We start from the raw sequence: 115343 nt of genomic DNA on the forward strand, positions 1-115343 counted from the left end.
CCCCTGCCCCGCCGCATCCAGCAACTTCGCCAGGTTCGCCACGATCCGCCCGCCCGTCGCAGCAAACGGATGCCCCGCCGCCAGCGAGCTGCCCTTGACGTTCAAACGGCTGCGATCAATCGAGCCCAGCGGCGCATCCAACCCCAACCGGGTCTTGCAGTATTCCGGATCTTCCCAGGCCTTCAACGTGCACAACACTTGCGCGGCAAAGGCTTCGTGGATTTCGTAGTAGTCGAAGTCCTGCAAGGTCAAACCATTGCGCGCCAGCAACCGTGGTACCGCATATACCGGAGCCATCAGCAGCCCTTCGGCGCCGTTGACGAAATCCACCGCCGCCGCTTCGCCGTCGCGCAGATACGCGAGGATTGGCAGACCACGCTCCTTCGCCCACTCCTCGCTACCCAGCAGCACCACCGAGGCGCCATCAGTCAGCGGCGTGGAGTTGCCGGCGGTCAGCGTGCCCTTGGCGCTTTTTTCGAAGGCCGGTTTCAGGGTCGCGAGTTTCTCCAGGGTCAGGTCCGGGCGCAGGTTGTTGTCGCGGGTGAGGCCGAGGAACGGGGTCATCAGGTCGTTGTGCCAGCCTTCGCTGTAGGACGCCGCCAGTTTGTGATGGCTTTCGAAGGCCAATTGATCCTGTTCCTCGCGGGGGATGTTCCAGGTCTGCGCCATCAACTCGCAGTGCTCGCCCATCGACAGGCCGGTGCGCGGTTCGCCGTTGCGCGGAAACTCGGGGATCAGGTGTCTCGGGCGCAATTGCAGGAAGGTCTTGAGCTTGTCGCCGGTGGTCTTGGCGCGGTTGGCTTGCAGAAGGATCTTGCGCAGGCCTTCGCTGACGCTGATCGGCGCGTCGGACGTGGTGTCGACGCCGCCGGCAATGCCGCAATCGATCTGGCCGAGGGCGATCTTGTTCGCCACCAGCAAAGCGGCTTCCAGGCCGGTGCCGCAAGCCTGCTGAATGTCATAGGCCGGGGTGGCTGGCGACAGACGCGAGCCGAGCACGCATTCGCGGGTCAGGTTCATATCCCGTGACAATTTCAGCACCGCCCCCGCGACCACTTCGCCGATGCGCTGGCCGTGCAGGTTGTAGCGTTCGATCAGGCCTTCGAGGGCGGCGGTGAGCATCACCTGATTGCTCGCGGTGGCATACGGCCCGTTGGAACGGGCGAACGGAATGCGGTTGCCACCAATGATCGCGACGCGGCGCAGCTGACTCATGAAATGCTCCTTGTGAAATATCCGGTCTGAAAATCGAGCGCTGAAAACCCGGTCGGGCCACAAAAGCGCCGAGGGCAAACTACTCTGCTGTTCTAGCGTAGGCCTTATTGCGTGGATCGAACGATTGATTGCCCTTCGCAGTCCACACTTTGAACCCCATCTTCTGGAGAGCGTTCCATGTCTGACCGCTATATCGACTTCGCCAACTCGTCCATCGGCCACCGTCTGGTCGGGGCCCTGGGCCTGCCGTCGCCGGTGCGGCTGGAACGCTGGCAGGCCGGGCGCCTGCGGCCGGTGGACGGTGCGCTGCTGATCGGCGGCGGGCCGCTGGCCGAACGGGTCAGTGCATTCGCCAATCGCCTGACCGACGCGATCTACCGCTACGGCGACCAGCCGGCAACTGCCACCCAATGGATTCCCGGCCATGGCCCGAAACTCAAGGCCGTGGTGTTCGACGCCAGCGATTTGCAGCACACCGACCAGCTCAAGCAGCTGCGCGAATTCTTCCAGCCGCTGATGAAGAACCTCGACAGCAGCGCGCACCTGGTGATTCTCGGCCGCGCCCCGGAAACCCTGCGCGAACCGTTTGCCGCCAGCGCGCAACGAGCGCTTGAAGGTTTCTCCCGCTCACTGGCCAAGGAGCTGCGCAGCGGCGGCACGCTGCAACTGATCTACGTGGGCGAAGGCGCCGAGGATCAGCTCGAAGGGCCGCTGCGGTTTTTCCTCTCGCCGAAAAGCGCTTTCGTGTCCGGGCAAGTGATTCGTCTGACGGCCTGCGCCACTCAGGTCACCGACTGGACCCGCCCGCTGGCCGGGCGCAAGGCGCTGGTCACCGGCGCGGCGCGCGGCATCGGCGCCTCCATCGCCGAAACTTTGGCCCGTGACGGCGCCGAGGTGGTCCTGCTCGACGTGCCGCCCGCGAAAACCGATCTCGAAGCCCTGGCCGCTCGCCTCGGCGGGCGCGCCATCACCCTCGACATCTGCGCCGAAGACGCCGCTACGCAACTGATCGAACAGTTGCCGGACGGCCTCGACATTCTGGTGCACAACGCCGGCATCACCCGCGACAAGACCCTGGCCAACATGACGCCCGAGTTCTGGGACGCGGTGCTGGCGGTCAACCTCAACGCCCCGCAAGTGCTGACCAAGGCCCTGCTCGACAGCGGCACCCTGCGCGATAACGCGCGGGTGATCCTGCTGGCGTCGATCAGCGGCATCGCCGGCAATCGCGGGCAGACCAATTACGCGGCGAGCAAGGCCGGGCTGATCGGGCTGGCCCAGGCCTGGGCGCCGACATTGCTCGAACGCGGCATCAGCATCAACGCCGTGGCGCCAGGGTTCATTGAGACCCAGATGACCGCGCACATCCCGTTCGGCCTGCGTGAAGCCGGACGGCGCATGAGTTCGCTGGGCCAGGGTGGCTTGCCGCAAGACGTCGCCGAAGCCGTGGCCTGGCTGGCCCAACCGGGCACCGGCGCGTTCACCGGGCAAGCGCTGCGGGTGTGCGGCCAAAGTGTGCTGGGGGCCTGAACATGACCATCGAATGGCAAACGCTGCACCACGAGCCGAGCCTGCCGGGGCTGTATGCCCGGGCGGCGACCCGACGCAAGATCACCGGCACCACCCTGCTCGACAGCGGTTTGCGTTGCGCCGTCGAGGTGGATGGCAAACGGCTGGCGGCCTATCGCAAGGTCTGCGGTTTCGCCGATGACGGCCTGCTGCCGCCGACCTATCCGCATATCCTGGCGTTCGCCCTGCAGATGCAATTGCTGACGGCCAAGGAGTTTCCGTTTCCGCTGCTGGGGCTGATTCATCTGAGCAACCGCATCCGCGTATTGCGGCCGATGGGCGGGATCAGTCGCGCACAAGTCAGCGTCCGGGTGCATAACCTGCAACCGCATCCGAAGGGCGCGACCTTCGATCTGCTGACCACCCTCGACGATCAACTCGGCCCGTTGTGGGAAGCCGAAAGCCGGATGCTCTGTCGTGGCGTGAAGCTCGAAGGCGACCCGGTCGAACAGACCTGGGAGCCGACGCTGCCCCTCGCGCAAGTGGCGCAATGGAAGGCGCCGACAGACATCGGCCGGCAGTACGCCAAAGTCTCCGGCGACTACAACCCGATTCACTTGAGTGCGGCCAGCGCCAAACTGTTCGGTTTCCCAACCGCCATCGCTCATGGTTTGTGGAACAAGGCCCGGACGCTGGCGGCACTGGCGGATCATCTGCCCAAGGCCAAGCTTGAGGTCACCGTGCATTTTCGCAAACCGGTGCGCCTGCCGAGCGAGGTGAGCCTGTTCGCCAGCGCGGCCGGTTCCAGCGGTGAGTTACGCCTGATCGGCGCCGGGGATCTGGAGCACATGGTGGGCAACTGGCAGCCGGTAGCCTGACATCGAGGCCGGGAAAACCTGCTCAATTGTGTATATATCACTTAAGTTTTCCCGCGCCGCACAAACGTCCCTCGCCGAAACCCAGCCTTGATTTTCAAGGCTTTTTTTTGCGCGCCTATATCCTCGGTATTAGTCGTTAGGCGGCACTCGCCGCCCCCTGCATAAAGGCGTTAATACCAACTTGAGAATGGCGTGGATCCAGCCTTGCGACTGATATGAGCACAACGGACGAAGGCATTGCCGGCAACAGAACCGGCGAGCCGTCGAAGTCAACGAACGTTGTCACAGGTGCAAGGAATAACCCTCATGAAAACCCACATGAAAGCTCAGGCGTGGTGCAAGTCGGCAACAGCACTGGCCCTTATTCTCTCTCTCGGTCTGGCCGGTTGCAGCAGTGGCGGCGGCGGTCATCACAGCAGCTCCGACAGTTCTTCCCCCGACAGTTCGACTGCGGGTACTGGCGGCACCGGTGGCACCGGTGGTACCGGAGATACCGCAGGCACTGGCGGTACTGGTGGCACTGGAGGGACGACAGATCCGACCAATCCAACTAATCCGACCAACCCGACGGATCCGACCAACCCAACCAATCCGAGCACTCCGACCCCTCTGGTTACCACCACACTGGTGCAGGAAGTCGGGAATACCGTCAGCGGCGTCGGCGATGGTGTCGGCCAGGTCGGCGACTCCCTGAGCGGCGTGCCGATTGTCGGTGGCGTGGTGCAAAGTGCCGCCAAAACCGCCGGCAACGTGGTGACCACGCTGGGCGACGGCGTAGCCAACGGCATCGGCAAACTGGCGACCACCGACAACGGTCTGGGCGTCACCGCTTCGGCTGTCGGCGGCGTGGTGCAGGATGTGGGCAACGGCGTGTCCGACCTCAGCGGCAAACTGGCGACTGCCACCGGCAGCGTTCCAGTGGTCGGCGGTGTGGTGACCAAAGTCGCTCCACTGCTCAACGGAGTCGGTGAAAAAGTCACCATGCTCGGTGACACGCTCAGCACCGCTACCACCACCGGCCCGCTCGGCTCGGTTACCAAAGAAGTGGGCAGCAAACTGGTGCCGGTGATTGCCATGGTCGAAAGCACCACGGACAAACTCGGCAGCGCTACGGGGCTGGGTGCTCCCGTCAACGGCCTGCTGCAGAAAGTCGGCAGCACCGTCGATGGAGTAGGCGACAAAGTCACCGACGCCGGCAACGGCAACGCCCTGACCAACACTGTCGGCGGTGCCTTGAGCAATGTCGGCACCGCTGTCGGCAAGGCCGGTGGACTGGTCGCCAACGGCACCGGTTCGGGAACGGGCGTCGGTGGTGGTCTGGGCAACAATGGCTTGCTGCAAACCGTCGGCGGCGCAGTCGTGAACGTCGGCGCCGGCTTGAGCAACGGCAATGGCACTCTCGCCGCACCCGGTGGCGTGCTGGCAGCGGCCGGCAACACCGTGGCCTCGCTCAACACCGTGCTCGGCGGCTCGGGCTCGCCGATCACCAGCCCGACCACTCCACTGGCCACCCTGGGCAACAACTTGGGTGCCGGACTTGCACCGGTTACCACTGCGGTCACCAGCCTGACCCAGAATGTCGGTGCCGCCACCGGGCTCGGCTCTCCAGTCGCCGGCCTCACCGGCCAGGTTGGCGGCGCCGTCGGCAATCTCGGCAACACGATTGCCAGCACCAATGCCAATCCTGTCGTCACCGCGGTCGGCAATACCGTCACTACGGTGGGCAACACGGTCACAGCAGTCGGCGGACTGGTCAACGGTGGCACTGCCACCGGGACTGGCGGCGGACTGGGCGGCGTTCTCGGCGGCCTGACCGGCGCCCTGGGAGGGAACAATCGCTGATTTGCACCTGGCCGATTCGACGGCCTTACCTACAGCGCCTACGCTTGGTTGAGGGCGGAAGATTCCCACGAGTCTTCCGCTTTTTTCTTAGGAGAAACCCTGCCCCGTGCTGCGGGTTTGAACATGGAGTGTCCTATGCGCGTCATGGCATCCCTGATGTTGCTCAGTCTCAGTTCCACCGCCCTCGCCGACACCCTGCCCAGCTTTCTCAACAGCAACGAAACCATTCGCAACCTGCCGGTGCCGAACCTGCCCGCCGACGCCTACCGGCCGAACGCCGCGCCGCTGCAAGTGCCGGATCCCGGCGCCACGGCCGCCCAGCCGTTGCTGATGGGCACGAAGATCAACCTCAGGACCGTGCAGATCGAAGGCGGCACGCTCTATCCACTGAACGAACTGGCCGAAATCTACAAACCCCTGATCGGCCGCGAGAGCAGCCTCGCCGACCTGATCGAAGCCACCCGCACGATCACCCGTCGCTACCAGCAGGACGGTTATCTGCTGTCCTACGCCTTCCTGCCACAACAAACCTTCGATGACGGCGTGGCGCGCGTGGTGCTGGTGGAAGGTTACGTGCGCGACGTGCAGATCGCCGGCGACGTCGGACGGGTCAAAGCCCTGCTCGACCGACTGGCCGCCAAGCTCCAGGCCGAACGCCCGCTGACGCGCAAGACGTTCGAGCGCTACACCACGCTGATGACCCGCATTCCCGGCGTGACGATCCAGGCCCAGGTGCCGCCGCCCGGCACCACCGACGGTGCAACGACACTGGTTGCCCAGGCCAGCCGCAAACCGTTCACCAGCACCCTGAGCACCACCGAAGACAACCGCAACGGCACCCAGGCCCTGCTCGGCGTCAGCAGCAATTCACAAACGTCGATGGGCGAACAGTTGAGCCTCAGCGGCCTGTTTCCACCGGGAGATGATCACGAGCATTACTACCGGCTGGACTACAACCAGTTCATCAACGATGAAGGCGCACAACTGAGCCTGTCGGCCTCACGCTATCGCGCCGACCCCGGCACCAACGTGCTGTTGAACAACGGACTGGAACTCAAGCCGCACCGTGAAAACGATCGTTATTCGCTCGGTTTCACCCTCCCGCTGATTGCCGCCTCGGATGAATTGCTGACCGCCGGATCGCGCCTGTACGCCGTCAACGACAAGACCCGCTACAAGGTGATCGGCTACCCGCTGAGCGTCGAAGAACGCACCGACATCCGCGCCCTCGCCTTCGAAAGCGACTGGCGCAAGGCCGATGCCCGACAGCTGCGCATCCTCAGTGGCGGCGTCTATCAGGGCTTCGACAGCCTGGGTGCACACACCAACAACAGCGCCATCGACCTCGACTTCTTCCGAGTGCGCCTGTCGGGGGTACAGAGCGACAAGTTCCTCGACAACTGGCAAGGGGTGCTGTCGGCTGCGTTGTACTGGAGCCGCGACACCCTGCCCGATAGCGAGCGCGCGGTGTTCGGCGGGCAGAATTTCGGCCGCGGATATCCCGACGATCAGGCATCCGGCGACAAGGGCTGGGGCGTGGCTTACGAGATCAACTACAGCTTCAACCGCGACGGCAACTGGGTGCGCATCCTGCAACCGTACTTCGTGCTCGACCGCTCGCGCAGCTGGTTCAATGAATTGCCGGTGCAGGCCAACAACCTGTCATCGGCGGCGTTCGGCCTGAGATTTGGCGATGCGAAGTACTACAACATCGCCCTGGAAGCCGCCAAGGCGATGTCCGATGAAGCGTTCGATACGTTCAACCGTCGGCCGCGCTACAGCATCAGTTTCAGCTATCAGTTATAGGCCGCTGCCGCAGGCAACGGCGGTGGCCTGCGAAGCGCGACTACTGCTTCTCGATCTTGCCACCCGCATCCGGGTCGTAGAAATCGGGAATCTCATATTTGTACTTCTTCAGCCAGCGCTGCATCGCCAGCTCACGCTCGGTGGCCGTGGCCGCCTGCGGATCGGGGGACGCAGCCTTGTTGCGGCTTTGCAGCAACAGCCAGCCTTCGGTTTCCTGCTGCTGGGCCGAGGCCGGGCCGGCATCGATGGCCAGTGCGCCGAGCGGCAGACTCAGCAGGCTCAGGCAGCACAGAGTCTTGAACGTGTTCATGGCAGCTCCTTGAGGCTCACTTGATCGTCGCCGGTTGCGCATCCACCGCCACCGCGACCTGATTGCCAGCGACAGGTCTGGCCTTGACCGGTGACTTGAGTTTCTCCGCGCGTTCCTGGGCATCGGTGAACTGTTCCGGGGTCAGGTGCGCGCGGCTGACCACTTCCGCAGCTTGCTGCCAGTTGTTCTGGTAGAGCAGCAGGGTCACCAGATTCAGCGTCGCCAATTGATTGTTCTGCTTCAACTCGATGGCCGTCAGAAACTCGAAGCGAGCGTCTTCGAGCCGCAGCTGATTGAGGTACACCACGCCCAGATCGTTGCGGATGTCTTCATTGGTCGGCGCCAGCCGCGCCGCCCGTTGCAGGTGGGCCTGCGCCTGACCGTTGTCGCCACGGGCGGCATACAACTGGCCCAGGCCATGTTCGGCGTCGGCATTCAGGCACGTGCCGAGCAGGCTGCGATACAACGGCTCGGCTTCGCTGCGTCCCAGCAGGCGATAGACCTTGGCCTTGCGCAGGCGTACCTCGACGAGGTTGTCGGGCAGCCCCTGCAGGTTGGCCAGGCTGGCGTGCAGCTTGCCGTCGTTGACCAGATCATCGGCCAGGTTCAGCGACAGCTCCTGTTCGGAACTCAGCTTGCTGCAACTGGCCGGCGCCAGCATCGTCGTCCACGGCGCCTGACCGTCCGTTGCGCAACCGCCGAGCAGCAACAGACTTGCCACAACCATCAGTGCTTTCATCCATCGCTCTCCATCGCCATAGTCATTTTCATTGTCAGGACGCAAACGCCCGGGTGATTGCGGTGAAACCCGGGCCCGCCAGAACGATCAGCAAGGCCGGGAACAGCAACAGCATCATGACCACCGACATCTTCGCCGACATCTTCGAGATGTATTCCTGCAAGCGTGTCAGGCGTCGGTCATCCAGCAGTTGCTTGAGCGTCAGCAGCGATTTCATCGCCCCGCCGCCCTGTTGAATCAGTTGTTGCAGGATCACGCAGGTGTCAGTGAACTCATCCACCGCCAGCATCGCGGCCGCCTTGTTCAGCTCCTGTCCGAGCTCCAGGCCCGAGTCGACGCGGGCCAGAATCAGGCGCAGTTCGCTGGTCAGCTCCGGCAGCAGTTTCTGCCCCTCGATGCTGAGCACACGCAGGGCCTGTTCGACAGCCATGCCGGATTCGAACAGGATCCGCAGCAGCGGGATGAACGTCGACACTTCCACCGCGATGATTTTCTGCCGCCGGCCAGCGGCGTACGCCAGCAGGCGTTTGGGCACAAGATAACCAACGCCGGTGGCGATCATCGGCACCAGCCAGCCGTTGGGGGCGAGGGGGAAAAACACTTCCTTCAGAAACAGGCCAAGCCCCAGCGTCAGCAGCGGCGTGCCGATCTGGCAGGCGGCAAACAGCGAGCGCTCGCTGGCCCGGCGCCAGCCAAGACGGCTGAGCAGGGTCTGGGTTTCACTGTCGATGCTCACCGAGCGCTGGCCGAACCGACTGCTGCCCAATGCCCGCAGCCAGTTGCCGAAACGGTTCTCGCGCACCAGGTGCCCCTGCAGACGCTGGTTGACCTGACGCACTCGACGCCGCTCGGTCAGCAGGTGATTGCCGACCAGCAACAGCGCCCCGAGCAACAGCATGAGACTGGCGAGCATCAGCATGTCAGACACTCCTCAACATGCGCCACAGCGCCAGGCAACCGGAGACCTGCAACACCACCGCGATAATCAGCATGGTCCGACCGCCCGAGTCGTTCCACATACCGAGCATGTAGCCGGGATTGGTCAGCATGAAGTAACTGACCAGGATCACCGGCAGCGATCCGAGCACCCACGCGGTCATCCGGGTTTCGCCGGTCAGCGCGCGCAGTTGCCGGGCACCCTGGTCGCGTTCGCGAATCAGCTTGATCAGGTTCTCCAGCAACTCGCTGGCGTTGCCGCCGTAGCGGTGGTTGACCTTCAGGCCCAAGGCGAACATGCGCAGTTCGTCCTGCTCGTAGAGCTCGGCGAAATCGCTGACCGCGTCCGGCAGGTTCACCCCCAGCTGCACGTTGCGCTGCACCCGGCCCATCGCGGCTTTCAACGGGTCCTCACTGGTTTCGATGCCGCCCATCACTGCATCGCTCAGGGTCCGGCCGGACTTGAGGCTGCGCACGGTGTGGTCGAGCAACTGCGGCAACTGTTCGATCATCCGATTGAGCCGACGCCGATATCGCCACGCGATGTACAGCCGCAGAATCAGCGGCGGCGCGAGTATCAGCACCAGCAGACCGATCCAGTCGGCCAGCAGGTAACCCAGCATCATGGCCACAACCCACAACGACAGCCAAAGCCCGAAGTGCTCGTTCGGCCGGCCGAGGCCGGCCCGCAAAAACATCCGCTCCAGCCCGGTCCACGAGGTTTTTTCGGCAACGCCCTGGGGCTGCCCGGCGGCGAGGCGCGAGAGCACCCGTTCGTTGGCGGTCTTGCGCACACCCTGCAGGAACAGGCGAATCGACAGCCCCAGCAACAGCAGGCAGAGGACGATCAGGATCACCGGTCCGATCATGACGAAGGCTCCATGCGCTCAGCCCAGACTCGACTCGTGCCGCAACTTGTCACCGGCCGGATTGACCGCCTCGCGCAGGAAGCCGAAACCGGTGCGCCGATCCAGACGGAACAGGGTGTTGGTGACGTACACGTCTTCGCGCACGCCGACCACTTCCACCACTTCACTGACACAGCGGCGGCCGTCGGGCATCCGGGTCAATTGAATGATCACGTCGAGCGCCGCGCAGATCATCTGCCGCAGGGTGCGTTCGGCCACCGTGCGCCCGGTCAGGCCGACCAGCGTTTCCAGACGCAGCAATGCATCCTGGGCGTTGTTGGCGTGAACCGTGCTCATCGAGCCGTCGTGACCGGTGTTCATCGCCGTCAACACGTCGAGCACTTCGACGCCGCGGATCTCGCCGAGAATGATCCGGTCCGGACGCATCCGCAGGGCGTTACGGATCAGGTCGCTGGCCTTGACCTCGCCATGGCCCTCGGCATTCGGCGGCCGGGTTTCCAGGCGCACCACGTGAGGATGGCCGAGTTGCAGTTCGGCGACGTCTTCGATGGTCACCAACCGTTCGTGGGGGTTGATGAGTTGGCTGAGAATGTTCAGCAGCGTGGTCTTGCCGGTGCCCGTGCCGCCGCTGATCAGGATGTTGCAGCGTTTGCCCACGGCCTCCTGGAAGCACTCGAAAATCGGCAGGTCGATGGTCTGCATCGCAATCAGGTCGCTGCTCTTGAGCATGTCCTTGCGGAATTTTCGAATCGACAGGCACGGACCGTCGAGGGCAATCGGCGGGATGATCGCGTTGACCCGGCTGCCGTCCGGCAGGCGTGCATCGACCATCGGCGAAGACTCGTCCAGCCGGCGCCCGAGCGGCGCCAGAATGCGCTGCATGACCCGTTCGACGTGATGGGCATCGATGAAACGCAGGTCACTCTGATGCAGTACGCCGTCGCGCTCGACGAACACCCGGTGCGGGCCGTTGACCAGAATCTCGGTCACGGCGCTGTCACGCAGCAACACTTCCAGAGGGCCGAATCCGGTCAGCTCATCGACGATTTCTTCCGCCAGCCGCTCCATCTCGTAACGTGAAATCGCCAGATGCAAACGGGCGATGTATTCGGCGACCTTGTCGGTGACAAATTGCGCCAGCAACTGCCGCGAGCCTTCCAGCAGGTTTTTCCCGGACTCCTCGATGGCATCGATGATGTACCGATGCAGGACCAGTTTCAGGCCTTCGTGGTCGGTGTTGCCCGACTGGCCACGCGCCGGCGCACCGAAGAGTTTTTCCGGGCTCATGAGGTGCCTCGCAACCGGTCGAACCAGGTGACCTTGGGTTTGGCCAGGCCTTCGGAGCGTTTGGCCAGCCGTTCGCCGAGCACCCGCAGGCTCTGGGTGAGTTTTTCCCGGGGGGCCAGTTCAAACAGGCTGACGCCCTGGTTCTTGGCGTTCATGCGCAGCTCCGGACTCAAGGCCAGCACGGCGATCACTTCCAGGTTGAAGGTCTTGCCGAGGGTGTCCGCATCCGGCGCGACGTTGCTCAGATAGCGGTCGACCAGCAGCCGTCCGTGATCGAGTTTCATGCCTTTTTCCCGCCACAGATTGAACACCGCCAGATTGCGCCGGCAATCGAGAACGCTCTGGTCGGTGTACCACAGCAGCTTGTCGCAATGACTGACGAAGGTGCGCAGGGCTTCGCTGTCGGGCTGGCCGGTGAGGTTCACGACGATGTGCTGGAAGTGCTGGCGCAAGGCGCTGAGCAACATGTACAGCTCGGCGGCGCTGGTGCTTTCCAGCGGCTCGTCGTTGTCGGCGTACGCCAGAATCCGCAGCCCCGCTTCGGCGCTGGTGAACGCACTGTCGATCAACGTGGCGTCGAGCCTGCGCAGGTGACGCAAGGCATCGCCGAAGTGAAACGAACTCTCCAGCCCCAGCAACGCCAGGCTGTCGCCACGGGGCAGACCTAGATCCAGCAGCAGCGTCTGCTGTCCGCTCTTTTGCACCACCAGTGCCATATGGTTGGCCAGTAGCGCGCCGTCGGAACTGCTCTGTACACCGTACAACACCGTCAGACCGCCCAGTTGTGCGTTATGAGTCACCGGCGGCAGGCGCTTGCTCAAGCGCCGCACCAGCCCGGCCACTTCGCTGGAGCGCGAACCATAGGCGACGAAATCCCGTGCCCCGGCGCGCATCGCATTTAGTACAAGCTGATTGTCCATGCCATCGCCGAGGGCAACGATCGCCAGCATCGGCTTGGCCTCCAGCGCGCCTTCAATCAGCGCGCTCTGGGCCACCACGTGTTCACGGTCGAGACCGACGAACACCAGGCTGGCGAAGGTGACGTCCACCAGCGCGAGCAATTCGTCGAGGCTGCCGCCACCGGCACTGACCACCTGACCCAACGGCGCAAGCGCGCTTTGCAGCCACTCCAGATCAGTGTTGTTGCGGGTGATGGCGAGGAAGGTCTGACTCAGGCTCTGGCTCATTGGGACAACCCGCTGCGCTTGTCGAAGTTACCGTTTTCCAGGAAGAACATGCGGTAGAAATTCGGATCGTAGTTGCGCAGTTTTTCACCCGGCAACGACGGCAGTTGTGCCTCCGCCGAGAGCGGGCGCACCAGATGCGGGGTGACGATCATCAGCAGCTCACGCTCTTCGCGTTTGATCTGCGAGCTTTTGAAAAACGCCCCGAGCACCGGGATATCGCCCAACCCCGGAAACTTGTCGACCTGGGATGAGTTGGTGGTGCTGATCAGACCGCTGATGACAAAACTCTCGCCATCGGCCAGGGAAATGCTGGTGTCCGTGCGACGGATGGCCAGGGCCGGCACCGTGGTGCCGGCGATGTTCACCGCTTTGCTGAAATCCAGTTCGCTGACTTCCGGTGCCACTTTCAGGGCGATGCGATCGTGGCTGATGATGGTGGGCGTCAGGGTCAGGCGGATGCCGAATTCCTTGTATTCGATCGACACGTTGTCGCTACCGGAGCTGGGCACCGGAATCGGAATCTGCCCGCCCGCGAGGAAACTTGCGCTTTGCCCATTGAGAGCCACCAGGCTTGGCCGCGCCAGGGTGTAGGCGAAGCCGCTGCCCTCGAGGGCATTGATGATCGCCATGGTCTTGCCGCCGATCCACGAGAAGTTGAACAGCGCGTTGTCCACCGGCAATCGCGGTTGCGGGACGCCGTCGATGGGCGGCAGGGTTCCGGGTGAGCCGAACAGGAAGTTGCCGCGGGTGCCGATCAGCGAAGCCGACGCCTGCTTGAGCTTGGTGCGGCTGACTTCGACGAAGCGAATGTCGGTCTGCACCTGCGAGGGCAACAGCGCATCATCCGACGGCAGCGCACTGGTGTTGGTGAGGGCCGAAGTGGCGGCGCCCTTGACGAAGACCATGCTCTGACGCGGCTCGCTGGAGCAGCCGGTCCAGACCATGAGACTGGTAGCGCCCGGCGCCACGGCAGTGAGCAGGAACGAGGAATTGCCATTGGCATGCACGTCGGCGATTTTCGGATCACCGATGGCCAGGCGTGTGATCGCCACCGGTGATTGCATGTCCTGCTGCCAGCCTTCGTTGATTTCGATCACCGGCGGCAAGCGCCCGAGGGCCGCGCAGTTGCCGGTAGCCGCGTGCGCGGCATTGATTGACAGTCCCATCAGCAGCAAGGCCCGGAGCACGGGATTGAAGGTCGGCCAGGAACGACTCTGCATGCACTTGGATCCTTGCTCAGTCATGGGTTTTGTTGGTTGGTCTGATTGCCGCGAATCACTTCCACTGCGGGCCGTGCCGCCACAGCTTGGTCGCCGCTCGACAACGCTTTCGGCGCTGTCCCCAGCGCCAGCTGCGTGAACTGGAAGAGTTGACTGTTGGCGGCAACCAGTTTGTCCGGTGCCTGACTTTCGCCGGCCCAGTACTTGGCCAGGCGCTGTTCTTCACTGCTGCGCACGGCCAGGCGCAACGTCCCGACCTGGGTGGCGAGCATCAGTCGACTCAACAATTGTTCAGGCACCGCCAGCACCACGGTGCGCGCGGTGAGCCGGCGCTGGTCCTGTTTGATCTTGTCGTCGGCACTCATTGCGGGAGCGGACGGCTGACCGTCGTTGGTCAGGCCGTACTGTTCGCCGACTCCCAGCACGCGCATGGCCGGTACCACAATCTGTGCCGACTGCTGCGGATTGCTGGCGTCCTGGCGCAGGTACAACAGCACGTCGACGTAATCCCCGGGGATCAACTGCCCGGCCGCACCGATCACTTCATCGACCGACACGGCCAGTGCGCGCTCGTCACTGTGGATCATGCGCGCCAGTGTGCCGCCAGCCTCGAAGCTTTCTTCGTTGAGCCAGGTGCCGGCGCTCAGGTGGCGCCACGGCGTGCGGCCCACGGCCTGCTCGATGGTGCCGAGGCTGCCGGCGGGGGCGCTGAGCAGTTTTTCAACGGCCAGATCGGCGGCAGTAAGGGGGGTGAATGGCGGGACGTCACGCACCAGCACCACGACAGGTTGACGGGTCTGGTCTTCGGCGGCAGCGACGGTTTTTTCGACGGTGACCACCGTCGGCGCGGGAGCCTCGGCCACCGGAGCGGGTTGGCGGCTGAGCACCAGGCCCCAATATCCGACAACGATGGCGCCCAGTAAAAGCACCGCTGCAAGGCCCATGGTCACACGACTGTTCATGACGGCTCTCCCTTTCCTGCTGCACTACCAGCCCGCACTTCCTACCAAGGGAACATCGCAATCAGGCAGCTATGAACATCCAACTATTTCGCTATTTCCACGCTAGCTGAAACAAGCCAAAACGCCATTACTGACAGGCAAATAACCCACGAAAGTATGGGTGTTGGCCAATTAGCAGTCGAAATACCGGGAGAGACGAAGCGACTAATCCTTTATGACTAATCCGTTCTTACAGTTGTTGGGAGGGGGTTTGTTGACAATGCTCAAATGGCACGGCGAACGCTTTGCCGCTGCCGTTTCATCGGCGCCAGGAGCGCAAAGGAGTGGGCACATGTTTCGAATGATCGTTGATTATTTAATGGCCAAAGCCCTGCTGTTGTACAAACATGAAGAGGGCGCTTCGGCAATCGAATACGCCATCGTCGTGGCCATGGTCGCCGTGGTGGTTGTCGTTTTTGTCACCCCGCTGGGTGATCGTATGCTGGCGATCTTCAACAACGTCCTGGTGTCGCTGGGCGGCACTGCGCAAACCCGGCCAACTCCGTAATCGAAGTTGCGCCAGCACCTTGCTGATGTCGGGCTACACTCGATCTTCCATTCAGCTTTCAGGTACTGCCCATGAACGTGTCTTCTTCCCCACGCCAACAGTTGCTTCTGGTTGACGACGAAGAGGACGCGTTGCTGGAGCTGGCGGAGTTGCTGGAAGGCGAAGGCTTCGTCTGTCATACCGCCACATCGGTCAAACTCGCCCTGCATCACCTGACCCGCCATCCCGATATCGCCCTGGTGATCACCGATCTGCGCATGCCGGAAGAGAGCGGCATGTCGCTGATCAAGCGTTTGCGCGAGCACACCTCGCGCCAGCATCTGCCGGTGATCGTGACGTCGGGACATGCGGACATGGAGGACGTGAGCGACATGCTGCGGTTGCAGGTGCTGGACCTGTTTCGCAAACCGATCTATCACGTGCGGCTGCTGGAAACCCTCGACAACCTGTTTCCCAAGCCAAAGGTTAATGCCGGGTAAAGAGAATGCCCGGCAGTGTGGTTCAGTGGGCGGTTACCCGCTGACGCAAACCGGAATTGCCCGGCGATAACGCCAGCGCCAACTGCGTGCGGTTATGCATGTGGGTCAGGCGCAACACCTGCGAAACGTAAAGCTTCACGGTGTTTTCGGTGATGCCCAGCTCACAGGCAATCTGATAATTGGTCTGCCCCTTGCCCACCAGGCGCGCCACGTCCAGTTGCCGCGGCGACAGCTGATTGAAGATCGCCGGGATCTCCAGTTCACCGGTCTCGCGGGCGGTTTCGTCGCTGACCGGCGCCGGCCCTCGACGCACCTTGTCCAGATCCTGATAAAGATCGTCGATGGACGACGACAGGTCCTGAAGCTTCTGGTTCAGATGGCCCAGTTGCAGGGTTTTCTGCCGCTCCTGCAGCACCGTTTCCTGGCGTTGCAGGCCTTCGAGCAATTCATCGAGATTGACCGGTTTCTGGTAGTAGTCGGCAATCCCGGCGCGCAAGGCCTTGATCACGTCCTGCTTGTCGGCGCGGCCGGTGAGCATGATCGCTTCGAACGCCCGGTGTTTGCCGGCCAGCCGTTGCAGTTCCTGCACCAGTTGAATGCCGTCCATGTCCGGCATGTGCAGATCGCACAGCACCAGTCCGATCGCGAGGTCGTCCGAAAAACGCTCGATCGCCTCTTTACTGGACTCGCACGGCACACAGCGGTAGCCGCTGCTCTCGAGAAATTCGCAGAGTTCTTCGACGATCAGAGGCTGATCGTCGACAACGAGGACTTTTACCGCAGATGTAAGCTTGTTCACGTGCCACTCCATGCCCAGGCCAAAGCTGACCATTCCTGTACCGTCAGCCGTCGGCTGTATAACCAGTACCTTTGAAAGTAGACCCACTTTCCGACTATGTACATAAGACTAGTGGCGTTCGGCGACTAATGGATCCAAGGTAGCGCAAGCACAAAACCGATCAGCACGAACGGCGCAAATGGCAGCTTTTTTGACATGGATGGCGCCATATATCGAAGACGATGCCTAAGCCCTTGACTCATATGCAGCCAGAGTCTTGGCGCCAGAAGAATCCAGAGCAGGCTCGCCGCACCGGCGCCGATGAATATCCCGAGCAGCGACAGGCCGTCCGTCGAAAGACCGAGAGCTGTCATTAATTTCACATCGCCGGCGCCCATTCGCCCCATGAAATACCCCGGCAGCGTGAACGCCAGCGCCACGACACAGGCCCAGCCGCCCTGCCCGGCTTCGGCGCCCATCCAGGTGGTGCCGAAAGACAGCAGATAGACCAGCGCGAGAGCGGCGGCACCCAGCGTCAGAACGTTGGCAATCCTTCGTTGCCGGGCATCCTGAGCCGCGCACGCCGTCAACCAGATCAGAAGGACAAGGCTTTGCATGCGGTAAAAACCGTCCGTTTTTGCTGAATGATTCTATGCTGATACTACGCATTGACTGTCAGGGTAGACGCACGGATGAAAACCGGCTCTCGGAAGGCGCAAAAAGGTGCGGTGGCGATCGAGTTCGCCCTGGTGTTCGTGATCTTTTTCGCGGTGTTTTATGGCCTGGTCAGCTACAGCCTGCCGTTCGTGCTGATGCAGACGTTCAACCAGGTCACCGCCGAAGCCATCCGCCGCGCCGTGGCGGTCGATCCCGCGATTCCCAACTATTCCAGCGTGCTGGTCAGCACCGCGAATACCGCGTTGACCCAGCAATTGTCGGTGCTGCCGTCGTCGCTGAACGTGGTGGTCGGCACGGATACGACAACGGTCTACGACCCGACTCAGGGCACGCTCACCGTCAGCGTCAATTACCCGGTGAGCAAACTCAATCGGGTCATCCCGTTTCTGGTGTTGCCGGGCATCGGCGCTGTCCCCAGCCTGCCCACCAACCTGACCGCCATTTCGAGCCTTAAATTTTGACTCCGGGTGACAACCTGCTCGGCCGCCTGCTCAAGCGAAGCATGGTCGCCAGCGATTTGCCGGACGTGCTCGGCACCCCGCTGACGGGCCTGCACATCCACCTCGACAACGACGGCGGCGTGTTGCAAATGGCCGGCCCGCTGCGCTTGCTGCTGGCGCAACAGACGCCCCGTGACAAACCGTTGCCGTTGCACGACTACCTGCTGGCACACAGCACGCTGGCCATCGAGGGCCGGCCGCAGGACTGGCAAGGCCAACTGCTGGATCTGGACTTTCCCGGCCTCGGCGACCAGACCTTGCACCTGCGCGGCTGGGTCCAGCCGCTGGGCAACGGCTGGCTGCTGCAACTGATCGACATCGCCGACCTGCTTTCCGAACGCCAGCAAGCGCATCAGCGCGAGGCGTGCCACATGATCGCCGAGCAGATCAGCAAGCAGTTGCGCAGCTGCAGCCTGGGCCGGTTACCGATGCTTGTCAGCGAACAATTGCAGGTGATCGCCCAGCGCTGGCAGATCCCGTGCCTGGCGCTCGCCCTGCTCGATGAACAGGAACAAGGCTGGCAGATCCATCAACAATTCCACGCTCATGACGCCCCGGCGCTGTGGCACGACGGCCAGCGTCTGGGCACGCCGCTCGACAGTCTCAACGGCACCGGCCCGCAACGTTTGGGTGAGCATTACGGCCAGTATGAACACTCGCGGGTTCAGGGCCTGTTCGGCAATGCCGAAGGCTTCGCCGTGCCTTATAGCGATGATCGAGGCGTGATGGCGTGGCTGCTCTGCGGTTTTTACGCGGTGGACAAGACCGCGCCGTATCTGACCGACCGCGACTGGCTGATGCTGGCGGGCGCACTGGCCGGCCCACTGCTCGGGCGCTTGCGCGAACAACAGCATCAACTGCAACTGGAACGGCTGGAGTCGTTGCAGTCGCTGCTCGGCACAGGCTGGTGGGAAATCAGCACCAGCGAGCAGATTCAACTGGCCCCGACGCTGGCCGCCACTCTGCAACAGGACGGCTCGACGCTGATGCTCGACACCTGGCTGACGCTGATCCATCCCGCCGATCGCGAAGAAGTCCGCAGTCGCCTGCAAGCCTTGCAAATGCACGGGGAAATTCTCGACCTGTGCGTGCGCCTGCATGCTCGCGACGCCAGCCAGACGCCGGTGTGGTATCGCCTTCAGGGGCAGGTCACCGGCACCGGCGAGCATCGGCGGCTGGTGGGTTTCATGCTCGACATCAGCGACATCAAGAACCAGCAGCAACTGGCCGCCGCCGCCCATGCGCGGCTGGACAACCTGATCGCCAGTTCGCCGGCGGTGATTTACGTCCAGCACTACGTCGAAGGCGCCTTGCTGCCGGCGTTTTTCAGCGCCAGTCTGCAACCGCTGCTGGGCTGGAGCCTGGAGGACTGTGACGCCAGTGCGCTGGCAGAGCGGATTCACCCGGATGATCGCGCCCTGTATTTCGAGCGCACCCGGCAACTGCTGCGCGAAGGGTCGGTGCGCGCCCGCTATCGCCTGCGCGACAGTCACGGCGATTACCACTGGCTGCTCGACGAAGCCCGGCTGTTGCGCAATGACCTCGGCCTGCCGGTGGAGGCCGTCGGTCTGTGGCTGGACGTCACCGAAGCGACGCTGGCCGCCGAGCAGGTCAGACAGAGCGAGGAACGCTACCGGATTCTGGTGGAGGACTCGCCGGCGATGATCTGCCGCTATCGCCCGGACCTGATCCTGACGTTCGGCAACCGGCCGCTGGCGACCTATCTGGAATGCGCTCCCGAAGACCTGGCCGGGGTCGATCTGGGCAGCTGGATGTCCGACGTTCAGCGCGCGGCCTTCGTTGAGCGCCTGGCGCAGTTGACCCCGCAATCTCCTGTCAGCACCGCCGAAATCAACCTGCAATTGCCGGGGCGCGAACATGCGTGGTGGGTGTGGTCGGATCGCGGCGTGTTCGATGAGCACGGCAAACTGATCGAAGTCCAAGCCGTTGGCCGCGACAACACGGAAGTCCGCCGCTCCCAGCAGCAACTCACGCAAAGCGCCAAAATGGCCACCCTTGGCGAAATGGCCACCGGTCTGGCCCACGAAATCAATCAGCCGCTGAACGTCATGCGCATGGCCATCGTCAACGTGCAGAAGCGTCTGAGCAACGGCGATGTGCAGATCGATTACCTGACCGACAAACTCAATCGCATCGACGCCCAGGTGCAGCGCGCCGCCAAAGTGGTGGACCACATGCGGGTGTTCGGTCGTCGTTCCGAGATCGAGCAGCAGCTGTTCAACCCGGCCAGCGCCATCGAAGGCACGCTGTCGCTGCTGGCCGAAGGCATGCGCGGCAAAGGCGTGGATTTGCGCATCAGTGAAACCGCGTTCGAGGTTCAGGTGCGCGGGTACGTCGATCAGCTTGAACAGGTGCTGATCAACCTGATGGTCAACGCCCGGGATGCGCTGCTGGGCAAACGCGAGTGCGACCCAACGTTCAAGCCGTGGATTTCGATCTACGCCGAGCGCGACGAGCAGAGGGTGCGGCTGTGGGTCGAGGACAACGGCGGCGGTATTGACCCGCGGCTGCTGGAGCGGATTTTCGAACCGTTCTTCACCACCAAACCGATAGGCGTCGGCACCGGTCTGGGGTTGTCGGTGAGTTACGGGATCATCGAGAACATGGGCGGTCACTTGAGCGTGCGCAACTCGGCGGACGGTGCACGGTTCTGCATCGAACTGCCGATCGCCCCCGACGACTAGATCACCAGATACGCCTTGCCGGTCTGGCCACAGGTCATGTTGGCGCCAACGTCGACATCCATCAGATTGATCCCCAGCCCCTTGAGCAAATTGTTCAGCAGCGGATCCAGCAGCGGGCTCACCAGGTTGGTGATCAGCGGTTGCAGGATCGTCGTGACATCGCTGATCAGGCTGGCGACGCCGGTGACAATCGCCCCCAGCGGGTTGCTGCCCTGGGGTTTGTAGACGATCAGATTGATCCCGGCGAGGGTGCTTGCCAGGCTGCTGACGATATTGGTTGAGGGCGCGGCGGCAATCACGCTTGGCGGCAGTTTCAGGTTGGGCGGTGTGGCGAACGGTGTGCCACTGGAAAACACCAGGTTCTGGGTGTTCTGGGCCACGCTGGTGTTGACCATGATCGCGATGCCGCCGGCGCCGTATGGCACGTGAGTGCTCGGGTCACAGCTGCCGATCCCCAGAATCTTGTGGCAGGTCACCGTGCCCAGGTCCACCAGCGGCAAGGGTGTGACGGTGGGTTCTGCGGCAGATGAAAAAGCGTTGGTCGGGTCGATCTTGCCCAGCTTGAGATCGGCAATCGAGGTGATGGTGCGGGCCGTCAGGCTTTTGGTACCGGTGTTGCCGGTCGGGCAACTGTAGTCGGTGACGTAACTGATGGCGCCGCCGGCATCCAGACTGATGTCGATTTGCGGCGAGGGCAACAGCTTCGGGTCCAGTTGTTCACAACCGGCACCGAGCAGGCAACCGACCGAGTTCAATGTGGCGACCAGATTGAGGCTCAACAGCGCATTGAGCGTCGGCGTCAGCGTGCCAACCAACCCTAGTACCGCATTGGCCAGCCCGGTCACCCCGGACAACACCGGCAGATTTACCGAAAGCAGCGTGCGAATCTGCGCGGTGCGCACATAGATCCGGTTTGGCCCGGTGGGGTTGGCCCTGGCCAGCGCCGGATCACCGATGGCGGAAAACTGTGGCGGCTCGATGACTTTGACCCGCACCGTGACATTCGCCAGCCCCAGCACGCTGATCGGCAGGGTCGCGGCCACCGCGCTCTTGCTGTTGGCCAGCTGAATCACGCCCTGGACCAGTTGCAACAACTGCAGATTGGCATCCAGCCCCGCGGCCGTGGTGCCGGTCTGCAATTGCAGGATGTCGCCGAGTTTTACCGGTGCGGCATTGATCGCCGCCACTTGCAGCTGGCCCAGCGCGGTAATCACTTCAGCGGTGGCGCCATTGAGCTGCACCGCCGTAATCGCGGCCTGGATCAATTGGGTCACCGTGGCCTGGGTATTGAGCAGCTGGGTGTAATTGCCAACGGCGACGTTGAGGTTGATCGCCAGTTGATTCAGGTAGCTGAGCAGATTGATGTCGGTGTTAAGCAGACCGTTCCAGCCCAGGGCCGTCAGGTTGACGTTGCCCCCGAGCAGCCCCGAGAACAGCGGATTGAGGATGTTCGATTGGGCGGTGTTGATGCTGGCCAGGTTACTGCGGATGTTCAATTGGGCGACGGTCGGCTTGGGTTTGGCCGCCACCGCCGAAGCATAAAGTACCGTGTTGAGATTGACCGGTGTGCCACTGAACAACGCCTGCACGCCACCGGCAAAACTGGTGGTGACGGTACGATTGGCCGCGACCTTGACCGCCTCTGATTGCGTTGCGTCCACCGTAAACGTGCGCAGGCCGGTGGCGGCTGTCGCCAACTTTCCGCAATCGATCACAAGAACGTTGGTGGCGTTGGCAACAAAGCCGTTGCGCGTCGCACTTTGCCCCGCGTAACTGGCGGCGGTGAGGCCCGGCAGGCAATTGCCGCCACGGCTGACGGCTTCGAGGGCGGCGGTGTCCACCAGGCGCTGCAGTTTGCGTTGTTCCATGTACAGGCGGCCGCTGTCCACGACCAGCAGCATCAACACCAGCGCCAGGCTGAGGGTGGCGGCCGCCATCAGGCCGATGGCCCCGCGCTGCCGGGCTGGCCCGCCGCACTGCGGATGACGCGACATGGCGCACTCCTTTGCCGGCGCACTGCCGGGCGCAACCTCCATTGATGGATTTGAGTGTAGACGCGCTGCACCGACACTGCTGGCAACGCGCCAGTTTCACCCGCCCATAAAAAAAGGGAGCCATAGGCTCCCGTTTTTTTGTACAGGCTCAGCGCGGAGGGTAATTCGACAGGATCCGCGCCACCGTCTCACGGATGGCATTGCTGCGATCCGCCGGGTTCGGCGTGCGGCTGAGCATTTGCTCGTCGCTGCCGCGCCACACCAGTTTGCCGTCCTTGCCGTCGAGCAGATCGACCTGGATGGTCGCCACCTTGTAGGTGATATTGCGGGTCTCGTTGTACATGGGCGCGCCCCAGTAACCGTTCCACGGGCCACCCCAACCGCCGCCGTAGTTGGTGGTCACCTGTTGCTGCCGGTCCTCGACGATCAGGTAGGTCTGCACAAACAGATCGCCTCGGGCACCCGAAGCGGCCGGGCGCAGACCACGCTGATCCAGTTGGTCGGCAACAGCCTGGCGGATGCGTTGTTCGGTCAGATCACTCTTGATCCGTGGATCATCGGGGCGGTATTGCAGGGCGGGGTCTTTCCAGCTCCAGCTGCGATACGCGGCGAAGTCGCGGCTGGCGTCGAAATCATGATTGACCTGGTTGGAGGCGCAGGCACTGAGCAGTGCGGCCACGGCCAGTAAAGCGAGACGGCGGAACATGGTTTTTCTCCGGTGGAAGACATGAACCTGAGGGCGCTTTCCTTTGCAGGAAGCTAACCGGGAGGATACGCCGACATGGCCTTTTCGACAGCCTCCCGAATCGCATCGGTGCGATCACTTTGTTTGCCCTGGGTGCCGGTTTCGGCGCTGGCGCTCCAGACCGGTTGACCACTGCCGGCGTCGAACAGATCGACCCGCACCACTACGACCTGTTCCTGATAGGTACGAACGATCGGCACCGTGTTGTACATCCCGTAACCGCGGCCGTAACGGTCATAACCACCGTATCCGCCGCCGTAATAACCGTAATCGTCTTGCACCTGACGCAGGCGGGTTTCCAGACTCAGGTTGGCACTGACCAGCAGATCGGCTGGACGATTGTCATGCAGCGGGCGCAGACCGCGCTGGTCCAGCGCACTGCTGACGGCTTCGGCCACTTGCGCCGAATCGGCCCAGGCCGTGCCCGGCGGCAGCTGACCGTTGAGCCACGCCCAACTGCGATAGCGCCCGTAATCACGAGGGGGCGCGGGATAAGCGCTGCGGTCGAAGGTGGTCGCCGCTTGCGGGGGCGCCGGCGGCAATGGTCGCGACTGCGCCACGTAAGGGTTGCTGCCCTGGCAGGCGGCCAACCCCAGACAGATCAGCAGTAACCCTGAATGACCTTTCATTTCTCGCTCCGATCAGATCGGCCGGCAGATCCAGTGCAAGTAGCGCCCAAGCCCGGCGAAGCTTGGGTGACGACGGTGGGCGAGTTCCATCTCGAGCAAATCAATCAACTCGGCGCGGGCCTGGAATTCCACCGGCATGTAATCGTGGAAAACCCGCACCCCGCTCTGGGTTTCGACCTGCCACAACCCGGCGAGTTGCGTTGCCAGTTCCCGTGGATCGAGTGGCTGCTGCGGGGTCAGGCTCTGCTTCTCGCCGGCCATGTCGTTTTTGCGCATTTTCTTGAAATGGCCTTTGAGCAGGTTCCGGTAAATCAGCGCATCGCGGTTGTAGAACGCCAGCGACAACCAACCGCCGGGCTTGGTCAACTGATGCAGCACCGGCAGGATCGCGTGGGGCTCGGCCAGCCATTCCAGCACCGCATGGCACAGCACCAGATCGTAGGGCTCGGTGAGCTGGCCAAGCAGTTCCTGCCAGGGCGCCTGAATGAACGTCGCGGTTTGCCCGGCTTCGGCAAATCGCTGGCGTGCGCCTTCGAGCATCGGCTCGGCCGGCTCGGTGAAGGTCACTTCATGCCCGCGCTCGGCCAGCCACAGCGACATGTGGCCCAGGCCGCCACCGATGTCCAGCACCCGCAACGGACGATCCGGCAGGGCTTCGGCGAGGTCGGCCTGCAACACCGCGAGGCGGATCGCGCCTTTGGCACCGCCGTAGATTTTTTCGGCGAAACGGGTCGCCAACTGATCGAAATGACGGTCGCTCATCAGCTGAACCGCCGTTCGCTGTCGGCGAGCTTGCTGCGCACCACTTCATTCATGTCCAGCCCCAGTTCGCTGCACAGCAGCAACAGATAGAGAACGATGTCGCCGACTTCCTGCCCCGCGTGGGCGAGTTTGTCCGCCGGCAATTGGCGGGACTGGTCTTCGGTCAGCCACTGGAAGATTTCCACCAGTTCGGACATTTCCACGCTGGCGGCCATGGCCAGGTTTTTCGGGCTGTGAAATTGCCGCCAGTCATTGCGGTCGCGAATGGCGTGCAGGCGTTCGGTCAGTTCAACAAGGTTCATCGGGCTCTCCTGAAGACGTATAGCTTCGGGGGGATGCCGAGCGAAGGCAAGCGCCAGTCGCCCGTTAAAACCCTCTATGCTTGCAGGGAACTCGACCGCCCCCGCTGCGGCCCAAGGCTCAGCTCTTTCATCAGGAAACAGACATGCAGGTAGAAAGCTTTTTCGAATGGCTGGGCCAGGCGCTCGGCTCGATCATCCGCTTCATCGTCGATGGCCTCAGCGGCCTGTTCAATTTGCTCGGCAACGCCGGCGGCAACTTTGTCGACGGGCTGTCGAAGGCGCTGGGCATGGACACGTCGATCATCAGCATCATCGCGCTGATCGTCGGCCTGATGCTGCTGTGGTCGGCAATCCGCGCGTTCATGAATGCCTCGATCATTACCGGGATCATCTGGTTGCTGCTGGGATTGTGGCTGCTGAGCTGGATCATTCACTGACACCTCCCGCTACAATGCCGCTCCCCAAGGAGCCCGCATGTCCAACCTGATCGCCGACTGGCGCGACCGCCCGACCCATCGCCGGGTCTGGGCCCTCGCCGCCCCCATGATCCTCTCCAACATTTCCGTGCCGCTGGTGGCGCTGGTCGACAGCACCGTCATCGGTCACCTGCCCCACGCCCATCAACTGGGCGCAGTGGCGGTAGGCGCCAGCCTGTACACCTTTCTGGCCTGGGCCATGGGTTTTCTGCGCATGGGCACCACCGGTTTCGCCGCGCAGGCTGCCGGTCGCAGCGACGGTGCAGCCTTGCGGCAGATTCTGCTTCAAGGCCTGTTGCTGGCGATGGGGCTGGCGCTGCTGCTCGGCACCCTGGGCGTACCGCTGAGCGGTGTCGCGCTGCACTTCATGCAACCGTCGGCGGAGCTGGATCAACTGACCCGCGACTTCTTCCACACCCGGCTGTTCGGGCTGCCGGCGGCGCTGGCCAGTTATGCGCTGGTCGGCTGGTTCCTCGGCACCCAGAACGCCCGGGCACCGCTGGCGATTCTGCTGAGCACCAACCTGATCAACATCGTGCTCAACCTGTGGTTCGTGATCGGCCTGGACTGGGGCGTGGTCGGTTCGGCCCGCGCCTCGGTGATCGCCGAATGGAGCGGCGCCCTGCTCGGCCTGTGGATGACTCGCAAGGCATTGCGCGCCTACCCCGGTCACATCGCCTGGGCGGCCCTGAAGGTCTGGCAGAGCTGGCGCCCGCTGCTGGCCGTCAACCGTGACATTTTCATCCGTAGCCTGGCCCTGCAATCGGTGTTTTTCCTGATTACTGTGCAGGGCGCGCGACTCGGCGATGCCACGGTCGCGGCCAACGCGCTGCTGCTCAACGGCCTGCTGCTGACCGCTCACGCGCTGGACGGTCTGGCCCACGCCGTCGAAGCCCTGTGCGGCCACGCCATCGGCGCCCGCGATCGTCTGGCCCTGCGCCGCTCGCTGGTGGTTGCCGGTGGCTGGTCGTTGCTGGCCAGCCTGGGCTTTGCCGCGCTGTTTCTGTTGGCCGGCCACTTGTTCATCGAAATGCAGACCGACATCCAAAGCGTGCGCGACACCGCCTTCATCTACCTGCCCTATCTGGCCGTCCTGCCGTTGATCGCGGTCTGGAGCTACTTGCTCGACGGCCTGTTCATCGGTGCCACCCGCGCCCGGGAAATGCGCAACGGCATGCTGGCGACCGTGATCCTGCTGCTGCCGGTCGCCTGGGCGCTGCAAGGTCTGGGCAATCACGGCCTGTGGATATCTTTCCTGCTGTTCATGGTGCTGCGCAGCCTGACGCTCGGAGGGCTGGCGTGGTGGCTGCGGCGCACCGATGGCTGGTTCAACGGTGCCGCTCACTGAAGCGGCGTTTCACGACGGGTCGCTCAGCCAACGCCGACGCAACAGCTCAAGCCGCTCCCGTGGGGTCAATCCTTGCGGCAGCGGCGTCAGCTCGGCACGCGGATGCTGCAAACGCAGCCACAACCAGTCGTCCAGCAGCGTCTGCTCGCTGAACCCCAGTTCCAGGCCTTGCTCCTGAAAGGAAGACATCAGCCGATAGTCGTTCCCTGTCGCCTGACTCCAGCGCCAGACATGCTGATCCAGCAGGCAGCGGTGCAGGCGTTCGCGCTGTCGGCGGGTCAGGCTTTGCTCGATCCGCAGCGGCTCCACGGCCAGCCCCGGATTGCGCAATTGCTGCCAGCCCTGACTGCCGCCGGCCAGATCAGCCCAGGTCCCGCCGAACCAGCGCAGCCACCCGATCGGCCCGAGCCAGCAGCTCAATTGCCGGGCATCGCAGGCATCGAAAAAGTAGCTGGCGGTCTGGCGATTGTAGAAATTGAGCAGTGCCCGGTGATTCAGGCCGACAGACACGGTCAGCATCCGTTGCAAGTGTTCGCGCAATACCTGCGCCGAAGCTTCGCTGCCCAGCAGCAGCCCTTGCCAGGTCTGCGGGTCGGCGTGGCAAAGCGCCGACAGCGCCGGGCTGTCACTCAGGTCGATCAGCCACGGGCCCTGTTCACTGACCGGCTGGAACTCCGTACCGTCAAACAGCTTCAGGCTGTGCACACCGGCAAATCCCTGGCGTAACGTCTGCACGGCCTGTGGTGCCTGTGCGATATCCAGCAACAACCATTGAGCGCGCTGTCCGGGGGCCGCGACGCTCATCTTCCGTCGCTCGTTTTGAGCCCGGCGACCAATCGACAGCTGCACAGTGACGCCGCGCAATGGCGATAACTGCCGCCTCCCGGTATCAGGCACAACAACAATAACGGCTCGGCCGCTTTCAGCCATTGAGGCAGGCCCGCGCTCGCCAGACGCTCGGGCAGTGCTGACGGTGCATCATCCTCGATGGCTTCGGTGAGTGCCGGAACCTGCAAGACGCCGCTGATCACGGGCTGCTCTGGGTCACCTTCCAGAAAGCTCACCACCACCTCCACCCCGTCCTTCAATGATGCCATCGGCGTATCGGCCAACGCCGGAGCCAGCGGCAGCCAGCAGTGGCTGGGACGGGCCCCTTCCCCCTGATAGAGCCAGTCGAACTGAACGGCCACCGGCCGCACGGCATCCGGTTGCGCCTCCTCGACCGAGACCACCCACGCGCGTTGTGGGCTGCACATGCGCGCGCCCCGGTATTCAACGGATGATCGGGGCATCGGCAACTGGTCAGCGGCAAAGATCCGGTTGCTGTAGGGCGGCTCGAGGGACTGATCGGCCCGATGTTCGATTCGGCTCACCAGCCAGTGCGCATTCGCGTCTGCCAGGGGCTGGCCGGAAATCGTCAGCCAGTGACCACTGCGCAGGGTTGGCGAATCGGAGTGCCCCTGCGCCGTGCGTGTCCGCCGCGAACCTGCTGCATGCAGGCGCGCGTGTTCGCCCAGTTGCCAGCGGCTCACATCCTCGCCCTCGCATCGCAGGTTCCCGGCGCGTGGCAGTCGAGCCGGGTCATCCCCGAACACCAGGCAATGCCCCCTGCCCCCATGTTCGAAGTGATAGTGAATGCGTGCCTGGCCGCACAACCGCTGCATCAATTCCAGATCCGACTCGCCGTACTGGGTGCAGAACGTGCGGGGCGGATAGGCGTTCTGCAAATCAAACCGGCGCCCGTTGCCACTGATGCCGTGCTCCCTGAGCACCTGATCAAGAATCTGTGGTATCGAAAGATCACTGAAGATGCGCTGGCTGTAACGCAGGCCCAGGCAGCTCAACCGAGGCCCGAGTCGCGCCCGAAACAACCGGGCACCGCGCCCCTGTTCATGCTGGACAAGACTGTGCAACTGCCCGTGAACACCATTGCCACAAGGCCCGAAACACAGGCGCGCCGAACGGTACATCAGGCCGGCAAGGTCCAGGTGCGGATCATCGACCAGCACGTCGATTTCGAATGAAAAAGGCTCGCTGATGGCTTCGCAACCCGTGAATGCCAGGACTTCAAGCGAGTCGGACAGGCCCGCTACATCGAGACGAAACGACGGCTCGTCGGCTGGATCGAACATGGGGGAATTCTCTACAGGGGGGCGGGCGGGGATTCTCGCCGAGACCCATGGCCGAGTAGAGGGCCGAACTACAAATTCGGAAATGACCTACGCGAAAAGCAGACGACGTCACTTTGCTCGCCTGGAAGCAAGCCGTTTCGCGAAGAGAAAAAGAAGCGTCTCACCTGGTTGTCTGAAACGTCCGCGGTGAGCGGAACAATTTCAGACAACCCGATGAAAGCGGAACCTGGCCTCAGGAAGACAGGTAGGAGGAACGGGTCAGACCCAGGCGCAATGCATCGAGGAACTGGGTGCGCTCGCTGGCGCTGATGCGGGCACTGGCGCATTTGTCGCGGTAGTGGGTCATCAGCTCTTCCGGCGACAGGTGCACGTAGCGCAGCATGTCTTCGATGGTGTCGTGGGTTTCAATGCCGGCGTGGTACACGCTGCCGTCGGCGTTCTGGTAGATGTTCACCGAGTCGGTGTCACCGAACAGGTTGTGCATGTCGCCGAGGATTTCCTGATAGGCGCCGACCAGGAACACGCCCAGCAAGTAATCTTCACCTTCGTTCAGCGCATGCACCGGCAGGCTGGTTTCGATGCTCTGCTCGTCGACGTACTGGTTGATCTTGCCGTCGGAGTCGCAGGTCAGGTCTTGCAGAACGGCACGACGCAGCGGCTCTTCGTCGAGACGGTGCAGCGGGATGATCGGCAGGACCTGATCGATCGCCCAGGTGTCCGGCAGGCTCTGGAATACCGAGAAGTTGCAGATGTACTTGTCGGCCAGCTTGTCGTTGAGTTCGTCCAGCACCTGACGGTGCGAACGCTGACGCGCCTTCAGCGAGTTGTGCAGGCGACGGCACACCGCGAAGTAACATTGTTCGGCCAGGGCTTTCTCGGCCAGGGTCAGTTTGCCGTCGGCGTACTGGGCGGCCACGTCGCTCATGTAGTGGGTGGCGCGCCAGTAGGTTTCGGTGACCATTTCGATGTCGGTCGGACCGAGCAGGTCAACCAGCCACTGCACGGTTTCCGGCAGTGCTTCCTTGTTCTCGATCTGCGGCACGTCGTCGTTGTGCTTCTCGACGTCGGTCACCTGCACCACCAGCATGGCGTGGTGCGCGGTCAGCGAGCGGCCGCTTTCGGAGAAGATGTGCGGATGCGGCAAGGCCTGCGCGTCGCAGAACTCTTTGAGCATGCCGACCACGACACCGGCGTAGTCATCCATGTCGTAGTTGATCGAACTGGCGTTGCGCGAGTGGGTACCGTCGTAGTCGACGCCCAGGCCGCCACCGACGTCGATGTGATCGACCGGCAGACCGAGGTTGCGCAGCTCGCCGTAGTAACGGATCGCTTCCTTGAAGCCGTGCTGGTAGTCAGCGAGGTTGGCGATCTGCGAACCCATATGGAAGTGCAGCAGGCGGATGCCCTGATCCAGGCCCGCCGCGCGGAAGCGCTCGACCACGGACAGCAGTTGCGCCGCCGACAGGCCGAACTTGGATTTCTCACCACCGGTGTCCGCCCACTTCGACGATGCCAGCGACGACAGACGCACGCGCAGGCCGACCTGCGGCTTGACCTTCAGCGAGGCGGCTTCTTCGATCACCAGACCGACTTCGGATTCTTTCTCGATCACGATGAACACGTTGTGACCGAGCTTCTGGCCCATGAGCGCCAGACGGATGAACTCGCGGTCCTTGTAACCGTTGCAGACGATGGTGCCGCCCTTCGGCGCCAGCGCCAGCACCGCCAGCAGCTCAGGCTTGGAGCCGGCTTCCAGACCGATGGAAACGTTCTGGGTGGCGATGATGTTCTCGATCACCGCTTCCTGCTGGTTGACCTTGATCGGGTACAGCGCGGTGTATTTGCTCTGGTATTCCAGACGCTCGATGTTCGCATCGAAAGCGCCGGTCAGCTGACGGACGCGGTCTTGCAGAATGTCGGGGAAACGCACCAGCAGCGGCAGGGACAAGCCACTTTTGCGCAACTGGTCGACTTGTTCGAACAGATCGATGGGCGAGCTGCTCGGGCCGTTCGGACGAACTTCGACGCGACCGGCGTCATTGATCGCGAAATACCCGGCCCCCCAATGGCGAATCCCGTAAACACTGCGGCTGTCCGCAACTGTCCATTGGCTGCCATCGTCTTTGCGTGTGCGTCGTACGGACATCGAAGTCCCCTATAAAGAAGTCATAGTGCGTCGCCTGATCTCAGGCCGGCGCAGTCTAAAGAATGAAAATGACGGTTCGTCAGCGGGGCGGTAGACCGCGCTGACAGCGTTGAGTTTAGAAACCGGTCATGAACAGGCTCTGTGAAAACCATGGAAACGACGTCAGGCCCAGGAACTCTGGAGCTGAATCAAGCCGCCGGTGGGTTTCACAGAGGCTGCTAGCCGCCGGACTTCTTCGCCTTGAAACCGTGCTTGACCAACTCGGCCAGGAGCAGCTCGACATGGTCGCCCTGAATCTCGATGATCCCGTCTTTCAACGCACCGCCGGTACCGCAACGTTTCTTCAACGTTGTCGCCAGCTCCTTGAGCGCGTCTTCGGCCAGAGGCACGCCGGTGATGGTGGTCACCGTCTTGCCGCCACGGCCCTTGCTCTCGCGGCGCACGCGGGCAATGCCGTCGCCGGCCGGGATCACGGTTTGTTTGCAGATACAGGCGTCCACCGGCTTGCTGCATTCCGGGCAATGACGACCTGCGTCGGTGGAAAATACCAGGCCGCCCAGGGCGGCGAAGGATGCGGCTTTTTTGGCCACCGGCAATCCTCTCGGGAGGACAAAGACTGATCGCAGCCTTGGGCAAGGCTATCGACCGCGAAGCCCCACTCAGGCAGGGGCAGCGCTACTGTGCCATGAGCTCCTGAAAGCGGGCCGGCACAGCTTGAAAAGGTCGCGCAGTGTAACGGCAAAAACGCCGATTGCTAAGTGCCAATCGGCGCCAATTTATGTGTTCTTTGCGACGTCGCTTTGCTGAGCCTTCAGATAGCGTTTCAACGCGGCCAGAGAGTCCGGGCAATAAGGCTTTTGCTGGATTTCCAGCATGACCTGCTCGACCGGAATAAAGCGCGCTTCGAGCACTTCTTCCGGCTGCAGGATCAGCGGCCCGTCCCACACCGCCGAAAACGCCGAACACCAGAGGCGATTGCCGGTGTCTGCGAAGTAGAAATGGTCGTGGGCCGTCAGCTCGACGCCGCTCACTCCCAATTCTTCTTCCAGTTCACGGGCCGCCGACTCGGCGTAGGTCTCGTTCGCCTGCACCATACCGCCTGCCGCCACGTCCCAGTAACCGGGATAGATGGCTTTGCTCAACGTGCGCCGATGCACGCAGAGTTCACCGGCGGAGTTGAACAGCATGATGTAGGTGCCACGGCCGATCAGTCCGCGCTCGCGCAGGTCGGAGCGCACCAGGGCGCCGAGCAGGTTGTCCTGCTCGTCGACCCAGGCGATCTGTTCGGCATCCGAGGCGGCGCGGTGGGCCGCCTCTTTGGCGCTCTCGTCCATGACTCAGCCCTGATTGAGCAGTTGACGCAAATCGATCACGGCGGCGTTGGCTCGGGAAATATAGTTGGCCATGACCAGCGAGTGGTTGGCCAGCACACCGAAGCCGCTGCCGTTGAGGATCATCGGGCTCCAGATCGGCTCCTGCGACGCCTCCAGCTCACGAATGATCTGACGCACGCTGACGGTCGCGTTCTTCTTCGCCAGCACGTCGGCGAAATCGACCTCGATTGCGCGCAGCAGGTGCGACAGCGCCCAGGCCTGGCCGCGGGCTTCGTAGAACACGTTGTCGATCTGCATCCACGGAGTCTCGACGACTTCCTCGTCGACCTGCGGCACTTCACCCACCGCCGGCACTTCGGTTTTCAGCGCGGTGTTGAGCTTGACCCGGCCAACGCTGGCCGACAGGCGTTGCGACAGCGAACCGAGACGGGTGCCCACATCGCCCAGCCAGTTGTTCAGGTTGTCGGCGCGGGCGTAGAACAGCGCGTTTTTCTGGGTCGGGTCGGAGAGGCGCGCCTGATAACGGCTCAGGGAATTGATGCCTTCCTGATATTCCGACTCGCTGGACGGCAGGATCCAGCTCTTGTTGTCGAAGTTGAAGCGCGGCTCGGCCTTGGCCAGGTCGGCGTCTTCAGCCGATTGCGACTGCGAACGGGCGAAATCCTTGCGCAGGGCACGGGTCAGATCGCGGACCTGCACCAGCACGCCGTATTCCCAGCTCGGCATGTTGTCCATCCACAGGCCTGGCGGGAAACGGTCGTTGGAAATGTAACCGCCCGGCTTGTCGAGCAACGTGCCGGCCACGGTTTTCAGGGTTTCGACGGTGGTGTAGCCGACCACCATCTGCTTGCCCTCTTTCTCGGCGGCAACCTGGGCGTTCTGCGCCACGGGAAACAGCGCCGGCTCCTGGCTCCAGTACCAGCCCAGGCCGATGGTCACCAACAGGTAAATGGCGACCAGCGTGGCCAGCGCCCGGCTGAACAACAGCCCGCCGACATAGCTGCGGGCGGCCGACTTGGGCTCGGCGGCACGTTCAGGCGCGCTGCCCGCGCGGTTCTTCCAGTCCAGCATGGCGATATCCTTTCAATCTTGGGTTCAACGGTTCGACCACAACCATACAACAACGTGCCTCGACCGGGCACCCGTCAATATTGACAGGCGTTGTCTCGCCACCCGACACGAGGCCCGGACAGGCCGCCCTAAGGGATTCCCCGATATCCGATTCACCACCAATTCGATGCCGATACCCGCAACGCGACAGCACAAACACCCTGCCCCACCTTTCTCATCCTCCGAGAAATTCACCGGCGCACAGATCGGCAAATGCCCGGTAGATGGGACTTCCCCGACGATCAGGTTCAAATTGAAACCCGGCAGTCAGAAACTGAATGACGTCGTACCGCAGATTATTGACGTACGACACTCATGTAAGGGAAAAGAGGTGCTAGCATAGAGCCACCAGTCGATCTCAGCATGCACCCTAACTAGTAGTCAGGATATGACCGAGCCAGAAGACCCCAGCCGCGAGCGCCTCAAGCACCACTTTGCCCAGCGGGTAATTCATCAGGCACGTCAGATTCTTGAGATATGGCAGCGCCTGCAACGCAGTGAGTGGTCCACTGCCGATCTCGCCGAACTGAGCGAGGCCAATCTGCGCCTGCTGCGTTTTGCCGAGCGCTTCGAACAGCCCGAACACACGCAGCTGGCCCGCCACATCAGCCAGTCGCTGGAAGCGGTGGACGCCAATCGCGGGCGCCTGAGCAGCGGCCTGATCACCGATCTCAACCGTTTGATGCAGCGCTTGTCGCGCACCGGCCTGCGCCATGGCGATCAGCTTGATCAGACCTTTCTGCCGCCCCTGCGCAAACCGATCTACGTGATGCTGCAGGATCACGACCGCGCCGAGCGGCTGGCCAAGCAGCTGGAGTTTTTCGGTCTGAGCGCCCAGGCGCTGGACAGCGTGTCGGCGTTTCGCTCCTCGATGGTCGAGCGCCTGCCGGCCGCGATTGTCATGGACGTGGATTTCAGCGGCGCCGGCGTCGGCCTGAAACTGGCCGCCGAAGCTCAGCAAGGTCTGGAAGAACCGCTGCCGCTGCTGTTCTTCAGCCTGCACGAAACCGACACCCCGACCCGCCTCGCGGCGGTGCGCGCCGGTGGCCAGGAATTCCTCACCGGCACCCTCGAAGCCTCGAGCCTGCTGGAGAAGATCGAAGTCCTGACCTGCGTCGCCCAGTACGAACCCTATAAAGTGCTGATCATCGACGACTCCCGCGCCCAGGCCCTGCACACCGAACGCCTGCTCAACAGCGCCGGGATCGTCACCCGCACCTTGATCGAACCGATCCAGGCCATGGCCGAGCTGGCGGACTTCCAGCCGGATCTGATCATCCTCGACATGTACATGCCGGCTTGCACCGGCACCGAGCTGGCCAAGGTCATCCGCCACAACGACCGCTACGTCAGCGTGCCGATCATTTACCTGTCGGCCGAAGACGATCTGGACAAGCAACTCGACGCCATGAGCGAAGGTGGCGATGACTTCCTGACCAAGCCGATCAAGCCGCGCCACCTGATCACCACTGTGCGCAACCGCGCCGCCCGCGCGCGCAACTTGAAGGCACGGATGGTCCGCGACAGCCTCACCGGCCTGTACAACCACACGCACATTCTGCAATTGCTCGAAGACTGCTCGTTCCGCGCCCGCCGTGAGAACAAGCCGCTGAGCTTTGCGATGCTCGACATCGACCACTTCAAGCGGGTCAATGACAGCCACGGCCATCCCATGGGCGATCGGGTGATCAAGAGCCTGGCGCTGTTTCTCAAGCAGCGTCTGCGCAAGACCGACTTCATCGGCCGTTACGGCGGCGAGGAATTCGCCATCGTCATGCCGGACACCGATATAGAAGCGGCGCACAAAGTGCTCGACGAAATCCGCCAGCGCTTTGCCGAAATTCACTATCCGGCCCAGCCGCAGGATCTGTGGTGCACCTTCAGTGCCGGCGTGGTGGAAATGCACGACGACTCCGACAGCCTGATGATGGCCAGCCAGGCCGACGAGGCGCTGTACCGCGCCAAGGGCGAAGGACGCAACCGGGTGCAGACCGCGCGCGACTCAAAGCAAAGTGCCACTTTTTCATCGGATTCGACCCAATCGGTCATAACCCTGTAACAGAACCGCAATAAATTCAGGCGCTTACCATTCTGCCGTTGGTAGCCGTCATGCGCCTGAAGTTGCTCACCAATCTCAATACTCTGTTGCTGGTCGCCGTCTGCGTGGCCCTCGGCGCCACGCTGTGGTGGTCGCAGAAAGCCCTGGAGCGCCCGTATCTGTTGATGGAGCGTTACCTGGGACTGTCGCAGCAATTTCAGAATGACGTGGCACGCAACGTCGAGGATTACCTCGCCAGCGGCGACGCCCTGCGCCTGAGCAGCGCCAGCCAGGCCATCGATCAATTGCAGAAAGAACTCGGCGAGCTGCCGCCCGCGCTGGCCGACACACTGCGCCCGAGCCTCACCGGCCTCGACGAATTCAGCAAGACCGACCTGCTGGCCGCCGGCAAACTGGCCGGTGATCCGCAGGCCCTGCTGTTGCAGGCTGAGCGCGAATTGAGCGCCAGCCTCGACCAGCTCAGCACCTACGCCGGCGGCAACGCGACCTACCTGACGCCCCTGCTGGTCGCATCTCAGCATCTGGGCAAACTGTCGCTGGCCCGGGACAAACTGGTCAGCAGCGGACGCAGTGAACTGGCCGCCGATGTCGAGCGCGAAGTCAGCAACATCCGCACCCAGGCCCAGACGATCGACGCCCTGCCCTTGCTCGGCGTGGTCGCCAGCAGTGAGTCCGGCAGCGACGATTTCGCCGCGATGATGGGCATTGAAAGCACGGAAAAAGCCGCTGCCGAAGACGCCGGCGTCGGCCTCAAACGCGAGCTCAACAGTTTGCTCGGCCGTTACCCGGCCGAGCTGGCGCGCACCCGCGAGCAGATCCAGAAACGCACCGACCTGAGCACCGCGACCCACCAGAAAATCGCTGCCGTGCAGCAGGCCATCGCTGGTCTCGAACCCGTGGTGCGTGCCCAGCACGGGCAGATCCAGGGCGAAGTGCGGCTGATGCAAGGCGTGATGATCGGCCTGATCCTGCTGATCGCGCTGCTGATCGACACCCTGCAGCGACGCCTGGCCCGCACCCTGACCAACCTCGCCCCAGCGCTGTCGACCTGGGCCGAAGGCGATTTCAGCCGCGACATTCATCTGGGTAAGACCAACCGCGAACTGCACGACATCGAAGCCTCGCTCAATCGTCTGCGTGCCTATCTGGTGGATCTGGTCGGGACGATTCGCGGCAATGCCGAGCAAGTGGCCGGCAGCAGCCGCACCCTCGCCGAACTGAGCAATGACTTGCACAGCGGCGCCGAACATCAGGCCGGCGATACCGCGCTGATCCGTGATTCCCTCGGCGAACTGGAAGCGACCATCCAGCAAGTGGCCGGCGATGCGCGCCAGGCCGCCGACGCCAGTCGTCATGCCGGACTGGCCGTCGAACATGGGCAACAAGTGATCGGCCAGAGCCTCACTGGTCTGCACGCACTGGTCGGCGAAGTGCAAGGCAACGCGCAGATGATCGAACACCTGGCCGAAGAGTCGGCAACCATCGGCGGCGTGCTGACGGTGATCCGCTCGATTGCCGACCAGACCAACCTGCTGGCGCTCAACGCGGCGATCGAAGCCGCCCGCGCCGGGGAGATGGGCCGTGGTTTTGCCGTGGTGGCCGAAGAGGTCCGATCACTGGCGCAACGCACCGCCGGCGCCACCGCGGAAATCCAGACCCTGATTGCCGGCCTGCAAACCGCCGCCCGGCAATCGGTCGAGGGCATGCGCGCGCAGGTCGAACACGCCGAGGCCACGGCCAATCAGGCGCAATCGGCGGACGGGGCACTGGACAAGATTGTCGGCGCGATCCAGACCATCTCCGACACGGCCGTCCGCATCGCCGACATCACCGCCCAACAGAGCGGCGCGGTCAGCGAGATCCGCGATCACAGCGAGCGTATTCACCAATTGGGCGGGGACAATCTGCTGCGCATCGGTCAGGGCCGCGAGCAAGGCGAGAACCTGCTGTTACTGGGCGGTCAGCTGCACACCGCCGTGCAGGCGTTCCGCGTGTGACACACAGCGCAGGGCCAAGTCCGCTATCATTCCCGCACCTTTGATTCGCGAGATTGTCATGCGCCGTCTGCTCTGCCTGCTGTTTTTCGTCTTCGCCCTGCCGGCCGGCGCCGCCGGTCTGTTCGACAGCAAACCCAGCGCCACGCTTGGCTCGGTCAACAACAGCGCCGATTTCCTGCCGGTGCGCGAAGCCTTTCAACTGAGCCTGGTCGAGAGCACGCCGCAATCGGTCAAACTGCGCTTCGTCGCCACCGAAGGCTATTACCTCTACCGCCATCGCTTCCAGTTTCGTGCCGAGCCTGCCGAGGTAAAACTTGGCGCCGCACAACTGCCCCAAGGCGAACAGAAACACGACGAGTATTTCGGCGACGTCGAGGTCTACCACGGCATTCTCGATGTGGAGCTGCCGCGCAATGATTCCCGGGCGTTTACGTTGGCCGTCACCTATCAGGGCTGTGCCGACAAGGGTTTGTGCTACCCACCGGAAACCGAACGCCTGAGCATCGAGGGCAACGCAGCGGCAAGTGACGCGTCCGCTCCGGTGACGGATTGGGACTGGCGTGATCTGGCGCTGTTCTTCCTGGCGGGCCTGGGCCTGACCTTCACGCCTTGTGTGTTGCCGATGCTGCCGATCCTGTCCGGCGTGGTGTTGCGCGGGCAGGTCGGCGGTTGGCGCGGCTTCAATCTGTCGCTGGCTTATGTGCTGCCGATGGCGGCGTGCTTCGCGCTGCTTGGCGCGCTGATGGGGCTGTTCGGCGCGCAACTGAATTTGCAGGCGCGGCTGCAATCGGCGTGGGTGCTGGTGCCGTTTGCGATGTTCTTTGCGGTGTTCGCGCTGGCGATGTTCGGCGTGTTCGAGCTGAAACTGCCGCACTTCATCAGCAGCCGCCTCGACCGGATCGCCGGGCGTACTGAAGGCGGCTCGCTGTGGGGCGCGGCGGTGTTGGGCGTGGTGTCGAGTCTGCTGGTATCCCCGTGTGTTTCCGCCCCGCTGGCCGGCGCGCTGCTTTATATAAGCGCCAGCGGCGATGCGCTGGGCGGCGGCCTGAAGCTGTTCATGCTCGGGCTGGGCATGGGCGCGCCGCTGTTGCTGGTGGCCACCGGCGGCGCAGCGTGGCTGCCGAAAAGCGGGCCGTGGATGATGTACGTGAAGAACGGCATCGGCGTGTTGCTGCTCGGGTTGGCCATCGGGTTGCTCAGCCGGGTGTTGCCGGGGCAGATCACCTTGCTGCTGATCGGCCTGCTGGCCGGCGGTGTCGGCCTGTTCCTCGGCGCTCTGGAATTCGTCTACAAACCGCCGCGCAAACGCCTCGGCCAGTTGCTCGGCATGTTCCTGCTGTTTTATGCGCTGGCCTGCTGGTACGGCGCGTTCAGCGGGCAGACCGACCCGCTGAATCCGATAGCCCCGGCACGCCTTGCCGACAGTGGCTCGACCGCGCAAAACAGCGGTTCGTGGCAGACCGTCAGCACCCCGGCGGAACTGGATCGAGTGCTGCTCGAAGCGAAAACCGCCGGCACCCCGCTGCTGCTCGACTGGTACGCCGACTGGTGCATCAGCTGCAAAGTCATCGAACACGAAGTGCTCAATGACGCGACAGTCGTCGATCGGCTCAAGGGCTATCGGCTGATCCGCTTCGATATCACCGCGAGCAACGCCGAACAGCGCACCCTGCTCGACCGCTACAGCCTGTTTGGCCCACCGGCGCTGATGTTCTTCGGCAAGGACGGGGTGGAACGTCGCGATGTGCGGGTGATCGGCGAGATCAACGCCAGCGACTTCGCCGAACGTGTCGCCAAAGCGAATGACCGGATTTAATCAGTCAGTCACATATTTTGCGCAAACATCGGTCATCGTGCTGGCTATTGCAGAGAACTGGACAGTCACAAAGTCTTTGCGGCATAGTCGCCGGGTTCTGACGAAGGCTCACCCATAACAAGGAACACGCAGATGGCAACGCTACTGGTGCTGCACGGCCCCAACCTGAACCTGCTCGGCACCCGGGAACCCGGGACCTACGGGTCGACCACCCTGGCGCAGATCAATCAGGATCTGGAACGCCGCGCCCGTGAAGCCAGCCATCATCTGCTGTATCTGCAAAGCAACGCCGAGTACGAATTGATCGACCGCATCCACGCCGCACGCGGCGAGGGCGTGGACTTCATTCTGATCAACCCGGCAGCATTTACACACACAAGTGTCGCATTACGTGACGCGCTGCTGGGAGTGAGCATCCCATTCATCGAAGTGCATTTGTCCAACGTGCACAAACGCGAACCTTTCCGCCATCACTCTTACTTCTCCGACGTAGCGGTAGGAGTGATCTGCGGCCTTGGCGCCAGCGGTTATCGACTGGCCCTGGAGGCTGCACTAGAGCAGCTTGAACAACAAGCTATACGCCCCTGACCGACCCTTGGGAGTTGATGATTCATGGATATCCGTAAAGTTAAGAAACTGATCGAATTGCTGGAAGAGTCCGGCATCGACGAGCTCGAGATCAAGGAAGGCGAAGAGTCCGTACGCATCAGCCGTCACAGCAAGACCCCGGCGCAGCAGTATTACGCACCGGCTCCGATGCAGGCTCCGGCCGCTGCACCTGCCGCCGCTGCCGCTCCGGTTGCTGCTGCAGCAGCTCCGGCTGCCGCTGCTGCTCCAGCGCTGAACGGCACCGTTGCCCGTTCGCCGATGGTCGGCACCTTCTATCGCAAATCTTCACCAACCTCGCCGTCCTTCGTTGAAGTCGGCCAGACCGTGAAGAAAGGCGACACCCTGTGCATCGTCGAAGCCATGAAGATGATGAACCACATCGAAGCTGAAACCAGCGGTGTGATCGAGTCCATCCTCGTCGAAGACGGCCAGCCGGTTGAGTACGACCAACCGCTGTTCACCATCGTTTGAACTGCGGAGAGCCTTTGATGACTGCGAAGTTGGAAAAAGTTCTGATCGCTAACCGCGGTGAGATCGCCCTGCGGATTCTGCGTGCCTGCAAAGAGATGGGCATCAAGACCGTCGCCGTTTACTCCAAGGCCGACAAAGAGCTGATGCACCTGGGTCTGGCAGACGAATCCGTCTGCATCGGCCCGGCTTCTGCCGCTCAGTCCTACCTGCACATCCCGGCCATTATCGCGGCCGCCGAAGTGACTGGCGCTACCGCCATTCACCCAGGCTACGGTTTCCTCGCGGAAAACGCTGATTTCGCCGAGCAGGTCGAGAACTCCGGCTTCGCCTTCATCGGCCCGAAAGCCGAAACCATTCGCCTGATGGGCGACAAGGTATCGGCCAAGCACGCGATGATCGAAGCGGGCGTGCCAACCGTTCCAGGTTCCGACGGCCCGCTGCCGGAAGACGAGGAAACGGCACTGCGCATCGGTCGTGAAGTCGGCTACCCGGTGATCATCAAGGCCGCCGGCGGCGGTGGTGGTCGCGGCATGCGCGTGGTGCACAAGGAAGAAGACCTGATCGCCTCGGCGAAACTGACCCGCTCCGAAGCAGGCGCGGCGTTCGGCAACCCGATGGTCTATCTGGAAAAATTCCTGACCAACCCGCGTCACGTCGAAGTGCAGGTTCTGTCCGACGGCCAGGGCAACGCCATCCATCTGGGTGACCGCGATTGCTCGCTGCAACGCCGTCACCAGAAGGTTCTCGAAGAAGCGCCGGCACCGGGCATCGACGAGAACGCGCGCAAGGAAGTCCTGGCCCGCTGCGTCAAGGCGTGCATCGACATCGGCTACCGTGGCGCCGGCACCTTCGAGTTCCTGTACGAGAACGGTCGTTTCTACTTCATCGAAATGAACACCCGTGTTCAGGTGGAGCACCCGGTTTCGGAAATGGTCACCGGTATCGACATCGTCAAGGAGATGCTCAGCATCGCCGCTGGCAACAAGCTGTCGTATACCCAGGATGATGTGGTCATCCGCGGTCACTCGCTGGAATGCCGGATCAACGCTGAAGATCCAAAGACCTTCATGCCGAGCCCGGGTACGGTCAAGCATTTCCACGCTCCAGGCGGCAACGGCGTTCGCGTCGATTCGCACCTGTACAGCGGTTATGCCGTTCCGCCGAACTACGACTCGCTGATCGGCAAGCTGATCACTTACGGCGCGACCCGCGACGAAGCCATGGCCCGCATGCGCAATGCCCTGGACGAAATCGTGGTCGACGGGATCAAGACCAACATCCCGCTGCACCGTGATCTGACCCGTGACGAAGGCTTCTGCAAAGGGGGCGTGAACATTCACTACCTCGAGCACAAGCTGGCTGGCGAGAAGCACTAAGCTTCAGCCCGCACCAGACAAGGCCGCCTTCGGGCGGCTTTGTTGTTTCCGAAGGTTTCATCTGCTCACACATTCCCCGCTCCCACAAAACCGTCGCGCTCGCGTAAACTTGCGCGCTTCTCGCAGGCCGCTAGGCTGCAATCAATCTTTTTCACAGGTGCCCGCCATGCCTTGGCTGCAAGTCCGTCTCGCCATCAGCCCAGAACAAGCCGAAACCTACGAAGACGCTTTCCTTGAAGTGGGCGCCGTTTCGGTGACCTTCATGGACGCCGAAGATCAGCCGATCTTCGAACCGGAACTCAATACCACCCCGCTGTGGGCGCACACCCACCTGCTGGCCCTGTTCGAGGGCGGCACCGAAGCCGCTCCGGTACTGGCCCATCTGGAACTGCTGACTGGCAGCCCGCTGCCCGAGCACCACAGCGAAGTGATCGAAGACCAGGACTGGGAACGCAGCTGGATGGACGGTTTCCAGCCAATGCGTTTCGGTCAGCGCCTGTGGATCGTGCCGAGCTGGCACGCCGCACCGGAGCCGGACGCGGTCAACCTGCTGCTGGACCCGGGCCTGGCATTCGGCACCGGCACCCACCCGACCACCGCCCTGTGCCTGGAATGGCTGGACGGCCAGGACCTGAAAGACTGCAACGTGCTGGACTTCGGCTGCGGCTCGGGGATTCTGGCGATTGCCGCCCTGCTGCTCGGCGCGAAAGAAGCCGTCGGCACCGACATCGACGTGCAGGCACTCGAAGCCTCCCGCGACAACGCCGGGCGCAACAACATCGCTGACGAACTGTTCCCGCTGTACCTGCCGGAAGACCTGCCGCAGGTCAAAGCCGACGTACTGGTCGCCAACATTCTGGCCGGTCCGCTGGTTTCCCTGGCGCCGCAACTGTCCGGCCTGGTCAAGTCCGGCGGGCGCCTGGCGCTGTCCGGGATCCTCGCCGAACAAGGTGACGAAGTCGCTGCCGCCTACGCGCAGGACTTCGATCTCGACCCGATCGCCAATCGTGATGGCTGGGTGCGCATCACCGGCCGTCGGCGCTAGAATGACCGCCTGCTCAATCCGGATCGCCGCATGACCGACAGCTTCGTCACCCAGTGCCCGCATTGCCAAACCAGTTTCCGTGTCAGCCACGCTCAGTTGAGCGTGGCCCGCGGGGTGGTTCGTTGCGGCTCCTGCCTGCAAGTGTTCAATGCCGCCAAGCAATTGCTGGAGCAACACGCAGGCAAGGAAGCGGTCACGCCAGTGGCGCCGTTGATCAGCGAACCACCGCCGATCAGCGAGCCTGCGCCTGTCGAGCCGCCGGCCATCGTCGAAGCGCCCGAGCCGCGCGCCACCAGCCAGAAGCAATGGAGCGCCGCCGAGCTGGATCTGGACAGCCTGGATCTGGACGAAGAACTGGCCCGCCTCGAACAACGGGAAATCCAGCCGACCACCGAGTTCGGTCGCCCGCGCGAAGACGCCCTGAGCGCTCGCCGCGATAGCCACGAACCGGAAGACACGACGTGGCCGGACAGCCTGTTCAGCGAACCGGCAGATGAGCGCGCACCCGAAGTCGAAGATGAACCCGACGTCGTCGAGCCCGAGCCGATCAAACCGGAGCGCACTGAACCTTCGCTGTCGCTGGAGCCGGTGGATCTCGATGACGAACCGCCGATCCCGCAACTGCGTCTGCACGATCCGATCGACCCGAATGCCCGCCGCGAACGCCTGTCGGCCAGCGACGACGTCGACGACGAACTGCCACTGATCGAACCTGCGCGCAAAAAACGCGAACGTGTCGAATCCAGTGTTCGCGCCGAAGCCTTGCAGGATCTGACCGATGATCCGCTGCAACTGGACTGGCAGAAACGCCGCTCGCCCTGGGGCCGCCGCCTGCTCTGGCTGTTGCTGATCGTACTCGCCGCTGCCGGCCTGGGCGGACAGTACATCGCCTATCACTTCGATGAACTGGCGCGTCAGGATCAATACCGGCCGTGGTTCCAGCAACTGTGCCCGCAAATCGGCTGCACGGTGCCGTCCAAGGTCGATATCGCCAAGATCAAGAGCAGCAATCTGGTGGTGCGCAGCCACCCGGAATTCAGCGGTGCGCTGGTGGTGGACGCGATCATTTATAACCGCGCGCCGTTCTCGCAGCCGTTTCCGCTGCTGGAGCTGCGCTTCGCCGACCTCAACGGTCACCTGATCGCCAGTCGTCGCTTCAAACCCGGCGAATACCTCAACGGCGACCTCGAAGGCATGGCGGAAATGCCGCCGCAGACGCCGATCCACATCGCCCTGGACATCCTCGATCCAGGCCCGAAAGCCGTGAACTACAGCCTGAGTTTCCACTCGCCCGAGTGAAACGCTTCACCGCTCCCGGATTGACGACAGTTTTCTGACTGCGCAGCGCACGACCAAACCGGCGGTAATAACAGAATAACTGTTCAGATTTTGTTCAATTCAGCCTTTATCCAGTCATCGAGAGCGGGTATCATGCCAACCCTTTTTCGAACTCTCATGATCCGGCCCCACTTCAGGGAAGTCCTATGTCGGCGGTACGCATCGGCCCATATACATTGCAGAACGGCTTGATCCTCGCCCCGATGGCGGGTGTCACCGACCAGCCCTTTCGTCAGCTGTGCAAGCGTCTGGGCGCAGGGCTTGTAGTCTCGGAAATGGTCACCAGTGACATGAGCCTGTGGAACACCCGCAAGTCGCGCATGCGCATGATCCACGAAGGCGATCCCGAGCCACGCTCGGTGCAGATCGCCGGTGGCGATGCGCAGATGCTGGCGGATGCTGCCCGGGCCAACGTCGAACTGGGCGCACAGATTATTGATATCAACATGGGTTGCCCGGCGAAGAAGGTCTGCAACAAGGCCGCCGGCTCCGCGTTGTTGAAGGATGAGGCACTGGTTACCGAGATCCTGAACGCCGTCGTGGCGGCAGTTGATGTGCCGGTGACCCTGAAGATCCGCACCGGATGGGATCGCGACAACAAGAACGGCCTGACCGTGGCGAAGATCGCCGAGCAGGCCGGGATCACGGCGCTGGCGGTGCATGGCCGCACCCGCGCCGACCTGTACACCGGCGAAGCCGAGTACGACACCATTGCCGCGATCAAGCAGGCGGTGTCGATTCCGGTCTTTGCCAACGGCGACATCGTATCGCCGGAAAAGGCCCGCTACGTGCTCGACGCGACCGGTGCCGATGGCCTGTTGATCGGCCGAGCTGCCCAGGGGCGGCCATGGATTTTTCGCGAGATCGAACACTTCCTGCGTACCGGCGAAAAACTGCCGGCGCCGGAGCTGATCGAGGTGGAACGCATTCTGCTTGAGCATCTGGCCGCCCTTCACACCTTCTATGGGGACGTGATGGGCGTGCGAATTGCCCGCAAGCATGTGGGCTGGTATCTCGCAACCTTGCCGGGCGCCAGGGAGTTTCGCGCCCACTTCAATCGTTTGGATGGTACGGAAACACAATGCGCCAACGTTCGGGAGTTCTTCGCCGAACGTTACAAGAGCCTGACAGGGGACGGAGAAGGGGTGGCCGCATGACGATGATGACCGAGACTTTAGTGAGTGGAACAACACCCGTGAGCGACAACGTGAATTTGAAACAGCACCTCAATACCCCGAGCGAAGAAGGCCAGACCCTTCGCGGGAGTGTCGAGAAGGCGCTGCACAATTATTTCGCCCACCTTGAGGGCGCGTCCGTCACGGACGTGTACAACCTGGTGCTCTCCGAAGTCGAGGCTCCCCTGCTCGAAAGCGTGATGAACTACGTCAAGGGCAACCAGACCAAGGCCAGCGAGCTGCTCGGACTGAACCGCGGCACGCTGCGCAAGAAACTCAAGCAGTACGATCTGCTGTAAGCATTCAATCAAACCAGAAAGGCGCCCGCGTAAAACCGGTCGCCTTTTTTGCTGACTTCCCTTGCTTTTGATGGAAATTGAGATGACCGACCAGACTACCCGCCTGCCGATCCGCCGCGCCTTGATCAGTGTTTCCGACAAGACCGGGATCCTCGAATTCGCCAGGGAGCTGGAAGCCCTGGGCGTGGAAATCCTTTCCACCGGCGGGACCTTCAAGCTGCTGCAGGACAACGGCGTGGCCGCAGTGGAAGTCGCGGATTACACCGGTTTCGCAGAGATGATGGACGGTCGGGTGAAAACCCTGCACCCGAAAATCCACGGCGGGATCCTCGGTCGTCGCGGTATCGACGACGCCATCATGAACGAGCACGGCATCAAGCCGATCGATCTGGTAGCCGTCAACCTGTACCCGTTCGAAGCCACCATCAGCAAGCCAGGCTGCGACCTGCCGACCGCCATCGAGAACATCGACATCGGCGGCCCGACCATGGTCCGTTCGGCGGCGAAAAACCACAAAGACGTGGCCATCGTGGTGAATGCCAGCGATTACGCCAACGTCCTGGAAAACCTCAAGGCCGGCGGCCTGACCTACGCTCAGCGTTTCGACCTGATGCTCAAGGCGTTCGAACACACCGCCGCCTACGACGGCATGATCGCCAACTACATGGGCACCGTGAACCAGGCCGCTGACACCCTCAGCACCGAAGGCCGCAGCGAATTCCCGCGCACCTTCAACAGCCAGTTCATCAAGGCCCAGGAAATGCGCTACGGCGAGAACCCGCACCAGAGCGCGGCGTTCTACGTTGAAGCCAAGCCTGCCGAAGTCGGCATCGCCACCGCGACCCAACTGCAAGGCAAGGAACTGTCGTACAACAACGTGGCCGACACCGACGCCGCGCTGGAATGCGTGAAGAGCTTCGTCAAACCGGCCTGCGTGATCGTCAAGCACGCCAACCCGTGCGGCGTGGCCGTGAGCCCGGACGCCGAAGGCGGCATCCGTCAGGCCTACGAACTGGCCTACGCCACTGACACCGAATCGGCGTTCGGCGGCATCATCGCCTTCAACCGTGAACTGGATGCCGAGACCGCCAAGGCGATCGTCGAGCGTCAGTTCGTTGAAGTGATCATCGCCCCAAGCGTAAGCGAAGAAGCCCGCGCCATCGTTGCAGCCAAGGCCAACGTGCGCCTGCTGGCCTGCGGCGAGTGGTCGGCCGATCGCGTTCCGGCCTGGGACTACAAGCGCGTCAACGGCGGTCTGCTGGTACAGAGCCGCGACATCGGCATGATCGGCGCCGACGACCTGAAAGTGGTGACCAAGCGCGCCCCGACCGAACAGGAAGTCCACGACCTGATCTTCGCCTGGAAAGTGGCCAAGTTCGTCAAATCCAACGCCATCGTCTACGCCAAGAACCGTCAGACCATCGGTGTCGGCGCCGGCCAGATGAGCCGCGTGAACTCGGCGCGTATCGCGGCGATCAAGGCTGAGCACGCCGGCCTGCAAGTGGCGGGTTCGGTAATGGCGTCGGACGCGTTCTTCCCGTTCCGCGACGGTCTGGACAATGCGGCCAAGGTCGGTATCACGGCGGTGATCCAGCCGGGTGGTTCGATGCGTGATGCTGAAGTGATTGCTGCTGCCGATGAAGCAGGCATTGCCATGGTATTCACCGGCATGCGCCATTTCCGTCACTGATACACAGATTCAAATGTGGGAGCGAGCCTGCTCGCGAATGCAATCTGCCAGCGACGTTGACGTTGACTGACACACCGCTTTCGCGAGCAGGCTCGCTCCCACATAAAGCGCTCCAGCAGCGCCTGACAGAATTTTGAGGTTTTTGAAATGAATGTTTTGATCATTGGCAGCGGTGGCCGCGAACACGCACTGGCCTGGAAAGTGGCTCAGGATCCGCGTGTGCAGAAAGTTTTCGTGGCACCGGGCAACGCCGGCACTGCGATTGAAGCCAAGTGCGAAAACGTCGCCATCGACGTGCTGGCCCTCGAGCAGCTCGCTGACTTCGCCGAGAAAAACGTTTCCCTGACCATCGTCGGTCCGGAAGTGCCATTGGTGGCCGGCGTCGTCGACCTGTTCCGCTCCCGTGGCCTGGACTGCTTCGGTCCGACCGCCGGCGCCGCGCAGCTGGAAGGCTCGAAAGCCTTCACCAAGGATTTCCTGGCGCGCCACAAGATCCCGACGGCCGACTACCAGAACTTCACCGAAATCGAGCCGGCCCTGGCTTACCTGCGTGAAAAAGGCGCACCGATCGTGATCAAGGCCGACGGCCTGGCCGCCGGTAAAGGCGTGATCGTTGCCATGACCCTGGCCGAAGCCGAAGACGCCGTGCGCGACATGCTCGCCGGCAATTCCTTTGGCGACGCCGGTTCGCGCGTTGTCATCGAAGAATTCCTCGACGGCGAAGAAGCCAGCTTCATCGTCATGGTCGACGGCAAGAACGTTCTGCCGATGGCCACCAGCCAGGACCACAAACGCGTCGGCGACGGCGACAGCGGCCCGAACACCGGCGGCATGGGTGCTTACTCCCCTGCACCAGTGGTCACCGCCGACGTGCACCAGCGCGTGATGGACCAGGTGATCTGGCCGACCGTGCGCGGCATGGCCGACGAAGGCAACGTCTACACCGGTTTCCTGTACGCCGGTCTGATGATCGACAAGGCCGGCAATCCGAAGGTCATCGAGTTCAACTGCCGTTTCGGCGATCCGGAAACCCAACCGGTGATGCTGCGTCTGCAATCGAGCCTGGTGCTGCTGGTCGAAGCCGCACTGGCCCAGGCGCTGGACAAGGTTGAAGCACAGTGGGATCCACGTCCGAGCGTCGGCATCGTGCTGGCCGCCGGCGGTTACCCGGGCGACTACGCCAAGGGCGCGCCGATCAACGGTCTGGACGCAGCCGCCGCACTGGAAGGCAAGGTCTTCCACGCCGGTACTGCGCTCAAGGACGGCAAGGTCGTGACGGCCGGTGGTCGGGTGCTGTGCGCCACTGCCATGGGCGCCAGCGTTGGCGCTGCGCAGGAGCAGGCCTACAAACTGGCCAAGGCCATCGACTGGGAAGACTGCTTCTACCGCACCGACATTGGCTACCGCGCCATTGCCCGTGAACGCGGTGAGTCTCAGTAATAAGCTACGCTGTGTTTCCGGCAGGGGCTCATCGCCCTTGCCGGACTGTTCCGACGCTGCGCATCGTTATATTCTGGCATCAACCTACGAAGGGATTTCGCCGTGCGCTGGCTCAGGATTGCCATAGGCTTCACCGTCACGCTGTTGACCTTGCTCTGCATGCTCCCGGCCCAGGCCGCGCAAGGCAGTGGCTGGTCGGTATTGCTTGACGATCAGGGCAACCTCCAGCTGAGCGACATCCGCTCCGCTCGCTACACCAATCAATTCAGCCCTATCGAGCTTGACCGCCTCACCGCGGCCGAACCCGATGGCGCCTTGTGGCTGCGCTTCAGGCTGGCGCCCGGCAAGCACGAACAAGTGCTGCGGATCTTCGCCCCCGACCTGTCGCACCTCAATCTGTATGTCCTCGACGGCGATCGCCTGATCGAACAACGCGACACCGGCACTACCCAGCCCCAGGTGGAACGACCGCTGCCCAGCAGCGACTTCATGCTGCCGCTACCGCAAAGCGACAAACCCCTCGACGTTTACCTGCGACTGGTCTCCGATCACCAGTTGCGCCCGTACATCACTCTGCAATCGGCAGTGATGGCCGCGGCCAATCACAACCAGACGCTGATCTACGGCCTGCTGTTCGGCTGTCTGGCGATGCTGATCCTGCATAACCTGATCCGCTACGCCTACACCCGCTCGCGCAGCAGCCTGTGGCTCGCGGTGTGTGAAGGCCTGTTGAGCCTGAGCCTGTTGCTGCTGCTCAATCTCGCCGGGCCGTGGCTGCCGAACTGGCACGCGATCCAGACTCCCGGCGCCTATCTGGCCCTGCTGCTGACCGCTCCGGCCGGCCTGATGTTCGCCTACCGCTTCTTCGCCCCGCTCGGCCCGCATCCGCTGAACAAGCTGTTGATCGGCGACATCCTGTTCATCGTGATCTGCAGTCTGTTGCTGTTGTTCGTCAACACCCTGCCGCTGAACATCATCACCTACGCGCTGGTGGCCCTGGCCGGGCTGAGCATGTTGCTGGTGGCGTTCTATCACTGGCAGAAAGGCTACCGCCCTGCCCGCTTGTTCGTCGCCGCGATGGTGGTGTTCAACATCGGCACGCTGATCATCCTCCCGGCCCTGCTGGGGCTGACCCTGGTCGCGCCGCAAGGCCTGATCATGACCCTGATGGGTTTCATCTGTATCAGTGGCCTGCTGATGAGCATCGCCCTCGGCGAGCGTCAGCGCAGCATCACCGAAAGCCGTTTCAGCATCAGCCGCGACCTCGCGGCGAGCAACGCCGAGATCAATGCCAAGGCCGAGTTCCTGGCCAAGATCAGCCACGAAATCCGCACGCCGATGAACGGCGTACTGGGCATGACCGAACTGCTGCTCGGCACGCCGCTGTCGGTGAAACAGCGCGATTACGTGCAAACCATCCACAGCGCCGGTAACGAACTGCTGACCCTGATCAACGAGATCCTCGACATCTCGCGACTCGAGTCCGGGCAGATCGAACTCGACGACGTGCAGTTCGACCTCAACGCGCTGATCGACGATTGTCTGAGTATCTACCGCGCCAAGGCCGAACAGCAGAACGTCGAGCTGATCAGTTTTATCCAGCCGCAAGTGCCACGGGTCATCAGTGGCGACCCGACGCGCCTGCGCCAGACGTTGCTGAGCCTGCTGGAAAACGCCCTGAAGAAAACCGAAGAAGGCGAAGTGCTGGTAGTCGTCGCCCTCGACGAACGCAGCGCCGGGCCACGCCTGCGCATTGCCGTGCAGGACAGCGGCCAGCCGATGGATCAGGAAGAACGCGACGCGCTGATGCACGCCGAGTTGCACAGCAAGCACTTCCTGTCGGCCAACCGTCTGGGCGGCAACCTCGGCTTGGTGATCGCCCGCCAATTGATCCGTTTGATGCAGGGCGAGTTCGGCATCAAGAGCGGCGCCAGCCAAGGCAGTACGCTGTGGCTGACCCTGCCGCTGGACCCTGATCGTCTGGAGCACCCGACCTCGGACCTCGACAGCCCGCTGCAAGGCGCACGCGTGCTGGTGGTCGACGACAACGACACCTGCCGCAAGGTGCTGGTGCAGCAATGCAGCGCCTGGGGCCTGAACGTCAGCGCCGTGCCGTCGGGTAAGGAAGCGCTGGCCCTGCTGCGCACCAAGGCGCATTTGCGTGATTACTTCGACGTGGTCCTGCTCGACCAGAACATGCCCGGCATGACCGGCATGCAACTGGCCGCCAAGATCAAGGAAGACCCGAGCCTGAACCACGACATCCTGCTGATCATGCTCACCGGCATCAGCAATGCGCCGAGCAAGATCATCGCGCGCAACTCGGGGATCAAACGCATCCTGGCCAAACCGGTGGCCGGCTACACCCTCAAGACCACGCTCGCCGACGAACTCAACCAGCGCAACCGTGGTCAGGTGGTGTTCCAGCCACAGGTCGCGAGCCCCGCTGCGCCGGTCAAGGTGCCGAGCGATTTCCGCATTCTGGTGGCCGAAGACAACACCATTTCGACCAAGGTGATCCGGGGCATGCTCGGCAAACTCAACCTGCAGCCAGACACCGCCAGCAATGGCGAAGAAGCCTTGCAGGCGATGAAAGCCCAGCGTTACGACCTGGTGCTGATGGACTGCGAAATGCCGATCCTCGACGGCTTCTCCGCCACCCAGCAACTGCGGGCGTGGGAAGTCGGCAATCAGCGCATCCGCACGCCGATCGTGGCGCTGACCGCGCACATCCTCGCCGAGCACAAGGAACGCGCGCGCCAGGCCGGAATGGACGGGCACATGGCCAAACCGGTGGAGCTGTCGCAACTGCGTGAGCTGATCGAGCACTGGGTGGCCCAGCGTGATCAACAGAACCGCGCGACGACGCAACCGTCGTGAGCCGACAGACACGATAGCGCCTGTTAGACTCCCCCGACTTTCCCCGCCAGCGAGCCCGCGCCATGCTCCACGTGTTATTCAGTGTTTACCTGAAGATGCTGGTGCTCTACAGCCCGTTCTTCGTGTTGTCCTGCTTCATCAGCCTGACCCGCGGTTACTCGCGCAAGGAACAACGCCGCCTGGCCTGGAAAGTGGCAGTCGCCACCCTGGTCTCGAGCGTGTTGCTGTATCTGTTCGGGCGGGTGATTTTCGATGTGTTCGGCATCACGGTGGATGCATTCCGCATCGGTGCCGGCAGCGTGCTGTTCATCTCGGCGCTGGGCATGGCGCAGGGCAAGTCGGCCGTGCAGACCGACAACGTGCAGCAGGATGTGACGATCGTTCCGCTGACCATTCCGCTGACTGTCGGCCCCGGCACCATCGGGGCACTGCTGGTGATGGGCGTCAGCCAGCCGCACTGGGATGACAAACTGTTTGCGATCATGAGTATCGCCCTCGCCAGCTTCACGGTGGGTGTGGTGCTTTACTTGTCGAACCGCATCGAACGCATTCTCGGCGATCAGGGTTTGCAGATCGTCAGCCGCCTGATGGGGTTGTTCGTGTGTGCACTGGCGGCGCAGATCATCTTTACCGGGGTCAAAGGCTATCTGGTGCCTTGAACCCTGAAACGAAAAGACCGCCGACGGTAACGTCGGCGGTCTTTTTTCGTCAGTAACCGCGGACCGTCAACCCGCCGACTCGACGGCTTTCTTCGCATCCGCCTGATCGATCAACGCTTTCAGCGTCACGCCCTCGGCGCCTTCCTTGCGCGCCTTCAACCAGCGCACCAGCGTCGACACCTGGCACGGACGCAGGCCATTGATCTCAAGCATCGCATCACCCCGCTGCGAGGGATCTGACGCATCCGCATTGCGCACCAGAACGCAGTGCTCACTGTCGGGGTCGATCAGTACCAGATGATCCTCGACCATCGCCACCTCCAGCTTCTGAGGGACAGTCAGCGTCAGGATCAAACGGCTCATGACCAGCGGGCGGGCCCCCAGCGGATAACGACAGTCCACCACCAGCGAGTCGAGCTTGCGCATGAGCGCCTCCGACAGGTGCCATTTCATCGCACCGCGCCCTACCCGCAAAACGAGCGTGCGCACATCGTCCGGGATCACCGGCAGAAGATCGTAGGCATCCACCCGTCCTTCGAGCACCAGCACGTCACCCGTGCGTTGGACGTAATCCAGCGGCTTGATCTGGCGCAGGCTCGGATAACCCTGCACAACTCGATCCTGCGGATCATGCAGCAAGACATCGGCATGCCGCCGGGTTCCGAGCAGCTGGTAATCCTCAGGCAGGTCGGCAGCGGGGATCTGAACCAGCCGCGCGCTGTCAGCGATGTACCACTGCACACTGGCGTCCTGTGCGGCGATCGAAATGAACGGACGATGCGCTTCGTTCGCCAGCAAGGCCTGCAAGTCGCTGATCAGATGTTCGCCATGGGCCGCCAGCCAATTCTGTTGCACACCGATGATCTGCGGTGGCTCCTGATGCTCCAGTTGCAGCACCACACCTTCGCGCGTCGTGCCCACGAGACCCGCACCGTGGACCCGCACATCGGCAAAGCGCCACGCCGTCCAGAGTCGTTCTGGCCTGGTCAGCATCCGGGTCTGCAACAACTGCGTGCCCTCTCCGAACGCCGACTGCAGATGTTGCGGATCGATAAACGTCTGGCGCCAGACCTCACCACTCTCGGGCTCGAACAGCCATGCCGACAGATTGTCCGGTGTCATGCCCAGCAACCGGAGCTGCGTTTGCTGCGCTTCACACAACAACAAGCGGTTGTCCACGTACCAGGCGTGCAAGCGCGCATCCCCGGCAGCATTGGCAATGCCGACAATAGGGAATTGCTCGACGGCGTATTGCCGGGCGATCGCTTCGAGCGCCAGCCACCATTGCTTGCGTCCCTTGAGCCAGGGTTCTGCCAGGCCGGCAAAATGCAGCTCACCATCAGCGCCGATCCCGAATGACAACCCGTCCTCGGTGCGGGCCTGATAGCCATTGTGCTCAGCCGTCACCTGCTTCAGGCGCTCGGGTTGCACCCAGCGGTGCGACCATTGATTCTGCTCCTGCGCCACAGTGCGCTGCACCCGGCACAGGCTCTGGAACGGTCGGTCGTAAATGACAAACACGTCGCCGTCATCGGCCGGCGTCAGCAGCATCAGCTCGTTCAGGTTCTGGATCGAATCGGGCCAGGCGCGCGCATGGTGACGTCGCGGTACCGGGCGCACGATCAGGTTGTCACGGGTACGGACCCAGGCCATGTCCCGCTCGTTCTCTTCGATCATCCAGCAGACCGAAACATAAGGCGCGAACTGCCAGTCGACCGTGGCAAAGTCTTTGTCCGCATGAACCGGCATGCGCTTCGCCCGATCACCCAGCACCGGAGCCCAATCTGCCAGGCTTTTGCTGTCATCGAACAGCGCTGCGTAAGTCGGTTCAAGCCCGCGAGTGACGGAGCTCAACCACAGCTCACCTTGGTGTATCAGGTAGTTGAGGCGCTCAAACGTGCCGTCTTCATACGTATATTCCTGCACCACATGGATGACACCCTGGCCATCGGCTTCAACACTGCGAATCGAGCTCGCGCCCTCGTGTCGGAAGATCAATCGATAACGATGGCTCAGCAGCCCGGTGTCGGCATCGACCTGGCAGATATCGTAGCCACTCTGATCATGGAAAAACGCCGAGCCGCCGGTGACCACCGAGAACAATCCCTCATCGTCGAACACTTCATCATTGCGGATATAGAGGACCCGATCCTCCATGGCGTCGTACCAGCCGTTGGTGTAACGCGGCGCCTTGGGGTTTTCAAAAGGAACCCGGTAGTTGTGGATCGGCGTATAGCGCAGCGCCAGTCGATGCGCCCGTGCCAGCGCTTGCAGATGATCCTGCAGGGTCTGGTCATCCAGCCCTTTGGGCGCCTGTTCCTGCAGCAGCTCCAGCTCGTGCCGTTTGCCGTCGGCGATCCTGAAGAGCCGGCCATTTTCGATCAGCAGGGAGATCTCCGGCGCACTGTTCGCCGTCACCTTGAACTGGCAGCCTTTGACACTGAACTGCCCGTCCTGGCTGAACACGATCTCCGACTCTCGGGCCCAGGGTGCGACGATGGTCCAGCGGTTCTTTTGCGCCCCCACGGACACCAGTTCGACGTTGACACCTGGATTGAGCACCAGCGTGCAAGCGCCTCCCCCACCCTGAATCCGATAACTGATCTGCTCGTGCCAGGGCTTGGGAATCACCGGCACAACCAGTTTGCGCGCCTGTGCATCGAGCGTGATGCTGATCTCGGTCAGGCGATAATCGGGGTACATCCGATGAACAATGTAATGGCTGGGGAACGAGTAGAACGAAAAAAGAAACAGCCATTGGCCGTCCGTTTTTTTCTTCTCCAGACGCCGCGCGATGTCGAAACCCTTGTCGTGGCGTTGCGATGAAAACGGCAGGATCTGGTACTCGTAGCCGTAGCAAGTGAGCGGCGTGCACGGCAGGACAATGGCCTGCTCGGCCGATGGTGCGAACGTCATTTCGGCGGGGTAGCCAAGCTCTTTACTGAGGTGGATGGCTCGCGGGTAGTCGACGTCGAAGTCCGGCACACCGAAATGATCACGCAGCGGATACAGCCGGGAACTGTCGAGCAGCAGTTTGCCGGCGCTCAGATCCAGTCCGTTGATGATCAGCGACGGTCGCGGCAACCAGGCACCTTGCTCGTCGCTGTAGTGAAATCCGGCGCCGTGATGTGCCTGCTCCAGCTCCGCGAAAAACAGTCCGACCGCCTTCGCTTCTTCAGCGATGGTCGCGAAGTTCTGCGCCAGCGCAGTCACGCCGACGGCAAGGCCACCCAGAATCACCCCGGCGCCTCCCAGCACCGCAGCCGCCGTACCCGCGCCAGCGGCCGCTGCGCCAAGTCCCGCACCGGTCAGGGCCAGACTGCTGGCGTCGAACGTCAGCTGGGTGGCGTAGGTGGCGATCTCGACATCGTTGCGGGCATTCGCCAACTGATAGATATCGAAGCCGACATTCGCCAGCCCAAGTACGGCACCGACGCCCTCGTTGGCCACATGCCCGGCCACCGCGCCGAGGGTTCTGCCGGTCAACGGCTCAAGCGCTTCGCCGACCACTTTCGCACTGGTGCGGGCGATCAGCTTTTCATCACGCAACGCGGCTTGCACCAGACCGATCAGCCCCGCTACGTCGACCACATTGCCATGCACCAGTTGTGCGTAGTTGACGTAGGCATGCCACTGCACCGCGGTGCTCACAGTGCGATCTTCGCCCTCGCGCCCGCGCAACGCATTCATCAGCGCCTGTACCGCAAAACCGGCATTGAGCGTGTGCACGGCCGCCGCCTCTGTCGGATCCACCACCGCGCCGGTCGCAGGTTTGTGCCCCAGCGTCGAAAACAGATCCGTCAGGTAATTCCTGATCCGCACCAGGCGATCATCCCGGCTGGTGACCACGGCGACCGTCTCGCCACTTTGCGGGTCGAGCATGTGTACCCGGTAACCGCCCTCGGGGGTCACCTCCAGCGAGTCGAACAACGGCACCAGCGGAGTGACCGACTCATGGCCCTCCTGCAAGCGTGCAGTGACGTCGGCAATCTGCTCGGCCCACCAGTCATTTTCTGAAGACAGCAATGCACTGCCCAGGCGCGAATTCTCCATGAGCGATCGACCGTGAGCACTGTTCACCCTTTGGCGAACGGACCTGAACGGTTTGTCCGGCAGCGGTTCATCCCTGAGCAACTGACTTACCTTGATGCCGTTCGACAGGTTCAGGGCGGCAACCTTTTCGCCTTGCACATCGATCAGATCGAACTGGGGTCGGCCGGGTTTGCCGTACACGGCATAATGACGGGCGATATGCGTGTTCTTGAAAAATTGCTTCAGGGCCATCCGGAAGGTCGCCGGGCTGTCGAATTCGAACAGGCCGAAGTTCGGATCGTAAAAGTGGTAAACGGCCGTACTCCCGTTTACGGTCCGGGCCACCAGCATCGAGTGGTTGTCCGAGTTGAGCATCAGGGTTCGAGGCCCCGCGGACGCCTCGAGAGTCGCGACCATGTTGTCCAGATCGACCCGCCCCAGCGCCGTGCCCACCTCTGCGGCGTTCACGCCACGCATTTCCTCCAGCGCGGCCAGAAACGCCTTCGAGTCCGGATGTTCCGGCTCAAGCACCGCCAGATAGAATCGCTCGCGTAACTGTCGGGTGGCCCCCTCGCCCTCAGTGAGGGCGGCACTCATCGCCAGCGCCAGCGGAAAACAACGTCCGGCGGCGGTATCACCCAGCCCGTGCATCAACAAATCCTGAGGCACCAGTTTGACGGTGCCGGCCGCGAACTGATTGAGCACCTGCTCCGCCCGCTCCTGGATTTGATCGCGATGCTCCTGAGTGGCCAGCCGCTGGATCTGCGCTACCCGGCGCCCCCAGTCAAACAGCGTCGCAGCGTTGGCCAGCGCGTTCTTTTTCAGGCTGAGTGCGTTGACCGAATGTGCGGGCAATTCATCACCCACACTGGACATGCCTGCCATGAACGCAGGTGCCCGGTGCTGATAGAGCTGCTGTTCAATTACCGCGTAACGCCCGGACGTACCGCGCTCACTGACGCTGTTGATCAGATTGTCCAGCGCACCGTTCAATGCGGAAAATCGCTGGGCATCCAGTGAATCGGCGCCCAGCAACGCGCCGATCGTCAAACGCTGCAGCGGGTTGAGCTGCGCGAGTTGCCAGGAACGGGTACCCAGCCCGATCAGCAGTTCATCCAGCGCGATACTCTGGGCAATCGGACTTTTCGGGAATGCCGGTGGCCGCAGGCGAGTGTCCTGATGACGTATGGCCTGACGATCATCGAAGCTCAGCGGCAATCGGTCGGCGAACACGACCGGCCCATCGTGGCCGCTCATCATCGCCTTGGTAAACGGTTCGCCGAGGTGATCGGCCATACGCTGCAACAGCTCGGTATTCAGGACATGACGTCCTTCGACCAGTGGCCAGCCGAGTTCGAATTCGACGGTAGTCTGCTTGAGCAATTCGGCGACATTCCCGGCGTAGCGGGTTTTGTATCGGCCGTCGCGCCAGCTTTGCTGTTCAGTATCGAGCCACTTTCGGGTATCGGTTTCGTTTTCTTTCCAGGAGTGATCCAGCTCCTCTTCAGTGACCTGATTGACCGTCTGCAGAGGTGCGATGGCCATTTCCCGCCGTGACGCCTGCGCCCCTTCGGGCGTTAAAAATGTTTTTTCGAAATCGCTGGTGCCATCCTTGATTCCGGCGGGCCCGGTCAAATAGATCGTCCCCTCGTTTCCCGGACGGATACCTTCGTTGTGGTATCCGGCAACGGCATCCGCCAGATAAGCCGCAAAAAGGGACTCCATTCCCGGCAACTCAACCAAAGGCCCGTAAGATCGTTCCAGTACTTCGTTGGCCAGCGGACTCATCGCTTCATGCTCTTGAAGTCTGATACCTCTTTCAATCGCCAACCGGGTGGTGTCATCGAGCAGTTCGTAGTTGAACCTGAAGCGCTTGAGCACGGACTCAAGTACCGCCGAACCGGCATGAGCCATCATGTAGGCATTGCTGATCGTGTTTTCCATTGCCACTGCGCGCAGCGCATACGGTCGGACAAGCAGATCCTGCGGAGGCTGAAACACCTGAGTCAAAAGCGGCCGGCTTTTGGCAAACGCCTGCAGCACCGGGCGATGCTCTTCGGGTATTTGCAGCAGCTTGTCTCTGTACCGCCCCCGTAGCGCCTGTCGACCGGGCATCCAGTCGGGATTCTGATCCAGCATCAACTGCAAGACACCGAGGCGCGCATCAGCACCAAAGTCGCTGATATCGATACCTGCAATTTCCTTCAGCAACGGCGGCAAATTATCAACATCGCTGTAGCTGCCACCTTCGAAGTGCAAGACCTCTGCTCTTACGATATCCGACGCAGCCGCCAGGTTGCCCCGCATGCGCATTTCCCGCTGGTAAACATCCCGCAACTTCAAAGGTATTTCCGAACCCGCCAGATCGCGCACTCGAATATTACCTCCGACCAGCGCATCGATACTTTCACGGTTCTTTGCTTTCAACGCCCTTAAATCCTGAACGTTCTGCCCATAAGCACGGCTCAACAACTGCAATCTTGCTTCATCGGCGGATTCGCCCCTCGCAACCGCCGCATCAATGTGTTCGCTCATCTGTTGCTTCAAAGCGATAGCGCGGGCGACATACATCTCGCCCAAAACCTTGTCGGAGAGGCTGTCGACGCCCCCGTGCTCCATGGCGTCCGCCTTGGCCGCCTCGACCATCAAGCGATTGGCCTGCCAGGCCAGCAACGCATCACTGTCATACCAGACGTTGATCTGATAACCCTGACCGGCCAATACCTGTTTCCAGACATTGATGTAATCGCGCTGGATGTCACCGACTCCGCCACCCAGCCAGACGAAGTGCAGGATCTTCGGCACCTGCGTAGCAGGTGTCTTCATCAGTTCAACGCTGTAGTTCAGCCGCGACTCGAAGTCGCTGACCCTGGCGCTGATTTCTGAAAGATCGGGCGCTGTTTCCGTCTTCGGGCTCGGCGCAGGTGCTTTTTCAACTTCACGTCGCACCCGATGCCCGTCGAACTCTCCAAGCGCCCGCTTTAACAGCGCGAGGGGTTGCAAGAGCCGTGGCGAGTCGAGCAAACCGACACAGGCAAAGTAGTAACGGATCACCTCGTCATAACGAACGGTATTCTTGTAGGGTAACAGCGCTTGTTCAAGATCAGACAATTTGAACAGATTGACAAACTTTACATACCCGCCATGAACTTTAGCTTCCTGCATTGAAACATTTCCTCGACATAATAAATTACACGCGCGCGCCGACGCCGCGAGAGCAAACAACTTGCAACAAGCAAACACTAAAACCCGAACAAACTTCACATAACCGAAACTAGTGCAAAACAATACCCAAAGACAAACACAAAGCCATTCAAACAATGTCCAACGAAACATCCAACAACACTAGACCATTCAAACAAACGCTATTGAAACAAATACAAACTTCAGAAAGCGCACAAACCAAAAAGGCCGCGAATTGCGAATTCGCGGCCTTTTTGGGTTTTATCGAAAACTAATATAACGGTATCAGGCTACGGGCTTGTCCCCGTACCACCTCGGTGTATACACCCACTCCCCGCCTTCCGGGCGAGGGAAGGTGCACGTAGTGGACGAACCGATCAGGACCATGGTGCGCATGTCGACCTGATCCGGAGTCAATGCGCCCAACGTGGTGGTGCGTAACGCCTGTCCGGGACGGCCGATATCGCGGCCCAACACCACCGGCGTTTGCGGCGTGCGGTGTTGCGCGACGATTTCCAGCGCTCGCCCCAGTTGCCACGGACGGGCACGGGAGATCGGGTTGTAGAAGGCCAATGCCAGATCCGCCTCGGCGGCCAGATCCAGACGTTTTTCGATGATCGACCACGGCTTGAGGTTGTCCGACAGCGACATCACGCAGAAGTCGTGGCCCAGCGGCGCACCGGCCTGAGCGGCGGTGGCGAGCGACGCCGAAACACCCGGCAGGATTTCCAGATCGACGCTGTGCCACGCCGGGTCCGTCGACTCGTGCAACGCTTCGAGCACTGCCGCCGCCATGGCGAACACGCCCGGATCGCCGGACGAAACCACAATCACCGAACGACCCTGAGCGGCCAGCCTGAAGGCGTGACGGGCACGCTGCATTTCTTCGCGGTTGTCGGTGCAATGCTGCACCTGATCGTCGCGGAACGGACCGGCCATGCGCACGTAGGTTTCATAACCCAGCACGTCGGTGGCACGGGCCAGTTCGGCTTTCACCGCCGGTACCATCAACTCGGCAGCACCGGGGCCAAGGCCGATGACGGCAAGGCGTCCACGCGGACGACCGACCTGCGAAATATCCAGCGGCTGTTCGGCCACGGCGATGGCAAGGTCGCGGGATGTTGTGATGATTCGAGCGTCGGGGACTGCATCGCGAACCAGCTCACCGATGTCACTCGCCGGCGCGACAAAGCGCAACGGCACAGCCAGTTCAAGCGCGGCGTCACGCAACGCCGGACTGGCCATCTGAGTATCGGCCGCCACCAGACAGGCCAGCGATTGAATCGCCACACCGGCCTGCTGCAACGCATCGCGAATTGCATCCGGCAGACCGGCCACATCGGCACCGACCGCCACCGCCACGCTGCGCGGATAAATCAGCAACTCACTGGCGCTCGCCACGCGGGCATCGCTGCCGACATGAATCGAGCGCTGCGCCTGTGGATCTTCCGGCAGTTGCGCCTGCTCAAGCCACGGCGCAGCACCGTCGATGCGCACGCTGTGGCCGGCGAGCAAGTCGGAGACAAAGCGCTTGCCCTGCTCCAGATCGCCAAGGGCATAACCGCCGGGAGGATTGAGCAGGCAAGTGCCAAAGCGCAACTCGCCGCTGGTGGTGATCGCCGCTGCCACTTCAAGCGCAGCCGCAATCTCGCGGGCCATGACATTCACTCCGCCCAGGCCGCCGAGCAGTGGCACCACAGCGCTGCCGTCTTCAGCCACGGCGAGCACCGCTGGCTCGACGCCTTTTTCCAGCAACAGCGGCGCCAGGGTGCGGATGACAATGCCGGCCGCGCACAGGGCAATGATCGGCGTGTCCTGTTGATACAGCTCGCGCAGGGTCGCGCCGAAGTCGCTGTAAGTCAGGTCGGCGCCATCGACGCGCCCGGAGAGGCCGTGAATCTGCGCAGCCGGATAAACCTGCTGAAGGCGACGGGCCGTGCCCAGTGCGCCCTGGCCGAGGATGACGATGGCCGGTGTGGAGTGAGTCATCAGCCTTGCCACCGTTCGCCGGGAACAATGATCAGCGAGAAGTACGGCGACGACATCGGCTCGACCTCATCCAGCGGTACGATCTTCTGGTTGGCCATGGTCGCGCGCTCGACGTACAGCGCACGCTCAGCCAGGCCCAGCTCTGCCAACACGTCGCGCACTTTCGGAAAGTTGCGCCCCAGCTTCATGATCACCGCCGCGTCGGCATCGGCCAGACGGCGCTTGAGTTCATCGTGAGGCAGCACGCCGGACAGCACCGACAGGCTCTGATTGCGATACACCAGCGGTGCGCCCAGCACCGAAGCGCCGCCGAGCATCGAGCAGACGCCCGGCACCACTTCGGCTTCGTAACGGCTGGCGAGGCGATCGTGCAGGTACATGTAGGAGCCGTAGAAGAACGGATCACCTTCGCAGATCACCGCCACGTCGCGACCGGCATCCAGATGCGCGGCCACTTCCTCGGCAGCGTCATCGTAGAAATCACTGATCACCTGTTCGTAGGACAGCGGCGCCGGCAGCACTTCGGTGGTCACCGGGTACACCAGCGGCAGTAGATTCTGCGCGTCCTGCAGGTGCGCTTCGATAATGCCGAAGGCGTTGCCCTTCTTGCCCTTGGCCACGAAGTACGCCACCACCGGCGATTCGCGCAGCAGGCGCAGGGCCTTGACGGTAATCAGTTCCGGATCACCGGGGCCGACGCCCAGGCCAATCAAACGTCCTTGAGCCTGCATCATTCGATCTCCGTGGCGAGGGCATTGACTGCAGCGGCGGCCATGGCGCTGCCGCCGAGGCGGCCTTGCATGATCACGAACGGCACGCCACGGCTGTTGGCGGCCAGCTCGGCCTTGGATTCGGCGGCGCCGACGAAGCCCACCGGGAAGCCGAGGATCAGCGCAGGTTTCGGGGCGCCGGCGTCGAGCATTTCCAGCAGATAGAACAGCGCGGTCGGCGCGTTGCCGATCACCACCACGCTGCCTTCCAGATGCGGACGCCACAGTTCCAGTGCGGCAGCGGAGCGAGTGTTGCCCAGCTCGCGCGCCAACTCCGGCACGCTGTCATCGCGCAAGGTGCAAATCACCTCGTTGTTGGCCGGCAGGCGCGCACGGGTCACGCCCTCGGAAACCATCCGCGCATCGCACAGGATCGGCGCGCCGGCAGCCAGCGCATCGCGCCCGGCCTTGCCCGCGCCTTCGGAGAATTGCAGCCCGTCGATAGCCTCGACCATGCCGCAGGCGTGGATCACCCGCACCGCGAGTTTTTCCAGGTCGGCCGGGATGCGAGCCAGGTTGGCCTCGCTGCGAATGATCGCGAAGGAGTTGCGATAGATCTCCTGACCGTCGCGGATGTAATCAAGCATCAAGGGGGCTCCGTGAGCGGGCGGCGAGCAATTTCGCCGCCGCTTCGATAGTAAGGTTGTGAGCGTGCAGCGCGCCGAAACCCGGCAGGGCTGCATCGCGAAAATAGAGATCGTAGTGACCGGGGCCGACCGCCAGCAGAGTCACCGCAGCCCGGTGCGCGGCCGCGCAGGAACGCGGGCAGCCGGACAGGTGCACATCCACGGCGTGTGGCAACAGCGTAGCCAGCAGGCGGGCATCGTGTTTGGTGTCGGCCAGGCCTTTGCCGCAGCCGTTGGCGCCGGTGCAGGCGATCAGGTGCGCCAAGGGATCTTCGATGCGGGTCAGCAGGTTCAGCTTGCTCAATTCGTCGAGCATTTGAACCGCATCAGTTTCCCGCACATTGGGCAGCAACAGACTCTGCCAAGGGGTGAAACGCAGGCTGCCGTCGCCGAAGGTTCTGGCCAGTTGTGCGGCGCCACGCAGCATGTCCGGATCGAGGCGACCGAGCGCCGGTGCGGCACCGACATAGACCTGAGCGGACGATTGCTGAGGGTGGATGCCGAGGTGCAAACCTTCCGGTCCGGCTTCGCGCTGCCAATCAGCGGCTGACTTCAGGTTGATTCGCTGAGCGAGTTTTTCCAGGAACACCGGCGCCGGGCATTCATCCAGCAGATGGCGCATTCGCGCCTGCTCCGGACGGGCCAGTTCGAGGAACAGTTCCAACACCGCGACCACCAGCGCATGTCCGTGCTCAAGCGCCACAGCGGCCAGCGGTCGATCCGTCGGGCAACCCGCCAGGCCGAACGCCAGCAGCGTGTCGCCGCGATCTTCGAATGCCGACAACCACAGATCGTGGGGATGTTCGAGCATCGCCAGCGCTTCACCGCCGTCCAGTAGCACGGCGAACTTGGCGCTCAGCTCGTCGAAGCGCAGATGACTTTGCAGGGTTTCGAGGATCTGCCCGGCCAGTGGACGAGTATCGAAACGCATCTGCCGGTCGATGCCGGCGGAGGGGCTGAGCATCAGGTTGCGCACATCGTCACCCGCTGCGGTTCGCGGCCCGAGACCGGCGGCCAACAGGCTGTCGATCAGCGCGGCGGACTGCTCGCCGATCCCGCGAATCTGCAGATTGCCCCGGTTGGTCGCCTCGATCGCCCCGCCGGCAAACCGCTCGGCGGCGTTGGCGACCGCATCGGCCTGATCGGCCGTAATCGAACCGCCATCGAGCTTGATCCGGCAGATCCCGCCATCCAGTGCCTGGACGATACGCAGCAACCCCGGACAGGCCGAGGGGCGTATGGCGTTGGACATCGGACGTTCGTTCAAGGGCTGGCAGCTCTGTGGGAAAGGCGCTTCGCGGGCGAAGGCGCGGTATTATGCCTGCTTTGTCCGACGGCATGAAAAGTCTGCCCGTCGGAACGGCGCGTTTGCGGACACTTTTTTGAGGGGCTACAGATGTCACCCTGGCTGACAGTAGTAGGAATCGGTGAAGACGGCTTCAAGGGCCTGGGCAAGAATGCCCGGCGCGCCTTGCTGGGTGCTTCGCGGATCATCGGCGGTCAGCGTCAGCTGGATCTGTTGCCGGTGTGCATCCGTGGCGAGCGCCAGTTGTGGCCGAGCCCGTTTTCCCTGGCCCCGGTGCTCGAACGCCGTGGCGAAGCGGTGTGTGTGCTGGCCAGCGGTGATCCGATGTTCTACGGCGTTGGCGCGAGTCTGGCGCGGCAGGTGCCGGGGGCCGAGATGCTGGTTCTGCCGGCGCCGTCGTCCTGCTCGCTGGCGGCGGCCCGACTGGGCTGGCCGTTGCAGGATGTCAGCGTGCTGTCGCTGGTGGCTCGCCCGCTTGCGGCCCTCAACGCACAACTGTTCAGCGGCGTGCGCCTGTTGCTGCTGAGCAATGACGGACAAAGTCCGGCGGAGGTTGCGGCATTGCTGCGCGAGCGAGGATTCGGCGCCAGTCGTCTGAGTGTTCTGGAACATCTGGGCGGCGACACCGAGCGCCGGATCGACGACACAGCCAACGACTGGAACAATCCGCTCATTGCCGACCTCAACGTGATCGCCATCGAGTGCCTGGCCGATCCGCAGACACCGCGCCTGTCGCGCCTCGCCGGCCTGCCGGATTCAGCCTTCAAACATGACGGGCAACTGACCAAGCGCGACGTGCGCGCGATCACCCTCGCTCGCCTCGCCCCGACGCCGGGCGAACTGTTGTGGGACGTCGGCGCCGGCAGCGGCTCGATCGGCATCGAGTGGATGCGCGCTCACCCGAGCTGCCGCGCTCTGGCTATCGAGGCCGATGACGGCCGACAACAGTTGATCGAACACAACCGTGACGCCTTGGGCGTTCCCGGTCTGCAACTGATTCGCGGCAGTGCTCCTCAGGCCCTCGCCGGTCTTGAGCGTCCGGACGCGATTTTCATCGGCGGCGGCGTGACCCGCGAAGGCGTGCTCGACACCTGCTGGGAACAACTCAAACCCGGCGGCCGCCTGGTCGCCAACGCCGTGACCCTGCAAAGCGAAATGACCTTGATGAGCTGGCGCGAACGCCACGGCGGCGAGCTGACCCGCATCCACCTCGCCCAGGCCCAGCCGCTGGGCGAGTTCGACACCTGGCGCCAGGCCCTGCCGATCACCCTGCTCGATCTGGTCAAACCCCTCGATGCGTGACGAAACCGCCGAACAACCCGCGCCCCTGCGCAGCGGCCTGACCACCGGCAGCTGTGCCACGGCCACCAGCCTCGCCGCTGCCCGCCTGCTGCTCGGCGGCGTGGTGGCGGACGCCGTGCAGATCGTGTTGCCCAAGGGCAAGCAGGTGCAGATGCGCCTGGAGTTCTGTCGGCTGACTGATGAAGGCGCTGAAGCCGGGACGATCAAAGATGCGGGCGATGATCCGGACGTGACTCACGGCGCCCTGCTCTACTCCCGCGTGCAACTGATGGCCGAGCCGGGAATCCGCTTCATTGCCGGTAAAGGTGTCGGCACCGTCACCCGCCCGGGGCTGGTGCTGGGCGTCGGCGAGCCGGCGATCAACCCGGTGCCGCGCAAGATGATCAGCGATCACCTGACGCTGCTCGCCGAAGAAACCGGCTATCGCGGCGGCTTCGAGGTGACGGTCAATGTCGAGGGCGGCGAAGCCCTGGCGCTGAAAACCATGAACCCGCGCCTGGGGATTCTCGGCGGGTTGTCGATCCTCGGCACCAGCGGCATCGTCCGGCCGTTTTCCTGCGCGGCGTACATCGCCTCGATCCATCAAGGCATCGACGTGGCGAAAACCAACGGCTATCTGCACATCGCTGCCTGCACCGGCAACGCCAGCGAGGACACCATGCGCCGGGTCTACAACCTGCCGGAAATCGCCCTGATCGAAATGGGCGACTTCGTCGGCGCCGTGCTCAAGCACCTGCGCAAAGTGCCTGTGGATAAACTCAGCCTGTGCGGCGGCTTCGGCAAGGTCAGCAAACTGGCGGCCGGGCACATGGATCTGCACTCGCGCCATTCGAGCATCGACCTGCCGCAATTGGCCGAGTGGGCGGCGGCGATTGGTGCGGACGATGCGTTGCAGCAAGCCATTCGCGGGGCGAACACCAGTCAGCAGGCGTTGGCGATGGCCAGTGCAGCGGGCGTTGCCCTCGGTGATGAGGTCTGTCGCCATGCTCTGGAATTCGCCCGTAGCGTGGTGCCGGCGCAGGTCCAGGTCGAGGTGTTTGCGATTGATCGTCAGGGCGGCATCGTCGGCCACGCGGGGGCTTTTGTATGAAACGGATTCTGTTGCTGGGCGGCGTGACTGAAGCACTGGCCATCGCGCGCACTTTGGGGCCGGAACACATTTACAGCCTGGCCGGAGTGGGCCGGGTGCCGACCGATCTGACGTGTCAGGTGCGCGTCGGCGGCTACGGTGGCGCCGAAGGTCTGGCGCAGTTCATTCGCGACGAAGGCATCACACTTTTGCTCGACGCGACCCATCCCTACGCCGCGCAAATCAGCCAGAACGCAGCCATCGCTGCGCAACTCACCGGCATTCCCTGCTGGGCCCTGCGCCGCCCGGCGTGGCAACCGCAACCCGACGATGACTGGCGCGAAGTCGCCGACTGGGCCGAACTGATCACCGCCCTCGAACCCTTCCGCCGCCCCCTGTTCACCCTCGGCCGCGAACCGCTGCAACACCTCGACGAAATCCCTGCGCACCAGTTCTGGACCCTGCGCGCCCTCGACGTCTACCCCGGCAACGAACGCTGCGAAGTCATCGGCGCCCGTGGGCCGTTTCTGCTGGAGGATGAACGGGCGCTGTTCGAACGCCGGCAGATCGACGTGCTGATCAGCAAGAACAGCGGCAGCACCGCAACCGAGCCGAAACTGGAAGTGGCGCGGGCGCTTGGGGTGCCGGTGATGGTGTTGAGGCGACCGGAGTTGGCGGGGGTTGATCGGGAGTTTTGGACGGTTGATGAAGCCATCGCGGCCCTCGCGGCCGGAGTCCGACCGTGAAAAACAAAAAGCTCAAGTCCTACTGAGTGCTAGGACACTGCCCACAAGAACTTAAAGAATCGCTGACTATCTGCACGAGCGGCCCTGGCTTACGTTTAGCGTTTCATCGAATTTGTGAGCACGTTCCAATGACCGGAAAATTCACCCGCTTCGACATCAAGGACTTTCTCCACACGCCTGCTGAACTGGTGCACTACGTCAAGGCATGTTCGGAACTGGACTCAGGCGATGGACGATTCAACCGCGTGGCGCTCCGAGACTATAAGCAGACCATCCGATTGAGAATTCAATCTGATCCGGATTTCGCACAGGCATTGCGAATCGAAGCCGCTACACTCTTTCATAACGGCGAGACGGAACTGGCAAGCATGCTACTCGCACAATTGCATGTAGCGCTGCGACACCAAACCGCACGACGCTTTTTTACTTATCGGCCCTGATCAGGCTAAATAGCCGCGCCTGATCGCCCACCCTACGGATCTGTCCCATGAACCGACACCGGCTCGCATTTGCCTGGATCGCCTGCTTTGCAGTGCTGTTCAACATGCTCGCCATGCCGTTGACGGGAGCGATGGCGCAGGCGGCGCAGACGCCGGCCGAGCAGTTGCTGTGGAGCAGTTTCTGCACCGGCAGCGGGACGAAGATGGTGGCGATCGACATCGGCAGCCTCGATCAGAAAGCGCCGCAGAGCGGTGACAATCATTCGACCATGCAGCATTGCTGGTGCTGTTCCGGATCGGCGCCGGTGGTGGCGTTGCCGGGGCATTCGCCGCAGCTGTATTTCGCTCGATACGAAAGCAATCGCAGCGTGGCGCCCGCCTTGCTGCAAACTCCGACACCGCGCCAGCAATGGCCGAGCCTCAATCCCCGCGCCTCTCCTCTGGTCTGATTTGTTCCCGCATTTGACCTGCGTTTCAAATCGTTCTGGAGAACTGCCATGTTGAACAAATTCATCGTCATCGCTGCGCTGTTGCTGCCTGCGTGCTTCGCCCATGCCCACGAATACAAGGCCGGCGAGCTGGAAATCGCCCACCCGTGGTCGCAGGAACTGCCGCCGAACGCGCCGACCGTTGCCGCGTATTTCATCATTCACAATGCCGGCAAGACGGATGACCGCCTGCTCAGTGTCGACTCGCCGATCGCCCCGACGGCCGAACTGCACGAGCATGTGATGCAGGGTGATCTGATGAAGATGCAACAGGTGCCGAACGTGGCCATCCCGGCCGGTGGAAACGTGACCTTCGCGCCGATGGCCTATCACGTGATGCTGATGAATCCGACTGACCGCAGTCTGCTGACCGACGGCAAGCGCTTCCCGCTGACCCTGCACTTCGAAAAGGCCGGTGACGTGACTGTCGAAGTCGCCGTGCAGAAGAAGCCGCCGGAAGCCACACAAGCCCACGCGCACGCCCAGTAACCGTTCCGGCAGACTCCGCCCATGCGCCCCCTGAGCGCCAGGCCCTCCCTGCAACGCCGTCAGACTGAACACCTGACCCGCGGCAGCTGGATCGCCCTGTTCGCCATGTTGATGATCTTCATCGGCCCGCTGATTTCCCAGTCGATGCCGATGGATCAGCACGCCTCGACCTCCATGCCGATGAGCATGGACATGTCGATGGACATGGCGGGCATGGATCATTCCGCGCATGAAGCAAAACCCTCGGCCGAACACTGCCCGCCGCAATCCTCGCACCATGTGCTGTGGGAAAAGTGCGGTTATTGCAGCCTGCTGTTCAACTGCCCGGCGCTGACCGGTGGCGGCAGCTTCGCCACTTTCAGCATTCCACTCGTCAACACCTTCACCCCACCCTCCCCGCGTCTGGGCCATGCCCGGCAGACCTTCTTCCCCGGCGCCCGCACCCGCGCCCCGCCCGTCGCAGCGTAAACACCCACCTCTGATTGCACACGGTTGAGAAGACAGCCTCAGGCTGCCGGCCGTGTCGTTTACGACTGTTTGATGGAAATTGTCATGTCCAGGTTTTCTGCTGTCCCACGCCCGGGTTCTGCCCCGGCGTCCTTTGCCCTGAACGAATCCCGCGTTCGTTTCAGGCACGCTACCGCCGTCCTTTGCGGCGTCCTGCTGTCCCCGCTGGTTCACGCCGACGAACACGCCGGCCACACTGACGAACTGAGCCCGACGGTGATCACCGCCATCGCCCCGAGCTCCCCGCTGACCATCGTCACCAACCCGAAAGACCCGCGCCAACCGGTGCCGGCCAGCGACGGCGGCGACTACCTGAAGACCATTCCCGGCTTCGCTCTGGTGCGCAACGGCGGCACCAACGGTGACCCGGTGCTGCGCGGCATGTTCGGTTCGCGCCTGAACATCCTCACCAACGGCAGCATGATGCTCGGCGCCTGCCCCGGCCGGATGGACGCGCCGACCTCGTACATCTCGCCCGAGACCTACGACAAACTCACCGTGATCAAAGGCCCGCAAACCGTGCTCTACGGGCCGGGCGCGTCGGCCGGCACGATCCTGTTCGACCGCGAGCCGGAAAGCTTCGGCGAACTCGGCACCCGCGTGAACGCCAGCGTGCTGGCTGGCTCTCACGGGCGCTTCGACAAGGTCGTCGATGCGGCGGCCGGCGGCTCGCTGGGTTACGTGCGAGTGATCGGCAACACCGCGCATTCCGACGACTACCGCGACGGCAACAACGACATCGTTGCCTCGCGCTATGACAAGTGGAACGGCGATGTTGCGCTGGGCTGGACCCCGGATGCCGACACCCTGATCGAACTCACCGCCGGCAAGGGCGACGGCGAAGCACGCTACGCCGGACGCGGCATGGACGGTTCGCAATTCCTGCGCGAAAGCCTCGGTCTGCGCGTCGAGAAATCCAACATCACCGACGTGTTGGAGAAGCTCGAAGCGCAGGTCTACTACAACTACGCCGACCACGTGATGGACAACTACACCCTGCGCACGCCGTCCGGCACCGGGATGATGGCCGGTCCCATGGCGTCCAACGTCGACCGCCGCACCCTCGGCGCGCGGATCAAGGCCACCTGGCGCTGGGCCGATATCCAGCTGATCACCGGCCTCGACGCGCAGACCAACGAACACCGGCAGCGCAGCGGCATGGGCATCGATACCTACAAGGATCAGCCGTACACCAAGGACGCCGACTTCCATAACTACGGGGTGTTCAGCGAGATGACCTGGTACGCCGCCGACCGCGACCGGCTGATCACCGGCGCCCGGGTCGACCGTGCCTCGGCCAAGGATTTCCGGCAGACCACCGGCTCGGGAATGATGTCCCGTCCGAACCCGACCGCAGGCGATACCCGCGCCGACACCCTGCCGAGCGGCTTCGTCCGTTACGAGCATGACCTGGCCGACAGCCCGACCACGCTCTACGCCGGTCTCGGCCACGCCCAGCGGTTCCCGGATTACTGGGAGCTGTTTTCGCCCAAGTCCGGCCCGGCCGGTTCGGTCAATGCGTTCGATTCGATCAAGCCGGAAAAGACCACTCAGCTCGACTTCGGCGTGAACTACAAGAGCGCCGAGCTCGAAGCCTGGGCCTCGGGTTACATCGGTGTGGTGCGCGATTACATCCTGTTCGATTACACCCCGGGGATGATGGGCATGAGCACTTCCCGCGCCGAGAACATCGACGCGCGGATCATGGGCGGTGAACTCGGTGCCGCTTACAAACTCACCGACAACTGGAAAGCCGATGCGACCCTGGCCTACGCCTGGGGCAAGAACAGCAGCGACGGCAAGGCCCTGCCGCAGATGCCGCCGCTGGATGCGCGCTTCGGTCTGACCTATACCGAAGACAACTGGAGCGCCGGCGCACTGTGGAGGGTGGTCGCCGCGCAAAACCGTATCGACCAGAACAAGGGCAACGTGGTCGGCAAGGATTACGACAAGAGTTCGGGCTTCGGCGTGTTCTCGCTCAACGGTGCCTACCGGATCAACAAAAACTGGAAGGTCAGTACCGGCGTCGACAACCTGTTCGGCAAGGCTTACGCCGAACACCTGAACCTGGCGGGTAACGCCGGGTTCGGCTACCCGGCCAACGACCCGCAAGCGATCAATGAACCGGGGCGCACGCTCTGGACCAAGGTGGACATGAGTTTCTAACCCTCAAGGGCGCTCGCTCCCTTCAGGGAGCGGGCGGCAACAGACAACTAGAAGATCCAAGCCAAGCGGAGCACACGTGATGAAACAGCCCAAACCGAATTTCTACAACCTGGCCTGGCGTTGGCATTTTTATGCCGGATTGTTCGTCGCCCCATTCATGATGATGCTGGCCCTGACCGGCATCATTTACCTGTTCAAGCCGCAGCTCGATTCGCTGATGTACAGCAGTCTGCTGAACGTCCCCGCCGGGCATCACACCGTGCCGGCCGACGACTTGCTGCAAAAGGTCAAAAGCGCTTATCCACAGGGCCAGGTCACCCAGTACCTGCCGCCGGTGAATGCCGAGCGCAGCGCGCAGTTTGTCGTGGCCAATGCCGGCCATGAGCTGAACGTGTTCGTCGATCCCTACCACGGCGACATCCTCGGCGAGCAGGATGCCAAGCAGAACCTGCAAGCCATCGCCCGGGCGATCCATGGCGAGCTGATGATCGGCACCGTCGGTGACCGACTGATCGAAATGGCCGCCGGCTGGGGCGTGGTGCTGGTGGTGTCCGGGGTTTTCCTGTGGTGGCCACGGGGTCAGGCAGCGGGGATTCTGTGGCCACGCCTGAGCAGTCGCGGCCGCGTGCTGTGGCGTGACCTGCATGCCGTCACCGGTTTCTGGGGCGCCGCATTGCTGCTGGTGATGCTGCTCAGCGGCATGACCTGGACCGGCTTCTGGGGCAAGCAATACGCCCAGGTGTGGAACGTGTTCCCGGCGGCGATGTGGGACAACGTGCCGACCTCCGACGTAGAGGCCGGCAGCCTCAACAACGCCGCGCGCCAGACCGTACCGTGGGCGATGGAAAACACCCCGATGCCGATGTCCGGCGACCACGCCGAACACATGGCCCACGGCGGCATGCAACACGGCCCCGCCGCCCCGACCATCCGCCTGCAGGACGTGCAGGACATCGCCGTTGAGCGCAAGGTCGAGCCGGGCTACAGCATCACCCTGCCGACCACCGCCACCGGCGTGTTCACCATCGCCGTGTTCGCCGACGATCCGCGCAACGATGCGACCCTGCACGTCGATCAGTACACCGGCAAGGTGTTGGCCGACGTGCGATTCGAGCAGTACGGCGCTGTTGCCCGGGCCACCGAGATCGGCGTGATGCTCCACGAAGGCAAGATGTTCGGCACCTTCAATCAGATCGTCGTGCTGCTGATCTGCCTGATGATCCTGCTCAGCGCCGTCAGCGGCGTGGTGATCTGGTGGAAGCGCCGGCCACAGGGCAAGTTCGGCGTGCCGCCGCTGCGCCACGACCTGCCGAAGTGGAAAACCGGGGTGGCGATCATGCTGGTGCTGGCGGTGGTGTTTCCGCTGGTGGGGGCTTCGCTGGTGGTGGTGTGGTTGCTGGATCGGCTGCTGTTGTCGCGTCTGGGCCGACAAGCTGAATCTGCCTCAACTTCATCATGAAACAGGCGAGATGCGCGATTTAGACAGATCTTTAAACTGCCGGGGCTTAAACTCCGGCAATTTTTAGTGTTACTGTATAACGCAAATTTGCTGCTCTGCCCGCAGCCATGCACTGTCATGAGCCTGCGGGCTTTTCTTTTGAAGAAGTGATTCACCGCCCCGATGAACAAGTACCTCTTGTCCAGCCTCTGTCTGTTCGCCCTGAACAACAGCGCCCACGCCGACAACGCCCCGCTGACGCTGCCCACCGGCACCATCACCGCTCCGGCCAATGACGACCAGACCGTCAGCCTGACCACGCCGACCAGCGCTGGCTCGCGTCTGAACCTCAGCGCGATGGAAACCCCGGCCAGCGTCGAAAGCCTCAGCGGCGAGCAAGTCCGCGCCCGTGGCGATCGCAGCGTGCAGGACGCGGTGTCGCGCAGCACCGGCATCAGTCGCACCGGCACGCCGGGCGACGGCGGCACTTCGTTGCAGGCCCGGGGCTTTACCGGGCAGAGCTCGGTGATGCAGTTGTATGACGGCAACCGCATGTACACCGGCATGGGCACCGTGACGTTCCCGGTCGACACCTGGTCGGTAGAACGCGTCGATGTCCTGCGCGGCCCGGCCTCGGTGCTGTACGGCGAAGGCGCGACCGGCGCGGTGGTCAACGTGATCCCGAAAAAGCCGTTCGACGGCGAAATCGAAAACCATGTGCGGATCGGTTACGGCTCGTTCGACCGCCAGCAGCAGGCGTTCGACAGCGGCGGTTCGCTGACGGATACCCTGAGCTATCGCCTCAATCTCAATCGCCTGCGCAGCAACGGCTGGGTCGATCGCGGCGATTCATCCAGCGACTTCATCAGCGCCGCCCTGCGCTGGCAGGCCACGGACGATCTGACCTTCACCCTCGCTCACGATTACGGCGATCAGCGCCCGCAGAACTATTTCGGCACGCCACTGATCAACGGCCAGTTGAAAGACAGCCTGCGCAAAAAGAACTACAACGTGCGCGACGACAAGCAGCACTACAACGATCAATGGACGCGCCTGACCAGTGACTGGCAGATCAACGATGCGGTCAGCGCCAGCAACGAGCTGTACTACCTGAAAGCCCAGCGCCGTTGGCAGAACGCAGAGAACTACAACTTCGACACTGACAGTCAGCAGCTCAGCCGCAGCGGCTACTTCGGCATCGGCCACAAACAGGAACAGGTCGGCGACCGCCAGACCTTCACCTTCAAGCACTCGCTGTTCGGCCTCGACAGCCAGACCGTAACCGGCGTCGATTACAACCGCATCCGCTTCCAGCTCGACAGCAACTCGCCGTTCAACGACGTATTGCCGAACGGTCAGCCGCTGGATCGGTATCACCCGCAAACCGGTTATTTCGAGAGCGCCGATCCGTATCGCGATCAGTTCGACAGCACCACAAAACAGATGTCGGTGTTCGCCGAAAACCGCACGCAACTGAGCGAGCGCTGGTCGCTGGTGACCGGCGTGCGCCGCGACTACGTGCACGTGGATCGCAACAACCTGGTCGACGGCAGCCAGAGCGACAAGACCCTGACCGGCAACAACTGGAAGGCCGGCCTGGTGTTCGCGCTGACGCAGGACACCTCGTTCTACGGCCAGGTCGCCACCAGCACCGATGGCATCGGCGGCCTGATTTCCCTGAGCCCGAGCCAGCAGCAATATGACCTGTCGACCGCCCGGCAAACCGAGATCGGCCTGAAGCAGCTGTTCTGGGATCAGCGCGGCGAATTCACGCTGGCGGCGTATCGCATCGTGAAGAAGAAGCTGCTGACCGACGACCCGGGCAACCCGACCCTCAAGCAGCAGGTCGGGCAGCAATCGTCGAACGGCCTGGAAGCCAGCCTCGATCTGCAACTGCCGAACGCCTGGCAACTGCAAGCCAACGCGGCGATCGTCAAAGCCAAATACGACGATTTTGAAGAGGTAGTCGGCGGCGTGCCGGTGTCGCGCAATGGCAATCGTCCGGTGGACGTACCACGGCGCACCGCCAATCTGTGGCTGAGCAAGGCGCTGACCGATGATCTGAAGGCCGGTGCTGGTGTGCGTTACGTCGATGCGCGCTACGCCGACATGGCCAACCGCAACGAGCTGCCGAGCTACACCGTGGTCGATGCGACGCTGTCGTGGAAAGCCCTGCGCAACACCACGCTGGGGTTGCAGGTGAACAATCTGTTTGACCGGACGTACGCGCAAAGCCAATACAATGAGGGCCAGCAGTGGATTCTGGGTGAGCCTCGTTCGTTCTTTGTCACAGCTGACTACACCTTCTAGAACAGGAACGAAATGACCTCACTGTCCCTCACCCATCTCGCCTGGACACCTCTGGGCCACGGCCACTGCCATCACCAGTTCCAGCTGCGTGACGCCTCGTTGCAAGTGGCCTCCGGTGAGTTCGTCGGGCTGATCGGGCCCAATGGCAGCGGCAAGACCAGCCTGTTGCGCTGCGCCTATCGCTTCAGTCAGCCGGAACACGGTGAGGTCAGACTCGATCACCACAACGTGTGGAAACAATCCTCACGCTGGTGCGCGCAACGCATCGCCGTGGTGCTGCAGGAATTCCCCGACGCCTTCGGCCTGACCGTCGAAGAAGTGGTCGCCATGGGCCGCACGCCGCACAAAGGCCTGTTCGACGGCGACACGCTGGAAGACCGCAATCTCGCCACCCAGGCCCTCAAATCCGTGGGCCTCGAAGGCTTCGAAGACCACGCGTTCGCCACCCTGTCCGGTGGAGAAAAACAGCGGGTGATCCTCGCCCGAGCCCTGACCCAGCAACCGCAACTGCTGATCCTCGACGAGCCAACCAACCACCTCGACCCGCGCTATCAGCTGGAACTGCTGCAACTGGTCAAGCGCCTGCAGATTGGCACGTTGGCGAGCATCCACGACCTGAACCTGGCCGCCGCGTTCTGCGATCGTTTGTATGTGATCAATCACGGTCGCATCGTCGCCAGCGGCACCCCGCAACAAGTCCTGACCGTCGAACTGCTGCGCGACGTGTTCGGCGTCGAAGCATTGATCGACCCACACCCCCTCCACGGCTACCCGCGAATCACCTGGATAACCCGACCATGACTGTGCGCTCCCTGCTTTGCCTCGCCCTGTTGCTGGGCACCACCCACGCCTTCGCCGAGGCCACCCAGTACCCGCTGACGATCCAGAGCTGCAACCGTGAAGTCACCTTCAAGGAAGCGCCGAAACACGCGGTCAGCCACGACATCAACATGACCCAGATGATGCTCGCCCTCGGCCTCAAGTCGAAGATGGCCGGCTACAGCGGCGTCAGTGGCTGGAAGTCGGTAACGCCTGAAATGCAGAATCTTCTCGACGGTCTGCCGGAGCTGGCAGCCAAGTACCCGTCGGTGGAAACCCTGCTCAACGCCAACGTCGATTTCTTCTTCGCCGGCTGGGACTACGGCATGCGCGTCGGTGGCGATCTCACGCCGCAGACCTTGCAACCGCTGGGCATCAACGTCTATGAGCTGACCGAATCCTGCGCCTTCGTGATGAAGCGCCCCGCCGCCACGCTAGACGACACCTACAACGACCTGCGCAACCTCGGAAAGATTTTCGACGTGCAGGATCGCGCCAACGCGCTGATCGCTGACATGCAAAGTCAGGTCGCCGAAATCCGCAAAGACCTGCCCGCTGAAAAACCACGGGTGTTCCTGTACGACAGCGGCGACGACCGCGCCATGACCTCCGGCCGCCTCGGCATGCCGCAAGCGCTGATCGACGCGGCCGGTGGGCGCAACGTTCTCGATGACGTCGAAGCGAGCTGGACCCGGGTCAACTGGGAAACCGTGGTCGAGCGCAATCCGCAGGTGATCGTGATCGTCGACTACAGCGAAATCACCGCCGAGCAGAAGATTGAATTCCTGCTGAAGAACAAGGCGCTGCAATCGGTGGACGCGATCAAGAACCAGCGCTTCATCGTCATCCCTTACGTGCAGGCCACGCCGGGGATCGACAACGTGCTCGCAGTTGAAACCTTGGCCAAAGGGTTCCACGGCGAATGAACAATCGTCGCTACGGCTGGCTGCTGATCGCACTCGGCGCGGTGCTGTTGGTGTCGTGCGTGGTGTCGCTGGGCTTCGGCCCTGCGCGGGTGCCGGTGGACGTGGTGTGGCGGATTCTGCTGCACAAACTGTTCGGCCTCGGCGTGCCGGACTGGAGCGCCGGCCAGGAACACATCGTCTGGCTGATCCGCGTGCCGCGCATGTTGCTCGGTGCATTGGTCGGCGCCGGGCTGGCGTTGATCGGCGCGGTGCTGCAAGCAGTCACGCGCAATCCGCTGGCCGATCCGCACCTGCTCGGCGTCACCTCCGGTGCCACGCTTGGCGCAGTGATCGTGGTACTGCACGTCGGTGAAATCGTCGGCCTGCTGACGTTGCCGATTGCCGCGTTCATCGGCGCGTTGTTGAGCATGTTTCTGGTGCTGGGCATCGCCAACCGCCAGGGTCGGCTGGACAGTGATCGGCTGCTGCTGTGCGGCGTGGCGGTGTCGTTCGTGATGATGGCGATCGCCAATCTGCTGTTGTTCATGGGCGATCACCGTGCCAGTTCGGCGGTGATGTTCTGGATGCTCGGCGGCCTGGGTCTGGCGCGCTGGGAGTTGTTGGCGGTGCCGGCGCTGAGCGTGTTGCTCGGACTGATTCTGCTGATCGGCATGGCCCGTTCGCTCAATGCCTTGATGGCCGGCGAACAGACCGCCGTCACCCTCGGCCTGAATGCCCGGGCGGTGCGTCTGCGGGTGTTCGTGATTGCTTCACTGATGACCGGGGTGCTGGTGTCGATCAGCGGCTCCATCGGTTTTGTCGGGCTGATGGTGCCGCACATTGCCCGGCGTCTGATCGGTGCCGAGCACCGTCGCCTGCTGCCGGTGTGCGTGTTGCTCGGCAGCGTTTTCCTCGTCTGGGTCGACGTCGCCGCGCGGACGCTGATCGCCCCCGAAGACCTGCCTATCGGCGTCGCCACCGCCGCCCTCGGCGGGCTGTTCTTCATCGGCCTGATGCGCCGCCGCTGAATCCTCCGGGTGCGCCCCAATCTGGCGCACCCCGCTGCACCTTTGCATGCAACACGTCCCCTCATGGTGCGCCGACTCTGCGCGCAACCGCTCTAAACCGACATTTCCCTGCCCAAACCCGACCGGGCACAGCCCTTGCAAAACACCCTTCAGTCGTTCGCATCTGCCAACCATAAAAAACTTTAACGTTCATGGAGATCGCACAATGAAGCGTCGCAGTTTGATCAAGGCTTTCACACTCACGGCATCCATTGCCGCGATGGGCATGACCTGGACCGTACAGGCCGCCGAGACCATCAAGGTCGGGATTCTGCATTCGTTGTCCGGCACCATGGCGATCTCCGAAACGTCGCTCAAGGACATGGCGTTGATGACCATCGACGAGATCAACGCCAAGGGCGGGGTGAACGGCAAGATGCTCGAACCGGTGGTGGTCGACCCGGCGTCGAACTGGCCGCTGTTCGCGGAAAAGGGCCGGCAGTTGCTGACTCAGGACAAGGTCGCGGTGGTGTTCGGTTGCTGGACCTCGGTGTCGCGCAAATCGGTGCTGCCGGTGTTCGAAGAACTCAACGGCCTGCTGTTCTACCCGGTGCAGTACGAAGGTGAAGAGATGTCGCCGAACGTGTTCTACACCGGCGCCGCGCCAAACCAGCAAGCGATCCCGGCGGTTGAATACCTGATGAGCGAAGAAGGCGGCAGCGCCAAGCGCTACTTCCTCCTGGGCACCGACTACGTGTACCCGCGCACCACCAACAAGATCCTGCGCTCATTCCTGCACTCCAAAGGCGTCGCGGATAAGGACATCGAAGAGGTCTACACCCCGTTTGGCCACAGCGACTATCAAACCATCGTAGCCAACATCAAAAAATTCTCGGCCGGCGGCAAGACCGCTGTGATTTCGACCGTGAATGGCGACTCCAACGTGCCGTTCTACAAAGAGCTGGCCAACCAGGGCCTGAAGGCGACCGACGTACCGGTGGTGGCGTTCTCGGTGGGCGAAGAAGAACTGCGCGGCATCGATACCAAACCGCTGGTGGGCAACCTCGCGGCGTGGAACTACTTCGAGTCCGTGGATAACCCGGCGAACAAGAAATTCGTCGCCGACTGGAAAGCCTACGCGAAGAAACACAACCTGCCGGGCGCCGACAAAGCGGTGACCAACGACCCGATGGAAGCCACTTACGTCGGCATCCACATGTGGGCGCAGGCGGCGGAAAAAGCCAAATCGACCGACGTCGACAAGGTCCGCGAAGCCCTCGGCGGCCAGACTTTCGCCGCGCCATCCGGCTACACCCTGACCATGGACAAGACCAATCACCACCTGCACAAACCGGTGATGATCGGCGAGATCCAGAGCGACGGTCAGTTCAACGTGGTGTGGCAGACCGAGGGGCCGATTCGGGCGCAGCCTTGGAGCCCGTTCATTCCGGGTAACGACAAGAAGCCGGAGTATGCGGTGAAGAGCAACTGAGTTAACCCGCTCAACCTGATCGTTCCCACGCTCTGCGTGGGAATGCCTCAATGGACGCTCTGCGTCCGCTTTTGGGACGCGGAGCGTCCCGGGCTGCATTCCCACGCGGAGCGTGGGAACGATCACTACGCAAGGCCATTTCATATGCCCACTGCCCTTTACCGATTGATCCTGGCCCTCGCACTTTTGCTGCCGATAGCCGCCCACGCCAGCGACGCCGAAGACTTCGTCGCCGCCAACCCCACGCAACAAGCCAAATTGCTGGAAGCCTGGGCCGCGCAGCCCGATCCGGCCCGTGTCGAACTGATCAACGCCCTGCAACAAGGCGAACTGACCGTCGACGGCCAACCCAAAACCCTGCGCCTGAACAATCGCCTGCGGGGTCTGATCGACACCGCACTGGCCAGCCACCAATTGCTCGCCGCCGACGCCAAAACCCGTCTGACCGCCGCGCAGCAATTGCAGAAAAGCGCCAAACCGGCGCAGCTGAAATTCCTCGACCAGCAACTGGCTGGCGAACAAGACGAAAACGTCCACGCCGCCCTGAGCCTGGCGCTGGCCAATCTGCAACTGGTCGACACCGACCCGGCGGTGCGCCTCGCGGCCGTGCGCCTGCTTGGTGAAACCGGCGACCCGCTGGCCCGCACCCGCCTCGAAGGCTTGCTCGAACCCGGCGTCGAGACCGATGCCAATGTGCGCACCGCCGCCGAAACCAGCCTGGCCCAGGTCAAGCGCAAACTGCTGGTCGGCGAACTGCTCGGACAGGCCTTCAGCGGCATGTCCCTCGGTTCGATTCTGTTGCTCGCGGCGCTGGGGCTGGCGATCACCTTCGGCCTGCTCGGCGTGATCAACATGGCCCACGGCGAGATGCTGATGCTCGGTGCCTACTCGACCTACGTCGTGCAGTTGATGTTCCAGCGCTACGCGCCGAATGCCATCGAGTTCTATCCGCTGATCGCGCTGCCGGTGGCGTTCTTCGTCACCGCTGCCATCGGCATGGCCCTGGAGCGCACGGTGATCCGTCACCTCTACGGCCGCCCACTGGAGACCCTGCTCGCCACCTGGGGCATCAGCCTGATGCTGATTCAGCTGGTGCGTCTGGTGTTCGGTGCGCAGAACGTTGAAGTGGCGAACCCGGCGTGGCTGTCCGGCGGGATTCAGGTGTTGCCGAATCTGGTGCTGCCGTACAACCGCATCGTGATCATCGCCTTTGCGTTGTTCGTAGTGGTGCTGACCTGGCTGCTGCTGAACAAGACCCGCCTGGGTCTGAACGTGCGCGCCGTCACCCAGAACCGCAACATGGCCGCCTGCTGCGGCGTGCCCACCGGGCGCGTCGACATGCTCGCCTTCGGCCTCGGCTCGGGCATCGCCGGGCTCGGTGGCGTGGCCCTGAGCCAGATTGGCAACGTCGGCCCTGACCTCGGCCAGAGCTACATCATCGACTCGTTCCTGGTGGTGGTGCTCGGCGGTGTCGGCCAACTGGCCGGCAGCGTGTTCGCCGCATTTGGCCTGGGCATCGCCAACAAGATTCTCGAACCGCAGATCGGTGCGGTGCTCGGCAAGATCCTGATCCTCGCGCTGATCATTCTGTTCATCCAGAAACGTCCGCAAGGCCTCTTCGCACTGAAAGGACGGGTGATCGACTGATGAACCAGCCTCTACTAGTCACGGCCACACAAAAGGCCGGCCCGAAAGTCACCCTCGCTGTCGGCGTGGTGGTTCTCGCGTTGCTGATCGCCCTGCCGCTGCTGTCGCTGTTGCCGGCGGACAGTGCGCTGCACGTTTCGGCCTACACCCTGACGCTGGTCGGCAAGATTCTCTGCTACGCCATCGTCGCCCTGGCGCTGGATCTGGTCTGGGGTTACGCAGGTCTGCTGTCGCTGGGTCACGGCCTGTTCTTCGCCCTCGGCGGTTATGCAATGGGCATGTACCTGATGCGTCAGGCCGCCGGTGATGGCTTGCCGGCGTTCATGACCTTCCTGTCGTGGACCGAATTGCCGTGGTACTGGAGCGGCACCGGCAACTTCCTTTGGGCGATGTGCCTGGTTGTGTTGGCCCCGGGGTTGCTGGCGCTGGTGTTCGGTTTCTTCGCCTTCCGTTCGCGGATCAAGGGCGTGTATTTCTCGATCATGACCCAGGCCCTGACCTTCGCCGGGATGTTGCTGTTTTTCCGCAACGAGACCGGCTTCGGCGGCAACAACGGCTTCACCAATTTCCGCACGATCCTCGGTTTCGGCATCACCGAACCCGGCACTCGTGCGGTGCTGTTTCTGGCGACGGTGCTGTTGCTGGTGGCGAGCCTGTTCATCGGCTGGCGCCTGGCCCGCAGCAAGTTCGGCCGGGTGCTGACCGCGCTGCGTGATGCGGAAAATCGCCTGATGTTCTGCGGCTACGACCCGCGCGGTTTCAAGCTGTTCGTCTGGGTCTTGAGCGCGGTGTTGTGTGGTCTGGCCGGTGCGTTGTACGTGCCGCAAGTGGGGATCATCAACCCGAGCGAAATGTCGCCGACCAACTCGATCGAAGCCGCCGTGTGGGTGGCCCTTGGCGGGCGCGGCACCCTGATCGGCCCGCTGCTCGGGGCCGGCGTGGTCAACGGCATGAAGAGCTGGTTCACCGTGGCCTTCCCCGAATACTGGCTGTTCTTCCTCGGCGCGCTGTTCATCGTCGTGACGTTGTACCTGCCCAAAGGCGTGATCGGTCTGCTGAAGAAACGAGGTGAATCATGAGAGTCACGGCGAGCGCTGAATTCATGCTGGAACCGGCCTTTTTCCCGGTGGAGCCGAACAAGGACGAAGGCACCAGCCGCGACTCGATCGGCCTCGGGCAACGCGTCGGTCCGGGCCTCGACACCCGTCACGGCACGATCCTGACCCTGGAAGACATCAGCGTCAGCTTCGACGGCTTCCGGGCGCTGAACAACCTGAACCTGTACATCGGCGTCGGCGAACTGCGCTGCATCATCGGCCCCAACGGCGCGGGCAAGACCACGCTGATGGACGTGATCACCGGCAAGACCCGGCCGAGCCACGGCAAGGCGTGGTTCGGCGAAACCCTCGACCTGACGCAGATGAGCGAAGTGCAGATCGCCCAGGCCGGCATCGGTCGCAAGTTCCAGAAACCGACGGTGTTCGAAGCGTTGAGCGTGTTCGAGAACCTGGAGCTCGCGCAGAAAACCGACAAGTCGGTGTGGGCCAGTCTGCGGGCGAAGTTGAGCGGCGAGCAGAAAGACCGGATCAGCGAAGTGCTCGACACGATTCGCCTGACCACTTCGGTCAATCGCCCCGCCGGGCTGCTGTCTCATGGGCAGAAGCAGTTTCTGGAAATCGGCATGTTGCTGATGCAGGACCCGCAATTGCTGCTGCTCGATGAACCGGTAGCGGGCATGACCGACGCCGAAACCGAGTTCACCGCCGAGCTGTTCAAGTCCCTCGCGGGCAAGCACTCGCTGATGGTGGTGGAACACGACATGGGTTTCGTCGGCTCGATTGCCGACCACGTCACCGTGTTGCATCAGGGCAGCGTGCTGGCCGAAGGATCACTGGAACAGGTGCAGGACAACGAGCGCGTGATCGAGGTTTACCTCGGCCGCTGAAGAGGAATCCGATCGTTCCCACGCTCCGCGTGGGAACGATCACCGGGGAGAGTTTGAACATGCTGCAAGTCGACAAGCTGCACCAGTACTACGGCGGTAGCCACATCCTGCGCGGCCTGAGCTTTGACGTGAAGGTCGGCGAAGTGACCTGCCTGCTCGGCCGTAACGGCGTGGGCAAGACCACGTTGCTCAAGTGCCTGATGGGCCTGTTGCCGGCCAAGGAAGGCGCGGTGAACTGGGAAGGCAAACCGATCACCACGTTCAAGCCGCATCAGCGGGTGCACGCCGGGATCGCCTACGTGCCGCAGGGACGGGAGATTTTCGGCCGGCTGACCGTGGAAGAAAACCTGCTGATGGGTCTGTCGCGTTTCCCCGGCAGCGAAGCCAAAGAGGTTCCGGCGTTCATCTACGAGCTGTTCCCGGTGCTGCTGCAAATGAAACAGCGGCGCGGCGGCGACTTGTCCGGTGGTCAGCAACAGCAGCTCGCCATCGGCCGCGCACTGGCCAGCCGTCCGCGTCTGCTGATCCTCGACGAACCCACCGAAGGCATCCAGCCGTCGGTGATCAAGGAAATCGGCGCAGTGATCAAGAAGCTCGCCGCCCGGGGCGACATGGCGATTCTGCTGGTGGAGCAGTTCTACGATTTCGCCGCCGAACTGGCCGATCAGTACCTGGTGATGTCCCGGGGCGAGATCGTGCAGCAGGGCCGTGGCGAAAATATGGAAGCCGAAGGTGTGCGCGGGCTGGTGACTATTTGAGGTTACGGTCTAATCTGTAGCGTCCTAACGATAATTAGAAAACATGAACTTACCTGTTGCGACTGCCCTGTTTACCCCGAGCTGGCACGCCGAGCTGGAGCTGGCCTACGCCCGCTTCGGCGATTGCACGCGGCCGACCCGACGCCGGCACCTCGGCCCGTTGCGGGTGCAAAAGCACCTGTACGCCGAAGGGCCCGAGGTCTGCCAGCACATCATCGTCCACCCGCCGGGCGGGATCGCCGGCGGTGACCGGCTGGACATCAGCGCCCGCGTCGAACAAGGCGCCTGGGCACAGATCACCAGCCCCGGCGCGGCCAAGTGGTATCGCGCGGCGGGCCCCGCTTATCAGTCGCTGGACCTGCATGTCGCTGATGGCGCGACACTGGAATGGCTGCCTCAGGAGACCATCGTCTACAGCGCCGCCCAGGCTGAACTCACGACCTCGATCGAGCTTGAAGGTGATGCGCGACTGTTTTACTGGGACGTGGTGGCCCTCGGGCGTCCGGCCAGTGGCGAGCGTTTCGACCTCGGGCACTTCCAGGCGCATCTGGATATTCGCCGTGATGGGCGGTTGTTGTGGCATGAGCGCCAGCGCATCGTCGGCGATGACGGCTTGCTTGATTCGCCGATTGGGCTGGATGGCAATCCGGTGTTTGCGACGTTGCTGGTCACCGGTGAGATTGATGCTGAACTGCTGGAGCGATGCCGCTCGCTGGGCCACGAGGTGCGCGGGGATCTGACGCAATTGCCCGGTCTGTTGGTCGCTCGTTGCCTGGCCGGTGAAGCGTTGCTTGCGCGAGCGTGGCTTATTGAATTGTGGCGATTGCTCAGGCCTGTGTTGCTCGGCCGTGAAGCTCAGCCGCCGAGAATCTGGAGTACTTGAGGGCCAGCCCCTCACCCCCCGCCCTCTCCCCGGAGGGAAGAGGGAGCCTGACCGAGCTGTCTGGAAAGAATTTTGCAGTCTCAAAAAAATTACTGACTGAACTGGCCACTGAAAACGACCGAGATCAGTCCCCTCTCCCTCCGGGAGAGGGCTAGGGTGAGGGGCGGTTCCAACTGACACCCCTCAAACCGAAAGAACCACACAAATCTGCCCAAATGGATTTCAAACGATGGACCTGACCCCACGCGAAAAAGACAAGCTGCTGATCTTCACCGCCGGCCTCGTGGCCGAGCGGCGACTGGCCCGTGGCGTGAAGCTCAACTACCCGGAAGCCATGGCCTACATCTCGGCAGCGCTGCTCGAAGGCGCTCGTGACGGCCAGACCGTGGCCGAACTGATGCACTACGGCACCACCCTGCTGACCCGCGATCAGGTGATGGAAGGCATCCCGGAAATGATCCCGGAGATCCAGGTCGAAGCGACGTTTCCCGACGGCACCAAACTGGTCACCGTCCACCAACCGATCGTCTGAGGCCGTGCCATGACCTACACCATCCGCGATGCCCTGCACGCTGACCTGCCGGCGATCCGTGACATCTACAACGACGCCGTGCTCAACACCACGGCGATCTGGAACGAGTCCGCCGTCGACCTCGGCAACCGTCAGGCCTGGTTCAGCGCCCGTCAGGCTCAGGGTTATCCGATCCTGGTGATCGTCGACGCCGACAACACCACCCTCGGCTACGCTTCGTTCGGTGACTGGCGGCCGTTCGACGGTTTCCGCCACACCGTCGAGCACTCGGTCTACGTGCGCAGCGACCAGCGCGGCAACGGCCTCGGCCCGCAACTGATGACCGCGCTGATCGAACGCGCGAAAACCTGCGACAAGCACGTCATGGTCGCCGCCATCGAAAGCGGCAACGCCGCGTCGATTCGCCTGCACGAGCGCGCCGGTTTCATCACCACCGGGCAGATGCCGCAAGTCGGCACCAAGTTCGGCCGCTGGCTCGACCTGACCTTCATGCAACTGACCCTCAATCCTGGCGCGGAGCCGCCGCCCGCCCACAAGGAGTGACACCGATGAACCCCGCCCAACTGCGACGCGTCAATGCTGAAAGTTTTGCGCACTATCGTCAGGGTCTGATCGACCTGCTGCTCGACGCCGTGGGTTATGGCGCCAGCGTCGGTTTCATGGCCAATCTCGATGCCACACAGGCCCGCGCTTATTTCGACGATGTGCAGGACAACCTGAACAAGGGCAGCGTCTTGCTGTGGGTGGTGGTCAAGGACGAACAGGTGCAGGCCAGCGTCCAGTTGAGCCTGTGCCAGAAGGCCAACGGCCTGAACCGCGCCGAGGTGCAGAAACTGCTGGTGCGCGAACACGCCCGGCGGCGCGGCCTCGGTCAGCAGTTGATGCAAGCGCTGGAACAGACCGCGCGTCAGTACAAGCGCGGCATGCTTTACCTCGACACCGAGGCCGGCTCCCCGGCTGAAGATTTCTACAAGGCCCTGGGTTACACCCGCGCCGGGGAAATTCCCGATTACGCCTGCGACCCGAACGGTACCTATCGCCCGACGGCCCTCTATTACAAAGTCCTGCAAGGAGCGAATTGATGATTCCCGGCGAATACAAAATCCAGCCCGGCGACATCGAACTCAACGTCGGTCGTCGCACTGTCAGCCTGAAAGTGGCGAACAGCGGCGACCGGCCGATCCAGGTCGGCTCGCACTACCATTTTTTCGAAACCAACGACGCCCTGACCTTCGACCGCGCGGCCAGCCGTGGCATGCGCCTGAACATCCCGGCGGGCACGGCCGTGCGCTTCGAACCGGGCCAGAGCCGCGAGGTGGAACTGGTGGATTACGCCGGGCACCGGCGGGTGTTCGGGTTTGCCGGGCGGGTCATGGGTGACCTCTGAAATTTGCGGTGTCTCCATCGCGAGCAGGCTCGCTCCCACATTAAACCGAGTTCCTCCAGCTGGAATCCGATCCCCTGTGGGAGCGAGCCTGCTCGCGAAAGTGAGCGCAGCGAACGATCTCAAAACCAATTGAATTCCAAGGCGAACACATGAAGATCTCGCGTCAAGCCTACGCCGACATGTTCGGCCCCACCGTCGGCGACAAGGTGCGCCTGGCCGACACCGAGCTGTGGATCGAGGTCGAACAGGACTTCACCACCTACGGCGAAGAAGTGAAATTCGGCGGCGGCAAAGTGATCCGCGACGGCCAGGGTCAGAGCCAGTTGCTGGCCGCTGAAGTGGTCGACACCGTCATCACCAACGCCCTGATCATCGACCACTGGGGCATCGTCAAAGCCGACGTCGGCCTCAAGGACGGGCGCATCGCCGCCATCGGCAAGGCCGGCAACCCCGACGTGCAGCCCGGCGTGACCATCGCCATCGGCGCCAGCAGCGAAGTGATCGCCGGCGAAGGCATGATCCTCACCGCCGGCGGCATCGACACGCACATCCACTTCATCTGCCCGCAACAGATCGAAGAAGCACTGATGAGCGGCGTCACCACCATGATCGGCGGCGGCACCGGGCCGGCCACCGGCACCAATGCAACGACCTGCACTTCGGGGCCGTGGCACCTGGCGCGAATGCTTCAGGCAGCGGATGCGTTCCCGATGAACATCGGCCTCACCGGCAAGGGCAACGCCAGCCTGCCGGAGCCGTTGATCGAACAGGTCAAGGGCGGCGCCATTGGCCTCAAGCTGCATGAAGACTGGGGCACCACCCCGGCGAGCATCGACAACTGTCTGAGCGTCGCCGACCAGTACGACGTGCAAGTGGCGATCCACACCGACACCCTCAACGAGTCCGGTTTCGTCGAAACCACCCTCGGCGCGTTCAAGGGCCGGACCATCCACACCTATCACACCGAAGGTGCCGGTGGCGGCCATGCGCCGGACATCATCAAGGCCTGCGGTTTCGCCAACGTGCTGCCGAGTTCGACCAACCCGACCCGGCCATTCACCCGTAACACCATCGACGAACACCTCGACATGCTGATGGTCTGCCACCACCTCGACCCGAGCATTGCCGAAGACGTGGCGTTCGCCGAAAGCCGCATCCGCCGCGAAACGATTGCCGCCGAAGACATCCTCCACGACCTCGGTGCGTTCTCGATGATCAGCTCCGACAGCCAGGCCATGGGCCGCGTCGGCGAAGTCATCACACGCACCTGGCAGACTGCCGACAAGATGAAAAAGCAGCGCGGCCCGCTGCCTCAGGACGGCGAAGGCAACGACAACTTCCGCGCCAAACGCTACATCGCCAAGTACACGATCAACCCGGCGATCACCCACGGCATCAGCCATGAAGTGGGTTCGGTGGAAGTTGGCAAGTGGGCCGATCTGGTGCTGTGGCGCCCGGCATTCTTCGGCGTGAAACCGACGCTGATCCTCAAGGGCGGCGCCATCGCCGCCAGCCTGATGGGCGACGCCAACGCGTCGATCCCGACCCCGCAACCGGTGCACTACCGCCCGATGTTCGCCAGCTACGGCGGCTCGCTGCACGCCACCAGCCTGACCTTCATCAGTCAGGCAGCGCAGGAGTCCGGATTGCCCGAAGCGTTGGGCCTGAAGAAGAAAATCGCCGTGGTCAAAGGTTGCCGCGACGTGCAGAAAACCGACTTGATCCACAACGACTACCTGCCGAACATCGACGTCGACCCGCAGACCTATCAGGTCAAGGCCGACGGCGTGTTGCTCTGGTGTGAACCGGCCGAAACCCTGCCGATGGCGCAACGTTACTTTCTGTTCTGAGTCAGCGCCCCGGTCGTCGAGGCTTTCGATGACCGGGACTGCCGACACTTCAGCGGGTTGAAGTGTCCATCGAATAACGTGAAGAGCCAGGCTGCTCCTCGTCGAGAGTGACCGTCAGCGGTTCGCCTGTTTCCAGGTGCGACAGGGCAATCAGTTGCTGGTTGCGCTCGATACCGCGCTCGATCTCGAGCATCTGCACCGCCTCCTGATACGCCGTGCTGGTCACGTCTTCATATTCATCCTCGAGTCGTTGCAGCTTTTCATCCGCACTGCGCTTGAGTGCGCCGAGTTCGTCCGGGTACTTCTCGGTCAGGTACTGCACCCAGTATTCGCGACTGATCAGCTCTTCATAGAACCGCTCGCTTTTTTCCGCCGTCACGACGGCGTCACGCGCCGTCGCCAGCTCCTCGCCCCTGATGGGTCGGGCAAATCGCATGTGCCTTGGCTGCCCGGGCAGTTGCAGGCCGTCCTCCCAACCTGAAGTCAGACCGATTCGATATTGCAATCGAACTTCCGCAGGATCGGCATGACGTCCCATGTTGCGGGCAGCAAGTTTTTCCACCTCGCCCAGGCGGAACAGCTGCCGCGACAAGTCGAGCAAGGCGCGCCCCTTCGCCAAGAGGCCGGGTTGCAAATGTCGCAAGGCGTTGTACTCGAACACCTTGACCTCGATTTCACTGAACGCCAGGGTGCGGCCATCGACGCATGTCGTGTGCGTGGTCGCCATGGAAAACAGTGTGTCGCGCAGCTCCTGACTGCCATCGGCCGCTTCGACGATTTCCCAGATGCGTCGTGTCAGATCGGCGCGAAACACCCGGAACTCCTCTGTATGCGGCATCTGCGAAAGCAGATGGAAGAAGGCGGCGTTGTCGGGCTCGGCGGCCAACCGCTGCCACATCGCCCGACAGCGAGCGGCATCCTCATGAGGAATGTTTTCAATCCAGGGTGTGGCCTGGAGTTCAAGAACGCTTTCAGCAAGTGTCGGAACCACTTCATCCGGTTCTGCATCACTCTCGAAGCCCGCGCCATCACCGTCACTTTCGGTCGTACTGTCCATGTCATCGATCATCCGGTCGATGTCGGCATACGTCAGGCCCAGCACGTCGCCACGCCCATGGGTATCGGCGTAATCACGCAGCTGGATCAGACTTTGTTGCGACATTTCGTAGTTCTCCGACAGATTGCTGCCGGCTAGCAAACCGGCATGGTCGCTGTCGTACAACTCGACGGGAATCGACGAGATTTCATTGTTGCTCAGATCGATCGCTTGCAATCGGGGAGCTTGCAGCACCCCTTCCGGCCATGCCGTGAGCAGGTTGTCACGCAGGTTCAGCCGCTCCAGTCGCTCCAGTCGGGCGACGCTGAACGTGCGCAGGCCGTTGTGGCTCAGGTCCAGCCGCTGCAGCTGCGGCAGGCCCGCCAGCGTTTGATCCAGCGCTGCGGAATCCACAAGCCCGGTGAATGACAGCTCCAGTCGCTCAATTTGCAGCATGTGCCCCACTGGCTCGGGAATTGCCAGCAAGTGATTGCCGCCGATGTTGAGCCTTCGCACCTGCGTGAACGCCCTGAGAAAGTCATTGGAACCCTCGGTAGTGAGCTTCACTCCCGAGAGGTTCAAGATGCGCACCGCCGCGAACGTTTCTTCCAGTGCGGGCAGGTTGCCCACCTGCAGGCCGTCGAGATTCAGCTCTCGGTCAACCACGCCATTCCAGTCGACCGTGCCCTCACGCCAGCATTCGATGATCCGCTGTGCGGCGAGCTGACGAGTGCGCGATGACACGACCCAATCCATGCCCCGGGTTTCATGGGTGAACAACCAATCGTTCAGGCGTCGCGTCAGCGACTCGAATGTCTGCTCCCAAGCGTCGATTCGTGCACCGATCTCAACTTCGGTCAGCCCCGCGCCTTGCAGCCGTTCAATCGCCAGCTGCGCCTGAGCGCTGTCGTACCGCGAGCGCAGGCGCTGGATACGGGCAACCCACCCGGCCGGACCTTCGCCTGTCGACAGCGGCGGCAGCGGCAACAAACGTCGAGCGATCACCGAGCCACTTTCGACAGGCGGCGTGCGATGGCGCGGTTCTTCCAGCGCAAAGCGCTGCAACGATCCTGGCAGCAGGCCTCTGGCCTGTTCGATGCGCTGACGTGCGATGACCAGCAACAGGTTGGCCTGCTCGGTCAGCGGTGTTCCGACCAGGCTGGTATCGAGCAACAACGCGTCACGCGCCAGCAACGCCTCCGGCAGCGAGGTCAACTGACTGTTGCTGAGATCCAGCCAGGTCAGCTCCGGCAGAAGCTCTGCCCCCACCGGCCATTCGCGCAGGGCCGTCGCGCTGAGATCCAGCGCCATCAGGCGATTCATCCCGCGCACGTCGATACTGCTCAGCGGATTGTCGTGCAGGTTCAGGGTTTCGAGTGCCGGCAGGGTATCTGCATCCAACGGCAATTCACTCAAGCCACAATGGCTCAGATCGAGGGTATCGATCCCGCGAAAGGTGCTGATGAAACCACGCAACTGCTCGACCGGTGCCTGCAATCCGGCCAGATGCAGACTTCTGACGTGGGTGAATCCTTCTGCCGAAAGCGTCGGCAGACTGTCCACCGGCGAGCCGAGAATATCCAGCACCGACGCATCGTTGGGCAAGCTGACGTACAGGTTGAAAAATATACTTTCGGTCCGCGCGCCATAACGCTGGAACAATCCGCTGCGCCAACTGGCCTTCAGTGCATCGGCGACCGCCAAACGCGCGGTCCCGCCATTTTGAAGCGTCGGTTCGGCGCCGACCCACCCGTCCAGACGGTTGAGTTCACTGAACTGTTCACTCAAGGTTTCGATCGCCGCAAAGCGGCTGCCGACGTCAGTCCATTGCGCCTTGAAACCCGTACTCAAGACATCGAACAGGCTCGGCTCCATGCCGACAAAACGCTTGAGTTCGCCGCGGCAATAGTCCGCGACCATTTCGTCCAGATCGAGCAGATGCCGGGGCTGGTTGCGGACAAATTCGTAGATCGGTTTGAACACCCGACGCGGGAACCTCGACCAGTCCAATGACAGGCCGGACAACAGCCGCTGATGGCCCTCATAGATTTCCATCGGCAGGGTGTTGATTGCCGTTGATCGCAGGTTCAGGCGCTCCAGTCGTGGCAAATCCAGAACACCGCGGGGCCATTGGTGCATTTGCGGACTGCCGACTTCGAGCCTGCGCAGTTGGCGCAGGCCGCCGACCTCAAGCGTCATGGGTACGACCGGGTTCATGCCGCTGGCGGTACAGTGCAGCTCCAGTTCTTCAAGTCGGGTCAACTCGCGAAGACGCGTCGCCACCTGGCCGGTAATCGGTGTCGAGAGCTTCAGACGGGTCATGTGACGCAGGGTTTTCAAGGTCGCGAGCACTTTGTCGAATTCCGCAACGCGCGCGGTCAGTGCCAGTTTCTCGACATTGGGAAACGCCGCAAGCGTGTCGCCCACGACCGGAACGCGCAACGTCAGTTCGCGAACATGGGAGAAGTCCGCCGCCAATGACGGCAGTGGCGCGTCACTGATCAGCGTCAGGCGGGCCGCTCGCGGATCGTGTTCGGCCAACGGTGCATTGCGCCAACAGTCCTTGATATTTTGCACCACGCTGACGAACTCGTCGCGAGCACTGCGCAGGCGCAGGTTCTGCGACATCATCCACTGATCGAGTGTTGTTTCCAGCTCCCGCCACTCGCTCAACCGGTTGTTGAGCAGATGAAAGATCTGCTGGTCGGTCTTGCCCAGCCGCCATTGCTCGAGAATGAAGCCGCGGGCCTGAACATCGGTCAGCCCCGGGTAGACGCTCTGGACATGACCGGTCAACGCCGGGTTCGGCCCCGGTCCATCGCCGCTGGCGGGATAACCGAACAGTTTGGGGGCAATGCGTTGCGGCGGTTTGAACCATGGTTTTTCTGCCGCGCCCGCACGCAGAATCCAGGCCGACTGACTGCGCTCGGCGAGCGCTCGCTCAATGATCGCGTTTTGCAACTCGATGCTCTGCCCGACACTCGGAAAACCCAACGCATGACGTGCCGGATCGGGCAAGGCATGCATCAACGAGCTGAAAAAGTTATCACCCGTGTGGGGAATACTATTGAGCGGCTCACCACGCTCATTGTCGGCTTGAAAGGCATCTCCATACTTGACCAGATACTTGTGCGCAGAGGCCGTTTCGCTGCCGATGGCATCCAGCATCGGCCCGCTGATACTGCACTCGCGGATTTCCAGACGCACGTCATCGGACCAGCCCGGCAGCCGCCGCAATGTGTGCAACGCCAGATGGCGACTGTCGGGCGAGGCCATGGTTTCACTGCGCAACCCGGCCAGAGCCCGGGTCAGGCGTCCCTGCTGGCGATACCAGCGACCGAGTTCCTGCAAATGCGACGGGACCTTCGCGGCGCTGTCCAGTCGCGCCAGCTCTTCGGCATCGGCCTGTCCCAATGCTGCCGTTGCCTCTCGCCCGGTCAACCCGGGGACGACTCGTTGCAGCTTCGCCGCCCGAGGGTCGACTGGATCGTTTGCCTTGAGAAGACTGTCGAACAACGCGGGCTGGTGCGCGCTGGCGTAGTCGGCAATCTGTCTGGAGAACTCCTGTGCCCTCGATGCGCGAACCCGTGCAGGCTCGCCACCCAGCAGACGCACCGTCTCTGCCTCATCCAGTGCCGCGAGTATCCGGGCCGGTAGCTCACCGTTCAGCACCTCGGCCCGGCTGATGCGAATCGGCGCCTTGCCGCCGCGTTTCGTCCCGTAACCGATTGCCCGCCCCGAGAAGTCCGGGCTGTCGAAGATCTGCAGCCTGCGCCCGAACGGCCAGCGCGGCATGTCGGGAAGCAGCGGCAACAGATGCATGAATCGACTGTCGACTGCCTGAGTGCCGGCTGCCTGTTCGACGATCAGTCCGGCATCGCGCTCGGCGTTGAACAGTTGCATGGCATCCGCCAGTTCCGGTGGCGGCAAGGCGTTGTCCAGGTGCATCTTGCGCAAGGCGTTGTCGCTGACATCGGCGACATCGGCCATCGTCAATAATTGCTCGTCAGAGAACGGGGCAGTGCGGTGGCCGATACGCCGCAACAGCGTCAACCGGTCCCAGACCTGCGGGCGTTCCAGGGTATATCGCCATGCGCCGGCGCCGTTGTGCGTCAAGGGTGGCTGATAGGCCTGCGGATCGCTCGGATGCTGGATGCGCCAGGCTTTGAGCGACTCGTCGTAAGTCTGCTGATAAGTCTTGCCATCGAGGCGTATGCAGTTTTTTTCTCCCGACTTGTACTGCCCCAACGCATTCGGTACAGCATTCTCGTCCAGTGTGACCGGACTTTCGTAGCCACTCAGATCAGGCTTCCACAAGCGAGTCGTGCCGTCCGGCATTTCCACCGGGTGCAGGTTCTCGATGACCGGTGTCGATCGGGCGGCGGTCAGCCGGGCGAGCCCTTTGCCGGCGCCCGCCATCAAGGCAATCAACGCCAGATTCTGCGCGACATCGATCAGATGCGCCTTGGCGGCCTTGCGATCACCCTCGCTCCACTCGATGGCGCCTTCAAGGGTTTCTTCGAGCAGTTGCCCGGCCATCACCACCATCATCACTTCGCCCAATACCGGCACGAACATCGAGACGCCCATCAGCACCAGCATGCCGATGTTCAACAATGTGGCGAGCTTCTCCGAGCGCACTTTGGCGTCGACATCCGCCGTGGGCACGGCATGGCTACGGGCATCGGCGATCAAACGGTCACGATGCTGCTCGAACTGGTAATTCCACAGGTCGATGTTGTCCGACCAGATCCCGCCGCCCTTGCGCGACAGGTCAACCGGGTTCAGATACGGATCTGCGTTGGGCACCTGTTCGACCGGCGGCGCAGGCGGTAACTCGTGAATGCCGATCAGTGCCGCGTTGATCGGATTGAGTGCCTTGAAAAACTCATTGAGCAGCGGCTCGTAAGGAGCGAGTTTTTGCGAAAACGTGCGGTTCGGCGTGTCGTCGGTGAACTGGCCGAAGTAGCGCGGTCGGTCGGCATACGCGACGAACTGGCTGAAAAACCGCTGGTAGCTATTGGGGTCTGCAGGATGAGCCTGAGTCGCATCGGGAGCGGTGAACCGCTGCTTGAACATCGTCGCGATTTCCCGCCCCTTGTAGCGTTTGAGCGGGTGGTAGGGATCACCCGGGATGTACAGGATCGCGTCGTCGCTGTAGCGATACTTCTCGCAGATCGTGAACATTACACAGCCGGTCATGCGCCGGCCCATCAGGCCCAGATCACGGAACCAGATTTGCCGCTGGCCCTGACGCGGTGCCAGTTCGCCGTTGAGGATCGATCGAATCGAGGCGTAATCCTCACGGCCGATATCACCCTTGACCAACGCCAGTTCTGCAGCTGCATGCAATGCGGTTTTATGGGCGTCGATGAATTTATCGCGCAGCACGTGCTCGGCCACCGCGTCTCTGGGGTGCAGGAAATCCTTGAGGTAAGCCTGGTATTTCTCCCCGATGTCCAGCGAGCGGCACAGGCCGGTGAATTGCTCGACGGTCAGGTGCGTGTTCAACGGCGCAAGCGTGCCGGGTGTCGAGGTTTCACTGCGAAATCCCGATGTTTCATGAAAAGCCCCGTTTTTGCATTCTCGGGCTTCGAAGTTGTGCAGCGCCGCTTGCAGCAAGGGCAGCTTCAGGACTTCGAAGAAATCGATATCGATGGCAAAAATCCCGATCTCCACCGGTTTGTTCAGCACCAGCCAGGTCTTGCTGACGTCCAGCGTCACGTTGAAGCGGTCCTTGAGGGCCTTGGTCAGCAACGGCGCGGCGAAGCTGTCGATGTCCTGAAAGGTCGACATGGCCTTGTCCAGACGGGTCTGGGCGGCGAGGCTGGCGGTCACGGCATCGCCCACCGCCTTGCGTTGATCGCGCGATGCGCGCCTGTACCAGTCAGGTTTGGCGGGATCGACACTGTTCACCCCTTCCCGCTGCCGAGCCGAGGCGTTGATCAGCCAGTCCGGGCTGGCCTTCTGAAGGAAATCGGCGTGCAGACTTTGCGTCGCGCGCGGAACTGGCGGGAGGGGGGCGTCATCGGGTGATGATCGGGTGACAGGGATTCCGGGCATGGTTTCACTCCTTGAAATGGAGCGAAAGCAGACCATGCCAAGCCTCTGTGGCTGCGGTAGATATGTATCGTGGCACCGCGGGTTGTCAGCGAAAATTTCAGGTCCGAGCGGCGCTTTCATTCCCGCGCAAAGGGGCTAATATTCGAACGCCCCGCCTTGAATTTCCAGGAACCCGGACATGCGTTTATCCGAATTCATCCGGCAACACGCGGATCACATCGTCGAGGAATGGGAACAGTTCGCCAGGACCATCACTCCGGCGGCCGACACCATGGATCGGGCAGCGTTGCGTGATCATGCCCGGGCGATCCTGCTGGCCGCCGCGCGCGACATGGACACCGCACAGACCGCCAGCGAGCAAATCGCCAAGGCCAAGGGCGAAGGCCCGGAGAAAACCCCAAGCCTGGACGAGGCCGGCGCCAGCCATGGCGAGTTGCGGCATACCGTCGGGTTTGATCTGGTGCAGATGACATCGGAATTCCGCCATCTGCGGGCCTGTGTGATTCGCCTCTGGGTCGGCAGTCTGGAATCCCCGGACATGGCGTATTTTCAGGACATGATCCGCTTCAACGAAGCCATTGATGAAGCCCTGGCCGAATCGACGGCCGCCTACGCCGAGCAGGTGAACCGCTCGCGGGACATTTTCCTCGCGATCCTCGGTCACGACCTGCGCGCGCCGCTGCAAGCGGTCAGCATGTCCACCGAATTGCTGATGCGCAAAACAGCGCTTGAAGGCGATGCGCTGACCTGTGCGCTGAACATCAAGCAAGGCGCGCGGCACATGGCGGCGATGGTCAGCGACCTGCTGGAACTGGTGCGCAGCCGCCTGGGCAGAAGCCTGCCGATCGAACCGGCACCGATGGACCTGGCCGACGCGGCGCGAGCAGCCATCGCCGAAGCCTGCGCCGGCAATCCGGAATGTGATCCAACACTGAAAACCGAGGGCGACACCCGCGGCGTCTGGGATGCCGGACGGATCGATCAATTGCTGCAAAATCTGATCGGCAATGCCTTGCAGCATGGTTCAAACCCGCGGGAAGTTCTGGTGACGCTGCGGGGCGATTCGGGAAGCGTTCACCTGAGCGTGCAAAACTACGGCAACCCCATCCCCGAAGAGGCCATCGGCACGATTTTCGATCCATTGGTGCGCAGTGCCGACGAAGAACTCGGCCAGCCGTCGACCAGCCTCGGTCTGGGCCTGTTCATCGTCAAGGAAGTGGTGACCGCCCACGGCGGGACGATCGAAGTCAGTTCAAGCGAAGCCGACGGAACGCTGTTCAGCGTGACGCTGCCCAGAGAGGTTTGAAGCGCTACTCGACCACCAGCCGCGCCAGACGCTGACGGAGCATGCGGTTCTCGGCCCGCAGCTCCTGCACTTCTTCCAGCAGGTCCAGCGCCAGGGCGACGCCTTCCCATTCCAGGTCAAGGTCGCGCCGCAGCTTGGCGGCGCGTTTGGCCAGGGCCAGTTCGTAGTCGGTGAAGCGCCATTCCCGGGGCTGCGCGCCCTGAGGTTCGAGGATGCCGTGCTCGACGATTTCGATCACGTAGACGTCCGACAGGTCGGCCGCCTCACAGAATTCTGCCATGTCCAGTTGAACGATCAGGGGGCTGCTCATGATGGGCTACTCCGTCGTCAGTATCAGAAGTTCTCTCGCGGATTGAAGGCGGCCTTCTTCGCCAGTTCCTGCCACAGCGCCTTGACGTCATCGCCGTTGGCTTTCGGCATCACGGCCTTCAGCTGGACGAACAGATAACCGCGTTCGCCGGCCTTGTTCTGCAAGCCATGGCCCTTGGCGCGCATGCGCTGGCCGTTCTGGCTGCCGGCCGGGACCTTGAGGTTGATCTTGCCGGTCAGGGTCGGCACGGCCACTTCGGCGCCCAGCGCCAGCTCCCAGGGAGCGAGCGGCAAGGTGATGATCAGGTTTTCGCCTTCAACGTCGAATTTCGGGTGCGGCGCGAAACGGATGGTCAGGTACAGATCGCCATTGGCGCCGCCACCGATGCCCGGTGCGCCCTGGCCCTTGAGGCGAATGCGCTCGCCGTCGGTCACGCCCGCCGGGATCTTCACGTTCAGGCTCTTGCTGGTGTTGCTGACGTGCTGGCCCGAACCGTTGTATTGCGGAACCTGGAAGCTGATCTTTTTCGATTCGTTCGAAAGCGTCTCTTCCAGAAAGATCGGCAGTTCCAGTTCCACGTCTTGCCCTCGCCGTCCGGCGCTGCGGGATTGCCGGCCAGCGCCGCCACCGAAACCGGGGCCGCGATTGCCGAAGATCGAACTGAAGAAGTCCGAAAAGTCGCCGGTGTCGCCACCGCCGCCGCCAAAGCCGCCACGGCTCTGCCAGCCAGGTGGGCCCTGGAACGGCTGACCGTGCTGGCCGTAACGGCGCAGGTCGTCGTATTCGGCGCGTTTGTCAGCGCTTTTCAACGCTTCATAGGCTTCCGAGGCGTCCTTGAACTTGGCCTCGGCGTCTTTTTCCTTGCTGACATCGGGGTGGTATTTGCGCGCCAGCTTGCGATAGGCAGCCTTGATTGCCTTGTCGTCAGCCGTCGGCTCCACGCCGAGTATCTTGTAATAGTCTTTGAAGTCCATCGAAGGAATCACCATCCGTTATCGATTTCGCGCCGATGCCAGCATGCGCCGATTCGCGCAAGGCTGGTTGACCGATCTCAAGGTTGTGACCGGGTGGCGCAGCAGAAGTTTATCGGCAGTGGACGGCGGTTCTTGCGACCGCCGGTATGTCTGCCGGCCCATGCCAGCAAGTTTGGGGCAAAGCGGCGAGTTTCAAGCAAGCTTAGACGTGAAATAGCAGATGACCGGCCTTCGAATCTGTCGCGCACTGACATACACTGCGCGGCCGTTTTTTTGACCGGAACCGAAAGACCATGAAAGACGCCTCTCCAGCCCGTGCCTGCGGCATCGACTTCGGCACGTCCAACTCCACCGTCGGCTGGCTGCGCCCCGGCGTGGAAACGATGATCGCGCTGGAAGACGACAAGATCACCCTGCCGTCGGTGGTCTTCTTCAACATCGAGGAGCGCCGCCCGGTTTACGGCCGTCTGGCGCTGCACGAGTACCTGGAAGGCTACGAAGGCCGGCTGATGCGCTCGCTCAAGAGCCTGCTCGGTTCCAAGCTGATCAAACACGACACCAGCGTCCTCGGCACCGCGATGCCGTTCAAGGACTTGCTCGGGCTGTTCATCGGCCAGCTCAAGAGCCGCGCCGAAGCGGCCGCCGGTCGTGAGTTCGAGCAGGTGGTGCTGGGCCGTCCGGTGTTCTTCGTCGACGACGATCCGCTGGCCGACCAGGAAGCCGAAGACACCCTGGTGGAAGTGGCGCGCAAGCTCGGCTTCAAGGACGTTTCGTTCCAGTACGAGCCGATTGCCGCGGCCTTCGACTACGAGTCGACCATCGAAAAGGAAGAGCTGGTACTGATCGTCGACATCGGCGGTGGTACGTCGGACTTCTCGCTGGTGCGCCTGTCGCCCGAGCGTCGCGGTGTGGATAACCGTCACGATGACATTCTCGCCACCGGCGGCGTGCACATCGGCGGGACCGACTTCGACAAACAGTTGAGCCTGCAAGGCCTGATGCCGCTGTTCGGCTACGGCAGCCGCATGAAGAGCGGTGCATTCATGCCGACCAGCCACCACATGAACCTGGCGACCTGGCACACCATCAACTCGGTGTACTCGCAGAAATCGACCCTGGCCCTGGGCAGCATGCGCTACGACATCGAAGACACCGGCGGCATCGACCGTCTGTTCAAGCTGATCGAGCAGCGCGCCGGGCACTGGCTGGCGATGGAAGTGGAAGAAACCAAGATCCAGCTGACCCACAACGACAGCCGTCATGTGCCGCTGGACCGCATCGAGTCGGGCCTGAGCGTGGAACTGACCCGGGCGCTGTTCGAGTCGGCCATCGAGTCGCAGCTCGAGCGCGTGCGCGGCAGCGTCACCCGGTTGCTGGCGGACGCCAATGTGGCGGTGGGTCAGGTTGATACGGTGTTCTTCACCGGTGGTTCGAGCGGTATTCCGGCACTGCGCAACAGCGTCTCGGCGATGCTGCCGAACGCGCGGCATGTTGAAGGGAATATCTTTGGCAGTATCGGTAGCGGTCTGGCGATCGAGGCCATGAAACGCTATGGCTCGGTGAACTGACACCGCACGAAGATCGTTCCCACGCTCTGCGTGGGAATGCAGCCCGGGACGCTCTGCGTCCCAAAGCGGACGCAGAGCGTCCATTGAGGCATTCCCACGCAGAGCGTGGGAACGATCAAGCCTGGATCAAACCATCCCGCCCAGCTTCAACTCACTCTTCAGATACGCGTAATAGATCGGCCCCGCCACCACCCCCGGCAGGCCGAACGCGGCCTCGAACACCAGCATTGCCAGCAGCAACTCCCAGGACTTGGCACTGATCTGCCCGCCGACGATGCGCGCGTTGAGAAAGTATTCCAGCTTGTGGATAAAGATCAGGTAGCCCAGCGCCGCAATCGCCACCCAGATCGACAGCGACAGACCGACGATGGTAATCAGCGTGTTCGACATCAGGTTGCCGATCACCGGCAGCAGACCGAGCAGGAAGGTCAGCACGATCAGGGTCTTGGTCAGCGGCAGCTTGATCCCGAACATCGGCAGGATCACCGCCAGGAAAATCCCGGTGAAGAAGGTGTTGAGCAGGGAAATCTTGATCTGCGCGAACACGATGTTGCGAAACGCCTGAACCAGCAGGTGCAGACGGTCGAACAGCGCGGCCGCCAGCGGCTTGCGCTTGGTGACGTCCGGCACGCGCTGCAAGGCGATGATCGCGCCCAGCACCATGCCGATCAGCAGCGTCACGAACATGTGCGCCGCGTCCTTGCCCACCAGTTGCAGGTCGGACAGGTGTTTGCTCGCCCATTCACCGATGGCCACACGGAACTCGGCGGCACTGGCCGGCAGGTAGCTGTCGAGAAACGGCGGCAGTTGCCCGCGCGCGCGGTCGACCACGCCCATGAATTTATCGAGGGAAGCCCCGGGGTTTTCCGCCTCGTGCAGCAGGAAACTGATGGCCCCGGCAAAGATCAGCGCCAGCACACTCACCACCAGCGTGCCCAGCAGCGCCACCGCCAGCCAGCGCGCGCGCCGGCCTTCGATCAGACGTTGCAGTTGCGGGGTGAGCATGTTGACCAGTTCGAACACCAGCAAGCCGGCCAGCAGACTGGGCAGCAAACGCAATGGCAACACCAGCAACAGACCGCCGAAAATGATGATGCAACTGACCCAGAACACTACATGACGCTCAGAAAACGTTGGCATACAGCCTCAAAACGAACGGCGTAAAAGGATTGGCAGTCTGCCAGCGATCCGGCGCCGAAGCGAGCGGATGCCCTGCCGCTCGCTGCGATCTGTCGATCTTATTTTTTCTTCAGACAATCACTCATGAACGTCTTGCGCGCATCACCCGTCAGCGCCTTGGTCTTGGCATCGGCATTACAGGTTTTCATCTTTTCCTGCTGCGGGGTCAGGGCCTTGGCGTCGTTGGCCGCCGGGGCTGCCTTGAGGCAGGTGCTCATGAAGGCTTTGCGCTCGTCGCCCTTGAGGCTCTTGGCCGTGGCGTCGGCGTTGCAGGTGGTCATCTTGTTCTGTTGCGCCGTGGCGGCGAAACCCTGGGAGCACAGCAGCAGACCGATCATCAACAAAGGGACACGCAGCATCTTCATGGAGTTTTCTCCTTGGCGCCGCCTCGATGGAGGTGGCCTCTGCTGGAGTGTAGTCAAAGCTTGTTACACCTTCCTAGCCTCAAGATGGCTGCGCCGATACTGCTCCGGGGTACATCCAGCCTGCCGGGCAAACATGGCGATGAAGGCCGAGCCGCTGCTGTAGCCGAGATCAAAAGCGATTTCCTGCACGCTGCGCGCAGACTCCAGCGCCTCGATCGCCGCAAGATAACGCAGCCGCTGACGCCATTCGCCGAAACTCATCCCCAGCTCCCGCACGAATTGCCGGGCCAGGGTGCGCTCGCTGACATGCACCTGCGCCGCCCAGTGCGCCAGCGGCTGGTTGTTGCCGGGCTCGGCCTGCAGGGTTTCGAGGATGGTCAGCAATCCGGGGCTGCTGGCGTAGGGCAGATAGCATTGGTGAACCGGCGCCTGGCGCAATTGATCCACCAACACTTGGGCCAGGCGCTGGTCGGCTTCGAACGCGGGAATCTTCACATCACGGGCGGCGAAGTCCTTGAGGATCGCTTTGAGAATATCGCTGATTGCCAGGGTGCAGGCCTGCGCCGGCAAATCGGAACAGACATCCGGCGCCAGACACACCGCCCGATAGTTGACCGGTTGATGGCTGTAGAAACTGTGCTCCACCTGCGGCGGCACCCACACCGCGTATTGCGGCGGCGACATGAAGCGGCTGCCGTCGACATCCATGTGCAGCACGCCGTGGGCCGCGTACTCCAGCGTGCCCCACGGATGGCGGTGCGGCGCGGCGTATTCATGGGCGTTGAAGTCGGCATAGCGGAAATACACCGCTGACGGCAGTTCGCTGAAATCCAGCAGATCGATGTGTTTACTGTTCATGCTGTCCGGAATCAGGGGCGGGTTGTCCGGTTCGCAGTATAGGCCTGCATCCAGACAGGGGATAATCACCGTTCATCAACGTACTGGTTTCTCCTCCCATGCAATACGCGTTTCCCCTGCTGGCGATTTTCATCTGGGCCGGCAACACCGTGATCAACAAGCTGGCCGTTGGCGCGATCTTCCCCGCCGAGATCGGCTTCTACCGCTGGCTGCTCGCCGGCCTGCTGTTCACGCCGTTCATGCTCAGGAAGGTAATCGCGCACTGGCCGCAGATCCGCCCGAACCTGGGCAAGATTTTCATCCTTGGCGTGCTGGGCATGGCGGTCTATCAGAGCCTGGCGTACTTCGCCGCGACCATGACCAGCGCCACCAACATGGGCATCATCCTGTCGCTGATGCCGTTGATGTCGCTGGCCATGGCGATCATCAGCCTCGGCCAGCGCCTGACCGCCGGTGCGCTGGTCGGTGCGGTGCTGTCATTCGCCGGTGTGCTGGTGGTGGTGTCGTCCGGCAGCCTCGGCGCACTGCTGCAACACGGGGTGAACCTGGGTGACGCGATGATGCTGGTCGCCACCCTCGCCTACGCGATCTACAGCACCCTGCTGAAAAAATGGCAACTGCGCCTGCCGCCGCTGGTGTTGCTGTATTTGCAGGTGCTGGTGGCGGTAGTGGTGCTGTTTCCGCTGTACGTCATGTCGCCGAAAACCGGCCTGACCCTGCAGAACATTCCGCTGGTGCTGTACGCGTGCCTGCTGGCCTCGATGCTCGCGCCGCTGGCCTGGATGCAGGCCGTACAGCGCCTGGGCCCGAGCCGGACCACGTTGTTCTTCAACCTGCTGCCGTTGATCACCGCGCTGATTGCAGCGGTGGTATTGAAGGAACAGCTGGCGATGTATCACCTGGTCGGTGGCTTGCTGACGCTGGGCGGGGTGATTCTTTCCGAGCGCTGGACGACGGTGCTCGGCCGCAAACTCAGCGTCGCCTGATCTGGCCTCTTCGCGAGCAAGCCCGCTCCCACATTTGGAATGCGTTCCCCTGTGGGAGCGGGCTTGCTCGCGAAGAACGATGACGCGGTCTGACTGCTAGACCCCGGCGGCTTTCAACCGCGCGGCATGCTCGACGAACAGCCGCACCGGGTCCGCGCCTTTGCCGACCAGTCCCAGCGACTGGTTGACGATGTCGAAGTGATCCATCGGGTAGTCATCGCCGATGACCGTGCCCAGGTGCGAGCTGTAGCGTCCGACCATGCCATCGCACTGCCCAGGCTCGCGCACAAAGGTCTTGGCAAACAACCGGCAACTGCGATTGGTGCCATCGAACAGGTTGCCACCACGATCGGTCTTGCCCGGCTGCAAGGTGCCGGACCACGAGTAATAACGCACGCCGTTGACCTCTTCCGGCCCGTGCCCGCCCCAGGTCTCAGGCAGGCCCTGTGGATAACGCTGATTGAACAGCGCCACGCCTTCAGTGGTCAGGGAATGGTGCGAGGCATGGATATCCACCGGCAGTTTCGGCCCGTGGTAGCCGGTTTCCAGCAGCGCCATCAGCCAGCCGACAAAACGCAACAGCGCCTCGAGGATTCGGCCCTTGGCGCTGTCCGCCGGATAATGCTTCGCCAGATAGTCGGCCAGTTCCGAACCGTGATTGGGCCCGGCCACCGAGGTCACCGATGCCACCAGATCCGGACGCTTGGCCGCCGCATAACGCGCCGTCAGCGAGCCTTGGCTATGGCCGAACAGATTGACCTTGGCCGCACCGGTCTCGCGCAGGATTTCATCGATGCGCGTCAGCAACTGCTCGCCGCGCACTTCGGTGGAATTGAGCGGCGACACCTGCACCGCAATCACCGTCGCACCACCCCGGCGCAACGCTTTGATGATCCCGTACCAGTACGGGTACAGCACCAGACGGATGAAACCGAGCATTCCCGGCACCAGCACCAGTGGGTAACGTGTGGCCGAATCTTGCGACATGGGCAAACATCCTTGTGGTCGGTGAGTGGATGCAGGGCCTGCAAAACGCCCGCCAAGCATCCTCCTCGATGATGACAACTCCACGACCAGCCTACTTCAGCCCCACCACCCCCGCCACAATCAGTCCCACCGACAACAACTTCACCAGCGTCAGGCTCTCGCCCAGCAGCGCGAAACCGAGAAACACCGTGCCGAGCGAGCCAATGGCGGTCCAGATCGGATAGGCGATGCTCACCGGCAACTCGCGCATCGCCAGGGTCAGGAAATAGATCCCGCCCACCGCCGCAACCACGGTGATCAGCGACGGCCACAGCCGGGTGAAACCCTCGGCGTACTTCATGCCCATGGCGAAGGTGACCTCGAACCCGGCTGCGATCAGCAGAAACAGCCAGGCCACCTAGAACTCCCGGGCGAGGTCGAGCAAGCGCTGCTCGGCCTCGGCCACCGACACCGCGAAGGTGCGCTCGGCGGACTCCTCGCCCTCGGCCGCGACCACCGTGACGTCGTTGATGCCGATGAAGCCTAGCGCGGTGCGCAACCATGGATCGGCGTGGTTAAGCGCCTCCAGCTCACCACCCGGGCCGAATCCAAAACCTCCGCGACTAGTGACGATCAGCGCCTTCTTGCCGTGCAGCAGCGGCGTGTACTGGGCAATGCCGTTGTCCAGGGTATGGTCGAACGTCAGGCCCAACCGCACGATCTGATCGACCCAGGCCTTGAGGCCGCTGGGTACATTGAAGTTGTACATCGGCGTGGAAATCAGCAGCAGGTCGTGATCGAACAACTCGCCCACCAGTTGATCGCTGAGCGCCAGATCGGCCTGCATCGTCAGCGGCCGAGCCTCGGGCTCCGGGTAAAACGCCGCTGCGACAAACGCTTCATTCACTGCCGGAATCAACGCCCGCCCGACTTCACGGCGAGTGACCTGAGCCTGTGGATGACGGACTTGCCAGGCGCTGAGAAAACTTTCCGCCAGACGACGCGAATGGGAGCGTTCACCGCGTGGGCTGGCATGGATCGCAAGAATCTTGCTCATCTGAATCTCCTTGGGACTAGACTTGAGTGACTGTGTGGCGCCAGATTGCTGCCATTCAGTCGTCGCCTCAAATGAGCAAAAATCAGTCGGGATGAATTGATTTCATCCGTGGAGTTTTCATGTTCGCTGCCTTGCCCCTGACCGCCCTGCGCGCGTTCGAATCAGCCTCGCGCCTGTTGAGCTTCAAGGCGGCCGCCGAAGAACTGGCGGTGACGCCGACGGCGATTTCCCATCAGATCCGCTCGCTGGAGGACTGGCTCGGCGTGGCGCTGTTCGAACGCCTGCCGCGTCAGGTGCGCCTGACCGAGGGCGGCGAGCGGCTGTTTCGCAGCCTGCATGGGGCATTTCTGGAAGTGGCGCAAAGCGTTGATACCCTGCGCCCGCAACGCAGTGGCAGCAGCCTGACGCTGTCGACCACCGCCGCGTTCGCTGCGTTGTGGCTGGTGCCACGTCTGGGACGGTTTTACGCTAAACACCCGAACATCAATGTGCGGCTGGACACCCATTGCGAAGTGATCGACCTGCATCAGGACGCCAGCGTCGATCTGGTGTTGCGCTACAGCCTCGACGATTACCCGAACCTCTACGGGCTGTGCCTGTTCGATGAATCGTTCGGCGTGTACGGCTCGCCGGAACAGGTGGCGCTGGCCGCCCGTCGCACCCCGGCGCTGATCAGCGTGCGCTGGCACAACTCAAAGCTCTACGCCCACGGCTGGGAGTCGTGGTGCGCGCAGTCAGGCGAGAACTGGTTGAATCAGCAACCGGCCGTCCGCGAATACGACGAAGAACATTACGCCCTGCAAGCGGCCATCGCCGGTCAGGGGTTGGTGCTGGCGAGCAACATCCTCGTCTCGGAGAGCGTCGCCAGCGGTCTGCTGGTGCCGTACAAGGGCGAGGTGCAGGTCGACGGCGCCGGTTACAGCGCGCTGTGTGTGCCGGGCCGCGAGCGGCATCCACCGGTGAAAGCGTTTTTTGCCTGGCTGCGTGAAGAGGCGCAGCTTTCCGGGCATGTCCCGCGCTGAATCCGACAAAACTTTTTGCAGCGTTCATCACTCACAACCTGGTAACGATCACGTCAGCAGAACGTGACGCCAATCGGATTAGCCTCCAGGAGACTGAAATGAGTGACCTGCATTTGTCTGATGTTCAAACCCTGCGCGAGCGCGCACGCCAGCACGTGGAAAATGGCGCAGTGACCGAAAGCTACAGCGCCAACCGTGAAGAAGTGCTGCGCCTGCTCAACGAATCGCTGGCCACTGAACTGGTCTGCGTCCTGCGCTACAAGCGCCACTACTTCATGGCCAACGGCCTGAAAGCCAACGTCGCCGCCGACGAGTTCCTCGAGCACGCCACTCAGGAAGCCGAACACGCCGATCGTCTGGCCGAGCGCATCGTGCAACTGGGCGGCGAGCCCGAGTTCAACCCTGACCTGCTGTCGAAGATGTCCCACGCGCAATACGTGGCCGGCAACACCTTGAAGGAAATGGTTTACGAAGACCTGGTGGCCGAACGGATCGCCATCGACAGCTATCGCGAGATCATCCAGTACATCGGTGAAAAGGATCCGACCACGCGCCGGATCTTCGAAGACATCCTGGCTCAGGAAGAAGAGCATGCGGATGACATGGCCGATATCCTGAAAGACCTCTAATCCCCGCTCCCCCGCTGACCGATCGTTCCCACGCTCTGCGTGGGAATGCATCCCGGGACGCTCCGCGTCCCAAGAGCGGACGCAGAGCGTCCATTGCGGCGTTCCCACGCAGAGCGTGGGAACGATCGGGTTGCAGCGATTACTTGGTGGGTTTGACGGTCACCGGCGCCTTGCCCGCCTTCATCTGTTCCAGCAACGGCGCGCACTGATTCGGCTCGCCACCACTCGGCGCCACCAGCGCCAGCAGTCCCGCCGCCGGTGCAGCGATCACGCCCAACGCCACCATCCCCGCCCCGCGCAGAATCAGCGGCACCGCTTTCACCCCGGCATCCGGCTTGATGAACTTGCCACGCACGTACAGCGGCGAACGCAGGGAAATCAGACGCCAGCCCTTGGACTCCGGCGTCACCGTCAGATCCAGTTGCTCGGTGGCCATGTTCGCTGTGCCATCGATGTAGATGATTGCGTTCTCGGTATCGAACACAAACAGCCGCGTACTCGCCAGGCCGGTCTTGATGTCGAAGTCCGCCGCCGCGCAGTTGATCTTCACTTCCTTGTCGCCAAAGATCTTGCCAACCACATAGTTGCCGACGTTGAGCCCGGCCAGTTCCATCAACTCGCGACTGATCGCGCCGTCGTTGATCAGCATCTTCAGATTACCGTTGGCGCCGCCCAGCAGTTTGGCCACCGAGTTGCCGCGTCCGGCAATATCAGCATCGCCGTTGAGCTCGCCGAAACTGGTCTTCATCGGCTCGAAGGTCGGGAACAGCTGTTTGAGCTTAAACTTGCGCGCGGTCAATTTGGCCCGGCCTTCCAGTGGCTCGGTACGACCGTTGAGGCGAATCTGCGCGTCGAGGTTGCCACCGGCCACGCCGAAGCGCAGTGGCTCCAGACTCAGTTCGCCGTCGTTGAGTTTGAGGTGGGTATAGAGGTCGGTGAACGGCAGTTCTTCGCTGTGGACGATGCGTTTGCCGGTGAATTCGACGTCGGCGTCCATGTCGCGCCAGCGCTCGGTCTTGAATTCTTCCACCGGCAACACCTTGTCCGCCGGCTGTTTGCTCTCGCCGCCACGGGCCTTCTGCTTGGCATTGGAGTCGGCACCGATCAGCGGCGCGAGGTCGGCGAACAGCAATTGATTGGACAGCAGCGCGCCACTCAGCTTGGGCCGTGGCTGGCTGGCGACGTAAGCCAGATCACCATGAATGTCGCTGCTGCCGATCTTGCCGTTGAACTGTTCATAGCGAAATTGCGCCCCGCCCGGCTCATGCAGCTTGGCGATCAAATGGCCGTCGGTGGCATAAGGCGGGGTATCCGGCAGGGTCACACCGGTCAGCGGATACAGATTGCCGAGGCTGGCGCCTGCCAGTTTCAGGCGCAGATCGAGGGCACCGAGATTCAGCGGATCGGTCAGGGTGCCGGCGAGTTCGACGCTGGTATCGCCGATCTTCGCCTGGGCCTGCAACGGGAACGGTTTGCTCGCGTCCTGCAGAGCCAGCAAGCCACCGATCTTGCCCTGGCCGGCGAGTTTCTGGCCGTGGTACTGGCCGGTGACTTTCAGGCCGAAGGCGTAATCCTGCGGTGCACCGCCCTTGTCCTGCGCGGTTTTCGCCGCTTTGTCGCCGACGATGTCGCTGAACGGAATCGGCTTGCCCAGCGGGTCGATCAGCAGGTCGAGGTTGGTCTTGAGGGTCTGGTCATCGAGGGTGACGTGGCCCTTGTCGAAGCCGATGGCGCCGATGTCGACCACCCAGTTCGACGGCTCGGCATTCGGGTCCTTGGGGTCGAACTTGAAGGTCCAGTTGGCGCGGCCGTCGGCCAGGCGCTGCAATTGCGCGTTGGGTTCGGTCAGGTCGATCCGTGGAATCGTCACCCGCTGCGCCAGCAAAGCCAGTGGCGAAATGCGCAGCTCGACCCGTTTGAGGGTGACCATCTGCGGCTGTTTCGACCAGTCCGGATTGCCCAGCGTCAGGTCCTCGGCCACCACATGTGGCCACGGCACCCAGGCGCGCCAACCACCCTCGTCGAGTTCACGCCGCCAGACCACCGACAGGTTGCCGTTGATGGCGAACGGTCGATGCAGTTCTTCCGAAACTTTGGCGTTGAGCGGCGGTTTGATCCGGTTCCAGTCGAAGAACACGATAATCAACACCAGCACTGCCAGAAGCAGCACGAGGGTGGCGAAGGTCCAGGCGAAGATTTTACGCGTGCGCGTCATTGCACAAAGCTCCTGAAGACGACTGCATCCATTGGCACGACGCAGCTGAAACGACGGGCCGTGATGGCCCTCATGAAATCTGTGACTGAAAAACAGCCCGCAGGTTTAATCCAAAGCCCCCTCGAGGGGGAAAAACGGTCGCCATTCTGACCGATCGGTCGAGTTGGCGTTACCGGCCCCGCACTTTTGCGGAGCGCGAGTGGGTGGAAAATACCCACCGCAGTGCAAAACCGCCCGCCTGAAACGCCCGAGCTAGAGCCTCCCAAGCGAACAATCAATTCTGTTGATTATTACCATTGTGTTTATGAACTTTTATATCGACTTATCGAGAGTAGCATTGCCCTCGTACCCACTTTATCGCCCTCCCAAGGAGCAACCCATCATGAAACGCCAACTTCTGTTCAGTCTTACCCTCTCGATGCTGGCCAGCACCGCTTTCGCCCTGCCAGCTGCCGAACAGGCTACCCCGCAAGTGAAATCCAGCCACTCGGTGTTCAGCCAGACTGTTGCCGCTGATGGCTCGGACCGCACTCCACAAGGCCAGACCCTGGCTGAAAACGGTCGCAACCGTCTGGAAGAAAAAGGTCTGGTTCAAGATGGCTATGACAAAACCCCACAAGGTCAAACCGTAGCTGAAGGCGGCCGTGATCGTCTGGAAGAGAAAGGTCTGGTTCAAGACGGTTCGGATCGCACTCCACAAGGTCAAACCCTGGCTTCTGACGGTGGCGACCGTACCCCACAAGGCCAGACTCTGGCTTCTGACGGCGGCGACCGTACCCCACAAGGTCAAACCCTGGCTGCTGACGGCTACGACAAAACCCCACAAGGTCAAACGCTGGCCGAAGGTGGTGGTGACCGTGTGATCGAACGCAACAGCGCTTTGAGCTAAGCCCATGGCGGCCTGGAAAAAAAGCCCAATCTCCGGATTGGGCTTTTGACTTTTTAGCAGCCTGTATAAAGAAGTCGCGATTTCCCGCTTTCATCCCCCCCTGCCGTTCGACGCCGACAAAGCCGATTTGCTAGAGTGCGGCGCTTGTCTTGCCTAAGAACACTCCCTTGCGATGCTGCCCCGCGCCGAACAGAAACAACAGACCCGCAACGCCCTGATGGACGCTGCCCGCCACCTGATGGAAAGCGGCCGAGGATTCGGCAGCCTGAGCCTGCGTGAAGTGACGAAAACCGCCGGCATCGTGCCCACCGGTTTCTACCGGCATTTCGCCGACATGGACGAACTCGGCCTGGTGCTGGTCAGTGAAGTCGGCCAGACCTTCCGCGAAACCATCCGCCTGGTACGCCACAACGAATTTGTCATGGGCGGCATCATCGATGCGTCGGTGCGAATCTTTCTCGATGTGGTCAGCGCCAACCGTTCGCAATTTCTCTTTCTGGCCCGCGAGCAGTACGGCGGATCGTTGCCGGTGCGTCAGGCCATTGGCCGTTTGCGGGAGGACATCAGCTCCGACCTGGCGGCGGACCTGGCCTTGATGCCCAAGCTGCAGCACCTCAATCGCGAGGGCCTGAGCGTGATGGCCGACCTGATCGTCAAATCGGTGTTCGCCACCCTGCCGGACATCATCGACCCGCCCGCCGAAGCCCTGCCCGAGCATCTGACGCCCCAGGCGAAGATCACCCAGCAGTTGCGCTTCATCTTTATCGGGTTGAAGCATTGGCAAGGGCTCGGCAGTACCGAGTGAGAAAGCAAAAAATCGCAGCTTGGAGCTGCGATTTTTTTTGCGCCGCAAATTGGTGCATGTAAAAAACTTCATGCACCAAAACACCCCACAATCCTGCAACATCTTGAAACATCCACTAGTCTCCGACAGGGTTTTCCTACGCTTCGTCCGATTGGCAAGCCCCTTGCTCTAGCCTGAGCATTGTCCACTGCTGGAAGCTTTCCGATGCTGGTGATTCATCGCAGAATCGACCCCCAACCCGTCTGGGCCGCCGAGTTGCACCTGACCTTCGAAGCCAGGAGCAAAAGCCGCCTGCGCTGTTTCAGTGCCGAAGGCGAAGACGTCGGACTGTTTCTGGAGCGCGGTCAGCCGCCGCTATATGACGGCGAATGCCTGCAAGCCGAAGATGGCCGGATCGTCCGGGTCTCCGCCCGCCCCGAACAACTGCTGCACGTCACCTGCGCCAACGCCTTTGAACTGACCCGCGCCGCCTATCACCTGGGCAATCGTCATGTGGCGCTGCAAGTCGGTGACGGCTGGTTGCGCCTGCTCGACGATTACGTGCTCAAGGCGATGCTTGAACAACTGGGTGCGCAGGTCGAATCGATCGAAGCGCCGTTCCAGCCGGAACACGGCGCCTACGGTGGCGGCCATCATCATTCGCGGCACGGTGACGAAGACTTCAACTACGCGCCGAAACTCCATCAGTTCGGCGTCCGTTTGTGAACCCGGCCTGGGCGCTGCTGCGCCTGGCCAGTCCGCAATTGCCGATTGGCGGCTACAGCTATTCCCAGGGCCTGGAAATGGCTGTGGATAACGGCCGCGTCGACAGCCCGGACAGCGTCCGTCGCTGGATCAGCGATCAATTGCTGCTCAACCTCGCGCGGTTCGAGGCGCCCATGCTGCTCGCCCATTGCCAGGCCGCCGCGGACGAACACTGGGATGAATTGCGCAAGCTCTGCGAAAGCCATCGCGCCAGCCGCGAAACCCGCGAGCTGCATTTGGAGAGCCGGCAGATGGGCTACTCGTTGCAGCAATTGCTCAACGGCCTGCCCGAACTCGATCAGCCCGCGCGGGACTTTCTCGAACACTGCGCCGAACCGCACTTGGCCCTGTGCTGGGCACTGGCCGCGCGCGCCTGGCAGATCAGCCCGCAGGACGCCCTCGCCGCGTGGCTGTGGAGCTGGCTGGAAAACCAGCTCGCGGTGCTGATGAAAACCCTGCCGCTGGGTCAGCAAGCCGCCCAGCGCCTGACCAGCGAACTGCTGCCGCTGCTGCAACAGGCGCAGCAGGACGCCACCCGAATCAATCCCGAACACCTCGGCAGCGCCGCGTTCGGTCTGTCCCTGGCGTGCATGGCCCATGAGCGCCAGTACAGCCGCCTGTTCCGTTCCTAGGGCCTTTTATCTGGAGAATCACATGAACACACAACCCCTGCGCGTCGGTATCGGCGGCCCGGTCGGTTCCGGCAAGACCGCGTTGACCCTGGCCCTGTGCCTGGCCCTGCGCGAGCGCTACAACCTGGCCGTGGTGACCAACGACATCTACACCCGCGAAGACGCCGACTTTCTGGTGCGCAACGAAGCGTTGGCACCGGAACGCATCATCGGCGTGGAAACCGGTGGCTGCCCGCACACCGCGATCCGCGAAGACGCCTCGATCAACCTCGAAGCCGTGGATCAACTGAACCGGCGCTTTCCGGGGCTGGATCTGATTCTGGTGGAGTCCGGCGGCGACAACCTGTCAGCAACCTTCAGCCCGGAACTGTCCGACCTGACCATCTACGTGATCGACGTTTCGGCCGGCGACAAGCTGCCGCGCAAGGGCGGGCCCGGCATTTGCAAATCCGACCTGCTGGTGATCAACAAGATCGACCTCGCGCCGCTGGTCGGCGCCTCGCTGGAGATGATGAACAGCGACACCCAACGCATGCGCAACGGCAAGCCGTTCGTGTTCAGCAACCAGAAAACCGGTCAGGGCCTGGAAGAAATCATTGCCTTCATCGAACGCCAGGGCCTGCTGACCGCAGCCTGATTCACTGATCAACAAGGAAGCTTATCCATGACACTCAAACGCATTCTCGGCGCCGTCGCACTGCTGCTGACACCGGCCTTGGCCTTCGCCCACCCCGGCCACGGCGACTCTGGCCTGGTGGCCGGCATCAGCCACCCGATCGGCGGCCTCGACCATTTGCTGGCGATGGTGGCCGTCGGTTTGTGGGCGGCGCAGCAGCAAGGCGCGGCGCGCTGGGCGCTGCCGTGCACCTTCGTCGGCACCATGCTGATCGGCGGCCTGCTCGGTTTTGAAGGGCTGGAGTTGCCGGCGCTGGAAAGCGGGATTGCCGCCTCGGTGCTGGCGCTGGGTCTGGCGGTGGCGCTGGCGGTGCGTCCGCCACTGGTGATGGCGGTGGCGGCAACGGCGCTGTTTGCGCTGTTCCATGGCGTGGCCCATGGTTTGGAGTTGCCGGACATGTCGAGCCCTTGGGCGTATGCCGCCGGTTTCGTGGTTGCAACGGCTGCGCTGCATGCGGCGGGTTATGCCGTCGTGCGTTTTCTGCCTCAGGCGGCCGCGCCGCTGGTTCGACTGGCCGGAGCGGCTTCGGCGGTGACCGGCGCGTGGTTGCTGGCCGGTTGAACTCTATCGCCTGATCAGGCCTCTTCGCGAGCAAGCCCGCTTGTGTCTAGGTAAGGGAATAGACTCTGGGGTGAGAGGGGTGAATGGCAAGCTGTGAGTCCGCGGTGCTTTAAGCACGAGTGGGAGCAAAGCTGCCATTCACCTTTCTACTCTGGCCCATAAGCCCGAACAGTTGGACGAGCGCCACTCGAATCACAAGCGTGGGCAAAGCCAGAGCACTCTCACTTTTGAGTGTAAGAGGGTTTTGCCATGATTTCCTGGGTCGGTATCGATATCTCCAAATCCAACCTCGTTGTTTGGATTCAGCCTCAGAAAGTGGGGTTCGAGATTACAAATACGCTTGAAGGCTTTGTTGAGCTGACATCGCGTTTAAGCCACTACACGGTTGGCCGAGTATTGCTGGAGGCCACGGGAGGATACGAGCGAAAGGTCGTGGCGGCCTTACAAGAGGCGGGCTCAATGTGCTCAGGATCAACCCTCGCCGGGCCAGAGCCTTTGCCGTAGCAATGGGCAAGAATGCCAAGACGGATCCCATCGACGCCGCTGTTCTTGCCGATTTTGCTGAGGCTTTGCATGCGTCTCGCGAAAAGCCAATTTCGCCTGGCCGTGAAGCGTTGCGTGAACTCATTCAGTTGCGCGAGCATTTCGTCCAACAGCGAGACGACAACAAGCGCCGGCTGCAGCAGGCCCAGTTGCCAGCGGTTATCGAGGCGATCAAAGACCATATTCGCTATCTGCAACTCCAGATCAAACAGTTCGGTAAAGCCATTAATCAAAGCATGCGAGAGCTGGATGCTGAAAAAGCCGACCGGCTCACTTCAGTTAAAGGCATCGGCACTGTGGCGACCGCCAGCTTGCTGGTTTACCTGCCTGAACTCGGCGAGCTTGATCGCAGAGAAATCGCGGCTCTGGCAGGAATCGCTCCCTACAATGACGACAGTGGCAATCACAGCGGCAAACGCCAGATTTACGGAGGAAGATCCCGCGTCAGACGTGCGCTTTACATGTCGTGCTGGGTCGTGATCCGTTATCACGCTGACTTCAAGGCCCGCTATGAGGCGCTACGAGAAAGAGGCAAGAGCGCGAAAGTCGCGCTCATCGCCTGCATGCGGATACTACTGATCAGACTAAATGCCATGCTGCGTGACGGCACCGAATGGCGGTGACGAATGGCAGGGTTAAGACAGTTGCTCCCACAGTTGTTCTGTGTTGTTCACAAGTATTGTGTTCGGCGTGACCATTGTGGGAGCGGGCTTGCTCGCGAAGGCGGACTGACAGACACCGCGTCTCTAAAGGCCGCCGCTCTGCTACCATGTCGCGCAATCGCCCCTGCCGTGACGACGTCCGCCCATGCCCCACGCTTCCCGCTCCACCTCCCTGCCTGAACTGACCGCCCTGTTCGGCGAAGTGCAACAGCACTTTCTGAACGTGATCGTGCCCCTCTGGCAAGGACCGGGCTGGAACGCCGACATGGCGTTGCCTTACGAGGCGCTGGACGCCGCGCATCAGCCGCTGCCACCGCAGCGCTACCGGGCAATGGCCTGCGCACGGCAGCTGTACCTGTTTTCCAGCCTGATCGGGGTTGTGGATAACGCCGAAGCCCGCGCGGCTGCTTTGTTTCGTTCCTTGCAACGGCACTTCCACGATGCCGAGCACGGCGGCTGGTTCTACAGCATCGATCCGCAGGGCAAACCGCTGGATCAGCGCAAGGATCTCTACACCCACGCCTTCATCCTGTTCGCCTGCGCCCACTATTGGGACAAATCCCGTGAACCGTTGGTGGAATCGACCCTGAACGCCGCGCTCGAAGTTATCGGCCGACGATTCGCAACGGGCGACGGCCTCTACGAAGCCTGCCTCGACCGCGACTGGATCACGCTGGAAACCGGCCCGCTGCAAAACCCGCTGATGCACCTGGCCGAAGCCTTCCTGGCCACGTTGGCCGTGCGCGAAGATCCCCAGACCCGGCAGGCGCTGAACGAGTTATGCACAGCCATGCACAAGCGCTTCATCGCACCGCAACAGGGCGTGTTGATGGAAAAGCCGCTGGGGGCTGTGGATAACTGGTTTGAGCCAGGGCATCAGTTTGAATGGTATTTCCTGCTCGAATCTTCGCCGCTGTTGCGCGGGTCGAAGC

The 115343-nt window shown here is 62.4% G+C and carries 97 protein-coding genes and 1 pseudogene (1 of these 98 running past the window's edge); 61 read left to right on the forward strand and 37 right to left on the reverse strand.

Translation table 11 applies throughout. From position 1 onward, the window contains the following. Positions 1-1215, reverse strand: a 1215-nt coding sequence (locus K5E37_RS17470; protein WP_221534648.1) for an acetyl-CoA C-acetyltransferase, incomplete at its 3' end; no start/stop codon positions are given. Between the two features lie 177 nt (positions 1216-1392). Between K5E37_RS17470 and K5E37_RS17475 the strand changes: the two genes are divergently transcribed. From K5E37_RS17475 to K5E37_RS17490, 4 genes are all read left to right on the forward strand, one after another. After that, complete coding sequence (locus K5E37_RS17475; RefSeq protein WP_085609182.1) at positions 1393-2745, forward strand: 3-oxoacyl-ACP reductase; 1353 nt, start codon at positions 1393-1395, stop codon at positions 2743-2745. A 2-nt stretch (positions 2746-2747) separates the two neighbouring features. After that, positions 2748-3602, forward strand: coding sequence for a MaoC family dehydratase (locus tag K5E37_RS17480; protein WP_221534650.1), 855 nt, complete (start codon positions 2748-2750; stop codon positions 3600-3602). 318 nt (positions 3603-3920) lie between these two features. Further along, positions 3921-5444, forward strand: a complete 1524-nt coding sequence (locus K5E37_RS17485) for a collagen-like triple helix repeat-containing protein (protein WP_221534733.1) — start codon at positions 3921-3923, stop codon at positions 5442-5444. A gap of 135 nt (positions 5445-5579) precedes the next feature. After that, a complete protein-coding gene (locus K5E37_RS17490; protein ID WP_221534653.1) occupies positions 5580-7250 on the forward strand; it encodes a ShlB/FhaC/HecB family hemolysin secretion/activation protein in 1671 nt (556 codons plus the stop codon). Between the two features lie 40 nt (positions 7251-7290). Here K5E37_RS17490 and K5E37_RS17495 read toward each other — a convergent pair whose 3' ends face one another. From K5E37_RS17495 to cpaB, 8 genes are read right to left on the reverse strand one after another with little or no spacing between them, the layout of a single operon-like run. Beyond that, positions 7291-7560 carry a DUF3613 domain-containing protein gene (locus tag K5E37_RS17495; RefSeq protein ID WP_007958460.1) on the reverse strand — a complete coding sequence of 90 codons (270 nt, stop codon included), beginning with the start codon at positions 7558-7560 and terminating at the stop codon, positions 7291-7293. 16 nt (positions 7561-7576) lie between these two features. Further along, positions 7577-8299 carry a tetratricopeptide repeat protein gene (locus tag K5E37_RS17500; RefSeq protein WP_007958459.1) on the reverse strand — a complete coding sequence of 241 codons (723 nt, stop codon included), beginning with the start codon at positions 8297-8299 and terminating at the stop codon, positions 7577-7579. A 34-nt stretch (positions 8300-8333) separates the two neighbouring features. Then, positions 8334-9218 carry a type II secretion system F family protein gene (locus tag K5E37_RS17505; RefSeq protein WP_007958458.1) on the reverse strand — a complete coding sequence of 295 codons (885 nt, stop codon included), beginning with the start codon at positions 9216-9218 and terminating at the stop codon, positions 8334-8336. Position 9219: 1 nt separating this feature from the next. Further along, positions 9220-10104: a type II secretion system F family protein gene (locus K5E37_RS17510; protein ID WP_085609187.1), complete on the reverse strand. Its 885-nt coding sequence runs from the start codon at positions 10102-10104 to the stop codon at positions 9220-9222. Positions 10105-10122: 18 nt separating this feature from the next. After that, entirely contained in the window at positions 10123-11391 is a 1269-nt protein-coding gene (locus K5E37_RS17515; RefSeq protein WP_085609188.1) for a CpaF family protein, read from the reverse strand. Further along, on the reverse strand, positions 11388-12578 hold the full coding sequence (locus K5E37_RS17520; RefSeq protein WP_007958455.1) for a Flp pilus assembly protein, ATPase CpaE: 1191 nt from the start codon (positions 12576-12578) through the stop codon (positions 11388-11390). Before K5E37_RS17520 ends, K5E37_RS17515 begins: the two co-directional genes overlap by 4 nt. Then, on the reverse strand, positions 12575-13798 hold the full coding sequence (locus tag K5E37_RS17525; protein WP_085609189.1) for a type II and III secretion system protein family protein: 1224 nt from the start codon (positions 13796-13798) through the stop codon (positions 12575-12577). The genes K5E37_RS17520 and K5E37_RS17525 overlap by 4 nt, the downstream gene beginning before the upstream one ends. Before the next feature lie 20 nt (positions 13799-13818). Continuing rightward, positions 13819-14760, reverse strand: coding sequence for a Flp pilus assembly protein CpaB (cpaB, locus tag K5E37_RS17530; protein ID WP_085609190.1), 942 nt, complete (start codon positions 14758-14760; stop codon positions 13819-13821). A gap of 340 nt (positions 14761-15100) precedes the next feature. On the opposite strand from cpaB, the gene K5E37_RS17535 reads away from it, so the two are divergent. Together K5E37_RS17535 and K5E37_RS17540 are read left to right on the forward strand one after the other, a co-directional pair. Continuing rightward, the gene (locus K5E37_RS17535; RefSeq protein ID WP_240665000.1) at positions 15101-15307 is read left to right on the forward strand and encodes a Flp family type IVb pilin; all 207 of its coding nucleotides are present in this window, start codon (positions 15101-15103) and stop codon (positions 15305-15307) included. A gap of 71 nt (positions 15308-15378) precedes the next feature. Next, complete coding sequence (locus K5E37_RS17540; protein WP_007958451.1) at positions 15379-15786, forward strand: response regulator; 408 nt, start codon at positions 15379-15381, stop codon at positions 15784-15786. A gap of 22 nt (positions 15787-15808) precedes the next feature. On the opposite strand, the gene K5E37_RS17545 is transcribed toward K5E37_RS17540, so the two are convergent. Beyond that, positions 15809-16585 (reverse strand): response regulator transcription factor, encoded by a 777-nt coding sequence (locus tag K5E37_RS17545; RefSeq protein WP_309475633.1) that lies wholly within the window; start codon positions 16583-16585, stop codon positions 15809-15811. A 125-nt stretch (positions 16586-16710) separates the two neighbouring features. Beyond that, positions 16711-17181, reverse strand: a complete 471-nt coding sequence (locus tag K5E37_RS17550; RefSeq protein ID WP_085609191.1) for a prepilin peptidase — start codon at positions 17179-17181, stop codon at positions 16711-16713. Positions 17182-17256: 75 nt separating this feature from the next. Here K5E37_RS17550 and K5E37_RS17555 point away from each other — a divergent pair, with 75 nt between their 5' ends. Beyond that, the gene (locus tag K5E37_RS17555; protein ID WP_085609192.1) at positions 17257-17703 is read left to right on the forward strand and encodes a TadE/TadG family type IV pilus assembly protein; all 447 of its coding nucleotides are present in this window, start codon (positions 17257-17259) and stop codon (positions 17701-17703) included. Then, a complete protein-coding gene (locus tag K5E37_RS17560) occupies positions 17700-20447 on the forward strand; it encodes a PAS domain-containing protein (protein WP_221534657.1) in 2748 nt (915 codons plus the stop codon). The genes K5E37_RS17555 and K5E37_RS17560 overlap by 4 nt, the downstream gene beginning before the upstream one ends. Here K5E37_RS17560 and K5E37_RS17565 read toward each other — a convergent pair. The 5 genes from K5E37_RS17565 to K5E37_RS17585 all read right to left on the reverse strand — a co-directional run bounded on the left by K5E37_RS17565 (position 20444) and on the right by K5E37_RS17585 (position 24879). Continuing rightward, the gene (locus tag K5E37_RS17565; protein ID WP_221534659.1) at positions 20444-22441 is read right to left on the reverse strand and encodes a pilus assembly protein TadG-related protein; all 1998 of its coding nucleotides are present in this window, start codon (positions 22439-22441) and stop codon (positions 20444-20446) included. The two genes, K5E37_RS17560 and K5E37_RS17565, sit on opposite strands and share 4 nt — an antisense overlap. 148 nt (positions 22442-22589) lie before the next feature. Beyond that, entirely contained in the window at positions 22590-23147 is a 558-nt protein-coding gene (locus K5E37_RS17570; RefSeq protein WP_221534661.1) for a DUF4136 domain-containing protein, read from the reverse strand. Positions 23148-23200: 53 nt separating this feature from the next. Beyond that, positions 23201-23815, reverse strand: a complete 615-nt coding sequence (locus K5E37_RS17575) for a DUF4136 domain-containing protein (RefSeq protein WP_221398613.1) — start codon at positions 23813-23815, stop codon at positions 23201-23203. A 12-nt stretch (positions 23816-23827) separates the two neighbouring features. Next, positions 23828-24577 (reverse strand): methyltransferase, encoded by a 750-nt coding sequence (locus K5E37_RS17580; protein ID WP_221534663.1) that lies wholly within the window; start codon positions 24575-24577, stop codon positions 23828-23830. Beyond that, on the reverse strand, positions 24577-24879 hold the full coding sequence (locus tag K5E37_RS17585) for a MazG-like family protein (protein WP_007951009.1): 303 nt from the start codon (positions 24877-24879) through the stop codon (positions 24577-24579). The genes K5E37_RS17580 and K5E37_RS17585 overlap by 1 nt, the downstream gene beginning before the upstream one ends. 143 nt (positions 24880-25022) lie before the next feature. Between K5E37_RS17585 and K5E37_RS17590 the strand changes: the two genes are divergently transcribed. Together K5E37_RS17590 and K5E37_RS17595 are read left to right on the forward strand one after the other, a co-directional pair. Then, on the forward strand, positions 25023-25316 hold the full coding sequence (locus K5E37_RS17590) for a hypothetical protein (protein WP_221534665.1): 294 nt from the start codon (positions 25023-25025) through the stop codon (positions 25314-25316). Positions 25317-25353: 37 nt separating this feature from the next. Further along, positions 25354-26703 carry an MATE family efflux transporter gene (locus K5E37_RS17595; protein WP_085609197.1) on the forward strand — a complete coding sequence of 450 codons (1350 nt, stop codon included), beginning with the start codon at positions 25354-25356 and terminating at the stop codon, positions 26701-26703. 9 nt (positions 26704-26712) lie between these two features. Here K5E37_RS17595 and K5E37_RS17600 read toward each other — a convergent pair whose 3' ends face one another. The 6 genes from K5E37_RS17600 to K5E37_RS17625 form a co-directional block, all read right to left on the reverse strand. Next, positions 26713-27507: a DUF4123 domain-containing protein gene (locus tag K5E37_RS17600; protein ID WP_221534667.1), complete on the reverse strand. Its 795-nt coding sequence runs from the start codon at positions 27505-27507 to the stop codon at positions 26713-26715. Next, complete coding sequence (locus K5E37_RS17605) at positions 27504-28835, reverse strand: type VI secretion system Vgr family protein (RefSeq protein ID WP_221534669.1); 1332 nt, start codon at positions 28833-28835, stop codon at positions 27504-27506. The genes K5E37_RS17600 and K5E37_RS17605 overlap by 4 nt, the downstream gene beginning before the upstream one ends. 232 nt (positions 28836-29067) lie before the next feature. Continuing rightward, positions 29068-30981 carry an arginine decarboxylase gene (speA, locus tag K5E37_RS17610; protein ID WP_011332271.1) on the reverse strand — a complete coding sequence of 638 codons (1914 nt, stop codon included), beginning with the start codon at positions 30979-30981 and terminating at the stop codon, positions 29068-29070. 218 nt (positions 30982-31199) lie between these two features. Beyond that, positions 31200-31571, reverse strand: coding sequence for a translation initiation factor Sui1 (locus K5E37_RS17615; protein WP_007951016.1), 372 nt, complete (start codon positions 31569-31571; stop codon positions 31200-31202). Positions 31572-31757: 186 nt separating this feature from the next. Beyond that, positions 31758-32315, reverse strand: a complete 558-nt coding sequence (locus tag K5E37_RS17620) for an NUDIX hydrolase (protein WP_221534671.1) — start codon at positions 32313-32315, stop codon at positions 31758-31760. Between the two features lie 3 nt (positions 32316-32318). Then, positions 32319-33386: a DUF2333 family protein gene (locus K5E37_RS17625; protein WP_039772049.1), complete on the reverse strand. Its 1068-nt coding sequence runs from the start codon at positions 33384-33386 to the stop codon at positions 32319-32321. Between the two features lie 427 nt (positions 33387-33813). On the opposite strand from K5E37_RS17625, the gene gcbA reads away from it, so the two are divergent. The 14 genes from gcbA to K5E37_RS17695 all read left to right on the forward strand — a co-directional run bounded on the left by gcbA (position 33814) and on the right by K5E37_RS17695 (position 52279). Beyond that, positions 33814-35484 (forward strand): diguanylate cyclase GcbA, encoded by a 1671-nt coding sequence (gcbA, locus tag K5E37_RS17630; RefSeq protein WP_085609200.1) that lies wholly within the window; start codon positions 33814-33816, stop codon positions 35482-35484. 953 nt (positions 35485-36437) lie between these two features. Beyond that, positions 36438-37481, forward strand: coding sequence for a methyl-accepting chemotaxis protein (locus tag K5E37_RS29720; protein WP_371807403.1), 1044 nt, complete (start codon positions 36438-36440; stop codon positions 37479-37481). A 58-nt stretch (positions 37482-37539) separates the two neighbouring features. Then, the gene (locus K5E37_RS17640; RefSeq protein WP_221534676.1) at positions 37540-39297 is read left to right on the forward strand and encodes a protein-disulfide reductase DsbD; all 1758 of its coding nucleotides are present in this window, start codon (positions 37540-37542) and stop codon (positions 39295-39297) included. A gap of 132 nt (positions 39298-39429) precedes the next feature. Beyond that, positions 39430-39885, forward strand: a complete 456-nt coding sequence (gene aroQ / locus K5E37_RS17645; protein ID WP_221534678.1) for a type II 3-dehydroquinate dehydratase — start codon at positions 39430-39432, stop codon at positions 39883-39885. A gap of 24 nt (positions 39886-39909) precedes the next feature. Next, positions 39910-40377, forward strand: coding sequence for an acetyl-CoA carboxylase biotin carboxyl carrier protein (accB, locus tag K5E37_RS17650; RefSeq protein ID WP_007951023.1), 468 nt, complete (start codon positions 39910-39912; stop codon positions 40375-40377). Between the two features lie 17 nt (positions 40378-40394). Beyond that, positions 40395-41753 (forward strand): acetyl-CoA carboxylase biotin carboxylase subunit, encoded by a 1359-nt coding sequence (gene accC, locus K5E37_RS17655; protein ID WP_064593229.1) that lies wholly within the window; start codon positions 40395-40397, stop codon positions 41751-41753. A 166-nt stretch (positions 41754-41919) separates the two neighbouring features. Next, positions 41920-42798 (forward strand): 50S ribosomal protein L11 methyltransferase, encoded by an 879-nt coding sequence (gene prmA / locus K5E37_RS17660; protein WP_007951025.1) that lies wholly within the window; start codon positions 41920-41922, stop codon positions 42796-42798. Positions 42799-42828: 30 nt separating this feature from the next. Beyond that, on the forward strand, positions 42829-44097 hold the full coding sequence (locus K5E37_RS17665) for a DUF3426 domain-containing protein (protein ID WP_221534680.1): 1269 nt from the start codon (positions 42829-42831) through the stop codon (positions 44095-44097). Between the two features lie 185 nt (positions 44098-44282). Continuing rightward, entirely contained in the window at positions 44283-45293 is a 1011-nt protein-coding gene (gene dusB, locus K5E37_RS17670; RefSeq protein WP_221534681.1) for a tRNA dihydrouridine synthase DusB, read from the forward strand. Next, positions 45290-45610 carry a DNA-binding transcriptional regulator Fis gene (fis, locus tag K5E37_RS17675; RefSeq protein WP_002555375.1) on the forward strand — a complete coding sequence of 107 codons (321 nt, stop codon included), beginning with the start codon at positions 45290-45292 and terminating at the stop codon, positions 45608-45610. The genes dusB and fis overlap by 4 nt, the downstream gene beginning before the upstream one ends. An 82-nt stretch (positions 45611-45692) precedes the next feature. Beyond that, positions 45693-47300, forward strand: coding sequence for a bifunctional phosphoribosylaminoimidazolecarboxamide formyltransferase/IMP cyclohydrolase (purH, locus tag K5E37_RS17680; RefSeq protein ID WP_102688348.1), 1608 nt, complete (start codon positions 45693-45695; stop codon positions 47298-47300). A gap of 147 nt (positions 47301-47447) precedes the next feature. Further along, the gene (purD, locus tag K5E37_RS17685) at positions 47448-48740 is read left to right on the forward strand and encodes a phosphoribosylamine--glycine ligase (RefSeq protein WP_221534683.1); all 1293 of its coding nucleotides are present in this window, start codon (positions 47448-47450) and stop codon (positions 48738-48740) included. A 102-nt stretch (positions 48741-48842) separates the two neighbouring features. Further along, positions 48843-51620, forward strand: coding sequence for a hybrid sensor histidine kinase/response regulator (locus K5E37_RS17690; protein WP_007951031.1), 2778 nt, complete (start codon positions 48843-48845; stop codon positions 51618-51620). Positions 51621-51682: 62 nt separating this feature from the next. Beyond that, positions 51683-52279 carry a MarC family protein gene (locus tag K5E37_RS17695; RefSeq protein ID WP_007951032.1) on the forward strand — a complete coding sequence of 199 codons (597 nt, stop codon included), beginning with the start codon at positions 51683-51685 and terminating at the stop codon, positions 52277-52279. 66 nt (positions 52280-52345) lie between these two features. Here the strand turns inward: K5E37_RS17695 and K5E37_RS17700 are convergent, their stop codons facing one another. The 5 genes from K5E37_RS17700 to cobG form a co-directional block, all read right to left on the reverse strand. After that, the gene (locus K5E37_RS17700; protein WP_221534686.1) at positions 52346-59476 is read right to left on the reverse strand and encodes a TcdA/TcdB pore-forming domain-containing protein; all 7131 of its coding nucleotides are present in this window, start codon (positions 59474-59476) and stop codon (positions 52346-52348) included. A gap of 303 nt (positions 59477-59779) precedes the next feature. Further along, complete coding sequence (gene cobJ, locus K5E37_RS17705) at positions 59780-61483, reverse strand: precorrin-3B C(17)-methyltransferase (RefSeq protein ID WP_221534688.1); 1704 nt, start codon at positions 61481-61483, stop codon at positions 59780-59782. Next, positions 61483-62217, reverse strand: a complete 735-nt coding sequence (locus tag K5E37_RS17710) for a precorrin-2 C(20)-methyltransferase (RefSeq protein WP_007951035.1) — start codon at positions 62215-62217, stop codon at positions 61483-61485. Before K5E37_RS17710 ends, cobJ begins: the two co-directional genes overlap by 1 nt. Next, positions 62214-62840 (reverse strand): precorrin-8X methylmutase, encoded by a 627-nt coding sequence (locus K5E37_RS17715; RefSeq protein WP_085609238.1) that lies wholly within the window; start codon positions 62838-62840, stop codon positions 62214-62216. Before K5E37_RS17715 ends, K5E37_RS17710 begins: the two co-directional genes overlap by 4 nt. Beyond that, positions 62833-64131 carry a precorrin-3B synthase gene (gene cobG / locus K5E37_RS17720; RefSeq protein WP_221534690.1) on the reverse strand — a complete coding sequence of 433 codons (1299 nt, stop codon included), beginning with the start codon at positions 64129-64131 and terminating at the stop codon, positions 62833-62835. Before cobG ends, K5E37_RS17715 begins: the two co-directional genes overlap by 8 nt. 144 nt (positions 64132-64275) lie before the next feature. On the opposite strand from cobG, the gene cbiE reads away from it, so the two are divergent. The 24 genes from cbiE (at position 64276) to ureC (ending at position 88365) form a co-directional block, all read left to right on the forward strand. Beyond that, entirely contained in the window at positions 64276-65487 is a 1212-nt protein-coding gene (gene cbiE / locus K5E37_RS17725; protein ID WP_221534691.1) for a precorrin-6y C5,15-methyltransferase (decarboxylating) subunit CbiE, read from the forward strand. After that, a complete protein-coding gene (locus K5E37_RS17730) occupies positions 65480-66577 on the forward strand; it encodes a cobalt-precorrin-5B (C(1))-methyltransferase (RefSeq protein WP_221534693.1) in 1098 nt (365 codons plus the stop codon). The genes cbiE and K5E37_RS17730 overlap by 8 nt, the downstream gene beginning before the upstream one ends. Next, positions 66574-67302, forward strand: a complete 729-nt coding sequence (locus K5E37_RS17735; protein WP_221534695.1) for a cobalt-precorrin-6A reductase — start codon at positions 66574-66576, stop codon at positions 67300-67302. Before K5E37_RS17730 ends, K5E37_RS17735 begins: the two co-directional genes overlap by 4 nt. 128 nt (positions 67303-67430) lie before the next feature. Then, the gene (locus K5E37_RS17740; protein WP_039772019.1) at positions 67431-67742 is read left to right on the forward strand and encodes a hypothetical protein; all 312 of its coding nucleotides are present in this window, start codon (positions 67431-67433) and stop codon (positions 67740-67742) included. A gap of 47 nt (positions 67743-67789) precedes the next feature. After that, complete coding sequence (locus tag K5E37_RS17745; protein WP_192563337.1) at positions 67790-68191, forward strand: DUF2946 domain-containing protein; 402 nt, start codon at positions 67790-67792, stop codon at positions 68189-68191. 48 nt (positions 68192-68239) lie between these two features. After that, entirely contained in the window at positions 68240-68719 is a 480-nt protein-coding gene (locus K5E37_RS17750) for a copper chaperone PCu(A)C (protein WP_221534697.1), read from the forward strand. A 21-nt stretch (positions 68720-68740) separates the two neighbouring features. After that, positions 68741-69187, forward strand: coding sequence for a DUF2946 domain-containing protein (locus tag K5E37_RS17755; protein WP_221534699.1), 447 nt, complete (start codon positions 68741-68743; stop codon positions 69185-69187). Positions 69188-69271: 84 nt separating this feature from the next. Further along, positions 69272-71392 (forward strand): TonB-dependent copper receptor, encoded by a 2121-nt coding sequence (locus K5E37_RS17760; RefSeq protein WP_221534701.1) that lies wholly within the window; start codon positions 69272-69274, stop codon positions 71390-71392. A gap of 79 nt (positions 71393-71471) precedes the next feature. After that, positions 71472-72851, forward strand: a complete 1380-nt coding sequence (locus K5E37_RS17765) for a PepSY domain-containing protein (RefSeq protein ID WP_221534703.1) — start codon at positions 71472-71474, stop codon at positions 72849-72851. Between the two features lie 162 nt (positions 72852-73013). Beyond that, on the forward strand, positions 73014-75140 hold the full coding sequence (locus K5E37_RS17770) for a TonB-dependent siderophore receptor (protein ID WP_221534705.1): 2127 nt from the start codon (positions 73014-73016) through the stop codon (positions 75138-75140). Positions 75141-75152: 12 nt separating this feature from the next. Beyond that, complete coding sequence (locus K5E37_RS17775; protein ID WP_221534707.1) at positions 75153-75941, forward strand: ABC transporter ATP-binding protein; 789 nt, start codon at positions 75153-75155, stop codon at positions 75939-75941. Continuing rightward, positions 75938-76885 (forward strand): ABC transporter substrate-binding protein, encoded by a 948-nt coding sequence (locus K5E37_RS17780; RefSeq protein ID WP_221534709.1) that lies wholly within the window; start codon positions 75938-75940, stop codon positions 76883-76885. Before K5E37_RS17775 ends, K5E37_RS17780 begins: the two co-directional genes overlap by 4 nt. After that, entirely contained in the window at positions 76882-77892 is a 1011-nt protein-coding gene (locus K5E37_RS17785; protein WP_221534711.1) for an iron ABC transporter permease, read from the forward strand. Before K5E37_RS17780 ends, K5E37_RS17785 begins: the two co-directional genes overlap by 4 nt. 205 nt (positions 77893-78097) lie before the next feature. Further along, positions 78098-79363 carry an urea ABC transporter substrate-binding protein gene (gene urtA, locus K5E37_RS17790; protein ID WP_007950596.1) on the forward strand — a complete coding sequence of 422 codons (1266 nt, stop codon included), beginning with the start codon at positions 78098-78100 and terminating at the stop codon, positions 79361-79363. Between the two features lie 144 nt (positions 79364-79507). Further along, a complete protein-coding gene (urtB, locus tag K5E37_RS17795; RefSeq protein WP_085609223.1) occupies positions 79508-81010 on the forward strand; it encodes an urea ABC transporter permease subunit UrtB in 1503 nt (500 codons plus the stop codon). Beyond that, positions 81010-82089: an urea ABC transporter permease subunit UrtC gene (urtC, locus tag K5E37_RS17800; RefSeq protein ID WP_221534712.1), complete on the forward strand. Its 1080-nt coding sequence runs from the start codon at positions 81010-81012 to the stop codon at positions 82087-82089. Before urtB ends, urtC begins: the two co-directional genes overlap by 1 nt. Beyond that, positions 82086-82955 carry an urea ABC transporter ATP-binding protein UrtD gene (urtD, locus tag K5E37_RS17805; RefSeq protein WP_007950599.1) on the forward strand — a complete coding sequence of 290 codons (870 nt, stop codon included), beginning with the start codon at positions 82086-82088 and terminating at the stop codon, positions 82953-82955. Before urtC ends, urtD begins: the two co-directional genes overlap by 4 nt. Before the next feature lie 59 nt (positions 82956-83014). Then, positions 83015-83713, forward strand: a complete 699-nt coding sequence (urtE, locus tag K5E37_RS17810; RefSeq protein WP_007950600.1) for an urea ABC transporter ATP-binding subunit UrtE — start codon at positions 83015-83017, stop codon at positions 83711-83713. A gap of 43 nt (positions 83714-83756) precedes the next feature. Further along, positions 83757-84596, forward strand: coding sequence for an urease accessory protein UreD (locus K5E37_RS17815; protein WP_221534715.1), 840 nt, complete (start codon positions 83757-83759; stop codon positions 84594-84596). Positions 84597-84825: 229 nt separating this feature from the next. Beyond that, positions 84826-85128 (forward strand): urease subunit gamma, encoded by a 303-nt coding sequence (gene ureA / locus K5E37_RS17820; protein ID WP_039766748.1) that lies wholly within the window; start codon positions 84826-84828, stop codon positions 85126-85128. A 9-nt stretch (positions 85129-85137) separates the two neighbouring features. After that, positions 85138-85671 (forward strand): GNAT family N-acetyltransferase, encoded by a 534-nt coding sequence (locus tag K5E37_RS17825; RefSeq protein ID WP_007950603.1) that lies wholly within the window; start codon positions 85138-85140, stop codon positions 85669-85671. Between the two features lie 5 nt (positions 85672-85676). Then, positions 85677-86210, forward strand: a complete 534-nt coding sequence (locus K5E37_RS17830; RefSeq protein ID WP_221534717.1) for a GNAT family N-acetyltransferase — start codon at positions 85677-85679, stop codon at positions 86208-86210. After that, a complete protein-coding gene (locus tag K5E37_RS17835) occupies positions 86210-86515 on the forward strand; it encodes an urease subunit beta (RefSeq protein ID WP_007950605.1) in 306 nt (101 codons plus the stop codon). The genes K5E37_RS17830 and K5E37_RS17835 overlap by 1 nt, the downstream gene beginning before the upstream one ends. A gap of 149 nt (positions 86516-86664) precedes the next feature. Beyond that, complete coding sequence (gene ureC, locus K5E37_RS17840; protein WP_221534718.1) at positions 86665-88365, forward strand: urease subunit alpha; 1701 nt, start codon at positions 86665-86667, stop codon at positions 88363-88365. Positions 88366-88414: 49 nt separating this feature from the next. Here ureC and K5E37_RS17845 read toward each other — a convergent pair whose 3' ends face one another. Next, positions 88415-95464 carry an NEL-type E3 ubiquitin ligase domain-containing protein gene (locus K5E37_RS17845; RefSeq protein WP_221534719.1) on the reverse strand — a complete coding sequence of 2350 codons (7050 nt, stop codon included), beginning with the start codon at positions 95462-95464 and terminating at the stop codon, positions 88415-88417. A gap of 178 nt (positions 95465-95642) precedes the next feature. Between K5E37_RS17845 and K5E37_RS17850 the strand changes: the two genes are divergently transcribed. Further along, positions 95643-96770 (forward strand): sensor histidine kinase KdpD, encoded by a 1128-nt coding sequence (locus K5E37_RS17850; RefSeq protein WP_221534720.1) that lies wholly within the window; start codon positions 95643-95645, stop codon positions 96768-96770. A 4-nt stretch (positions 96771-96774) separates the two neighbouring features. On the opposite strand, the gene K5E37_RS17855 is transcribed toward K5E37_RS17850, so the two are convergent. Continuing rightward, positions 96775-97080: a chaperone modulator CbpM gene (locus tag K5E37_RS17855; RefSeq protein ID WP_007950609.1), complete on the reverse strand. Its 306-nt coding sequence runs from the start codon at positions 97078-97080 to the stop codon at positions 96775-96777. A 23-nt stretch (positions 97081-97103) separates the two neighbouring features. Then, the gene (locus K5E37_RS17860) at positions 97104-98054 is read right to left on the reverse strand and encodes a DnaJ C-terminal domain-containing protein (RefSeq protein WP_007950610.1); all 951 of its coding nucleotides are present in this window, start codon (positions 98052-98054) and stop codon (positions 97104-97106) included. A 293-nt stretch (positions 98055-98347) separates the two neighbouring features. Between K5E37_RS17860 and K5E37_RS17865 the strand changes: the two genes are divergently transcribed. Then, positions 98348-99622 carry an Hsp70 family protein gene (locus tag K5E37_RS17865; protein WP_221534721.1) on the forward strand — a complete coding sequence of 425 codons (1275 nt, stop codon included), beginning with the start codon at positions 98348-98350 and terminating at the stop codon, positions 99620-99622. Positions 99623-99748: 126 nt separating this feature from the next. Here K5E37_RS17865 and K5E37_RS17870 read toward each other — a convergent pair whose 3' ends face one another. The 3 genes from K5E37_RS17870 to K5E37_RS17880 form a co-directional block, all read right to left on the reverse strand. Continuing rightward, positions 99749-100762 (reverse strand): AI-2E family transporter, encoded by a 1014-nt coding sequence (locus K5E37_RS17870; protein ID WP_007950612.1) that lies wholly within the window; start codon positions 100760-100762, stop codon positions 99749-99751. A gap of 98 nt (positions 100763-100860) precedes the next feature. After that, positions 100861-101166, reverse strand: coding sequence for a PsiF family protein (locus tag K5E37_RS17875; protein WP_064379136.1), 306 nt, complete (start codon positions 101164-101166; stop codon positions 100861-100863). A gap of 63 nt (positions 101167-101229) precedes the next feature. Further along, positions 101230-102024, reverse strand: a complete 795-nt coding sequence (locus tag K5E37_RS17880) for a helix-turn-helix transcriptional regulator (protein WP_039766731.1) — start codon at positions 102022-102024, stop codon at positions 101230-101232. A gap of 98 nt (positions 102025-102122) precedes the next feature. Between K5E37_RS17880 and K5E37_RS17885 the strand changes: the two genes are divergently transcribed. Then, entirely contained in the window at positions 102123-103010 is an 888-nt protein-coding gene (locus tag K5E37_RS17885; protein WP_085609214.1) for a DMT family transporter, read from the forward strand. A 96-nt stretch (positions 103011-103106) separates the two neighbouring features. On the opposite strand, the gene K5E37_RS17890 is transcribed toward K5E37_RS17885, so the two are convergent. The 3 genes from K5E37_RS17890 to K5E37_RS17900 all read right to left on the reverse strand — a co-directional run bounded on the left by K5E37_RS17890 (position 103107) and on the right by K5E37_RS17900 (position 105033). Further along, a complete protein-coding gene (locus tag K5E37_RS17890) occupies positions 103107-103997 on the reverse strand; it encodes a triacylglycerol lipase (RefSeq protein ID WP_221534722.1) in 891 nt (296 codons plus the stop codon). A 91-nt stretch (positions 103998-104088) separates the two neighbouring features. After that, the gene (locus K5E37_RS17895; RefSeq protein ID WP_007950617.1) at positions 104089-104394 is read right to left on the reverse strand and encodes a multidrug efflux SMR transporter; all 306 of its coding nucleotides are present in this window, start codon (positions 104392-104394) and stop codon (positions 104089-104091) included. Continuing rightward, positions 104395-105033: an FMN-dependent NADH-azoreductase gene (locus K5E37_RS17900; RefSeq protein WP_085609212.1), complete on the reverse strand. Its 639-nt coding sequence runs from the start codon at positions 105031-105033 to the stop codon at positions 104395-104397. Positions 105034-105152: 119 nt separating this feature from the next. Between K5E37_RS17900 and K5E37_RS17905 the strand changes: the two genes are divergently transcribed. After that, a complete protein-coding gene (locus K5E37_RS17905) occupies positions 105153-106055 on the forward strand; it encodes a LysR substrate-binding domain-containing protein (RefSeq protein ID WP_085609211.1) in 903 nt (300 codons plus the stop codon). Positions 106056-106153: 98 nt separating this feature from the next. After that, entirely contained in the window at positions 106154-106684 is a 531-nt protein-coding gene (locus K5E37_RS17910; RefSeq protein ID WP_064379129.1) for a bacterioferritin, read from the forward strand. A gap of 139 nt (positions 106685-106823) precedes the next feature. Here the strand turns inward: K5E37_RS17910 and K5E37_RS17915 are convergent, their stop codons facing one another. After that, positions 106824-108899, reverse strand: a complete 2076-nt coding sequence (locus tag K5E37_RS17915) for an AsmA family protein (RefSeq protein WP_085609210.1) — start codon at positions 108897-108899, stop codon at positions 106824-106826. A 382-nt stretch (positions 108900-109281) separates the two neighbouring features. On the opposite strand from K5E37_RS17915, the gene K5E37_RS17920 reads away from it, so the two are divergent. The 8 genes and pseudogenes from K5E37_RS17920 to K5E37_RS17955 form a co-directional block, all read left to right on the forward strand. Continuing rightward, positions 109282-109788, forward strand: coding sequence for a hypothetical protein (locus K5E37_RS17920; RefSeq protein ID WP_127796770.1), 507 nt, complete (start codon positions 109282-109284; stop codon positions 109786-109788). 172 nt (positions 109789-109960) lie between these two features. Continuing rightward, positions 109961-110593: a TetR family transcriptional regulator gene (locus tag K5E37_RS17925; RefSeq protein ID WP_007950628.1), complete on the forward strand. Its 633-nt coding sequence runs from the start codon at positions 109961-109963 to the stop codon at positions 110591-110593. 204 nt (positions 110594-110797) lie between these two features. Further along, positions 110798-111298, forward strand: a complete 501-nt coding sequence (ureE, locus tag K5E37_RS17930) for an urease accessory protein UreE (RefSeq protein WP_221534723.1) — start codon at positions 110798-110800, stop codon at positions 111296-111298. Further along, a complete protein-coding gene (locus tag K5E37_RS17935) occupies positions 111295-111969 on the forward strand; it encodes an urease accessory protein UreF (protein WP_221534724.1) in 675 nt (224 codons plus the stop codon). Before ureE ends, K5E37_RS17935 begins: the two co-directional genes overlap by 4 nt. Before the next feature lie 22 nt (positions 111970-111991). Further along, on the forward strand, positions 111992-112606 hold the full coding sequence (ureG, locus tag K5E37_RS17940; protein WP_008001031.1) for an urease accessory protein UreG: 615 nt from the start codon (positions 111992-111994) through the stop codon (positions 112604-112606). A gap of 27 nt (positions 112607-112633) precedes the next feature. Next, a complete protein-coding gene (locus K5E37_RS17945; protein ID WP_064379124.1) occupies positions 112634-113206 on the forward strand; it encodes a HupE/UreJ family protein in 573 nt (190 codons plus the stop codon). A gap of 249 nt (positions 113207-113455) precedes the next feature. Beyond that, positions 113456-114372, forward strand: a pseudogene (locus K5E37_RS17950) (IS110 family transposase). Between the two features lie 184 nt (positions 114373-114556). Beyond that, positions 114557-115343, forward strand: the 5' portion of a protein-coding gene (locus K5E37_RS17955) for an AGE family epimerase/isomerase (RefSeq protein WP_221534725.1). Its footprint extends 341 nt past the window's final position; the window shows 787 of its 1128 coding nt (coding positions 1-787); it begins with the start codon at positions 114557-114559; its stop codon lies beyond the right edge, outside the window.

Origin of the sequence: Pseudomonas sp. RIT778, from assembly GCF_019718735.1 — a bacterium.
Taxonomy (GTDB): Bacteria; Pseudomonadota; Gammaproteobacteria; order Pseudomonadales; family Pseudomonadaceae; genus Aquipseudomonas; species Aquipseudomonas aphyarum.

What these genes read in the sequence shown, in the direction of transcription:
- K5E37_RS17475 (WP_085609182.1), top strand. Translation starts at nt 1,393, where the DNA reads ATGTCTGACCGCTATATCGACTTCGCCAACTCGTCCATCGGCCACCGT.
- K5E37_RS17480 (WP_221534650.1), top strand. Translation starts at nt 2,748, where the DNA reads ATGACCATCGAATGGCAAACGCTGCACCACGAGCCGAGCCTGCCGGGG.
- K5E37_RS17485 (WP_221534733.1), top strand. Translation starts at nt 3,921, where the DNA reads ATGAAAGCTCAGGCGTGGTGCAAGTCGGCAACAGCACTGGCCCTTATT.
- K5E37_RS17490 (WP_221534653.1), top strand. Translation starts at nt 5,580, where the DNA reads ATGCGCGTCATGGCATCCCTGATGTTGCTCAGTCTCAGTTCCACCGCC.
- K5E37_RS17495 (WP_007958460.1), bottom strand. Translation starts at nt 7,560, where the DNA reads ATGAACACGTTCAAGACTCTGTGCTGCCTGAGCCTGCTGAGTCTGCCG.
- K5E37_RS17500 (WP_007958459.1), bottom strand. Translation starts at nt 8,299, where the DNA reads ATGAAAGCACTGATGGTTGTGGCAAGTCTGTTGCTGCTCGGCGGTTGC.
- K5E37_RS17505 (WP_007958458.1), bottom strand. Translation starts at nt 9,218, where the DNA reads ATGCTGATGCTCGCCAGTCTCATGCTGTTGCTCGGGGCGCTGTTGCTG.
- K5E37_RS17510 (WP_085609187.1), bottom strand. Translation starts at nt 10,104, where the DNA reads ATGATCGGACCGGTGATCCTGATCGTCCTCTGCCTGCTGTTGCTGGGG.
- K5E37_RS17515 (WP_085609188.1), bottom strand. Translation starts at nt 11,391, where the DNA reads ATGAGCCCGGAAAAACTCTTCGGTGCGCCGGCGCGTGGCCAGTCGGGC.
- K5E37_RS17520 (WP_007958455.1), bottom strand. Translation starts at nt 12,578, where the DNA reads ATGAGCCAGAGCCTGAGTCAGACCTTCCTCGCCATCACCCGCAACAAC.
- K5E37_RS17525 (WP_085609189.1), bottom strand. Translation starts at nt 13,798, where the DNA reads ATGCAGAGTCGTTCCTGGCCGACCTTCAATCCCGTGCTCCGGGCCTTG.
- cpaB (WP_085609190.1), bottom strand. Translation starts at nt 14,760, where the DNA reads ATGAACAGTCGTGTGACCATGGGCCTTGCAGCGGTGCTTTTACTGGGC.
- K5E37_RS17535 (WP_240665000.1), top strand. Translation starts at nt 15,101, where the DNA reads ATGATCGTTGATTATTTAATGGCCAAAGCCCTGCTGTTGTACAAACAT.
- K5E37_RS17540 (WP_007958451.1), top strand. Translation starts at nt 15,379, where the DNA reads ATGAACGTGTCTTCTTCCCCACGCCAACAGTTGCTTCTGGTTGACGAC.
- K5E37_RS17550 (WP_085609191.1), bottom strand. Translation starts at nt 17,181, where the DNA reads ATGCAAAGCCTTGTCCTTCTGATCTGGTTGACGGCGTGCGCGGCTCAG.
- K5E37_RS17555 (WP_085609192.1), top strand. Translation starts at nt 17,257, where the DNA reads ATGAAAACCGGCTCTCGGAAGGCGCAAAAAGGTGCGGTGGCGATCGAG.
- K5E37_RS17565 (WP_221534659.1), bottom strand. Translation starts at nt 22,441, where the DNA reads ATGTCGCGTCATCCGCAGTGCGGCGGGCCAGCCCGGCAGCGCGGGGCC.
- K5E37_RS17570 (WP_221534661.1), bottom strand. Translation starts at nt 23,147, where the DNA reads ATGTTCCGCCGTCTCGCTTTACTGGCCGTGGCCGCACTGCTCAGTGCC.
- K5E37_RS17575 (WP_221398613.1), bottom strand. Translation starts at nt 23,815, where the DNA reads ATGAAAGGTCATTCAGGGTTACTGCTGATCTGTCTGGGGTTGGCCGCC.
- K5E37_RS17580 (WP_221534663.1), bottom strand. Translation starts at nt 24,577, where the DNA reads ATGAGCGACCGTCATTTCGATCAGTTGGCGACCCGTTTCGCCGAAAAA.
- K5E37_RS17585 (WP_007951009.1), bottom strand. Translation starts at nt 24,879, where the DNA reads ATGAACCTTGTTGAACTGACCGAACGCCTGCACGCCATTCGCGACCGC.
- K5E37_RS17590 (WP_221534665.1), top strand. Translation starts at nt 25,023, where the DNA reads ATGCAGGTAGAAAGCTTTTTCGAATGGCTGGGCCAGGCGCTCGGCTCG.
- K5E37_RS17595 (WP_085609197.1), top strand. Translation starts at nt 25,354, where the DNA reads ATGTCCAACCTGATCGCCGACTGGCGCGACCGCCCGACCCATCGCCGG.
- K5E37_RS17600 (WP_221534667.1), bottom strand. Translation starts at nt 27,507, where the DNA reads ATGAGCGTCGCGGCCCCCGGACAGCGCGCTCAATGGTTGTTGCTGGAT.
- K5E37_RS17605 (WP_221534669.1), bottom strand. Translation starts at nt 28,835, where the DNA reads ATGTTCGATCCAGCCGACGAGCCGTCGTTTCGTCTCGATGTAGCGGGC.
- speA (WP_011332271.1), bottom strand. Translation starts at nt 30,981, where the DNA reads ATGTCCGTACGACGCACACGCAAAGACGATGGCAGCCAATGGACAGTT.
- K5E37_RS17620 (WP_221534671.1), bottom strand. Translation starts at nt 32,315, where the DNA reads ATGGACGAGAGCGCCAAAGAGGCGGCCCACCGCGCCGCCTCGGATGCC.
- K5E37_RS17625 (WP_039772049.1), bottom strand. Translation starts at nt 33,386, where the DNA reads ATGCTGGACTGGAAGAACCGCGCGGGCAGCGCGCCTGAACGTGCCGCC.
- gcbA (WP_085609200.1), top strand. Translation starts at nt 33,814, where the DNA reads ATGACCGAGCCAGAAGACCCCAGCCGCGAGCGCCTCAAGCACCACTTT.
- K5E37_RS29720 (WP_371807403.1), top strand. Translation starts at nt 36,438, where the DNA reads ATGATCGGCCTGATCCTGCTGATCGCGCTGCTGATCGACACCCTGCAG.
- K5E37_RS17640 (WP_221534676.1), top strand. Translation starts at nt 37,540, where the DNA reads ATGCGCCGTCTGCTCTGCCTGCTGTTTTTCGTCTTCGCCCTGCCGGCC.
- aroQ (WP_221534678.1), top strand. Translation starts at nt 39,430, where the DNA reads ATGGCAACGCTACTGGTGCTGCACGGCCCCAACCTGAACCTGCTCGGC.
- accB (WP_007951023.1), top strand. Translation starts at nt 39,910, where the DNA reads ATGGATATCCGTAAAGTTAAGAAACTGATCGAATTGCTGGAAGAGTCC.
- accC (WP_064593229.1), top strand. Translation starts at nt 40,395, where the DNA reads ATGACTGCGAAGTTGGAAAAAGTTCTGATCGCTAACCGCGGTGAGATC.
- prmA (WP_007951025.1), top strand. Translation starts at nt 41,920, where the DNA reads ATGCCTTGGCTGCAAGTCCGTCTCGCCATCAGCCCAGAACAAGCCGAA.
- K5E37_RS17665 (WP_221534680.1), top strand. Translation starts at nt 42,829, where the DNA reads ATGACCGACAGCTTCGTCACCCAGTGCCCGCATTGCCAAACCAGTTTC.
- dusB (WP_221534681.1), top strand. Translation starts at nt 44,283, where the DNA reads ATGTCGGCGGTACGCATCGGCCCATATACATTGCAGAACGGCTTGATC.
- fis (WP_002555375.1), top strand. Translation starts at nt 45,290, where the DNA reads ATGACGATGATGACCGAGACTTTAGTGAGTGGAACAACACCCGTGAGC.
- purH (WP_102688348.1), top strand. Translation starts at nt 45,693, where the DNA reads ATGACCGACCAGACTACCCGCCTGCCGATCCGCCGCGCCTTGATCAGT.
- purD (WP_221534683.1), top strand. Translation starts at nt 47,448, where the DNA reads ATGAATGTTTTGATCATTGGCAGCGGTGGCCGCGAACACGCACTGGCC.
- K5E37_RS17695 (WP_007951032.1), top strand. Translation starts at nt 51,683, where the DNA reads ATGCTCCACGTGTTATTCAGTGTTTACCTGAAGATGCTGGTGCTCTAC.
- K5E37_RS17700 (WP_221534686.1), bottom strand. Translation starts at nt 59,476, where the DNA reads ATGCAGGAAGCTAAAGTTCATGGCGGGTATGTAAAGTTTGTCAATCTG.
- cobJ (WP_221534688.1), bottom strand. Translation starts at nt 61,483, where the DNA reads ATGACTCACTCCACACCGGCCATCGTCATCCTCGGCCAGGGCGCACTG.
- K5E37_RS17710 (WP_007951035.1), bottom strand. Translation starts at nt 62,217, where the DNA reads ATGATGCAGGCTCAAGGACGTTTGATTGGCCTGGGCGTCGGCCCCGGT.
- K5E37_RS17715 (WP_085609238.1), bottom strand. Translation starts at nt 62,840, where the DNA reads ATGCTTGATTACATCCGCGACGGTCAGGAGATCTATCGCAACTCCTTC.
- cobG (WP_221534690.1), bottom strand. Translation starts at nt 64,131, where the DNA reads ATGTCCAACGCCATACGCCCCTCGGCCTGTCCGGGGTTGCTGCGTATC.
- cbiE (WP_221534691.1), top strand. Translation starts at nt 64,276, where the DNA reads ATGTCACCCTGGCTGACAGTAGTAGGAATCGGTGAAGACGGCTTCAAG.
- K5E37_RS17730 (WP_221534693.1), top strand. Translation starts at nt 65,480, where the DNA reads ATGCGTGACGAAACCGCCGAACAACCCGCGCCCCTGCGCAGCGGCCTG.
- K5E37_RS17735 (WP_221534695.1), top strand. Translation starts at nt 66,574, where the DNA reads ATGAAACGGATTCTGTTGCTGGGCGGCGTGACTGAAGCACTGGCCATC.
- K5E37_RS17740 (WP_039772019.1), top strand. Translation starts at nt 67,431, where the DNA reads ATGACCGGAAAATTCACCCGCTTCGACATCAAGGACTTTCTCCACACG.
- K5E37_RS17745 (WP_192563337.1), top strand. Translation starts at nt 67,790, where the DNA reads ATGAACCGACACCGGCTCGCATTTGCCTGGATCGCCTGCTTTGCAGTG.
- K5E37_RS17750 (WP_221534697.1), top strand. Translation starts at nt 68,240, where the DNA reads ATGTTGAACAAATTCATCGTCATCGCTGCGCTGTTGCTGCCTGCGTGC.
- K5E37_RS17755 (WP_221534699.1), top strand. Translation starts at nt 68,741, where the DNA reads ATGCGCCCCCTGAGCGCCAGGCCCTCCCTGCAACGCCGTCAGACTGAA.
- K5E37_RS17760 (WP_221534701.1), top strand. Translation starts at nt 69,272, where the DNA reads ATGTCCAGGTTTTCTGCTGTCCCACGCCCGGGTTCTGCCCCGGCGTCC.
- K5E37_RS17765 (WP_221534703.1), top strand. Translation starts at nt 71,472, where the DNA reads ATGAAACAGCCCAAACCGAATTTCTACAACCTGGCCTGGCGTTGGCAT.
- K5E37_RS17770 (WP_221534705.1), top strand. Translation starts at nt 73,014, where the DNA reads ATGAACAAGTACCTCTTGTCCAGCCTCTGTCTGTTCGCCCTGAACAAC.
- K5E37_RS17775 (WP_221534707.1), top strand. Translation starts at nt 75,153, where the DNA reads ATGACCTCACTGTCCCTCACCCATCTCGCCTGGACACCTCTGGGCCAC.
- K5E37_RS17780 (WP_221534709.1), top strand. Translation starts at nt 75,938, where the DNA reads ATGACTGTGCGCTCCCTGCTTTGCCTCGCCCTGTTGCTGGGCACCACC.
- K5E37_RS17785 (WP_221534711.1), top strand. Translation starts at nt 76,882, where the DNA reads ATGAACAATCGTCGCTACGGCTGGCTGCTGATCGCACTCGGCGCGGTG.
- urtA (WP_007950596.1), top strand. Translation starts at nt 78,098, where the DNA reads ATGAAGCGTCGCAGTTTGATCAAGGCTTTCACACTCACGGCATCCATT.
- urtB (WP_085609223.1), top strand. Translation starts at nt 79,508, where the DNA reads ATGCCCACTGCCCTTTACCGATTGATCCTGGCCCTCGCACTTTTGCTG.
- urtC (WP_221534712.1), top strand. Translation starts at nt 81,010, where the DNA reads ATGAACCAGCCTCTACTAGTCACGGCCACACAAAAGGCCGGCCCGAAA.
- urtD (WP_007950599.1), top strand. Translation starts at nt 82,086, where the DNA reads ATGAGAGTCACGGCGAGCGCTGAATTCATGCTGGAACCGGCCTTTTTC.
- urtE (WP_007950600.1), top strand. Translation starts at nt 83,015, where the DNA reads ATGCTGCAAGTCGACAAGCTGCACCAGTACTACGGCGGTAGCCACATC.
- K5E37_RS17815 (WP_221534715.1), top strand. Translation starts at nt 83,757, where the DNA reads ATGAACTTACCTGTTGCGACTGCCCTGTTTACCCCGAGCTGGCACGCC.
- ureA (WP_039766748.1), top strand. Translation starts at nt 84,826, where the DNA reads ATGGACCTGACCCCACGCGAAAAAGACAAGCTGCTGATCTTCACCGCC.
- K5E37_RS17825 (WP_007950603.1), top strand. Translation starts at nt 85,138, where the DNA reads ATGACCTACACCATCCGCGATGCCCTGCACGCTGACCTGCCGGCGATC.
- K5E37_RS17830 (WP_221534717.1), top strand. Translation starts at nt 85,677, where the DNA reads ATGAACCCCGCCCAACTGCGACGCGTCAATGCTGAAAGTTTTGCGCAC.
- K5E37_RS17835 (WP_007950605.1), top strand. Translation starts at nt 86,210, where the DNA reads ATGATTCCCGGCGAATACAAAATCCAGCCCGGCGACATCGAACTCAAC.
- ureC (WP_221534718.1), top strand. Translation starts at nt 86,665, where the DNA reads ATGAAGATCTCGCGTCAAGCCTACGCCGACATGTTCGGCCCCACCGTC.
- K5E37_RS17845 (WP_221534719.1), bottom strand. Translation starts at nt 95,464, where the DNA reads ATGCCCGGAATCCCTGTCACCCGATCATCACCCGATGACGCCCCCCTC.
- K5E37_RS17850 (WP_221534720.1), top strand. Translation starts at nt 95,643, where the DNA reads ATGCGTTTATCCGAATTCATCCGGCAACACGCGGATCACATCGTCGAG.
- K5E37_RS17855 (WP_007950609.1), bottom strand. Translation starts at nt 97,080, where the DNA reads ATGAGCAGCCCCCTGATCGTTCAACTGGACATGGCAGAATTCTGTGAG.
- K5E37_RS17860 (WP_007950610.1), bottom strand. Translation starts at nt 98,054, where the DNA reads ATGGACTTCAAAGACTATTACAAGATACTCGGCGTGGAGCCGACGGCT.
- K5E37_RS17865 (WP_221534721.1), top strand. Translation starts at nt 98,348, where the DNA reads ATGAAAGACGCCTCTCCAGCCCGTGCCTGCGGCATCGACTTCGGCACG.
- K5E37_RS17870 (WP_007950612.1), bottom strand. Translation starts at nt 100,762, where the DNA reads ATGCCAACGTTTTCTGAGCGTCATGTAGTGTTCTGGGTCAGTTGCATC.
- K5E37_RS17875 (WP_064379136.1), bottom strand. Translation starts at nt 101,166, where the DNA reads ATGAAGATGCTGCGTGTCCCTTTGTTGATGATCGGTCTGCTGCTGTGC.
- K5E37_RS17880 (WP_039766731.1), bottom strand. Translation starts at nt 102,024, where the DNA reads ATGAACAGTAAACACATCGATCTGCTGGATTTCAGCGAACTGCCGTCA.
- K5E37_RS17885 (WP_085609214.1), top strand. Translation starts at nt 102,123, where the DNA reads ATGCAATACGCGTTTCCCCTGCTGGCGATTTTCATCTGGGCCGGCAAC.
- K5E37_RS17890 (WP_221534722.1), bottom strand. Translation starts at nt 103,997, where the DNA reads ATGTCGCAAGATTCGGCCACACGTTACCCACTGGTGCTGGTGCCGGGA.
- K5E37_RS17900 (WP_085609212.1), bottom strand. Translation starts at nt 105,033, where the DNA reads ATGAGCAAGATTCTTGCGATCCATGCCAGCCCACGCGGTGAACGCTCC.
- K5E37_RS17905 (WP_085609211.1), top strand. Translation starts at nt 105,153, where the DNA reads ATGTTCGCTGCCTTGCCCCTGACCGCCCTGCGCGCGTTCGAATCAGCC.
- K5E37_RS17910 (WP_064379129.1), top strand. Translation starts at nt 106,154, where the DNA reads ATGAGTGACCTGCATTTGTCTGATGTTCAAACCCTGCGCGAGCGCGCA.
- K5E37_RS17915 (WP_085609210.1), bottom strand. Translation starts at nt 108,899, where the DNA reads ATGACGCGCACGCGTAAAATCTTCGCCTGGACCTTCGCCACCCTCGTG.
- K5E37_RS17920 (WP_127796770.1), top strand. Translation starts at nt 109,282, where the DNA reads ATGAAACGCCAACTTCTGTTCAGTCTTACCCTCTCGATGCTGGCCAGC.
- K5E37_RS17925 (WP_007950628.1), top strand. Translation starts at nt 109,961, where the DNA reads ATGCTGCCCCGCGCCGAACAGAAACAACAGACCCGCAACGCCCTGATG.
- ureE (WP_221534723.1), top strand. Translation starts at nt 110,798, where the DNA reads ATGCTGGTGATTCATCGCAGAATCGACCCCCAACCCGTCTGGGCCGCC.
- ureG (WP_008001031.1), top strand. Translation starts at nt 111,992, where the DNA reads ATGAACACACAACCCCTGCGCGTCGGTATCGGCGGCCCGGTCGGTTCC.
- K5E37_RS17945 (WP_064379124.1), top strand. Translation starts at nt 112,634, where the DNA reads ATGACACTCAAACGCATTCTCGGCGCCGTCGCACTGCTGCTGACACCG.